Here is a 111,902-nt window from a genome sequence, read left to right on the forward strand (position 1 = left end):
CGCCGCGCGCGGCGGCACCCTCCAGCGCGGCGAGCGCGCCGGGGAACACCGCGCCGGAGGCGGCGCCCACGGCGGCGTACTGGGAGCGCAGCAGCCCGGAGGCCTTCAGGGACCAGGGCATCAGCTCGGCGTCGAGGAGCAGCCAGTCGGTGGACAGTTCGTCCCAGAGTCCGGCCTCGCCGATCGCCGCGCGCAGCCGGTCCAGGATCGCCTCGGCCATGGTGGCGTCGTCGAAGAACGGGCGGCCGGTACGGGTGTAGAGGGAGCCCGTGGGTCCGTTGGGTCCGTCCACCCCGAAGCGGGCGCGGGCGGCGTCGGCGTCCCGGCACACCAGCGCCACCGCCCGCGAACCCATGTGCTTCTCCTCGCACACGACCCGTGCCACCCCGTCCGCCGCGTACTGCGCGAACACCTCCTCCGGGTGCTCCAGGTAGCCCTCCACCGACGAGGTGGCGGTCGGTGCCATGGTCGGCGGGAGGTACGGCAGCAGCCGGGGGTCGGTGGCGAAGCGGCTCATGACCTCAAGGGCCGCCGCGCCGTTCTCCTCGCGCACGGTGACCCGGCCCGCGTGCCGGGTCTCCACCACCCGGCGGCCCCGGACGTCGGCCAGGTCCAGCGGGCGTCCGTCCTGTCCGCCGGGGGCCTCGGTGCGCAGGGGCTTCGCCGGCTCGTACCAGACCCGCTGGGCCGGTACGTCGACCAGCTCGCGCTCCGGCCAGCGCAGCGCGGTCAGCTTGCCGCCGAAGACGGCACCCGTGTCGAGGCAGATGGTGTTGTTGAGCCAGGTGGCCTCCGGGACCGGAGTGTGGCCGTAGACCACGGCCGCGCGGCCCCGGTAGTCCTCGGCCCACGGGTAGCGCACCGGCAGCCCGAACTCGTCGGTCTCGCCGGTGGTCTCGCCGTACAGGGCGTGCGAGCGGACCCGGCCGGAGGTGCGGCCGTGGTACTTCTCCGGCAGACCGGCGTGGCAGACCACGAGCCGGCCGCCGTCGAGGACGTAGTGGCTGACCAGGCCGTCGATGAACTCCCTTACCTCGGCGCGGAACTCCTCGCTCTCGCCGTCCATCTGGGCGACGGTCTCGGCGAGTCCGTGGGTGTGCTGGACCTTGCGGCCCTTGAGGTGGCGGCCGTACTTGTTCTCGTGGTTGCCGGGGACGCACAGCGCGTTGCCCGACTTCACCATGGACATCACGCGGCGCAGGACGCCGGGGCTGTCCGGGCCGCGGTCGACCAGGTCGCCGACGAAGACGGCGGTGCGGCCCTCGGGGTGGACGCCGTCGGCGTAGCCCAGCCTGCCGAGCAGGGCGTCCAGTTCGGCGGCGCAGCCGTGGATGTCGCCGACGATGTCGAAGGGTCCGGTGAGGTGGGTGAGGTCGTTGAACCGCTTCTCGGTGACGACGGTGGCGTGCTCGGCCTCCGCCGCGCCGCGCAGGACGTGCACCTTGCGGAAGCCCTCGCGCTCCAGGTGGCGCAGGGAGCGGCGGAGTTCGCGGGTGTGGCGCTGGATGACCCGGCGGGGCATGTCGGCGCGGTCGGTGCGGGTGGCGTTGCGCTCGGCGCACACCTGCTCGGGGACGTCGAGGACGATCGCGATGGGCAGCACGTCGTGCCGCTTGGCCAGGTCGATCAGCTGACGGCGGGCGTCCTGCTGCACGTTGGTGGCGTCGACGACGGTGCGGCGGCCGGCCGCGAGCCGCTTGCCGGCGATGTAGTGCAGGACGTCGAAGGCGTCCCGGCTGGCGCTCTGGTCGTTCTCGTCGTCGGCGACCAGGCCGCGGCAGAAGTCGGAGGAGATGACCTCGGTGGGCTTGAAGTGGCGCCGGGCGAAGGTGGACTTGCCGGAGCCGGAGGCGCCGATCAGCACGACGAGGGAGAGGTCGGTGACGGGGAGGCTCCGGGTCCTCGCGGTGGTGTCGGTGGTCCCGGGGGTGTCCTTGGTGGTCATGCGGCCTTCACCTCCTTCTCGGTCGGGGTCCTGGTGCTGAAGACGGCCATCTGGGTGGGCGGTCCCACCTCGGGGTCGTCGGGACCGACGGGGCGGAACCCGACGTCGTATCCGTGCCGTTCGGCGACCGTCTCCGCCCAGGTCCGGAACTCCTCCCGGGTCCACTCGAAGCGGTGGTCGCGGTGGCGGACGTGGCCGGCCGGGAGGGTCTCCCAGCGCACGTTGTACTCGACGTTCGGCGTGGTGACGACGACGGTGCGGGGGCGGGCCGCGCCGAAGACCGCGTACTCCAGGGCGGGCAGCCTCGGCGGGTCGAGGTGCTCGATCACCTCGCTGAGCACGGCGGCGTCGTAGCCCACCAGCCTCTTGTCGGTGTAGGCGAGGGAGCCCTGGAGGAGTTTCACGCGCGCGGCCTGCCGCTCACCCATACGGTCCAGCCCCAGCCGCCGGGAGGCGATGGTGAGCGCGCGCACCGACACGTCCACGCCGGTGATCTCGGTGAACCGCGGCTCCTTGAGCAGTTCGCGCACCAGGTGGCCCTCGCCGCAGCCGAGGTCGAGGACGCGGGCGGCGGCGTGGTCGCGGAGCGCGGTGAGGACGGCCTCGCGGCGGTGCACGGCGAGCGGGGTCGGCCGGTCCTCCCGCTCGGTCTCGGCCGCGACGGCGTTGTCGATCTCCTCGACCTCGCTGTCGTCGGTCTCCGCCAGCCGGAGCAGTTCCAGTCGCTCCATCGCCTCGCGCGTCAGCGACCAGCGGCGGGACAGGTAGCGGCTGGTGATCAGCTTCTGCTCGGGATGGCCCGGCAGCCAGCCCTCGCCGGCCCGCAGCAGCTTGTCGACCTCGTCCGGCGAGACCCAGTAGTGCTTGGCGTCGTCGAGCACCGGCAGCAGGACGTACAGGTGGCGCAGGGCGTCGGAGAGGGTGCGGGTGCCGGACTCCAGGACCAGGCGGACGTAGCGCGAGTCGCCCCACTCGGGGAACTCGGTGTCCAGCGGCACGGCCTCGACGGTGACGTCCCAGCCGAGCGGCTCGAAGATGCGGCGGACGAGGCCGGGGCCGCCGCGGGCGGGCAGCGCCGGGATCTCGACGCGCAGCGGCAGCGGCTCGGCGGCACGCTCGGGGCGGGCCTTGCACACGCCGCGCATCGCGCTGGAGAAGACGTTGCTCAGGGCGACGGCGAGCAGGGAGGAGGCCGCGTAGGGGCGGTCGTTGACGTACTGCGCGAGGGCCGCGTCGGGGGCGCCGCCCCGGCCCTTGCCCTTGCCGCGCCTGACCAGCTTCACCGTGTCGACCTCCAGCAGCAGCGCCGCCGTGCAGCGGTGCTCCTCCGCCTCCGGGTAGAACACGTGGGCCGTGCCGAAGGAGGTGGCGAACGCCTGCGCGTTGTCGGGATGCTTGTGCAGCAGGAACCCGAGGTCGGTCGCGGGGTGTTCGGGGGTGCCGGTGGTGGTGATGGTCAGGAACATGGTGGGGGCCTCTCCGGCCGGTGGATGCTTACGAGACGCCGTACGCGCCGGAGCCCCCAGGGTGAGTGATCCCGGGGGCTCCGGCAGGACGACGGTCACACCATCGCACAGGGCCGGTGACCGGCGCCTTCGGTTATCGGGCGGGTGTCAGGGCGTCAGGACAGCTGCGCCTGGACCTGGGAGGAGATCAGCTCAAGGTGGTCCAGGTCGTCGAGGTCGAGGATCTGGAGGTAGATCCGCCGGGCGCCGACGGCGGCGTACCGGCCGATCTTGTCGACGACCTCGGCCGGGGAGCCGGCGAGGCCGTTGGCCTTCAGCTCGTCGACCTCGCGGCCGATCGCGGCGGCGCGGCGGGCGACCTCGGCGTCGTCCTTGCCGACGCAGGCGACCAGCGCGTTGGAGTAGGTGAGGGCGTCGGCCCCGCGGCCGGCCTCCTCGGCGGCGGCCCGCACCCGGCCGAACTGCCGCTCGGTGTCCTCGACGGAGGCGAACGGCATGTTGAACTCGTCGGCGTACTGGCCGGCCAGGCGCGGGGTGCGGGTGGCCCCGTGTCCGCCGATGAGCACGGGCACCTTCGGCTGCGCGGGCTTGGGCAGCGCGGGCGAGTCGGTGAGGTCGTAGAACTTGCCGTGGAAGTCGAAGGTCTTGCCGGTCTCGGTGGCCCACAGACCGGTGATGACGGCCAGTTGCTCCTCCAGGCGGCCGAGCTTCTCCTTCGGGAAGGGGATGCCGTACGCCTTGTGCTCCTCCTCGAACCAGCCGGCGCCCAGGCCCAGCTCGACCCGGCCGCCCGACATCTGGTCCACCTGCGCGACCTGGATGGCGAGGACGCCGGGCAGCCGGAAGGTGCCGGCGGTCATGAGGGTGCCGAGGCGGATGCGCTTGGTCTCCCGGGCGAGGCCCGCCAGGGTGATCCAGGCGTCGGTGGGGCCGGGCAGGCCGTCCGAGGAGCCCATGCGGAGATAGTGGTCCGAGCGGAAGAAGGCGTCGAAGCCGAGGTCCTCGGTGGCCTTGGCGACGGCGAGCAAGGTGTCGTAGGTGGCCCCCTGCTGGGGCTCGGTGAAGATACGGAGATCCATGCGTTCCATCCTGCCTGTTCGGCGCGGGTGCGCCGGACAGGCTCTCCCGGCGTCAGCCGGCCTCCCGCTCCGGCAACCCGGCGTCGCGGTCGGTGAGTTTGCGCAGCATCTCCAGGACCCGGTCGCGTGATTCGTCCGCCGCGTCGATCGCCTCCACGCACTGCCAGTAGGTGGCCTCGTCGTCGGCGGCGCAGGCTATGCCCACCAGGGCTATGCCGGTCTCGCCGAGCAGGGTGCCCAGGCGCATCAGGGCCTGGCGGGCGTCGCCCAGCTCGGTGAGCTGTGCGGCGCGCAGTTCGCCCGGGGCCAGGTCCGGGGTGTGCAGGACTCCGCAGCCGCGGCCCGCCAGTTCGGTCAGGCCGATGGCCTCGCCGCGCAGTTCCGGTGGGCCGTGGACGGCCAGCCGGCTGCCGATCGCCTGGGCGAGGGCCTGCACCTGCCACACCTCGGTCAGGACGTCCGGCACCTCTCCGCCGGCGGCCAGGGCACGCCCACTGGTCACGATGAGCCGCACAGCGTCCATGCGCTGCCCCCGTCTGTTTGCGACGCGCGCGCGGCGCGTCCGCCCGAACTCCGTCACTCACTACCCAGAGTGAAGGCGTGTGGGGCGAAAAGCCAGAGGAAGGCGGAAATCTTCGGACAACATCTCGATAACTGGCCGGATTTTGACTTCGGAGAGTGATAACGGAGTGGTCGACTCCTCCGTACTCGGCCGTCCTGCCGCTCAGTCGTCCCGCGGGTCCGGCACGGGGAACCGCGACTCGTTCCGCTCGATCTTCGCCTCCAGCGCGGCCAGCGGATCGACGCCCAGCACCTCGCAGAACTGGAGCAGATAGGCCAGGACGTCGGCGACCTCGTCCCGGACGCGGTGCGCGGTGTCCGGGTCGGCCATGACGGCGGCCGACTGCTCGGGCGTCAGCCACTGGAAGATCTCGACGAGTTCGCCGGCCTCCACGCTGAGCGCCGCGACGAGGTTCTTGGGCGTGTGGTACGGCTGCCAGTGCCGGGCGGCGGCGAACTCGGCGAGCCTGCGCTGGAGTACGGCGAGGTCCTGGGGGTGATCGGTCACGGGTCCAGGTGTACCACCGTGACGCCGTCCGCCCCCGCCGCCCACGAGGCGTCGGCGACCGCCCCGACGAGGCGGATGTGGCCGCGGTCGCACATCCGCGCCGCCAGCCGCAGGAGTTCGGCGCGCTGGCGCACGTCCAGGCCGCGGTCGAAGCCGTCGGCGAGGACGGTGAGCGTCTGAAGGGCGGCGGGGACCTCGCCGGCCGGGTCGACCTCCAGCACCCCGGGTCCGGTGAACAGCACCAGCGCGAGGGCGAGGTAGCGCAGTTCGCCGTAGCCGAGCCGGGCCAGGCCGGTGCGCACCCCGTCGCCCCGGTCCAGCAGGGCGCGGACCACGCCCCCGACGGCGAGTTCGGCCAGTACGTCCGTGACGGGGCCCGCGCAGCCGGTGCGGACCGCGGCGACGAACTGCGCGTGCCGCCGGCCGCATTCGGTGCGGGTGCGCCACAGCACGTCGGCGAGGTTGTCGCAGCCGCCCAGCAGGCGTCCGGAGCCGGTCGGCACGGGCTCCCGCATCCGGCCGGGCCTGGGGTCGCAGGCGAAGACGGAGCGCAGCGCGACCACCATCTGCTCGGCGGCCGCCAGCACCCTGCGCTGTCCGTCCGTCTTGCCGGCCACCCGCAGCGGCAGCAGCGGGGTGCCGAGCCGGTCGTCGGGCAGTGGCGCGCGGGTCACCGGCGCCGAACCGGCCGTGTGCCAGGCGGCCTGCACGGCACGCCGGCCGGGGTCGCGCAGGGCCGTCTCCAGCAGCACGACGCCGTCCGCCGACAGCCGCTCCCCCACGACGCGCAGTTCGGGCTCCGCCTGCACGGCGACGTCCAGGTGGACCGGGCCCTCGGCGCCGTCGGCCGTGCAGCCGATGCGGAAGCCCCGGCGCCGCTGGGCGTCGGGCCGGGCCCGTTCGGGCACGCAGGCGACGGGGTCGGGGAACACGGCGCCGAGTTCCGCCCCGCCGCCGAGCCGGGCCAGGGCGTCGTAGGCCCTGAGCGCGGTGGTCTTGCCGCAGCCGCTGGGCCCGGCGAGCAGGGTGAGCGGCCCGAGCCGCAGCACCGCGCGCCGGTGCCCGGCGAAGGCGGAAAGCCGCAGCTCCGTGACGCGGGGGCGGCCGGGGAGCGGTGCGACGGACGCCGCCGACGCGAATGACGCTGCCATATGCGGACCGTAGGACTCCGGCGCAGGGCGAACCGTTTTGCCCCCGGTGCGTTCCTACGATCGGGGGACGGCGCCGTCAGAACGGGACGGCGCCGTCACACCCCGGGGACCCCGACGGCGTCCTCCATCAGTCCGTTGACCTCGGTCCCCGCCGGGCTCAGCAGGAAGACGTTGCGGTCGACCCGGTGCATCCCGCTGGCCAGTCCGAAGACGACGCCGGTGCTGAAGTCGAGGACCCGCTTGGCGACATCGCCCTCGGCGCCGGTCAGGTCCAGCAGGACGGGGATGCCCGCCATCAGCGTCTCGGCGACCTCGCGCGCGTCCGCGAACACGTTGACCCACAGCACCACGAAGCGGCGGCGCCGCTCGGTCGCGGCCTCGGGCATCGCCCGGTGACCGACCGCCGAGGGCCAGGCGTCGCGTCCGCGCAAAGGAACGACCTGGGCGAGCCCCTCCCACTGCTCATCGGTGACGTCGTGGCTGTTCACCGGCTCCCCCGCATTCCACTCGCCGTTATTGCGTGCACCAGCCAATTCTTACGTCAAGTCACCCGTTCGGCCCAACTGCGACACGGTCCGCGGGGCTCATACCCGCGACGTGGCGTCCTGACGGCCGGCCAGGGCCCAGATGACGAACACGTCGATCGCCATCACGATCACCGACCAGACGGGCGCGTACGGCAGGAACAGGAACTGGGCGACCAGGCTCAGCGAGGCGATGACGATGCCCGCGACCCGCGCCCAGGCCATGTCCTTCAACAGGCCGTACCCGGTGACGAGGACGAGGGCGCCGAGGACGACGTGGACGACGCCCCACCCGGTGAGGCTCATCTCGTAGACGTACGTGCCGATGCGGGCGTACACGTCGTCCTCGGCGATGGCCGCGATGCCCTGGAGGACGGCGAGGGCTCCGTTCAGCACCAGCAGAACGCCCGCGAAGACGACGCCGCCGGCCGCCCAGCCGCCGGACCGCCCGTCCGAGCGCCGGGACCAGGTGCCGTCGCCTTGAGACGGGCGTCCGGGAGTGGGTTCGGCGTGCTGGCTCATGAGCGCGGTCCTTTCTGCGTGTCCCCCGTACGGGCCTCGGCCCGCCGGCCCTGCACGGCGCCGCCGGGTCGTTCCGAGCCTGCGGGGCGCCGGGCCCACCGGCCACGCGGGTCCGCCGTACGGGTGAACGGCTCGCCTACGTGCGCATGCGGCCGTGCGCCCCCTCGCGTTAACTGAGCCGCACCCGCGGGAGCGGACGAAGGAGGGCACGTGACGAGTCGGCCGGCGCCGGCGAACGCCGTCCCGGGCCGGGCCGAGCAGTCGCTGCGGCAGATGCTGCTGAGCCCCGGCTACCGGCGGCTGTTGCTGCTGTGCGTGCTGCTGGGGGTGCCGATCGCGCTGGCCTGCTTCTTCTTCGTCGGCCTCCAGCACCAGTTGCAGCACTGGGTGTGGACCTCGCTGCCCGAGGCGGCCGGTTACGACACCCCGCCCTGGTGGTGGCCGCTGCCCGCGCTGGTGCTGGCCGGGCTGATCCTCGCGCCGATCGTGACCCGGATGCCGGGCGCGGGCGGGCATCTGCCGGTGAACGGCCTGGGCGGGCCGCCCGTCGGACCCAAGGCGCTGCCGGGCGCGGTCCTGGCCGCGCTGGCGACGCTGCCCCTCGGTGTGGTGCTGGGTCCCGAGGCCCCGCTCATGGCGGTCGGCAGCGGACTCGCGCTGCTGGCGGTGCGGCGGCGGGCGGGAGCGGGCGGCGACCAGCGGGCCGGGGCGATCCTCGCGACGGCCGGCTCCACCGCCGCCATCTCCACCATCCTCGGCGGTCCGGTGGCCGCGGCCGTCCTGCTCATCGAGGGCGCGGGGCTGGCCGGGGCGCAGATGGTGGTCCTGCTGCTGCCCTGTCTGCTGGCCAGCGCCACCGGCTCGCTGGTCTTCACCGGCTTCGGTCAGTGGACCGGACTGAAGATCGGCGCGCTCGCCCTGCCCGACCTGCCGCCGGCCGCCAACCCGGACGCGGGCGACTTCCTGTGGGGCATCCCGACGGCGGCGCTGATCGCCGTACTGATCACGCTGGCCCGTGAGCTGGGGCACCGCACCGTCTCGTGGACGCGCCGGCACACGGCCGTGCGCACGGTCGCCTGCGCCACCGCGGTCGGGGTGTGCGTCGCCGCGTACGCGCTGATCACCGGCCGCTCCCCGGCCGAGGCGGCACTCTCCGGGCAGGCCGCGCTCGCCCAGCTCGCGGCCGACCCGCACGCCTGGCCGGTGGGCGCGCTGATCGCCCTGGTCGCGTGCAAGGGGCTGGCCTGGGGCATCGCGCTGGGCAGCCTGCGCGGCGGTCCGATCTTCCCGTCCGTGCTGCTGGGCACGGCGACGGCGATGGCCTGTTCCGGGCTGCCCGGCTTCGGCGTGACCCCCGCGCTCGCCCTCGGCATCGCCGCCGCGGCGGCCGCCGTGACGGGGCTGCCGCTGTCCAGCGCGGTCCTCGCGGTACTGCTGACGGGCGGGGACGCGTACGACCAGATGCCGCTGATCGTCACCGCGTCGGTGGTCTCCTTCGTCGTCTCCCAGCTCGTGCGCCGGACGGAACCGGAGGCGGCCCACGCCCCGACGACGGGAACGACCGGGTGACGGAGCGCCGCACCGTACGGACCCGTTCCGCCTGGCGCGCCGCCCGGCCCTGGGCCGTACGCGTCTGCGTCGCGGTGGCCGTGGTGGTGGCCTACTTCCTGCTCCCCCTCGACCATCTGGGGCCGCACCGGCCGGTGCTGAGCTGGGTGCTGTGCGCTCTGCTGCTGGCCGTCGTGGCCGCGCTGCTGCTCCGGCAGATCCACCACGTCCTCGTGGACCGGCCCGAGACCAAGCCCGGCATGGTCATCACCCTGCTCATCATCCTGTCCGTGCACATCTTCTCGGCCACGTACTACGCCCTGGCCAAGGAGCCGGGCGAGTTCACCGGCCTGCACACCCGTGTCGACGCGCTCTACTTCACGGTGGTCACCCTCGCCACGGTCGGGTACGGGGACATCACGCCCAGCGGGCAGTCCGCCCGGATCGTGACGATGCTCCAGATCGCCTACAGCTTCGTCTTCCTCACCGCCGCCGCGACCGCGCTCAGCACGCGGGCGCGCGCGATGGTGGTGCGGCGCACGGAACGGGACCGGACCGGCTGAGGGCGACGTCTCCGCAGCCCAGGGCCGGTCGTCCGGATACCCGCCGGCCGGGGCCCGCTTGTCACCGCACCGGTGGGAGCACTACTGTCGCCACGCCTTGGTGAACGGGAAATCCGGTGTGATGCCGGTGCGGCCCTCGCCACTGTGAATCGGGAAGTCCGGCTCCGGCCCCTCGTGGGCAGCCACTGGATCCTTGTGATCCGGGAAGGCGTTGCCCGGACTGCGTTACCCGTCAGCCAGGAGACCGGCCAAGGCGCGTCGTCCATCCACGAGGTGCTGGAGAGGGTCTGCTGAGCCATGCACATAGCCGAGGGCTTTCTGCCACCGGCGCACGCGATCGCCTGGGGTGTCGCGTCCGCGCCGTTCGTCGTCCACGGAGTCCGGTCACTCACCCGTGAGGTCAGGGAGCACCCGGAGAGCACGCTGCTCCTCGGCGCCTCCGGTGCCTTCACGTTCGTCCTGTCGGCCCTGAAACTGCCCTCCGTCACCGGGAGCTGCTCCCATCCGACCGGCACCGGTCTGGGCGCCATCCTCTTCCGGCCGCCGATCATGGCGGTACTGGGCACCATCACCCTGCTCTTCCAGGCGCTGCTGCTCGCCCACGGCGGGCTGACCACGCTGGGCGCCAACGTCTTCTCGATGGCGATCGTCGGTCCCTGGGCCGGGTACGGCGTCTACCGGCTGCTGCGCCGTTACGACGTGCCGCTGATGGTCGCCGTGTTCTTCGCCGCCTTCGTCGCCGACCTGTCCACCTACTGCGTGACCAGCGTGCAGCTGGCGCTGGCCTTCCCGGACCCGAGCAGCGGATTCACCGGCGCCCTCGGCAAGTTCGGTTCCATCTTCGCCGTCACGCAGATCCCGCTCGCGGTCAGCGAGGGCCTGCTCACGGTGATCGTGATGCGGCTGCTGGTGCAGTCCAGCAAGGGCGAACTGACCCGGCTGGGCGTACTGCTGACCCGGTCCGGCAAGACCCCGTCCGACGAGCAGGAGGCGGTGGCCCGATGACCCGCAACGCGAAGATCAACGCCCTGCTGCTGCTCGCCGTGGCCGCGCTCGCGGTGCTGCCGCTGGTGCTGGGGCTCGGCGACCACAAGGAGGAGCCGTTCGCCGGCGCGGACGCGGAGGCGGAGACGGCGATCACGGAGATCGAGCCGGACTACGAGCCGTGGTTCTCGCCGCTGTACGAACCGCCGTCCGGGGAGATCGAGTCGGCGCTGTTCGCGGTGCAGGCCGCGCTCGGCGCGGGCGTGCTGGCGTACTACTTCGGTGTGCGCCGAGGCCGGCGGCAGGGCGAGGAGCGCGCGGCGGCGGCACTGCGGGACACCCCCGAAGGGGACTGAGTGCTGCCGATCGACGCGGCGGCCCACAGCAGCCGGTGGCGCCGCCGCCACCCCGTGGACAAGGCCGTGCTCGGTCTCGGCCTGACCGTGCTCGCGATCTCGCTGCCGCCCTGGCCGGGCGCGGCGCTGGTGCTGGTGACGGCGCTTGCGGTGCTGCTCGGCCCGGCGGGGGTGCCCGGACGGCGGCTGTGGCGGGCGTACCGGGTGCCGTTGGGCTTCTGTGTGACGGGCGCGCTGCCGCTGCTCGTCCAGGTCGGGGGCGCGGACGGGTTTCTGACGGTGGCGCAGGGCGGGCCGGTGCGCGCCGGTGAGCTGCTGCTGCGGACCTCGGCGGCCTCGCTCGGGGTGCTGCTGTTCGCGTTCACCACGCCGATGTCGGACCTGCTGCCCCGGCTGGTGCGGGCGGGGGTGCCCGCGCCGGTCGTGGACGTGGCGCTGGTGACGTACCGGATGAGTTTCCTGCTGCTGGACTCGGTGCGCCGCATCCGGGAGGCGCAGGCGGCGCGGCTCGGGCACACCACCCGGGCCGCGACCTGGCGTTCGCTGGGCGGGCTCGGCGCCACGGCCTTCGTGCGGGCCTTCGACCGGGCGGCGCGGCTCCAGTCCGGGCTCGCGGGCCGCGGCTACGACGGCACCCTGCGGGTCCTGGTGCCCGAGGCCCGCGTCTCCGTGGCCTTCACGGCGGCGAGCGGCGCGCTGCTGGCGGCACTGGCCGCCCTCACCCTCGTACTGGAAGGGCCGTTGTCGTGAAGGGAACGAGCGAGGCCACGGCTCAGGCGCTGGTCGCCCTGCGGGGTGCGGCCTTCGCCTACGAGGAGGGCCCGGACGTGCTGGCCGGGCTGGACTTCTCGGTGCGCGAGGGTCGGGCGCTGGCGATCCTCGGCCGCAACGGCAGCGGCAAGACCACGCTGATGCGGCTGCTGAGCGGCGGACTGAGGCCGCGTGCGGGGACGTTGACGCTCGGCGGGAAGCCGGTGGCGTACGACCGCAAGGGGCTGACCCGGCTGCGGACCACGGTGCAGTTGGTGGTGCAGGACCCGGACGACCAGCTCTTCGCGGCGTCGGTGGGGCAGGACGTGTCCTTCGGTCCGTTGAACCTGGGCCTGCCGGACGCGGAGGTCCGGTCCCGGGTCGACGAGGCGCTCGCCGCGCTGGACATCGGGGCGCTGGCCGACCGGCCGACCCATCTGCTGTCCTACGGGCAGCGCAAGCGGACGGCGATCGCGGGGGCGGTCGCGATGCGGCCCCGGGTGCTGATCCTGGACGAGCCGACCGCCGGGCTCGATCCGGACGGCCAGGAGCGGCTGCTCGCCACGCTGGACCGGCTCCGCGCGGGCGGCACCACGGTGGTGATGGCCACTCATGACGTCGACCTCGCCCTGCGCTGGTCGGACGATGCCGCGCTGCTCACCCCGGACGGTGTGCGCACCGGTCCGACGGCCGCGACGCTGGCCCGCACGGATCTGCTGCGGCAGGCGGGGCTGCGGTTGCCGTGGGGCGTCGCGGCGGCCGGACTGCTGCGGGCGCGGGGCCTGTTGCCGGAGTCGGGGGCCGGACCGCGCACTCCGGAGGAGCTGGCCGCCCTGGCCGACTGACGCGTGCGCCGGCCGGGGCGGCCCTGGTTCACCGCGCGGAGTCGGTGTGCTCCGGTTCGGGGTTGGCAGCCGTCGGCTCGCCCTCGGGGCGGTCCTCGGCGCCGCCGCGGCGGCGGCCCGGCAGGACGGCGAGGACGATCAGCGTGCCGGCGGCCATGATGATGCCGCCGACGAGGCTGGTCGACGAGACGCCGTGAGCGAAGGCCCGGTCGACGGCGTCGGTGAGGGCCCGCGCCTGCTCGGGGCCGGCGGCCGGGTCGGTGGCGAGACGCTGGGCGACGGCGAGTCCGCCGCCCACGGAGTCCTGGGCGGTGTTCAGCGCGGCGGCCGGCAGGCGGTCGCCCACCAGGCTCGCCAGTTCGTCGCGGTAGGCGGTGCCGAGGAGGGAGCCGAGGACGGCGATGCCCAGCGAGCCGCCGAGTTCGAGCGCGGTGTCGTTGGCGCCGCCGCCGACGCCCAGTTCGTCCTCCGGGAAGGTGCCCATGATGGTGTCGGTGGCCGGGGAGACGCTGAGGCCGATCGCGAGGCCGAGGAGCAGCATCGGGGCGAGGAAGTCGGCGTAGGTGGAGTCCTGGTCGATCAGGACCAGCAGGAAGACACCGGCCGTGCCGATCGCCATGCCGGAGCCGACCATGGCCTTCACGCCCAGCTTCGGGGTGAGCCGCCCGGTCACCGCGGCGCCGACGAACACGGCGCCGGCCAGCGGCAGCAGCCGTACGCCCGTCTCCAGCGCGCCGTAGCCGAGGACGAACTGGAGGAACTGCGTGGCGTAGTAGATGGCGCCGTAGGTGCCGAAGAAGAAGAACAGCACGGCCAGCATCGAGCCGCTGAAGGGCCGCAGCAGGAACCGGCGCACGTCCAGCATGGGGTGCGGATGGCGCAGCTCCCAGGCGACGAAGGCCGGCAGGCCGACGCCCGCCACGACGGCGGCGGTGACCGGGCCGGCACCCCAGCCGAAGTGCGGGCCCTCGATGGTCGCGTAGACCAGGGAACCGACGGAGACGATGGAGAGCAGACCGCCCACGTAGTCGATCCGGCCCATGCCGGCCGCCTTGGACGGCGGCACGAGGAGCAGCGCGCCGACGACGGCGAGGACCGCGATGGGGACGTTGACCAGGAAGGTCGAACCCCAGGCGTGGTCCTCCAGGAGCCAGCCGGCGACCAGCGGGCCGACCGCGATGGCGAGTCCGGAGGTGGCGGTCCAGGCGGTGATGGCGCGGGTCCGCTCGCCCTTGGGGAAGACCGCGACCAGCAGCGACAGGGTGGCCGGCATGACGACGGCGGCACCCACGCCCATGACCGCGCGGGCCGCGATGACGAGCCCCGTCTCCTCGACCAGGCTGCCCATCACCGAGCCGCCCGCGAAGATCACCAGTCCGGTGATCAGGGCGCCGCGGCGGCTGTACTTGTCGCCGATCGCGCCGAGCACCAGCATCAGCGCGGCGTACGGGACGGTGTAGCCGTCGATGACCCACTGCAGGTCGCTGCTGCTCAGGCCCAGGTCGGCGGTCATGTCCGGCGCGGCCACGATCAGGGACGTGTTGGCCATGACGACGATCAGCAGGCTCAGACACAGCACGAGGAGGGCCCACCAGCGCCGTGGGTAGGGCCCGTTCATCTTCTCGACGGGGGTGGTGGCCAGTAGGGGCATGGAGGGCTCCGGGAAAACGCGGGCAAGTTAATTGCCCATCGATGTGCAGACAAACGTCAGCGTAGTTTGTTGCACAGTGGTGTGCAAATATGACTGCTCCATGAGGCCGAGGAGGCGGGAGGCGGCATGCGAAGGGGACGCGGCGCGAGCAGCGGAAGCGGTGGGACGAGCACCCGGGCCCGGATCCTGGGTGCGGCCGAGCGGCTGCTGGTCCGCGATCCCGACAGCAGCCTCGCGGAGGTCGCCGCGGCGGCCGGCGTGGCGCGCCGCACCGTCTACGGCCACTTCACCGGCCGGGACGCGCTGGTCGAAGGGCTGGTCGAGGAGGCCGCGCGGGCGGTACGGCATGCCCTCGCCGGACCGGACGCGCCCACCCCGGAGGACGACCCCACGACCGCGCTGGCCCGTTTCGTCCGCGCGCTCTGGCCGGTCGGCGACCGCTACGGCACGCTCATCGCACTCGCCCGCCGCCGGGGACTCGACCCCGATCCGGTGCGCGCCGTCCTCGGCCCCGCCCGTGACACGGTCACCGCGATCATCGTCCGCGGACAGCGGGCGGGCGCCTTCCACACCGGCGTTCCGGCGGGGGTGCTGGGGGCTGCCCTGGAGGCACACCTGCTGGCACTGCTGGGCTGCGCGCGGTCGGGAACCTGGGAGGACGACGGCACGGGGGCGGCGGTGGCCGCGCTGGTGGCGGCGGGGGTGGAGAGCGGGACCGCGACGGAGACGGCGCAAGCCGGACGCCTCTCCGTGGGACCGGGGCGCGACCGATGACCCGATCGACACGGGAGCGGCCGGCGATCCGCGCGCCGGGGAGGATCTCGGCGGGCGCAGACGGTGGCCTACGCGCCGGAGGCGGACTCTGCGGACTCGGGCCGATGACCTCCCACGGCGGAGGCGGACCCGGCGGGCGCAGGCGGTGGCCTACGCGTCGGAGGCGGGCTCCTCCGGTACCGGTGCCGGGTCGGCCTCCGCGACCACCGTGTGCGCGCGGCGCTGGGGCACGCCCGCCGCGATGAGCGTGGCGACGGCGGCCCGGGTGCCGTCGTCCTCCAGGGCCCCGGTGTTGACCTGCTCCAGGAGGGCGACGGTCATCGCCTCCAGCCCGGCGCTCAGCACGGCCGGCGGCAGATGCGCGGGGAAGACGCCGTCCCGCTGGCCGCGCTCCAGGATGGCGGTGACCTCGGCACGGGCCGGGGCGAGGATCTCGGCGACGCGCTCCACGCCCAGGTCGTGCCGGGCCAGCGCGAGGAGCATCCGGTAGCGGTCGCCCACGGGCCACATCAGCAGCACGAAGTGCGCGAGCGCCCGGTCGGCCGGTTCACCGGGCCCGACCCGCTCCGCCCCGGCGGCCATCGCGCCGCGCAGCACCTCGGACGCCTCCTCGGCGAGGGCCTCCAGGAGCGCCGCGCGTCCCGGGAAGTGGCCGAAGAGGGTGCGCCGTACGACTCCGGCGGCGCGGGCCAGTTCCTCCAGCGTGGTGTCCGGATTCCGCCCCAGCTCCCGGCGGGCCGTGGCCAGGATGCGTGCCCGGTTGGACCGCGCGTTGCGTCGCTGCGGCTCACGGGCGACGGGCTTGGACACGGCGACCTCGGGGCGGCGTTGCGGGGGCGGCGGGACGGTGGGGGTGACGGAGATTCCATTCTGGCACGTGGCGTGAACAGGGGCGTGGCCGCCGATCGTCAGCGCTCCTCGGCCGGCGCGGCGCGGTCACCGGAGGGCGTCTCGGCCTTCACGTACAGGATGTCGCGGGCCTGCTCGGCGGCGCGGGCGATGCCTTCGGAGACGAAGTCGAGGAACCGGGCGACGTTCTCCAGGCGGGCCCCGGCGGGAGTGCCGGAGCCGAGGACGCCGGCGCCCTGCCGCGCGGTCTCGACGATCTGGAGGGTGCTGCGGGCGCTGGCCATCATCGACTGGTACCAGATGTCGTCGTCGACGACGTAGCGCTCGCGGCGACGTTCGTCGCGCTCCCGCCGGACGAAGCCCTGGGCCTCGAGGAACGCCACGGCCTTGGACACGGACGCCGGACTGACCTGGAGACGCTCGACGAGTTCGGCGGCGGTGAGACTGCCCGAGTCGGTGATGGTGAGGCAGGCCATCACCCGGGACATCATCTTGGGCATACCGGACTGCATGAGGACGGTGGTGAAGACGTCCTCGAACTCCCGCACGGCCTCGGTGTCCCGCCCGTCGGCCACCGACGGTGCCTCGACCGCCCGGGGCGCGGGCCGCCTGCGGCGGTGGGCGCGGCGTTCGGTGGCCCGGTGGGCGAGGTCGGCGCGGTAGGCGGTGGGGCCGCCGTTGCGCATGATCTCGCGGGTGACGGTCGAGGTCGGGCGGTCGAGACGCCTGGCGATCTCCGCGTAGGCGAGGCCGTCGGCCACTCCCAGCGCGATCTGCTGACGTTCCTGCTCGGTGAGTCTGCCTCCGGGCATCGCGGCCTCCCTCGTGTTCCGTGGCGCGGTTGGAGCATAGCGTTCACGGTCATTTCATTGCAACGCCTCATCGAGCGGCTGTTGCAGCATCCCGCACCCCATTGCAACAGTTTAGCGCCCTGCACTGCGCACTACTCAGGCGAACGCAACGAGCAAAAGGCACGCTCCACAAACGCAACGTTACCTTTCCATCAGCAGAAACAACGAAGCCAAGGAGCGGAACTCCGCGGCCGCACCCGCGAAGAACCGGACCCTCGGCAACTCCGGCGCCCCGCACATCCGGGCGTCCACGTCCTACGGAGACATCGGCGCCCGGAGCCTGTGACGATGAGGTTGCGCGCTATCGCCCTGGACTGCCCTGATCCACCGGCCCCGGCGGCCTTCCACCAGGAGGCCGCCGGCCTCGAACCCCACCCGCCGGGGGCGGCCAGGCCGGAGCACCAGCCCAACGGGGGCTCTCCGCGAACAACCCGTTCGGCGGCGCCGCCGCGCCCCTCCAGTCCATGCGCGACCACGGCATCGCCAGCTCGTCCGGGGTGGTCACCTGACGGGGCGCCAACTGCTCGACGGCGGCGGCCTCGTGGTGGCCGGTGAACACCGTGTCGACGTACCGGTGACCGGTGTCGGCGGCGATGAACACGGTCGTCCGGGCAGGCTCGACGCGGCTCTCCCAACGGGCGGCGAGGTAGGCGGCGCCGGTGGACAGACCGGCGAAGACGGCGTGCCGGTGCAGCAGGTCGACGCTCCCCGCGCGGGCCGCGTCGAAGGCGAGCCAGTGGACGGTGTCGTACAGGTCGTGGCGCACGTTGCCGAACGGGATGGAGCTGCCGATCCCGGCGATGATGATCTCCGGATCCAGGACGTGCTCGCTGCCGAAGGTGACGCTTCCGTAGGGCTGGACGCCGACGAGCCGCACACCGGACGAACGCTTGCGCAGGTACTGGGCGAGCGCGCCGGTGGAGGCCCCGGAACCCACGCCGCCCACGAGGGTCAGCGCCCGTGTGCCGGTCTCGGCGTGGATCCGCTCGGCGACGGCCTCGTAGCCGAGGTAGTGGATGTCGTCGTGGTACTGGCGCATCCAGTGGTAGTCCGGGTGGTCGCGCAGGATCTCCCGTACCCGCGCGACCCGGCGGCTCTGGTCGAGCTTCAGGTTCGCGCTGGGTTCCATCTGCTCCAGGCGGGCGCCCAGTACGGCGAGTTGGGTGCGCAGGGTGTGGTCGACGGTGGTGGAGCCGACGATGTGGCAGCGCATGCCGTAGCGGTGGCAGGCCAGCGCGAGGGCGTAGGCGTAGATCCCGCTGGAGCTGTCCACGAGGGTGTCGCCGCGCCGTACCGCTCCGGTGTCGAGCAGGTGGCGTACGGCGGCCAGGGCGGAGACCACCTTCATCGTCTCAAACCGCAGGCAGACGAGTCCGTCGTCGAGACGTATCAGGTCCGGCCGGCCGATGGCTTCCGAGATGTGCGCGTCCACGGGAGGAGTCCTCACTCGGGGTCGGTTGGTGGCTGGTGGGGCTGTCGGGGCTCGGGTGGGTGGTGAAGACGCGGGTCGGCGTGATGCCCTCGCGTTCCAGATCCCGCGCGCAGCGGTGCAGCCGGGCGTTCAGGCCGGGGGCCCGGGGGTCGAAGAGGACGCCGGCCACGTTGCCGCTGTGGGCGACCTGCACGCCGACGGCGCCCGCCCGGTCCGCGATGCGGGTGAGGACAGGGAACTCCGCGTGCGCGAGGCGGCGTTGACCGAGGCGGGCGCTGGCGGTGGCGACCCGTCCCAGGAGGGCGGAGTCGCCGTCGGACACCGCCCGCCGCAGCATCCGGCGCAGGTGCTCGTAGGTGTCGAGGTCGCGGGCTTCGTAGGCGGGGGCGGGCAGGGCGAGGGTGTCCACGGGGGCGCCGCCGCCGAGGGCGCAGCCCAGCACGGCGGCGGGCGGAAGGGCGGGGCCCAGCGCTTCGAGGGTGCGGCCCTCGCGCTGGGCGAAGAGCAGCGGCGGGCCGGGCGCGAGCATCAGCGGATCGCTGGCGCCCTCGGCCCGGACGGCCAGCCCGGCGATGGTCCGCGGCGGCAGCCGTACGCCCCACGCGTCGGCGACCGCGCGCACGGTGGCGATGACGTCGCTCGTGGAGGAGCCCATGCCCAGCCCGACGGGGATGTCGCCGGTCAACGTCAGCACTCCGCCGCAGGTCGCCGCGGACAGCTGTGCGGCGCACTCCCGGAGCGCGAGGACGGCCGCCGCCCGCGCCTTGGTGCGTCCGGCGGGCGTCACGCGCACGTCGTCGGGCGGGGTGCCGGTCCGGGGCGTGAAGTGGGCGGTGCTGCCGGGCCCGTTCATCGGCAGGGTGACCAGCGCCTGGCAGGGACGCCCGCGCTCGTCCAGGAAGACGCCCTGGAGGATCTCGCCGTGGTGGCAGGCGGCGTGTCCGGTGCCGGCGCCGTCGCCCGGGCCCGCGTCGGTGGTGGCGCGTCGGGTGGTGGCCCGCGGGGCGGTCGCCGTCATGCGCCGTCCGCCGCCCGGTAGCGGTACAGCGTCGTGGGCTCCGCGCTGAACTGGGAGAAGGGGAAGGGCTCCGCGGACAGGGCCGTCACGCCCGCGCCGAGGAACGCGCGGGCCACGGCGCTGCCGGTCTGCGCGTAGACCACCAGCGGCACGTCCCGTTCGCGGCAGCGCGCCAGGACCGTGTCGAAGGTGCCGTTGCTGAGGGTCATGCCGGTGGCGATCACGGCCTCGGCGGTGTCGAGGACCTCGTGCATGTCGTCGGTGACCCGGTCGCCCCACTGGGTGGTGCGGAGGTTGAAGTCGCAGAGCAGGGGGGTGCCGCCGCGCTCGCGGATGGCGGCGACGAGCGGGTTGACGACGCCTATCAGCCCGACCCGCGCGCCGGGTCCGGTGTCCAGCAGTCCCGCGATGGCCGCGTCCCGGGCCCGCGCCCGGACCTCGGGCGTCCCGGCGGGCAGCACGACCGGTTCGGCCCCGGCCTCGCGGTGCGGGCGGGCTTCGGAGAGGTAGGCGTCGAGTGCGGCGATCTTCAGCGGGCGGGGCGCCTCGCGCAGCAGGGAGTCGAGGGGTGCGCCGGAGGCGTCGCGGCACAGGGACGGATCGACCTCGCCCGCCTCGAACGCACAGCCCCCGAAGGAGCCGCCCAGCCGGACGAGGACGTACTGGTTGAGGTACGTGGTGTCGCCGCCGGCCAGCCGCGTGCCGTGGTGGATCCAGAACACGCTGGTGGCCACGAGCCCGGCGGGACGCGGACCGAGTTCGCCCGCCAGGACGGCGGTCAGCAGGTCCTCGGTGTTCTTCATGCCCGCCCTCCGGCGCCGGGGACGTCACGGGTGAAGCGGAACAGGAAGGTCAGCACGCCGTCCCCCCAGTCGTGGAGGTACTCCGTCTCCGGGTGGAACCCGTGGTCCAGGGCGTGCCGGACGATGCCGCGCAGATCCGCGGTGTTGGAGGCGATGACGAAGATCTCGCCGCCGGGGGCGAGCAGGTCCCTCTCCGCGGCCTGGGCGAAGAACCTCGCCAGCAGCGACGCGCCCACGCAGACGTTGCGTACGACGTCGGGGTCGTCGCTGACGGTCCGGCTGACGGCGGGCGGGTTGAAGGTGACGACGTCCAGTCTCCGGCCGTCCGGTACGGCGTCGAAGAGGTCGCCGACCATCGGCAGGAAGGCGGTGTCCGGGCGCTCACCGACGATGCGCGCGTAGTGGCGGGCGGCGGCAACGACGCTCTCGGGATGGACGTCGACGGCGTGGATCTCCCGGGCACCGCGGTGGGCGGCGGCGACCGCCTCGACACCGAGGCCCACGCCCATGGCGGCGTAGCGGCGGTGCCGTGTCTCGATGCGGCCGTCGAGCAGCCGCTCGTGGATCAGGCGGCTGGTCCAGCCGGGTATGAAGACGCCGGGCGGGACGTCGAACGTCCAGCCGTTCCACTCGTAGGCACGGGTGGTGTGCAGGTCGCCCTTCGGCTGGTTGAGGGCGATGATCCGGTCGTCGGCCAAGGGCGGGGGCAGATGGTCCAGGAGGGCGGGTCCGGTTGCGGTCGGGTCCACGTGAGGCTCCTCGGGCTCGCGGGAAGGGGGTGGCGGGGTGCCGGCAGGAACACTAACGGAAATGATTGTCATTACGATAGTCTGCCTGGACGACGCCCGGCCGTCCGCTGTCATGCCTCGGCCCCACCGCCCAACTCCGCACCACCACCCGTACGTTCACCCCACCAGGACTGGAGCGCTCCATCGTGCCGACCTCACCCGCACCGACCACGTACGCCGGGGCCGGGTCCGGAGGGCAACGGCCCATCCTGCTCGACGCCGCGTTCCTCCGCCTGTGGACGGGCGCCACCGCATCGGGCCTGGCCACCTGGGCCCTGCCGTTCGTGCTCGGGCTCGCGGTACTCGACCGCACCCTCGGCGCCACCGACCTCGGCCTGCTGCTCGCGGCCCGCACCGTGGGGTTCCTCGCCGCCGTGCCCGTGGCCGGGGTACTGGCCGACCGGCACTCCCGCCGGAGCGTCGTCCTGTGGGCGGGGCTCGCCTCCGCGGCGGCGGCCCCGGTGCTGGCCGCCGGCCTTGACCGCTCGGTGCCGCTGATGGCGACCGCGGCCGTGGTCGCCGGAGCCGGGCAGGGTGCCTGCCGCCCCGCCTACCAGGCCCTGACCGCCGAGGTGGTGGACGCCGGCCGCAGGCAGCAGGCGAACGCCGCCATGACCCTCGCGGTACGCGTCACCACCCTTGTGGGCCCCTCACTGGCCGCCCTGCTCGCCGTGTTCCTCGACACCCGGGCGCTCCTGATGGGCATCGGACTGCTGTGGCTGGTCGCCGCGTGCGTACCCGGCCGCGGCGCGCGGCCCGTTGACCTCACGCGGGAGGAACCGGCCACCTCGGGCGGCGCCCGGGGCGGCTCGTTCCTCGCGGAGTTCGCGGACGGCGTCCGGGAGGCCCGCCGGCACCCCTGGTTCGTCGCGGGACTGGGCGCGCTGACGGCCGTCATAGCCACCGGCTACTCGGCGACCGGTGTGGCGCTGCCCCTGGTCAGCAGGGACGACTACGGCACCGAGGTCGTCCTCGCGGGCGCGATGACCGCCTACACCGCCGGAGCACTGGCCGGTGCGCTGCTCATCGCCCGCTGGCGCCCCCGCTCCCCCGGCCGGGCCGCGCTGGCCGGCCTCGCCGCCTACGGATTCGCGCCCCTCAGCCTCGTGTTCCCCGTGCACCCCGCCGTCGTGATGACCGCCTACGCCGTCGCGGGCGTCGGCATCGAGCTGTTCAACGTGCCCTGGTTCACCGCCGCACAACGCGAGGTGGCACCGGAAAAGCTGGCCCGGGTCTCCTCCCTGGACTTCCTGCTCTCGTACGGCCTGGCCCCGCTCGGACTCGCCCTGATCGCCCCCGCCATCGACGCCTTCGGCGCCAGGCCCGTCCTGGTCGTCTGCGCGGTCACCTGCTTCGCGGCACCCGCCGCGGCCGCCCTGGTCCCGTCCTCCCGCGGCTTCTCCCACCGCCCGGAACCGGACCACGCCGAACCACGCCCGGCCGGAGCCGCCCGCTGACGGTGCCTCTTTCGACCGGTAGCGGGCGGCCCCGGCGTGCACCGCCTCAAAAACCCGGCCTAGGCGGCGTAATGCACCCGACGCCCGGCGACGAAGGTCTGCTCCACTCGGGTCAGGGCGATCTCCTCGGCCGGGTGGGCGAACGGGTCGCGGTCCAGGACGACGAGGTCGGCGAGCATTCCCGGCGCGACGGTGCCGGTGCCGTCGAGGTGGTTCACGTAGGCGCTGCCCGCCGTGTAGGCGGTCAGGGCCGCGGCGAGTGTGACGCGCTGCTCGGGAAGGAAGACGGGCCGTCCGGATCCGGGCTGGTGGCGGTTGACGGCGGTGTGGAGGGCGGCGATCGGGTCGGGGCTGGAGACCGGCCAGTCGCTGCCGAAGGCCAACGGCGCCCCGGCGCGCACGAGGTCCGCGAAGGGGTACTGCCGGGCGGCCCGCAGGTCGCCGAGGAACGGGATGGTCAACTCGTCCATCTGCGGCTCGTGCGCGGCCCACAGGGGCTGCACGTTCGCGGTGGCGCCGAGCGCGCGGAAGCGCGGGACGTCGGCGGTGTCGACCACCTGGAGGTGGGCGAGATGGTGCCGGTTGTCCCGGTACCCGTTGGCACGGCGGGCGGCTTCGACGGCGTCCAGCGCCTCGCGCACGGCCCGGTCGCCGAGGGCGTGGAAGTGGACCTGGAAGCCCTCGGCGTCCAGGCGTGTGACGATCCCGGCGAGTTCCCCCGGGGCGACGAAGGAGATCCCCGCGTTGCCGGACGCGCATCCGCACGCGGTGAGGTAGGGGGCGAGCATCGCCGCGGTGTGGTTCTCCGCGATGCCGTCCTGCATGATCTTGACGGTGTGGCAGTTCAGCGTGCCGAGGGTGAACTCGGACCGTCGCGCGAGCAGTTCGGGGAGCTGTTCCAGTCCGCGCGCGCGGTCCCACCACAGGGCGCCGCGGACCCGGGCGGTCAGCAGGCCCCGCTCGACGGCCCGGCGGTAGGCGGGTGCCGGGTCGGCGGTGGAGGCGTGGTCCCCGAGGAGGGCGTCCTGCCAGGCGGTGACGCCGAGGGAGTGGAGCAGGGACTGGGCGCGCAGCAGTCCGTCCAGTTGCTCGTCGGGGGTGACGGGCGGGACGTGCCGGGCGACCAGGCTCATGGCACCCTCCTGGAGCATCCCGGTGGGCACGCCGCGGGCGTCCCGCTCGACCCGTCCGTCGGCCGGGTCGGGGGTGTCCCGGGTGACACCGGCGACGTCCAGCGCCCGGCTGTTGGCCCAGGCTCCGTGATGGTCGCGGTTGACCAGGTAGACGGGCCGGTCCGGGACGATCGCGTCCAGCAGCCGCCGGTCCGGCAGCCCGCCGGGAAACGCCTCCATGGACCATCCGCCGCCGGTGATCCACGGGCGTTCGGGGTGGGCGTCGGCGTAGGCGCGGACGGCGGCCGCGCAGGCGTCCGCGCCGCCCGCACCGGACAGGTCGCACTGCCCCATCTCCACCCCCGCCCCGACGGGATGGGCGTGGGCGTCCTGGAAGCCGGGGACGAGCAGCCTGCCGTGGAGGTCCACGACCTCGGTGGCCGGCCCGATCAGGTCGGTGACCTCGTCGTGTCCGACGGCGACGATCCGGTCGCCGCGGACGGCGACCGAGGTGGCGAGGGGGCGGACGGGGTCGACGGTGTGGACGGGGCCGCCGGTGAAGACCAGGTCGGCGGTGGTGGGGGCGGACAAGGCGACTCTCCAGGGCGGGTGATGGGTGGTGTTCGGCGTCGTACGGGGGGTCAAGGCGCGTCCATCGGCAGGGCGAGGGCGTCGGCGTCGGTGCCCCGGCCGGTGCCGAAGTAGGGCGAGCGGCGGTGCCACTTGGCGACGGCGGCGGCGATCAGCCCGGTGAGGACGAAGGCGGCCGGGATCAGCAGCATGAACCAGCCGTTGTCCGGGGACACCGCGAAGTGGTCGCTCATCGTCGCGTACCGGTAGGCGAGGAAGGCCCCGAGGCCGAACAGGGCCAGGGCGGCGGCGCCGGGGACGATCACGCCGCGCGCGGCCTCCAGTGGGCCGTCGCGCAGCGCGCCCCGGAACCGTACGGCACAGGCCAGCGCGGTGAGGCCGTAGTAGAGGGAGACGATCAGGCCGATGGAGTTGACCGCGGTCAGGATCATCAGGTTGATCCTCGGGATGCCGACCGCGAGGACCGCGACGGCCGCGGCCAGCCCCATGATCATGACGGTGCCGGCCGCGGGAGAGCCGTAGCGGGGGTGGACCCGGGTCCAGAGCCGTCCCAGCGTCTGGTCCCGGCCCATGGCCAGGGCGCCGCGTGCGGTGGGGATCACCGAGGACTGGAGCGAGGCGAAGGCGGAGCACATCAGTGCCGCCAGCGGCAGTGACGCCCAGGGCTCGGGGGCGAGCATGGCGCCGAGGCGGGTCAGCGCCTGCGGACCCTGGGCGACCAGCTCGCCGGTGTCCATCATCCGCTGGAAGGCGACGGCGGCGAACACCAGCAGGCCGAGCATGGCCAGCAGGGCGATGAACCCGCCGCGGGAGGCGTCGGAGGCGTTCCTCGTCTCCTCGTTCACGGTGAAGGCGGCGTCCCAGCCCCAGAAGACGAACACCGCCAGCACCAGCCCCTGCGCCAGGGAGTGGGCCGAACCGATCGCGAACGGGTTCAGCCAGGACCACGAGAACGGCTGGTCCCCCGCCACGACCGCCCAGGCGCAGAACACCAGCAGCACCGCGTACTCGAAGACCAGCAGGGCCCATTGCAGCCGGGTCGCGGAGCGCACCCCCGTCACGGCCGTCACGGTGACGACCACCAGGGCCAGCAAGCCGATCACCGTACTCACCCCGGTGGAGCCCGGGTCGAGCGCGATCCCGAACAGCGTGTGCGCGCCGAGCTTGTTGGCGAACTGGAGGATCACCGACCCCGTGACGGCACCGGTGTACGCCATGAAGACGACGCTGGCGACGAGCACGACCCAGCCCGTGAGGAAGCCGGGCCAGGCTCCGACCGAACGTCCGACCCAGGTGTACCCGTTGCCGCAGTTCGGTTCGGTGCGGTTGAGCCGCGCGTAGGACAGGGCGATGCCGAGGATGGGCAGGACCGCGACGATCAGCAGCGCCGGCGTCTGCCGGCCCGCGTACAGGGCGAGGGCGCCCATGCCGATGCCGATGCTCGTCGTGGCGGCCGTGCTGGACGCCGCGATCGCGATGCCGTCGCGCACGCCCAGCGTGCGGCGCAGCTGCGGGCCGGGCGGTTTCGTCCCCGGCTGGACAACGGCCATGGTGCGCTCCTTCTCGTGGCGAGGGGGTGCGCCGATGAAACAACTGCGCCATACTTACGTCAATAAGTTGTCGTAAGGACGAGCGGAGGGCGAGAAGGTGGAGTCACAGCGCATCCCCGTCGGACGCAAGCGCAGGCGGCCGACCCGGGGCGGCACCGTCCTGAGCGAGGAGCGGATCGTCACGGCGGCGTTGGAGCTGGTCGAGGCGCCGGGCAGCAGCGCCTTCACCGTGCGTCGGCTCGGCGAGGCGCTGGGGTGCGACCCGTCGGCGGTCTACCGCTACTTCGCCAACACCGACGCCGTGCTCCTGGCGGTGGCCGACCGGCTGATCGGGGACTCGCTCGACGGCTTCACGCCCCGGGAGGACTGGGTCGCCTCGCTCCGGGACTTCGGGACGCGGGTGCACCGATCGGTCCTCCGCCATCCGCGCCTGGCCATGCTCAGGGCCGCCCGGGTCACCGCGGGCCCGGCGGAATGCCGTGCCGTGGACACGGGCATCGGGATCCTCCTGGGGGCGGGCTTCGCTCCCCCGGACGCGGTGCGCCTCTACCTCGCCTTCATCGACACCGTCCTCGCCCACGCCGCCCTCGACGCGCGGCTCTGCGACCTCACCGAGGCCCAGCGCACCCAGGAGAGCACGGTCTGGAAGGACGTCTACGGCAACCTGCCCGCGGACACCCATCCGCACGTCCACGCCGTCCGCGAGCACCTGCCCGGGGGCGCGCACTCGGCGTTCCCCGACACCCTCGACCTCCTACTGGCCCAGTTCGAGGCGCGGTTGGGCCGGGCCGGGGCGGCCCGTGCGTGGAAGTCGTGAAGAAATGGCGCACGCTTCCCGGGATTCGGTCACGTCGACGGAACACTCGGAGGCTCACCAGGCGCCTTTGAACCCGTCGGGCGCCGCCACGCGATGGGAGACCGACAACGATGTCCAATCCGGTACGGAGCAGAGTGCGCACCGCCGCCCTCGCACTCTCGGCCGTCGCGGCCCTCGCCCTCGGCACGACCACCACGACCGGCGCGACGGCGGCACCCGCACCCTCGCCCGCCGCCGCGAAGCAGGGACCGACCTCGGTGGCCTACATCGAGGTGAACAACAACAGCATGCTCAACGCCGGCAAGTACACGCTCGCCGACGGCGGCGGAAACGCCTTCGACGTCGCCGTGATCTTCGCGGCGAACATCAACTACGACACCGGCTCCAAGAAGGCGTACCTGCACTTCAACGAGAACGTGCAGCGCGTCCTCGACAACGCCGCCACGGAGATACGGCCGTTGCAGCAGAAGGGCATCAAGGTCGTCCTCTCGGTGCTGGGCAACCACCAGGGCGCGGGGTTCGCCAACTTCACGTCCCAGCAGACGGCTTCCGCGTTCGCGAAGGAGATGTCGGACGCCGTGGCCGAGTACGGACTCGACGGCATCGACTTCGACGACGAATACGCCGAGTACGGCAATAACGGCACCGCCCAGCCCAACGACAGCTCGTTCGTGCACCTGGTGACGGCACTGCGCGCGAACATGCCCGACAAGATCATCAGCCTCTACAACATCGGCCCGTCCGCCTCGCGCCTGTCCTACGGCGGCGTCGACGTCTCCTCCAAGTTCGACTACGCCTGGAACCCGTACTACGGCACCTGGCAGGTCCCCGGCATCGGCCTCCCCAAGTCGCGGCTGTCCCCGGCCGCCGTGGAGATCGGCCGAACCTCGCAGAGCACGGTCACGAGCCTCGCCCGCCGCACGGTCAGCGAGGGCTACGGCGTCTACCTGACGTACAACCTCGACGGTTCCGACCGCAGCGCGGACGTCTCGGCGTTCACGAGGGAGCTGTACGGGAGCGAGGCCGTGTACACCCCCTAGGGGCCAACAGGTGGGCCGCCCCGTCGACAACGATGTCAGGCGTCGGCGGGGCGGCAGCGGACGCGCCTGGGTGCCACGGACGTCCCGGACCGGGCTCGGGCCGCTGTGCCCGCCCGAGACGTTTGCCCGCGACGCGTCGGGCGTGTTCCAAGTGACAGGAGTTACGGGAGACCGAAAGGGAGACCGGTGATGGACTGGAGGCTCGGCGAGGAGTTCGAGACGCCCGAAGGGGTGATCCGGTGGGACGTCATGGGCAGCGGCGACCCGATCGTGCTGGTGCACGGCACGCCGTACTCGTCCTTCCTCTGGCGGGACATCGCCCCGGCCCTCGCCCGCACCCGCACGGTCTTCGTCTTCGACCACCTCGGCTTCGGCCAGTCGGACCGGCACGAGGGCCAGGACCTGAGCCTGGCGGCCCACGCACGGAATTTCGCCCGGCTCCTCGACCACTGGGGGCGGGACCGCCCCAGCGTCGTCGCGCACGACATCGGCGGGGCGGTGGCGCTGCGGACGCTCTTGCTGGAGAAGAGGGAGTACCGGGATCTGACCCTGTTCGACGCGGTGAGCGGCGGGCAGTGGGAGCGGGGGCTCTTCCGGCTCATGCTGGAGCACAGGGAGGTCTTCGAGCAGCTTCCGGACTACGCGCACGAAGCACTGGTCACCAGCCACCTGCGGCACGCCACGCGGGTCGGCCTGCGGCCGGAAGTCCTCGAAGGCTTCCTCGCACCCTGGCTGGGGGCCGAGGGGCAGGCCGCCTTCTACCGCCAGTACAGCCAGATCAGGCAGGCGGACACCGTCGCCTACGAGCACTTGCTGGGCGAGATCCCGCTTCCCGTGCGGATCGTCTGGGGCCGCGAGGACCGCATCCTGCCCCCTCAGTACGCCGAGTGGCTGCGCGACCGCATCCCACATGCCGAACTGCACTGGATCGAGGACGCGGGCCACCTGCTCCAGGAGGACGCGCCGGGCCGCTTGCTGTCGCTGCTCACCGCGGCCCTTCCCTCGGCGTGACGTTCACCGGGCCCGCGGGGTCGCCGAGGGCGAGGGCTCCCTCGTCCAGCAGGCGTCGGGACCGCGGAAAGTCGTGCAGCTGTTCTCCGAGCGCGCTCAGAGCCGGCGACAGCGAGCACCGGGAGGAGATGCCGCGGGCGGTGAGGATGTCCGCCGTCCACCCGAGAAAGCCGGTGAAGAGGTCGGTGTCGTCGACGTAGAGGGCCGCGGCGAGGAAGTCCACCGTGTGGGCCAACTCCTCGGCGATGCGCTCGCGTTGCTCGTCGTCGTAGCGGCGTACGGCCGGAAGGCGCTCGGACAGGTCGGCGAAGGTCTGCTTGACCAGCCGGGGGCGGGCCCGGGTGACGAGGGTGTACTCCTGGTCGGCCAGGTGCGGCAGGTCGTCGACAGGGTGCCGGACCGCGGCGTTGGCCGGGCGCTCCAGTCCGGCCGCCAGGATGTCGGCGGCCTCCTGGGCGCCGGGCGCCCAGCCGTCCGCGCCGAGCAGCCGGGCGTAGCGGCCGTCGGGCCCGAAGGCGGCGCCGCCGGTCAGGACGGGGGTGCCGACGGCCTGGCAGGCGGTGACGGCGGCGTGGGCCGCCGGCAACCGTGTCGGCAGCGACGAGGACAGCAGCACGGCGTCGGCGGTGCACCGGTGCAGGTGGTTGACCAGGTGCCGGGTGGGTGTCCGGGCGCCGAGGAAGTCGACCCGCCAGCCCCGCAGACGCAGTACTTCGGTGACCAGGCGAGCAGGCAGGGCGTGCCACTCCCCCTCCACGCAGGCCACGACCACGCGGCCGCGCCGCGGTGCGGGTCGCGCGCCTTCGTCCGGTGTCGTGAGCAGGGTGACGACACGGTCGTTGATCGCGGTCGCGGCGTGCTCCCGCGCCACGGTGAGCCTGCCCTCGGCCCAGGCCGCGCCGATCCGCCGTTGAGTAGCGGCCACGACGTCCACCAGCAGCGTCTCGGGGTCGGCGCCGGACGTACGGGCCTGCCGGACCAGTGCGAGTGCGGTGCCCTCGTCACCGCTGACCACCGCCTGCCAGAGGCCGTCGCGCAGAGCGTCCAGCTCCGCCCCGGTCACGTCCCGTCCTCGGGCGGCGGATCCGGGGAGCCGTCGATCCGGGGAGCGCCGACGGCGACGGTGGCGATGTCGTCGTGCCGCCCCCCGCGGATCCACTCGCCGGCGACCATCTGCACCCGCTCCACCACCGCGTGGGGCAGCATGCCGCCGCATTCGGCGAGGACCTTGGCCAGGCGTGCCTCACCGAAGAACTCGTCTCCGAAGGGGCCCCCGCGGGCTTCGGTGACCCCGTCGGTGTACAGCAGGCAGGTGTCACCCGGTGCGAGCACGATCTCGGCCGTCCGCGAGGTCACCTGTGCGACCACGCCGGCCGCCATGCCGTGGGTGGGCACCTCCTCCACGGTGCCGTCGAGCCGTACGACCAGCGGCGGGGGGTGCCCGGCGCTCGTCACACGCAGCGTCACACCGCCCGGGGTAGGGCGCACGGAGGCGAGTACAAGGGTGGCGAAGCGGTTGTGCCGTGAGATCAGCACGGACTGGTTGAGCAGGCTCAGAACCCGTCCGTGGTCCCCGGTGAAGGGCAGCAGTGCCTGGAGCGTGCTGCGCATGCGTCCGGTGAGGACGGCGGCCTCGAGCCCCTTGCCCGCCACATCGCCCAGGACGACAAGTGTCTCGTCCCCGGCACCGGCGCCCGGATGGACGTCGTAGAAGTCGCCGCCGACCTGATCGGCGTCCCGCGCCGCCCGGTAGGCACCCGCGTACTCGACTCCGCCGAGCGGTCCGAGGATCGGCGGCAGCAGGTCACGCGTGAGGACAGCGGAGATGTCCGCCTGCTCGGCGAAGGCGCGGGCGGAGGACAGCGCCGCCCCCGCCCGCACCGCGAAGGACCGCGCGAACTCCTCCTCGGCGGGGGTGAAGGACGCCCTGGAGCCGGTACGGAGCAGGACGAGCGCCCCCGCGGACTCGCCGTGCCCGGGAAGCGGCGTGACGCTGACGGATCGCACGGGTGCGGGCAGCTCCGCGACGCCGGCCCAGGACGGCAGGTCGCCCGGAGGTATCCAGCGCGCGGTGACCGGCGGGAAGCCCGCGAGGGCGTCCGCCAGACCGGGCAGCGCCGCGGGACCGATGGCCTGCCGGGTCATGGTGACGGGGCCGTCGCGCCGGGCCAGGGCGAGGGTGTGCCGGCCGCCTCCGGCGGGAGTGACGACGACGGCAGCCTCGGCCAGGTGGTCCGCCGCGGTGCGTGCCGTCAGCTCCAGGCAGCGGTCGGCGTTGAGAGCGGACGCCAGGGCGGTGGAGACCTCCGCGAGGACCGCGGCGCGCTCGCGCTCCTCCCGCAGGTCGCGTTCGGCGCGCACCCGGTCGGTGACGTCCAGCAGCCACCAGACGACGCTGCCGTCGCCTTCCGGTACCGGACGGGCCTCGACGTGCCGGTCACCCACCGGTCCGGCGCAGCACCGGTCGGCCGCTTCGCCGGAACCGCTCAGGCGGCGGTGTGCCTCGGTGAGCCAGGCCGGCACCGCGGCCTGGCCCCCACCGTCGAGCAGGCGTCCGGCCTCTGCGTTGAGGCCCACGAGCGAGCCGTCGGGCGCGAGCGTCACGGCAGCGTGCGGCACCCGGTCCAGGTCGATGGCCTGGGCCCGGACCACGTCGTGCGTGCACGGGGCGGGAACGTCCATCACCTTCGGGAGTCCCAGAGGGGTCTCCCGAATCCTCCTGCCTGTCGCGGTCACTGCCGGGCGGCACCTGTCATCAACGGTACAGGCGTGAGCAGGGCCCCTCCACAGAGCCGCCCCAAAGAATCACCGTCCGTGACGACCCGCGGCCCGTCGTATGCCCTGAGGTGCGGAACCCCCGCCCGGCGTCGCGCGCCACGGCGGCACGACCTGGGTGAGGAGGAGCGGGGGCAGAGGCCCGGCGGCGTCACCCTTCGTAGCGGGTGGCCAGGGTCCGTGCCGTCTCGGCGATGCGCTCGCGCAGTTCGGCGGGTGCCAGGACCTCGACGTCGGCGCCCAGCCGCAGGAAGTCCCGGTGGGCGTGGTCGATCGACTCGATGGGCACGCGGGCCTCCGTCCAACCGTCACCCGCGGGTGTCACACCGAGACGGCGGGCGCCCTCAGGGGTGAGCCGCACCAGGGCGTCCGCGGTGTGCAGTCGCGCCCGGAAGTCGGTCTGAAAGGCCTTCCAGCACCCGGCCAGGTCGAACCCTTCCGGGATGACGAACTCCTCCGCCAGCGGCCGGACTCCCCTGATCTGGTCGACCCGGTACGTGCGGATCCCGGAGGGCCCGTCGGCGACCAGGTACCAGCGGCCCGCCTTGAGGACGAGCCCGTACGGCTCCACCCTTCGCTCGATCTCCTCCGGCGCCCGCCAGCGCCGGTACCGCAGCACCACCGCCCGCCGCGCCCACACCGCGGCGGCGACCACGGCCAGATGAGGCACGGGGTCGACGTCGCCGTACCAGCCGGGGGCGTCGAGAAGGAACCCCGACTGGATCCGCTCGGCATGCGCGCGCAGCTCCGCCGGAAGGGCGGTCCGCAGCTTCAGCAGGGCGCCGGCGAGGGCCTCGCCGAGGCCGAGTTCCGCGGCTGCGCCGGGGAGTGCGACGAGGAAGGCGGCCTGCGCCTCGTCCACGGTCAGTCCGGTGAGGCGGGTCCGGTAGCCGTCGACCAGCCGGTAGCCGCCGGCGTGGCCGGCGGCGCCGTACAGCGGGATACCCGCGGCGCCGAGGGCGTCGACGTCCCGGTAGACCGTCCGGACGGAGACCTCCAGTTCGTCGGCCAGCTGCCGGGCCGTCATCCGGCCCCGGTTCTGGAGCAGCAGAAGCAGGGTGACCAGCCGGCTCGCGCGCATGGCGCTCAGTATCCACTGACAGTGGATGTCAGCGGACCGCTCCTACTCTGCGACGCATGAGCGACAAGTGGACGACAGACCTCACCCGCAGGGAGCAGGCCACCGCATGAGCATCGTCGAACTCCGGCAGTACACCCTGCGTCCCGGCGCCCGCGAGACGCTGATCGAGCTGTTCGAGCGCGAGTTCGTGACCGGTCAGCGGGCGGCCGGCATCACCGTCGGCGGGCGGTTCCGCGACCTGGACGACCAGGACCGCTTCGTATGGCTGCGCGCGTTCCCCGACATGGCGCACCGCCGGCGCGCGCTGGAGGCGTTCTACACCGGCCCGGTCTGGCGGGAGCACCGTGACACCGCCAACGCCACCATGGCCGACAGCGACGACGTCCTGCTGCTGCGCGGCCCGGGCTTCACACCGGAGCCGGGGACGGGTGAGGTGCTCGCGACCGTGTGTCGTCCCACGGACGCCGGCGACTTCGACGCCTACTCGGCACGGCACCTGAGCCAGGCCCACGCGCTGCACCGCACCGAGCACGCCGAGAACGACTTCCCCCGCCTGCCCGTCCGCACCGGGGAGGACGTCCGGGTGTGGTTCGGCCCGGCCGAACCACCGCCCTGGCCGGCCCAACGGCTGCGACTGGAGCCGGTGAAGCCCTACTGGCCCTGACGAAGCCGTTGCTTATATGCCTGCCGACTCGTCCGCGTGGACTCATTCGTAACGCAGGCGCAGTGATTCCCGTTCGGCCTCCTCGATCTGGTCCAGAGTCAGGCCGGGCAGGTTCAGTTGCGCCAGTGTCACCTCGGCGCTGCTCGGCTGGGCGTCGGCGGGCAGCCACTGCTCCGGTCGCCAGGCGTTGGCGCGCATCAGTGACTTCGGGCAGTGCGGGTAGATCTGCTCGGCATGCACCACAAGCGCGGTGACCGGAGGCTTTCCAACAGGAGTCAGCTGGTCCAGCAGCTCCGGGCGCGCGGAAACACAGGCGCGGCCGTTGACCCGAAGGGTGGTCGGGCGGCCCGGGATGAGGAAGAGCAGCCCGACGCGTCCGGTTTCCAGCACGTTGTGCAGGGTGTCGAGCCGCTTGTTGCCGGTCGCGTCGGGGATGACCAGGGTCTGCTCGTCCAGCACCGAGACGAACCCGGCCGGGCCGCCGCGCGGAGTCACGTCCGCCCGGCCTTCGTGGTCCGCGCTGGCGATGAACACCAGTGAGGAGCAGCCGATCAGCGCCCGGGTCTCCTCGGTCAGGCGGTCGGTCTCCTTGCGCAACGCGCTCTGGCTCGGCTGCGGGTAGCGCTCGCGCAACTGGTCCGGGCTGGTGAGGGCGTCCGCCTGAAGGGAATCGAACGGCGTGCCGGCGACGCCGGTGTCGATCATCATATGGGTGACCCTAGAAGATGCTCCCCCGCACGTCACGAGGGCGTGCCCCGGCGATCTGCGAGGGCACGGGTCGGGAGGTCGTGGACCATGAACTGCCCGGGTCCGCGGTTTCCTTGGGCACCTCCACGCCGTCGTTGACGGCGGACACTCGAGACCACCAAGACGACCTCTCGGCCCCACGCCGCGGCTCGACGTGCCTCAACTCCCGGGCAGGGACTGCGTGTCCGCGGTGAACAGGCGCCGCGCGTTGCGGTTGGTGAGGGCCCGCCAGGTGTCGGTTGCGGACGGCTGTACGGCCGAGTCGACCGACTCGACCTGGGCGAGGGCCAGGTCGGCGGGTGTCCAGCAGTAGTCGCTGCCGTACAGGAGACGTTCGGTGCCGAAGGCGGCGTCGAGGGCGGGGATCTGGCGGGGGAAGGGCGTTCCGGCCATGTCGTACCAGAGGCGGCCCAGCTGTTCCACGGAGCCCGGGGCGTCCCCGAGGTCGCCGCCGAGCAGGGTGCGGAACAGTTCCACACGGTCGGCGAGCAGCGGCAGTGCGCCCCCGCCGTGGGTCAGGACCCAGCGGATACGCGGATGGCGGGCGAGCACGCCTCGGAGGAGCAGATCGCTCGCGGTACGGGCGGTGTCGAAGAGGAACTCCAGCATCGGCCTCGGCCGGCCCAGGGCGAGTTCGTCGGCGTGAGGCGGTGACGTGGGGTGGACGAAGACGACGGCGCCGCGTCGGCCGAGGTCCTCCCACAGCGGTTCGAGCCGGGGGTCACCGAGGTAGACGCCGTGGTGGTTGGTCTCCACCGCCACACCGTCCGCGCCGAGTGTGTCGAGAGCGTACGCGGTCTCGGCGAGCGATCCCTCGACGTCGGGCAGCGGCAGGGAGGCGAAGTGACCGAATCGCTGCGGATTCTCGGCGCGGACCCTGGCGCCGAACGTGTTGACCTCCCGCGCGAGGGAACGGGCGGCGCCGTCGTCGCCGAAGTGCACGCCCGGCGAGGAGATCGACAGGTACGACTTCTCGATGCCCGAGCGCCGCATCAGGTCGAGATGCTCGTCGACGGCCCACGTGGGCCAGCCGGGCATGCCGTCGGGGTGCTCGATGCCGGCGGACCGGGCCGCGGCGACGTAGGCGTCGGTGACGAAGTGGGCGTGGACGTCGATGAGTCCGGTCGAGGTCATGCGGTGGCTCCTGGTTCGCGGGGCTGGACGGGGCCACCGTAGGAAGGGCGGCCATAGACTGGCATCGGTGATTCCGATGAATGAAACGCACGCCGACAGTGGTGCTCGGCGGGGGCGCGGCGGCCGGCCCGCCGAGGGGCAGCCGGTCGTGGACCGGGCGTTCGCCCTGCTCGGCGCGTTCGACAGCGACCACCGCGCGCTGTCCCTCGCCGACCTCGCGCACCGCAGCGGCATCCCGCGCAGCAGCGCGCTGCGGCTAGCCCGGTCGCTCGTTCGCGCGGGTGCGCTGGAACGTCTCGGCGACGGTCGCTTCGTCGTTGGACTGCGGTTGCTGGAGACCGCCTCCCTGGCACCTCGCGGCCATGGGCTGCGGGCCGTGGCCATGCCTTTCATGGACGATCTCTTCCACGTCACCCGTCAGCATGTGCTGCTCGCCGTGCGGGACCAGACGGAGGCTCTGCTCGTCGAGCGCCTGTCGGCACGCGACGCCAGTCCCGTGCGCTACCGCGTGGGGGGCCGCCTTCCACTGACGTCCACCGGTGTGGGCCTGGTGCTGCTGGCGTTCGCCCCGACCGCCGTCCAGGATCACGCGATCGCCGCCTTCCAGCCCGGGAACGGGCATGAAGACGTGCGCAGCCCCGCCGACCTGCGCCGCGCCCTCGCGGAGGTACGGCGTGGCGACCACGCCTTCGGCCGCCGGCGTCACCCCTGGCGGCTGAGCACCGTGGCCGCGCCGGTGCGGGACGGCGACGAGGTGGTGGCCGCGCTGTCGGTCGTGGCACCCACCAGCGGCTTTCCGGATGCCGGCTACGGCCCGGCCGTGCGGGCCACGGCCAGGGCGATCTCCCGGCGGCTCTCGCAGGACGGCGAGCGTCGGTTCCCCTGACGCCTACCGGCGCACGTCGGTGGGACCGACGGCGGGCGGGGGCCGCGCCACAGACCGAGCCTGCCGCCGCCTTGGCCGCCGTGGCCGTCCTGATCGGGCCGGGTGAGCCGCGAGCCCGGCGAGCAGTGCCGTGTCCCCCTCCGCGAGGGGCTCGGGCAGGTCGGTGCGCCGGGCAGCCACCAAGCCGAGTGCCAGGCGGCGCCCGAAGAGGGGCTAGTGATCATGGAGTGCCCGCCGGCAGGTCCGATCCGGGCAGGGGGACCCAGGTGTGCGACCACGCGATGATCGCGTCGAGGACCGGTTCCAGGTCCTGCCCCTTGGGCGTGAGCCGGTACTCCACCTGCACCGGTGTCGCGGGCACGACGTGACGCTCGACGAGGCCGTCGCGCTGGAGTTCCCGGAGGCGCTGGGCCAGCATGGTGTCGCTGACTCCCGGGACGGCTGCCTTGATCTGTGCGTACCGGCACTGGTCGGTGAACAGCGCCCGCAGGATCGCGCCGGTCCAGCGCGCGCCGATCATCTCGATCGCCCTGTGGAACCGCACGCAGACCGGGTGGATGTCGCCCCCGCCGGGCGTCGGGCCGGCGGTCACGCCGCGGCGGGGGTGCGCAGCGGGCGCAGGGCCTCGGTGAAGCGCACCAGTTCGTCGAGCATCGCCTTGGCGGAACTGGTCATGACCTCGTTGGGCAGCAGACGCCGGTCCTCGTCGAGGAACTGCTGGACGAAGGGGATGGACACGGCCTCGAAGACGGGCGTCATCTTCAGAGTGGTCACCACTTGCTTGATCATCTGCGCCGCGCGCGTCCCCGCGGACACGCCTCCGTAGCTGACCATGCCCACCGCCTTGTACTGCCACTCGGTGTGGAGGTAGTCGATCGCGTTCTTGAGCTCGGCGTTGTAGCCGTAGTTGTACTCCGGCATCACGAACACGAAGGCGTCGGCCTCCGCGACCTTGGCGCTCCAGTCGCGCGTGTGCTGATGGGTGTAGCGGCCGAGCCTCGGGTGGTGCGGTTCGTTCATGAACGGCAGGTTCACCTCGGCGAGGTCGACCACCTCGATCTCGTCGAAGCCACCGTGCGCCACGGCCTCCGACTCGATCCAACGGGCAACACTCGGACCGAGACGCCCGGGGCGCGTGCTCGCCACGATGATTTCCAGCTTGCTCATGGTCAACGTCTGCCTTCCGTAGGCGGTGTACTGCCTCATGCTACGCATTTCTGAGTAGCTAAGGAAAGCGTAGTCACGTGTTTCGATGACGGGGTCCGGGGTCATGCGTTCTGGTTTCCGACTGCTCGTCGAGCGCTCGCCTGCCACGGAGGCACCCCCGCGTCGCCGTGCCGCGCGACGCGACGGAGCAGGACGCCGCCCGCCGGGCGCGCCTGCTCGGTGAAGTGTCCGGGGGGGGACGTCCTACGGTCGGCGCTGGTCCACGGCGTGGCCCAGGACCTCGGACATGGCCCGGGTCGAGGTGAGCAGCTGCTCCGAGAGGTGGGCCACGTCCTGCTCGGTGATGCCTCGCGCCGGCATCACCAGGGTGACGACGAGCGGAAAGGACTCCCCCGCGGTGAACACGGGAGCCGCCAGTGAGGTGACGCCGGGAATGACGCCGCCGACGGTGGTGGCCACGCCCTCGCGCAGCACCTCTGACTTGATCCGGTCGACCCGGTCGCGGGTGGCCGCGTCCAGCGTCTGGGCCTCCAGCTGCCCGCGCAGCACCGGCTCGGTGAGCTGCTCGGGCAGGTGCGCGAGGAACGCCCCTCCCATCGCCGAGGTCAGCAGCGGCATGGTGGCGCCGACCCGGACCGTGATCGGCAGCGCGTGGGCACCGTACTCCCAGCGCACCACGACCGGTCCGTGGTCGCCCCACACCGCCAGGTTGACCGCGTGCGAGGTACGGTCCCGCAGCCCCGGCAGGTGCTCGCTCACCAGCGCCACCTCGTCCATCCTGCGCAGCGACTCGACGCCGAGCCGCCGCATGGCCGGCCCCATGTCGTAGCGCCCGGAGCTGGGCGACTGGGCTACGAGACCGACGCGGGCGAGACTGACGAGGTAGCGGTGGACCTTGCTCGGCTGCATGCCGGCGGCGGCGGCGAGCTGCGTCAGGCTCATCGGGCCCCGCCCCTCCTCGAGGGCCCGCAGGACCGTCATCGCCAGTTCGACGGACTGGATGCCCTGCCGTGCCGGCGATTCCCCACTGGCCTCGGAGTCGGAAGGACGCTGATCGCTCACAGCAGGGATCATAGTGACCGGCCTCGCACAGTCGTTTCCGGGGCGAGGGGAACGGGGCATCAGGTGTCCGCCGGCACCTCGCGTGCGGCCGGGCCACCGTGCACCGCGCTCAGCAGCTCACCGGCGAGACCGGCCGCCGCGTCGGGGCCGATCGCCGTGCCGAAGACGTAGAAGTCGGGGCGGACCACGACCGCCGAGCAGCCCAGTTCGGTGAACCACCCGCGGTACGTGCCGTGTACGTCGTGGACGACGGCCGCCTTCGGGTGTGCGGCGGCCCGCTCACCGGGCACGACGACTCGCACGCCCGCCCGGGCGAGGTCGTCGAGCAGGCCGGCGCGTTCCAGGGCGTCCAGCGACCCGTCCTCGACGAGTAGATGGAAGCCGCCGCCCACCACCTGGTCCAGGCGGTCGCGGCGGGTACCGTCGTCCACCACGCCCTGGACCGACAGCTGCCCCCGGCCGGGTTCCGGGGTCCGGGCGAAGAGACCGTCGACGAGACTCGGCAGGCGTACGGCCTCGGGCGTCCCCGACTCCGCGCGGCGGGCCAGCAGCGTCCGGTCACGCTCCGCGGCACGCTCCGGATCCCGCAGGGTCTGGAGATGGCCTAGCTCGATGCCCTTCTCGGTCACCGCGCGCACATGCGGCTCGCGCTCCGACTGGTAGGTGTCGAGGACGTCGTCCGGCGCGGCTCCGCGCAGGACGAGGTCCAGTTTGAAGGCGAGGTTCTGCGCGTCGCGGAAGCCCGAGCACATGCCCTGCCCGAGGAACGGGGGCATCTGGTGCGCCGCGTCGCCCGCCAGCAGGACCCGGCCACGACGCCAGTCCTCCGCGATGAGTGACCGGAAGGTGTACGTGGCGACCCGGATGAGATCGGCGTCGTCGGGAGTGAGGTGGGAGGCGACCCGCTTCCAGACGCGCTGCGGATCGCGCTCGGTCTCGAAGTCGTCCACCGAGTCGAGCATGAAGCTGAACCGGTGGTGCGCGGGACCGAGCGAGATGATCGAGGTCGGGCTCAGCGGGTCGCCGAGTTGCAACGCCGCCGGGACCTCGGCCGGCCGGCGGAAGCGGAAGTCGCAAACCATCCACGGCTCGGAGAAGCCGTAGTCGAACAGCCCCACGCCGAGTGCCGACCGTACGAAGCTGTTGCCCCCGTCGCAGCCCAGGACGTAGCGCGCCGTGACCGTCCGACGTCCCTCGGGGCCCTCGACGGTGAGCGTGACGTTCTCCGCGCTCTGGTCCAGCGCGACGACGGCGCCGGAGTGCCGGACCTCCACCTGCGGCATCGACCGGCACACCGCGTCGAGCGCCTCTTCGAGGTCCGGCTGGTACATCATGTTCCACTCCGGCCAGCCGCTGCGTCCGGCTTCGGCGAAGTGCTGCTCTATCAGCAGGTCTCCGCGGCCGTTGCGCCACTCGTAGGTGGGCTGCACGCGCACCTTGGGCAGCAGGGCCTCCGCCACGCCGAGACGCGCGAGGGTGCGCATGGTCTCGTCGTCGAAGCTGGCCGCCCGCGGCAGGTTGTACAGGCCGGCGTATCGCTCCAGGACGAGGACCCGGTGCCCCGCCCGTCCCAGCAGGGCGGCCGCCACCATACCGACCGGGCCGTACCCCACCACGGCCACATCCACCACGGTCCCGTTCGGGACCGGATCCACCGCGGCGACCTCCGTACCCGTCATCGGGCACCTCCATTTGCTCGGACGTTCCAAAGGGTTGACATCCACGGAACGTACGTTTCACCATCAGTGAAGTCAATGCATATAAGTGAAATGAAGAGGTCGCGATGCGAACCATCGGTCTTGAGGAACACTTCGTCACGCCCGAGCTGGAGAAGTACGGCGCCTCGGCGGCCGCCATCCTCCAGCCGGACAAGTGGCGCGAGGCGTCCCGGCGGCTCCTCGACATCACCGGCGAGCGGCTGGCCGAGATGGACGCGGCGGGTTTGGACATGCAGGTGCTGTCCCTCAACTCCCCCGGTATCCAGGCCGAGAAGGACGCCGCCACCGCGGTCGCCCGGGCCACCGCCGTGAACGACCTGCTCGCCGGTGTGATCACCGACCACCCCGATCGCTTCGCCGGTTTCGCCGCCCTGCCGTTGCAGGACCCGAAGGCGGCCGCCGACGAACTGGAGCGCGCCGTCTCCCAGCTGGGCATGCGGGGCGCCCTGGTGAACGCGCACACGCAGGGCCGCTACCTCGACCACCCGGAGCTGCGGGTCGTGTGGGAGCGTGCCGCGGGCCTGGACGTGCCGCTGTACCTGCACCCGGCCAACGGCGTCGACGTCCCGCACGTCATCCAGGGGCACCCGGAACTCGTCGGCCCGATGTGGAGTTGGGGAACGGACACCGCCACCCACTTCATGCGGTGCGTGTTCGGCGGCGTCTTCGACGACTTCCCCGACGCCAAGCTGCTGCTGGGCCACATGGGCGAGGGCCTGCCCTACGCGCTGTGGCGGATGGACTCCCGCTGGGACTACCACAACCACCAAGGCGTCGAGCTGAACCGGGCCAACCCCTCCGAATACGTCCGTCACAACCTCTACATCACGACCAGCGGCGTGTGCTCGGCCCCGCCGCTGCTGTGCGCGCTGCTGGCCCTGGGTTCGGACCACATCCTCTTCGGCACCGACTACCCGTTCGAGGAGATGGGCGAGGCCACCGAGTTCCTGCGGACGGCCCCGATCAGCGAGGCCGACCGGGCGAAGATCGCCCACGGCAACGCCGAGCGGCTGCTCGGTCTCTGAAGGCCGACCCGCACCCCCCAGCCCCCTCTCAAGCAAGGAGTCGCCGAGATGACCCGAGAGAACACCGCACGGCACTGGATCGACGGCGAGTGGGTCGGTTCCGAACGGACCCGCGACAGCATCAACCCGGCCACGGGCGAAGTGATCGGTACCTACGCCGACGCCGACGCGGAGGCGGGGCAGCGGGCCATCGACGCGGCCGGCCGGGCGTTCGAGGAGGACGAGTGGCGGCTCGACCCGATGGTGCGGGCCACCGCTCTGAGCCACCTCGCCGACGCGTACGCCGCGCGCATGGACGAGGTGATCGACACGCTGTGTCTGGAGAACGGCAAGCTCCGGCGCGAGGCGGGCTTCGAGACGCACTTCATCCTGCGTGCCCTGCGCTTCGCGGCGGGTCTGGCGGTCCAGCCGCACGGCCGGGTCACCGACACCCAGCCGGGCCGCCAGGCCATGTCGATCCGTCAGCCCGTCGGCGTCGCCGGCATCGTCGTGCCGTGGAACTCCCCCGCCTACCTGTGCATCCGCGCGCTGGCCCCGGCCCTCGCGGCGGGCTGCACCGCCGTGGTGAAGATGCCGGGACAGGCGGCCCGTACCGCCGCGCTGATGAGCGAGATCCTCGCCTCGGTGCCCGAGCTGCCGAAGGGCGCGGTGAACGTCGTCGTCGAGTCCGGCTCCGATGTCGCCCGCCTGCTGGTCGACTCCCCGCAGGTGCCCGTCATCAGCTTCACCGGCTCCACCGCCACCGGGCGGCTCATCGCCCAGGGCGCGGCGGCCCACTTCAAACGGGTGGGCCTGGAACTGGGTGGCAAGACCCCTCACCTGGTCTTCGCCGACGCCGACATCGAGGCCGCGCTGGCCACGGCCGTCGCGTCGTGCACCGTCTTCGCCGGGCAGTTCTGCATGACGGGCAGCAGGGTCCTGGTGCAGCGGGAGATCGCCGACGAGTTCACCGCCGCGCTGGCCCAGCGCCTGGAAAGCGTGCGTCCCGGTCCGGCCGCCGACCCCGAGAGCCAGATCGGCCCGCTGATCGACAAGGCGTCGGTCGCTCGGGTCGACGCGGCGGTGGAGGCGGCCATCGCGGCCGGTGCCAAGCCGGTCGTCCGCGGCGGACCGAGCACCCTTCCCGAGCTGGCCGGTGGCGCCTTCTACCACCCGACCCTGCTCGCGGTCACCGACTCCTCCCTCCCGATCGTGCAGGAGGAAACCTTCGGCCCGGTGCAGACCGTCCAGATCTTCGACACCGAGGAGGAGGCGATCGCCCTCGCCAACGACACCGAGTACGGCCTCAGCGCCTGCGTGTGGAGCCGTGACGCGGACCGTCCGGTGCGGGTCGCGCGCCGGCTCGACGCCGGTCTCGTCTCCATCAACAGCTGGGCGAACCTGACCATCGAGTTCGAGGAGGGCGGCTTCAAGTCCAGCGGTGTGGGCCGGCTCGGCGGCCCGGCCTCGGTGGAGGACTTCCTGGAGTACAAGCAGATCACCCAGGACTACGTCCCGCAGCACCACTGACGGTCGCCGCGGTGAGGGCGGGCCCGCGTGCGCGCGGACCCTCGTCACCTCTTCCGTCCCGTACCTCTTCCGTCCCGTCCCACGGGCATCCGAAAGCTTGCTGTTATCACATATAGCGCCTAGGCTCGCAGAACCCCGGCAGCGCCCGAACCGGTGATCGATGCCACGGACCGGGGGCGGCCGACTCCCTCGCAAGCTGTGCGTCGTCGTTCGCCGCGCTGCGGTCCCCTCCGCGCGGCACGCTGGAATCCACCCCTGGCAGGAGGCCACAGATGGCCAAACAGCGCGACCTTCTGACCTTCGAGGTCCACGGACACAAGATCACGGCGCTTGCCGCCGGCCCCGCCGAACTCACCGGCAAGCCCCTGATCGCCGCCCTCCACGGCGGCACCTATACAGCGCACTACTTCGACGTCGAGGGCGCCGGTGAAGGCTCCTTCCTCGACGTCGCCGCCGCGCACGGCTACCCGGTCGTGGCCTTCGACCGCCCCGGGTACGGCGGCAGCACCCCCCTGGAACCGGACGCCAACACCTTCGCCCGGCACGCGGAACTGCTCGGCACCGCACTGGCGCAGGCTGTCGCCCGCCTCGCGGCCGACCGTGTGTTCCTCGTCGGCCACTCCATCGGCGGCATGATCGCCCTGATGATCGCCGCTTCCGCTCCCGGCCTCCCGCTCATCGGTGTCTCGGCGACCGGCATGGGGGCCGTCATCCCGAGCGGTGGAGCGGCCGAGGCTCTCGGTTCCCTTCCTCCGGACCAGACCGTGGACCTTCCGTACGAGGAGCGGGACAAGGTGATGTTCGGACCGCCGCACACCTACGGAGCCGAGGGCGTACGACAGGCGCACGGCTCCTACGCGCCCGTGCCGGTGCGGGAGTTGGTACAGGCTCCGGCATGGCCGAGGGAACATCTGCCCACCGTCGCCCCCCGCGTGCGCGTCCCGGTGCACAACGCGCTCGCCGAGTTCGACGCGCTGTGGAGCAGCGGCCCGGAGAACGTGGCCCGGTTCGCCGCGATGTTCACGGCGGCCCCGTTCGTCGACGCGAGCGTCGCCCGCGGCACGGGTCACTGCATCGACCACCACACATTGGGCCACGCGCTGCATCTGCGGCAGCTCGCGTTCGCCGAGGAATGTGCGCACTGGGCCGCCACGCGGCAGCGAGCCGAGAACGCGAACTGATGCTCCCCGTCGCCCATAAGCACCCCCCGCAGCACGTGCAGGTCCTCATCGCCGGCGGTGGCCCGGTCGGTCTGGCGGCCGCCGTGGAGCTCGGCCGGCGCGGCGTCGACTGTCTGGTCGTCGAGCCGCGCGCAACCGTCTCCAGGGCGCGCCCCCGCTGCAAGACGCTCAACGTACGCACCATGGAACACCTGCGCCGCTGGGGTCTGGCCGAACGGCTGCGCTCGCGCGCCCCGTTGCCCACGTCCTGGTCCCAGGACGTCGTGTTCTGCACGTCGCTGACCGGCAGGGAGCTGTCCCGGTTCACCGGCGTCCTGGGGCTCGCCCCGGAAGGCGACCGCTTCCCGGAGATCGGCCAGCAGGCGCCGCAGTACGTGTTGGAGGAGGTACTGCGCGAGGCGGTCGAGGAACTCGCCCCCGGCCGCCTCGTCCTCGGCTCGAAGGTCGTCGACGTGGCTGAGGACGACGACCTGGTGACCGTGACCGTCGAGGACGTTCACGGCGGCCGGAGCCTCGTCACCGCCGACTACGTGATCGGCTGCGACGGCCCGCGCAGCGTCGTACGGGACCGGATCGGCTCCCGCTACCTGGGCGGCGGGGAGGCCCTGCGCCCGAACTTCGGCATGGTCTTCAAGAGCCCCGACCTGTGGAAGCACGTGGCGCACGGTCCGGCCGTGCAGTACTGGGTCGTCAGCCCGGCCGCCCCGGCACTGGTCGGGCCCCTGAACCGGACGGACACCTGGTGGGCGATCGCCTTCGGCGTGGACCGGACGTCCGGAGAACGCGAGGCGCGGCACATCATCGACGCCGTGGCGGGCAGGCCGGTGCGGGCCGAGGTGCTGTCCACCGACCCGTGGACCGCGCGAATGCAGATCGTCGACCGCATGCGCCACGGCAGGATCTTCCTCGCCGGCGACGCCGCGCACCTCAACCCGCCGTTCGGCGGCCACGGGCTCAACACCGGCATCGGGGACGCGGTCGACCTGGGCTGGAAACTGGCGGCCGTGCTCGCCGGCTGGGGCGGGGCGGACATCCTCGACAGCTACGAGAGCGAGCGCCGCCCCGTCCAGGAACGCGTCATCCGCGAGGCGACCGCCAACATGCGGGTGCTCTCCACCGAACTGCTCGCCGCCGACCTCGACGCGGACGACGACGCGGGCGCCCGGGCCCGGCGAGCCGCGGGCGCGCGGATCCAGGAGACCAAGACGGCGGAGTTCCACTCGCTCGACCTGGTCCTCGGACTCCGTATCGCCACCTCACCGATCGCTCCCGCGGAGCCGCGGGGACGGCCGAGCGCCACATGGGCGGGCGCCCGGCTGCCCCATGTGTTCCTCGAGGACGGGCGTTCCCTGTACGACCTGCTCGGTGACCATCTGACACTGCTCACCCTCGGGCACGGCACGCCGGAGGCGGACATCGTGGACGCCGCACGCCTGAGGGGGGTGCCACTCACCGTCGTACGTCTGCCGGAGCCGCCCGCCGACTACGCCGAACTGCTCGGCGCCCGCCTCGCCCTGGTCCGCCCCGACCAGGTGGTCGGCTGGCTGGGGGACGAGGCTCCCGAGGACGCCCTCGGGCTCGTCGACACCCTGAGCGGGCACGCCCGTCGAGGCGGGGCGGCACACCAAAGCCCTTGAACGTCCCTCACGTTGACCGGCGCCCCGCGCCGACACCAGACCCCGCCCCGGCCGCACCCTGTCCGAGGCGCCTGCCTCGCGGCCGGGGCGGACCACGCCTCCGGATTCACGCCGAGCGGCGCTTCCCCCGCTTCGCCCGAACCGGGCGTACCGCCGCCGCACAGGACAGGGAGGACGGCAGTAGGCGCTCCGCCCGGTGCGGGACCCGCACGCACTCCAGTCGTCCCACACCACCCCGTTCCCGAAAGGAATCGCACAATGAGCGCTCACCCATGGACGAGACGTCAGATCCTGAACACCGCGGCGGGCACGGCGGCCCTCGCCGGCGCCGCCGCCGTGATGTCCCCCGGCACCGCCCAGGCACACGGCGACCGGCCCGACCCGCACGGCCGGCTGAAGATCATCGCCATCGAAGAAGCCGTCATGCTGCCGGGTCTCATCACGCAGGGCACGGCCCTGAACGGCGCGATCCCCTTCAAGCCCGAGGTCACCGCCGAGTGGTTCAAGCGGCTGCCGGACATCACCGAGTACCGGCTCGCCGACATGGACGCGAACGGCGTCACCATGCAGGTGCTCTCCCTCACCCCGCCCGGGGTGCAGATGCAGCCCGACGCGGCCATCGCCGTGCGGGACGCGCAGGTCGCCAACGACGCGCTGGCCGGCATCATCGACGCGCACCCCACCCGCTTCGGCGGCCTCGCCGCGCTGCCCCTGCAAGATCCCCAGGCAGCCGTACGGGAGGCCGGGCGCGCCGTACGGGACCTCGGGATGGCCGGGTTCCTGGTCAACGGTCACACCAACGGCCACTACCTGGACGAGCCGCAGTTCCGGCCGGTGTGGGCCGCGCTGGAGGAGTTGGGCGCCGCCCTCTACCTCCACCCCACTCCGGCGCCGACCGGCGACTGGGGTCTGCTGAAGGACCGTCCGGAGCTGGTCGGCCCCCTGTACAGCTGGGCGGCGGAGACCGGCGGCCACGCCCTGCGGGTCATCCTCGGCGGAGTCTTCGACGACTTCCCGGGAGCCAGGCTCATCGTGGGCCACATGGGCGAGTTCCTGCCTTTCCAGATACCCCGCCTCGACGTGCAGATCCAGAACATCAACACCCGCGTGCCGTTGAAGAGGAAGCCCTCCGAGTACCTCGTCGACAACATCGCCATCACCACCTCGGGCGTGATGGACGACACCATGCTCCAGGCCGCGATCAAGGCGGTGGGCATCGACAACGTGCTCTTCGCCATCGACTACCCCTTCGAGAAGAGCGAACAGGCCGTCGGGTTCCTGCGCCACGCGAGCCTGTCGGCCGGCCATCGCAAGAAGATCGCCCACCGCAACGCGGAACGCATCCTCAAGCTGTGACCGGCAGTCGCCCGGATGATCCGATGCCCCGCACCGTCTCGCCCACGGTGCGGGGCGTCGCCGTCGGACGACCGGCGGAAACGGGCTGCTCCGGGGCCCTTGTCATGCCCGCAGCTCCTCCGCAGAGCCGTCGCTATAGTTGGCCGTACCACCAGACGGCCGAAGTGAGGGATACACCGTGGCGACTCCCCGAGGAGCTGTCCAGCCCATCACGTCACGGTCCGTGGTGGAGCAGGCCACCGAGGAACTGCGGCGCGCGATCCTGACCGGCGCCCTGGATCCCGGAGGGGAGTACTCGCTGCGCGAACTGGCCGGCATGCTCGACATCAGTTTCATCCCCATCCGGGAGGCGCTGCGCAGCCTGGAGAGCGAGGGCCTGGTCATCATGCGGCCCGGCCGGAGCGCCGTCATCGCTCCGCTCGACCTCGATGATCTGCAAGGCATCTACCGTCTGCGGCGCTCTCTCGAACCGGAGATCGCCCGGCGTTCGTGCGGTCTTCTCGCGGACGAGGAACTGGACCGACTGGAGTCCCTGGCCGTCGACTTCGGCGCCCGGGACCACGGCATGGCCGACATCTACGACGACCACCACGCCTTCCACCTCGCGCTCCTTGCGCCGGCCGCGACCGCCTGGGACATCCGCGTCCTCACCACGCTGTGGCGGGCGGGAGAACGCTACATCCGTATCGGCTTCGGCCACCTCGACCCGGATCCCGCCGAACACCAGCGGCGGGGCAAGGCCCACCTGGACCTCGTGGCGGCCTTCCGCACCCGCGAGCCCGCCACGGTCGCCGCCGCCGTCGAGCGGCACCTCGCCCGCAACGAGAAGATCGCCTTCTCGGCCCTGTCCTGAACGCGGCCGCTCCCGGCGGTGTCCGACCGGTGGAGCCGGCCGGACACCGCCGGGAGCCGTTCGGGTGCCGGGCCTCCGGTCACCGGGTGAGCGGCGCCTCGGTGGCGGAACCGGCCGACGCGGGGGCGGAGGCACGCCGTCCCGGCCTCATCAGCCCGATCAGGACCGCCCCCAGGAGCGCGGGGACGACGAAGGCGTAGAAGCCGGCCTTGGACGAGCTGATCAGCACGGTGACGGCGGCCAGGTAGCTGGGCCCGACGATGGCACCGACGCGTCCCACGCCGAGGCTGAACCCCAGCGCTGTGCCACGCAGGCGCGCCGGGTGGGCGTGCGCCACGTAGATGTTGACCAGGGCCTGGGTGCCGAGCGCCCCGAAACCGGCGACGGCCGAGGCCACCAGGAGCAGCGGGCGCGGCTGCGGCGTGCTCAGGGTGATCATCGCGACGGCGGCGAGGAGGAAGCTGACGATCGTGGAGACCTTCAGCAACCCGCGGTCGGCGACCAGGGCGGCGCCGATGGTGCCGATGACGGCGCCGACGTTGAAGGCGATGGAGAATTCGAGCGAGGAGCCGAGATCGTACCCGGAGTCGACCATCAGCGTGGGCAGCCAGGTGCTGGCGCCATAGACGATGACGAGTCCGGCGAACGTGGCCGCCCAGAAGAGCAGGGTGGAGCGGCGGTACATCGGGGCGAGGAGCTGACGGAGCCGGTTGGCCGAGTCATGCGGCTCGGCGGTGGGCGGCATGGCCGCGGCCTTCGTCCCGTCGAGCGCGCCCTGCGCCGGGTGTTCGCGCACCACGGCGGGAACCAGACGCCACACCACGGGGATCAGCGCCAGGGGGACCGCCCCGAAGAGGAAGAGTGTGCGGAAGTCCCATTCCGGCAGCAGGGTCCGGCCGACCACCCCGGTGAGGATTCCTCCGATGGCCAGTCCCGTCGTGGCGGTGCCCACCTGGAGTGCGTGGCGCGCGGGTGTGGCCGCTTCACTGACGTACGCGGTGACGAGGGGGATCAGGGCTCCGATGCCCATGCCGGTGAGGAACCGGGTCGCGGCGAACAGGGTCAGGTCGCCGGCCACGGCGCTCAGCAGCATGCTCAGCGAGAGCCAGGACAGGCTGACGACCATGGGCATGCGGCGCCCGTAGTGGTCACCGGCCCATCCGGCGGCGATGGAGCCCAGGGGCATGCCGAGCGCGGTGAGACTTCCCAGCAGCCCCAACGTCGACTTGGTGACGTCCCAGTCGGGATGGGACAGCAGGGAGGGGCCGACCGCCCCGAGGATGAAGAGGTCGTATCCCTCGATGCACAGGATGACGAGGCCGAGCGCCACCGCGGGGCCGGGGCGGGCCCCGGCCGTGGGTGTGCCGGGGGTGGGGTTCATGTCCGTACTCCTCATGGGGAACTGCACGAGTGGGAAGGCCACGGCGATGCAGCAGAAGGCGTGACGGGGAGAGGACCGGGGCGATCACGGGGTCGCCCGCCGGAGCCCATGCCTCCCCGCCGTGGGCACGCGGTGCCGCGGTGGGGATCGCTGCTCGATGGGGCATGCCCGGTGGCCGACAGCATGCGGCACACGGGGCGTTAGGCGCCGGGACGCGTCGCCGGGCGTCACGGACGTGCTGCGGCGTGGGTACGGGTGGGGAGGGCCCCGTCCGTCGCGGTCACGCCGCAGGGAACTGGCAGTGATGCTGAAGCCCGTCGGGTGCCCGTGTCAATGCCTGTGCAGCCGGCGGATGCCGCGGACGGAGTCGCCCGGGGGCTGCACGAAGGGTTGCTGTTATCACATATAGCGATTACGGTCAGGCCGTCCTCATGGCGCCGGCGCCGCCGCCGGACCGTCCGCCCGCCCGTGCCCGAACAGCCGGGCTCACACGGCCGGAAGCCGCGCCTCCTCGGACACCGCGCCGACGACCACCCCGCCGCCACTCCCCCGGCCAGAGGCGCGAACGTCGCACTTTCCGCACCCGCCCGGCAGAAAGGCACCACGATGTGCATCGACCACCAGAACCGGCGTGACTTCTTCAGGACGGCCGCAGCGGCCGGGATCGGCGTCGCGGGGGTGCAGGCGCTGGCGGCGCCCACCACCGCACACGCGCAGGACCGGTCCAGCCGCTTCGCAGACAAGGTCGCGTTGACGAACGTCCGGGTCTTCGACGGCGACCGGGTCACCACGCCCAGCACCGTCGTCATCGAGAACGGACGGATCGGCATCAGCGCCTTCGGCGCGCGCCGAATCGACTGCGGTGGCGCGGTACTGCTGCCGGGCCTGATCGACGCGCACCTCCACCTCAAGGACGTCGGCACGCTCCATCAGCTGGCCGGTTCCGGCGTGACCACCGGTCTGGACATGGCCTGCTTCCCGCCCTCCGTCGTCGATGCGCTGCGCGGGATGCCGGGCCTGCCCGACATCCGGAGTGCCGGCACTCCGGCGGTGGCGCCCGGTAGCCCGCAGAGCGGGCTGCCCACCTTCCCGGCCGACGCGGTCCTGACCGGGCCGGAACAGGCGTCCCGGTTCGTGCGCTCCCGGATCACCGAGGGCTCCGACTACATCAAGATCATCATCGATGAGCCGGGGCTGGCACCGGAGACCGTCAAGGCGGTGACGACGGAGGCACACTCCCGCGGCAAGCTCGTCATGGCGCACTCGACCACGGTGGCCATGGTGGAGCGGGCGCTGGACGCGGGCGTCGACATGATCCATCACGTACCTCTCGACAGCCCGCTGTCCGCGGCGGTGGCGGCTCGGTACACCGCCACCGGTACCGTCGCCGTGCCCACTCTGACGATGATGGAGGGCTTCGCCGGGCTGGGGATCCCCGGAACGGACTACGCGGCCGCAGAGGGCAGCGTCGCGGCGCTGCGCCGGGCCGGCGCCCGGATCCTGGCGGGTACGGACGCCAACAGCACTCCGGGCATCCCGGTGCAGCCGCCGTTCGGCGCCGGCCTCCACCACGAACTGGAGCTGCTGGTCCGGGCGGGGCTCACGGCCCTCGAGGCGCTGCGAGCGGCAACCCGTCTGCCCGCCCAGTCCTTCGGACTGCGGGACCGCGGCGTCATTCGTCCCGGATGCCGCGCCGACCTCCTCCTGGTCGACGGCGACCCGCTCACCGACATCACCGCGACCCGCGCCGTCCGACGGGTATGGGTCGGCGGCGTGGAGTACTCCACGGGCGCCTGAACGACGCCCCCGCCACGCGGTCGACACGTCGTCCGGCCGGGCAGCCACGGCCCGGTCACCACGCGCCTGTTGGCGCCCCCCGGTTGATCCATCGAAGAAACGGCGCCATGACTCTTCCAGTTCAGATCGTCTCCGTGCCCCGGCCCAGAGGCGTCCCCGCCCTGCTCGCGGCCCTCGGACTCACGATGACCGCGACCGTCGGCTGCTCGGCATCCGCCGAGACCGAGGAGGCCGAGGACAGCACCGTGCGCGTGGCACTCGTCGACGCGGCACCACCGAGCCTGCCCCTGCTGGCCGAGAAGAACGGCGACTTCGCCGACCAGGGCATCAGTGTGCGGATCTCCTCGCATCCGAGCACGCGCATCACGTCCTTCGCCGCCTCGCTCGGCTGGGAGTACGACATCGCGTGGGGCACGCCCGCCGACGTCATCGCGGCCGCCTCGCAGGGCCACGACATCACCGTGGTCGCCGGGGCCTACGTCGACAGCGAGGAGCGCCAGCAGGGCCAGATGTACGCCGCCGAGTCGGGCACGGCCGACTCGGCCACCGACCTGCGCGGCAAGCGGTTGGCGGTGCCGTCACTGTCGGGCACGCTGTTCCTGGCGGTGCTGACGTCCCTGAACCGGGCGGGGGTGGACGTCGACGACGTCCGCCTCGTCGAGATGCCCTTCTCCGCCATGCGCGGCGAACTCGATGCCGACCGGGTCGACGCCGTCGCGACGGTCCAGCCGTACATGGGCGAGGTCGAGGCCGCCGGGCACCGTCCGCTGGGAGACCCGTTCCTCTCGGTCGACTCCCCCGCCGTCGCCGGCATGTGGATCGCGGAACGCGAGTGGGTGGAGAAGAACCCGGCGACCGTCGCCTCGTTCGTCGCGGCTCTGAACTCCGCCGACTGGTGGGCCTCGTCGCACGAGAAGGAGGCACGGGCCTACCTGTCGTCCGCGCTGGAGACACCGCGCCGGATGGCGGCGACGGCTCCGCTGCCCGACTGGGACACGTCGATCTCCCCGGAGGCACTGACCCCCTGGGTCGAAGCCGTCGCCGCTTCGGGGCAGGTCCACGGCACCTTGCCGAAGGCCGAGGACCTCGTGGCGACGCCTGCACAGGATTGACCGCGTGCCGTGTGGGGCCGACGCCACAGCGCCGGCCCCACACGGCACGGGCGCATCACTGGGTGAGGTCGAGTGCGGCGCCGACGATGCTGTCGGTGTCGATGCCGTGGTACCGGTACACCTCGTCGAGGGAGCCCGACTGGCCGAAGCGCGTGACGCCCAGCCTGCGGATCGGCACGCGGTGGATGGTGGACAGGAAGGCGAGGGTGTGCGGGTGCCCGTCCAGAACGGTGACCAGCGGTGTGGCCCGCTCCGCGGGAAAGACCTGGTCCAGGATCCAGTCGGCCGCCTCACCGTGCCCGGCGCGGGCGTCGAGTGCCCGGTAGAGCAGTCCGGGGCTGGTCACGCACACGACGTCGGCCGGGATGCCGAGGTTCTGGAGGCGGTCCGCCGCGGCCAGGGCCTCGGTCACCATGGCACCCATGGCGGCGATGGTGACCTGGGCACCATCCTGCCGGCGCAGCGGGTAGGCGCCGGCGACGACCTGGCGGCGGCGGCGTTCCCGGGCCGCCGGATCGGTGGGGACCCGGGCGAGGCTCTGGTCGACGGGGCGGGTGGACAGCCGCAGGTAGGCGGAGCCGCCGTCGGGCCTGCCGAGGCGGGAGAGGGCGGCCAGCAGCGCCCACTCGGTGTCCAGGGCGAACGCCGGTTCCCAGGTCGTGCAGCCGGGCTGTTCGATGCCCAGGGACGGCGTGGTGATGGACTGGTGGGCGCCGCCCTCCGGGGCGAGGGTGACGCCGGACGGGGTCCCGACCAGGATCGACTGGCCGCCGGCGTAGATGCCGAAGGACCAGGGTTCCAGCGCACGTTGGACGAAGGGGTCGTACAGCACGCCGATGGGCAGCAGTGGCTCGCCCCAGCGGCTCCAGGTCGCGCCGAGTTCGCCGAGGAGGCCGACCAGGTTGGTCTCGGCGATGCCCAGCTCGATGTGCTGGCCGGTCGGTCGCTCCCGCCAGTGCAGGATGGTCTCCGCGTCGTCGGCGAACCAGTCCACGCGCTCGGTGGGCGACCAGACTCCCACCTTGTTGACCCAGCCGCCCAGGTTGGTGGACGAGCTGACGTCCGGGCTGACCGTCACCACCCGTCGCGCCGCCTCGGGCGCGCTGCGGGTCAGGTCGAGCAGCACCCTCCCCAGGGCGGCCTGGGTCGTCGCCACGCCCGTCGGCGTACGGCCGATGTCCGTAGGAACAGCGGGGGGCCGCGCCTCGCGAACGGCGTCCCGGCGCAGCCGCGCCGCGGTCTCCGCACAGAACTCGGCCGCCGCCGATTCCGCCGCGAAGCCCTCCCACGGGTGGTCGAGGTCGGTGCCCAACTCGTCCGCCAGTTGCCGCATCTGCTCTTCCGTCAGCAGGGAGGAGTGGTTCTGCGGGTGCCCCTGGGTGGGCAGTCCGTGGCCCTTGACGGTGTACGCGAAGATCACCGTGGGCCGGTGGTCGTCCACCTCGGACAGCGCGGTGTCGAGGGCGGACAGGTCGTGTCCGCCCAGATTGCGGACCGCCTCCATCAGGGTCGCGTCGTCGACTTCCGCGAGCAGCTCGGTGATCGCGGGCGCTTCCGGGCCGGTGCCGGGCAGCCGGTCGCGCAGTTCGCCGGCCGAGCAGCGCAGGAGGCGCTGGTACTCGGGGTTGGACATGTCGTCGATGCGGGCCCGCAGCGCCTGACCGCCCGGGCGCGCGCACAGCTTCTCCAGAAGACCGCCGTACTTGAGGGTCAGCACCTGCCATCCGGCCGCGGCGAACATGCCGTGCAGGCGGCCGGCGGCGACGTTCGGCACGACGCGGTCGAGGGACTGCCGGTTGAGGTCGACGATCCACACCAGTTCGCCGAGTTCGGCGACCTGCGGGTCCAGCACCGCCTCCCACACCGCGCCCTCGTCCAGCTCGGCGTCCCCCACCAGCGCGTACTGCCGGCCGGTGAAACCGCCGCCCGTGCTCTTGTCCGCGTAGCGGCGGGCCAGCGCACCCCAGATCGTCGCCGTGGCCCCGATGCCCACCGAACCGGTGGAGTAGTCGACCGGGTCGGGATCCTTGGAACGGCTCGGGTAGCTCTGGAGGCCGCCGAAGGCGCGGAGCGTGGACAGGTGGGAGGCGTCGAGTTCGCCGAGCAGGTGGTTGACGGCGTGCAGGACCGGCGAGGCATGCGGCTTGACCGAGACCCTGTCCTCGGGTCGCAGGTGACGGAACCACAGAGTCGTCATGATCGAGACCATCGAGGCGCACGATGCCTGATGTCCGCCGACCTTGAGCCCCGACGGGTTGGGGCGGACCCGGTTGGCGTGGTGCACGATCGCGCTGGAAAGCCACAGCACACGGTCCTCGATCTCGTGCAGCACGTCGAGGGCGGCGGCCGTGGTCCGCCCGGGGGCGGATGGTGCGGTGGTCATGGCGAAACGGTCTCCTCGCTCGGCACATCCGGCGCGCGGATGCGCGACCGGCTGTGGCTTGGGACGTACCACGGCGGCGTCAGAAGCACACCGGGTGTGCCCCGGCGCGCGTCGGGCCGGCTCACGACCGGATCACGGTCGGCGGCGTGCTGCCAGGGGCGGGATCGTTGCAGACGAGGAGACCACCAGGTCAGGATGGCGCACAAGAACCCGCGAGGAATTTACGCAGAATGCCCAACCACCCGCCCTCTCAACCCCGGAAGGTGCGCATCGTGCCCAGCTCCGAGCGGATCGACCCCACCGACGCGCGTCTGCTCCTGGCACTCGCCGTCCAGCCCCGGGCCACCACGGTGGCGCTCGCCGAAGCGAGCGGGTTGAGCCGCAACACCGTTCAGGCGCGTCTGGCCGCGCTGGACCGCACGGGTGCCGTGGGCTCCTTCGAGCGGCGCGTCGACCCCGCGGCCCTCGGCTGTCCACTCGCCGCGTTCGTCACCACCCAGGTCGCACAGCGCAGGCTGGACGATGTCGCGAAAGCGCTCGCGGCGATCCCCGAGGTCCTCCAGGTAGACGGACTGACCGGTGACACCGACCTGCTGGTGCATGTGGTCGCGGCCGACGCGGAAGACCTGTACCGGGTGGCCGGCCAGATTCTGGACATTCCCGATGTGGAACGCACCAGTACGGCACTCGTCATGCGCCGGCTGGTCGACTACCGGATCGCACCGCTGCTGCGCCGAACGGCCGCACGCTGACCACCGGCCGCGCGCAGCGGGGGCCTTGACGGGGGTTCGCCGTCCTGCGGTTCCACCCGTACGCGGTGGCCCGTCTTCCGGCCCCACTACGCCGAGTCCGCTGCTCGTCGAGGGAGATTCGGCAGCCCACCCCTTGCTGTTATCACATATAGCGTCCTACTGTGAGATCAGCGTCGCGGTCGGCGTGAGGCCGGTGGGCGTCGACCGGGTCCGGTGGGCCGGCAGGGTCCATGCGAACGTCGCCGTCGCCGCCCGGAACGCGGTCACCCGGCCATCCGGCAGCGGGCCATCACAAGGAACACAGGAGCAGCTCCGTGCGCATCGCCAACCTCTTCGGCCGCCTGGTCCTCGTCGTCGACGGTCTCGCCGTCGACGTCGAGGAGGCCAGCGGTGGCCGCTTCACCGCGGACCCGCAGGCCGTCTACGAGCGGTGGGAGGAGTTCCGCCAGTGGGTGGCACAGGCCCGCCTGCCGAAAGGCAGCGCCCTGGACCCCGCCCGACTGGGCGCCCCCGTGCCCGCCCCTCGGCAGATCGTCGCCGCCGGCCTGAACTACCGGGACCACGCGGCCGAGTCCGGGTTCGCCCTGCCCGACACCATGCCGCCGGTGTTCACCAAGTTCGCCACCAGCATCACCGGCCCCGTCACCGAGGTGACCCTCCCGCCCGGCGGCCACACCGACTGGGAGATCGAACTCGTCGTCGTCATCGGCACCCGTGCCCACCATGTCTGCGCGAAGGACGCCTGGGGGCACGTCGCCGGGCTGACCGTCGGCCAGGACATCTCCGAGCGCATCACACAACTCGAAGGGCCGTCGCCGCAGTTCAGCCTCGGCAAGTCCTTCCCCGGCTTCGCCCCCATCGGACCGTGGGTGGTCACGCCCGACGCGTTCGACGACCCCGACGACCTGGGACTTCGCTGCACCGTGAACGGCGAGGAGGTCCAGAAGAGCCGCACCGGCGATCTCATCTTCTCCGTACCCGAGCTGATCGCCCGGCTGTCCTCCGTCATCCCCCTGCTGCCCGGCGACCTCGTGTTCACCGGCACCCCGGCCGGTGTCGGGCTGGGCCGTGATCCGCAGCGCTGGCTCGCTCCCGGAGACGAGCTGGTCAGCACCATCGAGGGCATCGGCGAACTGCGCCAGCGCTTCGTCGCGCAGACCTGACGCCTCGGTGACCGCGTACACGCGCGGTCGCACGCACCTACCCGCCTGAACCGTCGGATACTGAGAGTGCGGGCGCACCACCGGGCCACTCGCCCCGGGCCACCGGCCCGACGGCGGACCGGCTGGTGAAAGGCCACCACGGTGGGCGCCCGCAGTTCGATCGAGGAGGATCGGATGACCGCCACACCGAAGTTCGCCCACGTCGTGTTCCAGACCAGCAACCCCACCGCCATGCGGGACTGGTACTGCGCCGTTCTCGACGGACACGTGGTGTTCCAGAACGACAGCCTGTGCTTCATCACCTACGACGAGGAGCACCACCGCGTCGCCCTGCTCACCCCGCCGGTCCCGCTGGAGCGCAAGTCGCCCCTTACGGCCGCGGCCCACCACGTCGCCTACACCTTCGACCACCTCGACGACCTCCTCGCCCGCTACGAACTGCTGCGCGGCAAGGGCCTCACTCCGGCGGTGTGCATCGCCCACGGCGTCACCACGTCCCTGTACTACCAGGACCCGGACGGCAGCTTCGTGGAGATGCAGATCGACAACTTCGCCGACCCGGACGAGGCCACCGGCTACATGAGGGGACCGGAGTACAGCGCCGACGCCGTCGGCCCCGCCTTCGACCCCGAGGCCATGCTCGCCGCCCGCCGCGGCGGAGCGGCCGTCGAGGACCTGATCCACCGGTCGTGGGCCCTGAAGAGCGACATGCCCGATCCGATGCTGGTCCTCACCGGGGCGGTCTGAGCGAGGAGCGGGGCCAGGACGTCGGACAAGGGGGGCCGGGACGACACCGGCACCCCGCCGGCGCGCAGCCGTCCGGCGGCCCGAGGCCGGTCGCCCCGCCCGGCCGTCAACCCGTACCCACCCTCTAGGGGAATCCTTGAGCACCTCCAGCCACCACGCCGACTGCTTCATGTGCGGCCTGGAACAGAGCGCGGACAGCGCCGTAGTCTTCCGTGACCCGCTCTGGTCGGGGGAAATGGTCCCCGGCTACGACGTACCCGGCTGGTTCGTCCTGCGGGTCCGTCGACACGCGGAGCGCATCACCGGGCTCGACGAGGCCGAGCTGGCCACGTTCGCCCGCCGCGCACGCGACCTGGTCGCGGCGGTCACCGAGGCGACCGGCGCGCCCGCGACGTATCTGCTGGTCTTCGGCGAGAACCATCCGCACTTCCACGTGCTCGTCACGGCTCGTGGCGAAGATGTCCCCGCGGACCGGCGCAACGGGAACATCCTGCGGCTCCGGGCCGAACGCGCCGACCCGGACGCCGCCGCCCGCCTGGTGCCGGCGGTGCGTCGTGCCTATGAGCGCCTCGCGGGCGAAAGCACGTACCCCCTCTCGGCCTGACCACCGGGGAGCGGGGCAGGTCCCGGCCGTCAGACTGCCGGGACCTGCGCGACGCCGGCGCACCAGATGTGGCGCAGGGCGCGGGTGGCCCCGATGTCGGCCAAGGGGTTCCCGTCGACCAGGATCAGGTCGGCGCGGAGTCCGGGGGCGACCGAGCCCCGGTCCTCGAGACCGAAGTGCCGAGCGGGCAGGACGGTGGCGGAGCGCAGCGCCTCGGCCGGGGTGAGGCCGGCCGCGACGAGGAGTTCGAGCTCGTGGTGGATGCTCGCACCGTGCTCGACCTGGAAGGGCGCCCCGGGCTGGGCGTTGGCGTCGGTGCCGGCGAGGATCGGTACGCCGGCGTCGCGCAGCGCGGCCACGCTCCGCACGGCGTTGCCGTAGGCGGGTGCGACGCCCATCGCCGCCGCCGTCCCCTCCATCATGGTGAGAGTGGGAACGCAGACCTGCCCCAGTGCGGCCATGCGCGCCGCTTCACCGGCGTCCAGCGGCCGGTCCAGGGGAATGTGCGTGACGCAGTCGACGCCCGCCTCGACCGCCATGAGGTGGGCGCCCGCGCTCGCGGCGTGCGCGACCGTCTTCCTGCCGTGCGTGCGGGCCGCGGCCACCAGGGCGTTCAGCGTCTCCTGGTCGGGGCCGCCCTCGCCGGGAGCCTCGGCCACGATCTTGATGTAGTCGGCGCCCGCCGACACCTGGGCCGCCACGAACTCGCCGGCCTGCCGCGGACCGCGCACCACCGCGTCCTCGGACATGCCGGGGATACGGGCGTGCTGACCACCGTCTCCGATGGCCGGCGTGCCGGCGCTGCGGATGTCGGTCAGGTGCGGTACCCGGCGCAGGGCGGCCAGCAGCCGTGGGGGCCAGGTGGCCATGTCCAGGGCGGTGGTGACACCGTGGGCGGCCAGGGCCGCCAGCGTGTCCGCTCCGTGCAGGTGCACGTGGGCGTCGATGAGGCCGGGCAGCAGGGTCATGCCGGTGGCGTCCACCAGCCGGGCGCCCGACGTGTCGGTGTGGGGTGAGACGATGCCGCCGTCGATGACGACGGTGCGCGGCCCGGTCAGCTCACGGCCGTCGAAGACACGGGCGTGCAGCAGGGCCGTCCTGGTCGGTCCGGGCACGGCGGACGCGGTTCGGGTCACCGATGTGTCTCCTGTACGGGTACGGGCGGGCGGATCGGGTGGCGTGCGGGTACCGCTGAACGTGCCACTGCGCCCGGACGTCCGCCGGACGCGGTGGCGTGCGGGGCCGTCCGGGCGACCGCCGGTGGTGGGCGCTTCAGAACCGCCCCGGCCGCGAGGCAGGGCAGCCTCGGACAGGTCGCGGCCGGGGCGGGGCGGGGGCGGGGGCGGGTGCACAGGGCCCGCCGGTCGGTTCCGCCGACCCGGTGGCTGTCCGGGATCACGGGGCCGGCGGAAGTCGGTGTCACCGTGTCAGGGCGCCCTCGGGGAGGTGTACGGGTGCCGCGGTGGCTGCTACGACCTGCTCCCGGGTGACCTCGGGGGCCGTCTCGACCAGGACGAGCCCGTCGTCGGTGACGTCGAGGACGGCGAGGTCGGTGATGATCCGGTGGACGCAGGAGCGCCCGGTCAGCGGAAGAGTGCACTCCGGGACGATCTTCGGGCTGCCGTCCCTCGCGGTGTGCTCCATGAGCACGATGACGCGGCGGGCCCCGTGTACGAGGTCCATCGCACCGCCCATGCCCTTGACCATCTTGCCGGGGATCATCCAGTTGGCGAGGTCGCCGTGTTCGGAGACCTGCATGGCGCCGAGGATCGCGGTGTCGATGTGGCCGCCGCGGATCATGCCGAAGGACAGCGCGGAGTCGAAGAAGCTCGCGCCGGGCAGGACGGTGACGGTCTCCTTGCCGGCGTTGATCAGATCCGGGTCCACGGCGTTCTCGGCCGGGTAGGGGCCGGTTCCCAGGATGCCGTTCTCCGACTGGAGGACCACGTGCACGCTCTCGGGCACGAAGCCGGGGACGAGAGTGGGCAGGCCGATGCCCAGGTTGACGTAGTCGCCGTCGCTGAGCTCGGCCGCGGCCCTCGCGGCCATCTCGTTGCGGGTCCAGGCCATCAGACCGTCACCGTCCTCTTCTCGATGTGCTTGTCGGCGGCTTGTCCGGGAGTGAGGGCGACGACACGTTGGACGAACACGCCGGGCAGGTGGATCTCGTCCGGATCCAGGGCGCCCGGTTCGACGAGTTCCTCGACCTCGGCGATCGTGATGCGGCCGGCCATGGCGGCAAGGGGGTTGAAGTTGCGGGCCGACTTGTCGAAGACGAGGTTGCCGTACCGGTCCCCGCGCGCCGCGCGCACCAGGGCGAAGTCGCAGGTGATGGCCTCCTCCAACACGAAGTCGCGGTCGCCGAAGGTACGGGTCTCCTTGGTCGGCGAGGCAACGGCGACACCGCCGTCGGCCCGATGCCGCCAGGGGATGCCGCCGTCGGCGAGTGGGGTGCCCACCCCGGCCGGGGTGTAGAAGGCGGGGATGCCGCAGCCGCCGGCCCGCAGGCGTTCCGCGAGGGTGCCCTGCGGAACCAGCTCCACCTCCAGTTCACCCGTCAGGTACTGGCGGGCGAACTCCTTGTTCTCACCGACGTAGGAGCCGATGACGCGGGCAACCCGTCCGGCACCCAGGAGGACACCCAGCCCGTGGTCGTCGGTACCGCAGTTGTTGGAGACCACCCGCAACCCGTCGGCGCCCTGCGCGAAGAGAGCCGCGACGAGGGTGCTGGGGATGCCGCACAGGCCGAAACCGCCGACGGCCAGCGAGGCACCGTCGCCGATGTCTGCCACGGCCTCGGCAGCGGAGGAGGTTGTCTTGTCCATGAACGTCCTTCGGGGTCTTCGCACGGTGCGTTTCGAACGGGGCGGCTTTCGCGAGGGGCGCACCGAACGGCGTCCGGGCCCGGTGGCAGCGGCGACGGGACCCGGACGCCGGGCGGGTGCTTCCGGCTCGTGGCGCCGGGGCACGACGGCGGACGGACTGTGCGGGAGTCCGGGCGCCGTGGTCCGTGTTGCTCTTCAGTTCCTTGGCGGGCCGCTGTGTTCGGCAGGGCCGGTGGACGCGGGTGGCTACCCCTCACCGGCCGTGGCGAGCGGCCGGTGTGCCGGGGTCCGCTCGGCGGTGACGACGGGGTGCCGCAACTGCTCGCGCAGCTGGGCCACCATCTCCCGCACTCCCGACGCGTCGGCGGCGGCGCCGAACAGGTAGAAGTCGGGCCGGATCACGGCGGCCACGTGTCCGTGCTCCCGCAGGTGGGTCAGATATCCGTCGGGAGCGTCCAGATAACCCTCGGGCGGAGCGCTGTCCGAGTACAGCGGCACGAGGTGCGCTCCGATGCCGGCGAGGAAGTCGCGGTCGGTGGAGTCCAGGACGTCGAGCGGCCCCGCCCCGTCCGTCAGGATCGTGAACCCGCCGCCGGTGATGTCGTCCAGGAGTGCGGTGCGGCCCTGGTGGGTGACTTCGTACTGCGGGGTGAGGTGACCGACGTCCGGGGCGCGGCTGCCGTCGGCGGCACGCATGAGCACGCCGTCACCCAGAACGGGGGGCGGGGTGGGCGGCAGCACGTGCCGCGGGTCGGCGCCGGCGGCGATCATGCGGGCGTCGCGGGCGGCGGCGGCGTCGGGGTCGAGGACGCAGATGACCTGGCCGAGGGCCATGGACATGCCGATGGCGTGCTGGACGTGCTCGCTGCGTTCCGAGGTGTAGGTGTCCAGCAGCGCCGGGGCCGCCCGGCCGTCGAGGACGAGATCGAGCTTCCAGGCCAGGTTGACGGCGTCGCGCAGTCCGGAGCACATGCCCTGCCCGGCGAACGGCGGCATCTGGTGGGCGGCGTCTCCGGCGAGGAGGAGCCTGCCTTCGCGCCAGCGGTCCACCCAGCGGGCCTGGAAGGTGTAGAGCGCGTGCCGCTCGATGGTGGTGTTCTCCGGGGTACGCCCCCAGGGCTCCAGCAGGCGCCAGGCGGCCTCCGGCGTCTTCAGCTCCTCGGCGTTCTCGTGCGGCAGTCGCATGAACTCCCAGCGGCGCCGGCCCGGACCGCCGGAGACGATCGTGGTCGGCCGCTCGGGGTCGCACAGCTGCCAGTTCTTCGGCGACCATTCGATCCGGTCGTGCGGAAGTGTGTCGACGACCAGCCAGTCGTAGAAGAAGCCGAGGTCGCTGACGGAGGTGGCCATGGTGGAGCGGACGAAGCTGTTGGCCCCGTCGGCACCGATGACGTAACGGGCGAGGACCTCACCTCCGTCGGCGCCGCCGATGGCCAACCGGACCGATTCCGTGCCGGGTTGCAGGCCGACGACTTCGCAGCCCCGGCGTACGGTGACCGTGGCCTGGTCCTCGGCGGCCTCGGCGAGGACGGCCTCCAGCTGGGGCTGGCTGAAGAAGTTGGCGGTGGGCCAGCCGGAAGGGCCGTTGCCGGACCAGTCGATGCGTACGAGGGGCTCGCCTGCCGCGTTGCGCCACTCGTAGTGGTCGGGTACGGGGTCGGTGACCGCGCGCACCGCCTCTCCGACGCCTCCGGCCTGGAAGATGCGGGCGATCTCGTGGTCGAAGTGCGCGGCGCGCGGCAGGGGGTAGGGGTCGGGCCAGCGCTCCAGGGCGATGACGTCGTGACCGGCCCGGCCGAGCAGCAGGGCCAGCATCTGGCCGACGGGCCCGAAGCCGACGATCGCGACGTCGTGCACCTTCTGCGAACCGTCGTGCGCATTCGAAGGACTCGTGGTCATGGCTCTACCTCGACTCGCTGTGGGTGCCGGTCATCAGGGCGGCGAGATCCTCGGGGGCCAGGAAGGAGGGCGGGGGCGGCGGCCCCCAGTTGAAGAGGCCCTTGGCACCTTCCAGGACCTCCGGCTTCCACAGCTGGTCGTCGACGACGCAGTCCATGTCGGAGTAGTACTCGCTGAAGTTGCCGGCCGGATCCTTGAGGTACCAGAAGAAGTTGGAGCCCGCGTGGTGGCGTCCCAGGCCCCAGATGTGCCGCTCCGGGTTGTCCTCCAGCATCGCGGCGGCGCCACGGCCGACCTCGTCGATGTCGTCGACCTGCCAGGAGGAGTGGTGCAGGAAGGCGACGGGGGCGGCCAGCACCAGGATGTTGTGGTGGTCGGTCGAGCAGCGCAGGAACGCCCCGTGATCCTTGATGTAGTCGGACGCCTTGAAGCCGAGGCCGTCACGGAAGAAGGCGGTCGTGGCGTCGAAGTCGGTCGTGCCCACGACGGCGTGCCCCAGCTTGCGTGGCCGTACCCGGTCCGTGCGCAGGACGCCGGGCGCGCGGGCGCCGGTGCGCTCGGTGCGGCCGGGGCCGTTGTAGACGGTGGCCGCGACCGGCTCCTGGACCAGGCGCGGGGCGACCTCGAGAACGGCGCGTACGGAGGTGGCCCTGTCGTACGCGGTGAGCGTCCCGGCGTCGACGGTGCTCTCGGTCCCGAGCCGCTCCAGGCGGTGGGCGGCCGCCGCGAGATCGTCGGGTGTGTCGACGCCGACGCGGACTTCCACCAGGCGGCGGGCGGGGGCGTGGACGATGCGCAGCTGGCGTCCGGCGTCCCGGGTGGTGAACCAGCCTTCGCCGTCCGGGGTGAGGCCGAAGTCGGTGTAATAGGCGGCGGTCTCGGCGACGTTGGGTACCCCCATGGTGATGGAGGTCAGACGGTGCAGTGCCATGAGGACTCCTCGACTCCTTTGTCCGTCGGTCCGGCCGGCTCAGGCGACGAAGGTCTGGCGCAGTTCGCCGATGCCTTCGACGCTGCTGACCAGTTCGTCACCGGCGGCGAGGAAGCGCTGCGGATCGCGGCCGAGTCCGACGCCGGCCGGAGTGCCGGTGAAGATCACGTCGCCGGGCAGCAGCGGCAGCACCGCGGAGAGCTGGGCGATCAGAGCGGGCACGGAGAAGATCAGGTCGCGGGTGCGGCCCTTCTGGACCTCCTCGCCGTTGACCGCGCAGCGCAGTTCCAGGTCGTCGGGGTTGTCGAGCTCGTCCGGCGTGACCAGCCACGGGCCGATGGGAGCGAACCCCGGATAGGACTTCCCTACGCTGAACTGAGGCGCGGGTCCCGCCAGTTGTGCCACGCGCTCGGAGATGTCCTGCCCGACCGCCAGACCGGCGACGTGGCTCCAGGCGTCGGCCTCGCGGACACCCTCGGCGCGGCGCCCGACGACGGCGACCAGCTCGACCTCCCAGTCGGTGTTGCCGCCCGCCGGCAGCTTCACCTCGGTGACCGGGCCGCTGATGCTGGTGACGAACTTGGTGAAGACCGGCGGGAGCCCTTCGGGCGCCGCGAACCCGGACTCGGAGGCGTGGTCCCGGTAGTTCAGACCGATCGCCAGCGTCTGCCGGGGCGCCGGTGCCGGGGAGCCGAGTTCGGCGGGCTCGAACGACGCTCCCGCGGGCAGATCGGCGGCGGCGGCCCAGGAGCGGAACTCCTCCCAGTGCTCGTAGACGGCCTGTGGGTCGGCGGAGAAGCGGCCGTCACTGGACTTTTCGACGTCCACGGCGCGGCCGTCGACAATGAGGGTCAGGCGACCGGAGAGATTGGCGATGCGCATGAGGTGTCTCCCGAACGGGGGAAGGGAGCGGGCCACCGGAAGCCTCTTCGGCGGGAGTGGCCGCTCACACTGCCGAAGGAAGCGCAAGGACGGCCCGCCGGCGACAACGGGGCCTTGCTCCCCCATCAGCAATTCAGCATGATGATTACCCCGATGTTGCGCTCGGGTGACCTCAGCGTCAAGAGGTCAGAGCAAAATGAGCATGATGAATATGATGACTGAGGAGACGACGTGAGTGCCACATCCGACCGGGCCCCGCGGCACGGCGCACTGGAAGCAGCACCCCGGCAGACGTCCTCGGGCCGGGCCGAGCGCGCCGCTGAGAAGGTCGCGGAGCTGGTCGAGAGTGTGCCGCCCGGCTCACGGCTGGGCACCAAGGAGCAGCTGCGGACCCTGTGCGGAGTGTCCGTCGGCACGTTCAACGAGGCTCTGCGACTCCTTCAGGCCCGCGGCCTGGTCACCGTGAAGCCCGGGCCGGGCGGCGGCCTGTTCAGCGCCGAGCAGTCTCCGATGGTGCGCCTGGGCAACTCCGTTCTCGCGCTGGACGCCCAGGCCAACGACGTCGCCGACGCCGTGCGCATCCGCGACGCCCTCGACCCCCTGCTGATCGAGGACGCCCTCTGGCATGCCTCACCCGCCGACATCGAGGGACTGCGCCGTCACATCACCGCCATGGAGCACGCCGTGGACGCCGCGGATCCCGTGGCCTTCGTCCACGCCAACTGGCGCCTGCACGCCGCCATCGCCGCGATCAGCCCGAACGCGCTGCTCAGCTCGCTGTACACCCATCTGCTCGACCTGATCGAGAGCCACACGCTGACGGTGCTGCCCACGAGCGAGCAGCCCCTGGGCGAGTACATCGCGCACCGGCACGAACTCCACCGCGACCTGGTCGGCGCCCTGGACCGGCGGGACCGTGAGGAGGCACTGCGGCTGATCCACGAGCACAACACCAGTCTTCAGCCCTCCGAGGACCACGTCGCGGAGCACTGACCGTCCCGTCCGGACGGCCCCGGCGGCGCGAACGGCCGGATCACACCGCGGCGTGCGCCTGCCGGACCCCGTTCGCCCAGACCCCGAGGATCCGGGAGACGGCGGTGATGTCGGCCAGCGGGTCGCCGTCGACGAGCACCAGGTCGGCCCGGAGCCCGGGGCGTACGGCGCCCCGGTCGGGCAGGGAGAAGTGGTGCGCCGGCAAGGACGTGGCGGCCCGGAGGGCGTCGGCCCCGGTGAGCCCCGCATCCGCCAGGAGCCGCAGTTCACGGTGCAGGCCGCTGCCGTGCCGGACCGGGTCACGCAGCGGCCCGGGACCGGAGAAGCAGTCCGTGCCCGCGAGGATAGGCACCCCCGCCGCGTACATGGCCGCGACACTCTCCTGGGCGCTGCGGTAACCGTCAGGGATGCCGAACGCGTCACTGACCGCCTCCATCATGGCCAGCGTGGGGACGGCGACCTGCCGCTGCGAGACCATCTGCGCGACCGTGGTGTCGTCGAGGACGCCGTCGCGCGGAGCGTGGGTGATGACGTCGGCTCCGGCCCGCACCGCACGGTGGAAGGCGTCGATGCTGGAGGCATGGGCGACGGTGAGCTTGCCGTGCGCCTTGCCGGCGGCCACCACCGCGTCGACGGTCGCCTGGTCGAGCAGATCGCCGTCGATGACGACCTTGACGTAGTCGACCCCGTCGGCCACGCGCCGGGCGACGAAGTCTTCAGCCTGGCCAGGACCGGTCAGCAGCGCCTCATCGGGCATACCGGGCATCTTCGAGTGCGGGCCACCCGGGCCGATCGCGGGGGTGCCGGCACTTCGGATGTCGGGCACCCTGCCGCGGAAGGAATGCATCCGCTCCACCGGGAAGCAGGCCATGTCGAGCCCCGTGGTGACGCCATGGGCGACCAGTTCGGTGAGGTCCTCCTGCGAGTTCATGTGCACATGGGCGTCGAACAGCCCAGGCAGTAGCACGGCGCCGGCACCGTCGACCGTCTCGGCGCCGTCAGGGGCGGATCCGCCGACGGCACCGAGGACGGCATCCTCGATCGTGACGGTCGTCGGTGTGCTCAGGCCCGAGCCGTCGAAGACACGGACGTTGTTCAGAACGGTGGTCGGCATCGCTGCTCCTGATTGCTGAGAAGTGGACTGGGTGGTCGGACGCTCGGGGAAGACGCTCAGGGAAGGGGATAGTCGTAGAAGCCACGCCCCGCTCTGCGTCCGACATGCCCGGCCTGGACCATTCGGGACAACAAGGCGGGTGGAGCGTAGAGCGGTTCCCTGAACTCCGCGTGGAGGGTCTCGGCGATGGCCAGCGTGGTGTCCAGGCCGATGTGATCGGCCAGCCTCAGCGGTCCCATGGGATGGGCGCAGCCGTGGACCATTCCGTCGTCGATGTCCCGGGCGATGGCGAACCCGGACTCGAACATCCGGATCGCCGCCAGCAGGTAGGGGACGAGGAGCGCGTTGACCACGAAGCCGGCCCGGTCCTGGGAGACGATCACCCGTCGTCCCAGCACGTCGGCGGCGAAGCCCCGGACGCGCTCCCACGCGGCGTCGTCCGTGGCGAGGGTCGGTACGAGTTCGACCAGGTCCAGTACCGGCACCGGATTGAAGAAGTGCATGCCCACGACCTGACCGGGACGGCTGGTGGCCGCGGCGAGCTTCATGATCGGGATGGAGGAGGTGTTGGAGGCCAGCAGCGCGTCGGGCCGGCGCATGATCCGGTCCAGGGCGGAGAAGGTCCCGAGCTTCACCTGCTCGTCCTCCGGTACGGCCTCGATGACGAGGTCCCGGTCGGCGAAGTCGGCGAGGTCGGTGGTGAACCTCAACACCCGCAGGGCACCGTCGCGGTCCTCGGCCGTGAGTCTGCCGCGGGCGACGGCCTTGCCCAGCGAGCGTTCCACCCGGTCACGGCCCGCTTTCAGCGCGGGCGCGTTCACCTCGTACACCAGCGTGTCGAGTCCGGCGCGTGCGCACACCTCGGCGATGCCCGAGCCCATGAGACCGCAGCCGACCACGCCGACCTCACGGATGTCCGGGGTCGGGCGGGTCATCGGGCGACGCCCTCGTCGCCGAGCAGGTTGCGCGCCATGACGATGCGCTGGACCTGGTTGGTGCCCTCGTAGATCTGCGTGATCTTGGCGTCGCGCATCATGCGCTCGACCGGGTAGTCACGGGTGTAGCCGTAGCCGCCGAGGAGCTGGACGGCGTCCGTGGTGACCTCCATCGCGACGTCGGAGGCGAAGCACTTGGCGGCGGCCCCCTGGAAGGTCAGGTCGCTGTCACCGCGCTCCGACTTCGCGGCGGCGGCGTACGTCAGCTGCCGGGCGGCCTCGATCTTCATGGCCATGTCGGCGAGCATGAACTGGATGCCCTGGAAGTCGGCGATCGGCTTGCCGAACTGCTTGCGCTCCTTGACGTAGCCCTTGGCGTAGTCGAGGGCTCCCTGGGCGATGCCGAGAGCCTGGGCGGCGATGGTGATGCGGGTGTGGTCCAGCGTCTTCATCGCGGTGGCGAAGCCGGTGCCCTCCTCGCCGATCATGCGGTCGGCGGGGATGCGGACGTTGTCCAGGTACACCTCGCGCGTGGGCGAGCCCTTGATGCCGAGCTTCTTCTCCGGGGCACCGAAGGAGACGCCCGCGTCGGACTTCTCGACGACGAAGGCCGAGATGCCCTTGGAGCGCCTGGCGGGGTCGGTGACCGCCATCACCGTGTAGTACTCGGACTCGCCGGCGTTGGTGATCCAGCGCTTGACGCCGTTGAGGATCCAGTGGTCGCCGTCGCGGACGGCCTTCGTCTTCATGCCGGCCGCGTCGGAGCCCGCGTCGGGCTCGGAGAGGCAGTAGGAGAACATGCCCTCGCCCTGGGCGAGCGGGTGTACTTCTTCTTCAGCTCCTCGGAGCCGGACAGGATGACCGGCAGGGAGCCGAGCTTGTTCACCGCCGGGATGAGGGAGGAGCTGGCGCAGACGCGGGCGACCTCCTCGATCACGATGACCGTGGCGAGCGCGTCGGCGCCCGCGCCGCCGTACTCCTCGGGGACGTGCACCGCGTGCAGGTCGTTCGCGGTCAGGGCGGTGAGGGCCTCGCGCGGGAAGCGGGCCTCCTCGTCCACCGCCGCGGCGTGCGGCGCGATCTTCGCCTCGGCCAGCGCACGGACGGCGTCGCGGAGCATGCCGTGCTCCTCGGACGGGCGGTACAGATCGAAGTGGGACATCGTGCCTCTTGGTGTCGGTGTGCGGTGGGGCCTGGGCGGAGTGGATGCCACGGGGAAGGTGGTGTGCGGCGCTCCCACGGAGCGAAGGAACGCCGCACACCGGGCCGGGCCCCGAGCCGGGGGGATTCGGCTGCACGAGAGCACTACGGGCACACCCTCAGTGCCCGCCACCGAGTGTGCGGTTCGGTGGGGCTCGCGTGTCCGGGCCCGGCGCTCAGGGAGCCTGTCGCGGCCGGTGGGAGGTGAGGGGTGCGCCTGCCGACGCGTCGGGCAGGAAGCGCGTGAAGTACCGCAGCGCCTCGATGTCGTCGACGGCCTCGCGGCCGGCGACCTGGTCGAGCGGGGAGCCCTGCAGGAGGCGTTTGACGGGGACTTCCAGCTTCTTGCCGGTGCGGGTGTGCGGCAGGGCGGGTACGGCGATGACGGTGTCGGGGACGTGGCGTGGGGATGCCTTGGTGCGGATCGCGGTGGTGATGGCCGTGCGGATGTCCTCGGTGAGCTGCTGTCCGGGCTCCATGACGACGAACAGCGGCATCCAGTACCCGCCGTCGGGCAGTTCGGTGCCGATGACGAGGCTCTCGCGGATGCCCGGCAGACCGTCGACCACGGCGTAGATGTCGGCGCTGCCGAGACGGACGCCCTGGCGGTTGAGGGTGGAATCGGACCGGCCCGAGATGACGACGCTGCCCCGGTGGGTGCGCGTCATCCAGTCGCCGTGCCGCCACACCCCGGGGAAGGCGCCGAAGTAGGCCTCCTGGTAGCGCGACCCTTCGGGGTCGTTCCAGAAGTACAGCGGCATCGACGGCATGGGACGGGTCACGACGAGTTCGCCCACCTCGCCGGTGACCGCTCGTCCCCGGCCGTCGTACGCCTTCAGGGCGACCCCGAGGAGGGGAGCGGAGATCTCCCCGGGCCAGACGGGGACGGTGGGGACGCCGCCGGCGAAGCCGCTGACGATGTCGGTGCCTCCGGAGGTCGAGGCGACCTGCACGTGCGGGCCGACGTGATCGCGGACCCAGTGGTAGGGCTGAGCGGGCAAGGGGGCTCCGGTGGAGCCGAGGACGCGCAGCTCGGAGAGGTCCAGGTCGCGGCCGGGTTCCAGGCGGGCTTTGGCACAGCTTTGGAGGTATCCGGGGCTGACGCCCAGGACGGCGGTGCGGTGCTCGGCGGCCAGTGCCCACAACCGGTCGGGGCCGGGGTGGTTGGGACTGCCGTCGTACAGGACGGGGGTCGCGCCGAGCAGGAGGGCGGAGACGACCAGATTCCACATCATCCAGTTGGTGTTCGTGTACCAGAGGAAGCGGTCGCCCACGTCCAGGTCGAGGTGCAGGCCCAGCAGCTTGTAGTGGTCGAGGAGGACTCCTCCGTGGCCGTGGACGATGCCCTTGGGAGTGCCCGTGGTGCCGGAGGAGAACAGCACCCACAGCGGTGCGTCGAAGGGCAGTTGCTCGAAGACCGGCTGGGCGGGCTCCGCGGTGGCTCGCTGCCAGGAGGTCGTGTCGGGTTCCTCGGGGAACGGCAGGCCGAGGTGGTCGACGTGGACGGTGGCGCGCAGGGTCGGCAGGGCCTTGCGCAGCTCCTCGACCTCCGTGCGCCGGTCGTGGGCCCGGCCGTTCCATCTGTAGCCGTCGGAGGCGACGAGGACTACGGGTTCGAGCTGCGCGAAGCGTGCCGCCGCGCCCGGAGCGGCGTAGTCCTGGGCACAGGCGGACCAAACGGCACCGATCCCCGCACAGGCCAGGAACGCGACGACGGCGTGCTGGGAGTTGGGGAGGTAGCCCACGACCCGGTCCCCGGCCGTCACCCCCTGCTCGCGGAACCAGCCCGACAGCGCTCCGACTTGATCGCGCAGTTCCCGCCAGGTGACGCTGGTGGTGGTGCCGTCCTCCGTGACCGAGATCAGCGCGGTGTCCTCGTCGGCGCCGGAACGCAAGGCGTGCTCGGCGTAGTTGAGGTGGGCGCCGGGGAACCAGCGCGTGGTGGGCATCGGGGCGTCGTCCAGCACCTGTTCCCAGGCTCCGGTGGTCCGTACGTCGAAGAACTCGCCGACCGCGGCCCAGAACCCTGCGAGATCCTGGGTGGACCACCTCCACAGCGACTGGTAGTCGGGGTGGGTGATGCCCGTGCGCCGCGTGACGAAGTCGGTGAACCGGGTAATACGGGGCACGCGGGCCGGGGCGGGGTCCGGCACCCAGACCGGCTCCACCGGCACCTCGGCCGCCTGCTGCTGCGATGTGCTCACGCCGCTCTCCCTCCGGTGCTCGGGCCCGAAGCCGGCGCCGCGCCGTTCCGGGTGCAGCGGACCGGAGAGAGGTGTCCCAGGGGGCTCGGCGAGGACCTCGTGGGCCGGAGACCGCCAGTGTGTTCGTGCATGGCAGGCGTCCTCACTGGGCCGGGGTGTGGGCGCCGGCCATCAGGGCGGCGAGGTCCTCCGGAGCGAGGAACGACGGCGGCGGGGGCGGCCCCCAGGAGTAGAGGGCCTGAGGGCCTTCCTCGAAGACGCCGGGCTTCCACAGGGCATCGTCGACGATGCAGTCGAGGTCGGAGTAGTACTCGGAGAAGGTGCCCGCCGGGTCCTTGAGGTACCAGAAGAAGTTGGAGCCTATGTGGTGCCGGCCCAGCCCCCAGGTGTGGCGGTCGGGGTCGCCCTGGAGCATGGCGGTCGCGCCGCGGCCGATCTCGTCGACATCCTCGACCTGCCAGGAGGTGTGGTGCAGGAAGGCGACGGGAGCCTGCTGCACCAGCACGTTGTGGTGGTCGGTGGAGCAGCGCATGAAGGCAGCCATCCCCTTGACGGTGTCGCTGATCTTGAAGCCGACGCCCTCGTGGAAGAAGCGCTGCGAGGTCTCCTGGTCGGTGGAGCCGAGGACCACGTGGCCCAGCTTGCGGGGCCGGACCGGTTCCGTGCGCAGGATGCCGGGAGCGCGCTCGTGCAGGCGCGTCGGCAGGCCCGGTGCGTTGTGGCTGGGCGCCGGGGCGGGTGACTGCTGGAGCCGGGGGGCGATCTCGACGCGTACGAGTACTTCGGTGCCCGCGTCCAAGGCGCACACGGCGGTGGGCGTGCGGTCGACGGGCACGCCCAATCGGGTGAGGGCCGCGGTGACGCGGTCGAGGTCGTCCGGGTCGTCGGCGCCGACGCCGAGTTCGACCAGGCGGCGGCGCGCGGAGTGCACGATGCGCAGTTGCTCGCCGCCGTCCACGGTCGACAGGACCCGGGAGGGACCGGCCGGGCCGGTGGTGGAGAGCGTGACCCCGGGGGCCAGACCGAAGTCCTCGTAGTAGGCGGCGGTCTGCTCGACGTCGGGCACGCCCATGACGATCTGGGTCAGACGGTGCAGTGACATTGGTGCGGCTCTTTTCGCGTCGGACTGGTGCGTTCTCTGCGGTCGGTCAGGCAGCTCGCATCGGGGTGCGGAGGGTGCCGATGCCGTCGATCCAGGTGACGAGGACGTCGCCGGGAGCCAGGAACTTCTGCGGGGTGCGGGCGCCGCCCACGCCGGCCGGGGTTCCGGTGAAGATCAGGTCGCCGGGCAGCAGGGGGCACACGTCCGACAGCCTGGCGACGAGCTCGGGCACATCGAAGATCATCTGAGAGGTGCGGCTCTTCTGGAGCACCTCGCCGCCCTCCAGCATGCAGCCGAGCTCCAGGTCACCGGGGTCGGCGAACTCGTCGGTGCTGACGAGTTCCGGGCCGAGCGGAGCGAAACCGGGGTAGGACTTGCCCAGGGAGAACTGCGGCGCCGGCCCGGTCAGTTGCAGCCGGCGTTCGGACAGGTCCTGCCCCACGGTGAGCCCGGCCACGTGGGACCAGGCGGTCTCCCGGGTCACTCGGTGGCAGCGGCGGCCGATCACCGCGACGAGTTCCGCCTCCCAGTCCACGAGTCCGTCGGGCAGCTCGACGGGGCGCTCGTGCCCGGTCAGCGAGGTGGCGAACTTGGTGAAGACGGCCGGTTCCCGCGGGATTTCCAGGCCGGACTCGACGACGTGGTCCCGGTAGTTGAGGCCGACCGCGAAGATCTGGGCGGGCCTGGGCACCGGCGGACCCCACACGGTGTCGCCGCCGGGCTCGACGAGCGACCCGTCGTCCGCCGGGCCTCCCGGGCCGGCCGGCGCCTCGCGGGCCCAGGCGGCGAACTCCTCCCAGACCTCGAAGACCGACTGGGGATCGGGGCCGAACCGCCCCGCGCTCGCTGTCGCGACGTCGCGGTAGCCGTCCGGCTCCTTGAGTGCCAGTCGTCCGTCGATGTTCGCCACGCGCATGGGTTTCTCCTGCTGTGTCGTGCCAGGTGCCTTCAGTGCAGTCTTCACTCGCCCTGGCGTTAGAGCAATAGATTAACGATATTTTCTGCCACTGTCGTTTTCCTGGTAAGGTGCCTGCTCATGGCGAGTGAGAAGCCCACACGGGCCGGCACGGTCTACACCCGGATTCGCGAGGAGATCTTCCAGGGCGATCTGCATCCCGGGCAGCGACTGCGACTGGTCGAGCTGGCCCAGCGGTTCTCGGTGAGCCAGTCCGTCGTCCGCGAGGCCCTGACCCGCCTGTCGGAGCAGGGGCTGGTCCTCGCCGCGCCCCAGCAGGGCTTCAGCGTCGTCACCGTGTCCCTCGACGACCTCAACGAACTCACCGAGGCCCGGATCGCGATCGAGACGATGGTGCTGCGCCACGCGACAACCCGTGGCGACATCAAGTGGGAAGCGGCCGTGGTCGCGGCCCACCATCACCTGGCCAGCACTCCGGCCCTGCTGCCGGACGGCGCGATGAACAGCGAGTGGTTCACCGTCCACGAACAATTCCACCAGGCTCTGCTGGAAGGATGCGGCAACGCCCGCCTGCTGACCGCGGCGCTCGGGTTGCGGGACGCGGCCACGCTCTACCGCCGGTGGTCCCGGCCCGTCGGGCACGACTTCGACCGCGACGTCGCCGGCGAGCACCGGGAGCTGGTCGACGCCGTTCTGGCCAGGGACGCCGACGGCGCGGCCGCACTGCTGGCCCACCACATCGACCGCACCTCCCAAGCCCTGCGCGCCGTGATCGCGAACGACGAGCCGGCGTCGGCGTAGCGCGCCGTGCGCAGGCGCCCGGCGGTCGTCATGCTGGGCGGGAGGCGCACCGGGGAGAACGGGAAGACCAGGGGGCGGGAAAGCGGCACACGCCGATGGCACGACGGCAAGGACGGCGTCATGACGGCTCTTCGGGACAGCGATCCCACCGACTGGATCCTCGCGCTCGGCCCCCACACCTCCGCATCCGCGCACGCCCCGGCCAGTTCGGCGGACAGCCTGGCGGAGGCGACCGGCCGGCTCGGAACGGGCCCCGTGGCCTGGGCCGTGGGGGTCGGATACGACCTGGCGCACATCGCCGTGCAGGAGGTGCCCGAGCTGGGTGACGGGCCCGGACAGTTCGAAACCCTGCGCATGGGCACGGAGTCGGTCGTGCTTCGCACCCTGATGCTGCTGGCAGACCCGGGCGCGGGCGACTTCGTCACCGAGGAAGCACTGCTCGGCGACCGGGAGTTCGCCCGGCGCCGCATCGGCCTCGGCAACGTACTGCGCGGCATCCGGCTCGCCCACGCGGAACTGGTGCGCGCCCTGATGAGCGCCTGCCATGAGCTGGTACCGCCCGCCGAGCACGCCCGGCAGTTCCGGCGCATCTCGGAAAGGCTCTTCGGCCTCGTCGACGACTTCTCCTCCCGGATGACCGCCGAGTACCTGGCCGAGCACGACCGGTGGGTCACCAGCGGAGCGGCCGCCCGCGAGGAGACCGCCCGGATGATCCTCGACGGCGGGCCGGTGCAGGAGGAAGCCGCCGGCCAGAGCCTGGGTTACCCGCTGGCCGGCCACCATCTGGCGTTCGTCGCCTGGAGCGACGCGGAGATCACGGCCCCCACCACCGAACTGCAGCAGGCCGCGGCCCGTTTCCTGCGCCACCGCGGCTGCACGGTGAGCGTCATCATCCCCACGGGCCGCACCAGCCTCTGGGCCTGGGGCAGCCCGTCCGCCGCGGAAGAAGAGGCCGAGCGGGCCGAGCCGCAGCTCCCACCGGACGTGCGCGTCGCCTGCGGAAGCGTGCGGGCCGGGATGTCCGGCTTTCGACAGACGCACCAGGAAGCCCAGTACGCGGCACGGGTGATGCGCCTCAACCCGCGCACGGCGCGGGTGCTCGACTACCCGGACGTGGCGGTGGCGTCCCTGCTCTCCACCGACCTGCCCGCGATCCGCAGCTTCGTGCGCGACGAGCTGGGGCCACTGGCGGTGGACAGCCCGCACATGGAGCAGCTCAGGGAGACACTGCGCCACTACCTGCGCGACGAGCGCAGCCTGACCGCTTCCGCGGCCCGGCTGCACGTGGCCCGCAACACGGTCACCTACCGGGTCAAGCGCGCCCAAGAGCTCGTCGGCCACGACTTCGGCACCCGGATCCTGGACGTGCTGGCGGCGCTCGAAGCCGCGCACGTGCTGGGCGGCGCCGTGCTGAGACCCGTGTCCGGTGACACACATGATGCGACCTCCCGTCGTGGAACCGCGTTCAGATCAGCGGAGTGACCTGCTCCTCGATGCCCAGCAGGGCACGGCCGTACAGCTCGGTGGCGATCGCCGGGTTGATGACGGCGTGGCGGCCGGCCGTCTCCTGGTCCCGCCAGATCCTCTGCAGCGGGCTGACCTCGGCGAAGCTGCCGGCTCCCTGGATGCTCAGCAGCAGGTCCAGCGCCTCGCGTGAACGCCTCGCCACGTAGCCGGTGTCCATGCGCACGCGGGCCCTGGTGGTGAAGGGCATGTACTCGCCCTTGGCGGCCCAGTCGTCGATGTCGCCGGCGGCCCGCATCAGGTGCAGTTCGGCGGTGTCGATCAGGTGCGCCGCCTCGGCGAGCTGGATCTGCGTGGAGGGCGAGTCCGCGGCCCGCTCGTAGAAGGTGTAGGAGATCCCCTTCCCCTTGGCCAGCGACCCCGTGACGACCTCCATCCCGGCGCGGGCCATGCCGACCTGCGGTGCGGCCAGCACCAGGGCGAGGACCGGCACCAGCGCGGAGCGGTACAGCGTCTCGTCCTTGTGCTCGGTCGCGTAGTTCCCCTGCACGGCCTGCGTCACCGACAGGATGCGGTGGTCGGGCACGAACACCTCGTCGGCGACGAGGGTGTTGCTGCCCGTGCCGCGCATGCCGGCCACGTACCAGGTGTCCTCGAGGGTCAGTTCCTCCATCGGGATGAGCGCGGCGCCCTGGTCTGTCTGCGTGCCCGACGCGTCGACGACGGGAATGCCGAGCGACGCCCACTGGCTGTGCAGGCTGCCCGAGGCGAAACCCCACCGGCCGCTGACGAGTTGACCGCCGTCCACCGCCTTGCTGGTGGCGTTCGGAGCCAGCACACCGCACACCTTCGCGTGCGGGTCGGCCCCCCACACCTCCTGCTGCGCACGCTCGGGGTACAGGCCGACCATCCAGTTGCACACGTTGACCAGCGTGGCCACCCAGGCGGTCGAGGCACACCCGCGGGCCAGCTCCGAGCCGACCTGGAGGAACGTCCGGACATCCGCCTCGTGGCCGCCGAAGCGCTTCGGCACGGTCAGCCGGAACAGTCCCGCCCCGGTCAGGGCCTCGATGTTCTCGTCCACCACCCGGCGGCCTTCCTCGGTGCGAGCGGCGTTGGCACGCAGCAGCGGCACCAGCGCGGCGGCCCTCGCCGGCAGGGTCTCGTCCTCCGTGCCCGTGCGGTGCGAAAGGGCTGGGGTCGTCGTCATGGGTTCCTCCGGCGCTGTGCGGCTCGATGCGAGTGACGCGCCTCTTCGGCGAGGGCGCCCTTGCCGGGATTCCACGCCACCTCCGTGGCGCTGTCTTGGGTCCGGGACCGCAGAAACGCCGCGCGGATTTGGGCCGGCGGGACAAGACCGCCGCTGTTTGCGCCGCCGGCGCAAACAGCGGCGGACGGCTTGACCGCCCAACCCAAGCCGTCCGGACGCCACCCCCGGTTCACTGACCGGAAACCCGCGCCGGCATCGCTCCGGGGGCCGTGGCCCACGGGCGATCCGGTATCGCCACATCAGGAGGTCGCCGTGCCCGCACCCACCGCCACTCCCCCACAGATGTCGGCCGACCCGGCCGACGCGGCGACCTTCCGAAGTGTGCTGGGCCAGGTGCCCACCGCAGTCAGCGTCGTCACGGCCACGACACCGGAAGGACCGGTAGGTGTCACGGTCGGCAGCTTCACCTCCGTCTCGCTCGACCCGCCCCTGGTGGTCTTCTACGCCGGCCTGCACTCGGCAAGCGCCGCCGCGCTCGTCGCGGCCGGAACCTTCTGCGTGAACGTGCTCTCCCAGGACCAGGAACAGGTGTGCGGCGCGTTCGCCGGCCGTACCGGAGACCGCTTCAGCTCCTGCACCTGGCAGCCGGCCCCGAACGGCGCGCCTCGCCTCGACGGAGCGGTGGCCTGGATCCAGTGCGACGTCGAGGAGAGCTTCCCGGCAGGCGACCACCTCGCGGTCGTCGGCCGGGTGCGCCACCTGACCGCGGCGCGGGAGCAGGGCATGCCGCTGGTCTTCCACCGCGGCCGGCTGACCCGGCTGGACCGGGCGTGCGGACGGCACGCCCCCACCCAGCGTTTCGACTGGTGGGACGCATGAGGAGCCAAGTGACCAAGCGCGACGACCCCACGCCCCGGCCCAGCGGCGCGACGACCGCGACGGACGTCACGGCCGTCGCCCAACTCGTCCTGCACGAACGCCACGCACGGGACCGGGGGTGGTGGAACGACATGCGCCGCGGCTTCGCCGACGACAGCGGCGTCCGCCTCAGCTGGTTCCAGGGCACGGGCCCGGACTTCGTATCGGCCTCCGAGCGGATGGCCGAACGAGGGGACGTCTCCGTCCACCGCCTCGCCCCACCCGTCGTCGACGTCAACGGTGATCGCGCCCTGGCCGTGGTGCCGGCGGGCATCGAGGTGCGCACCGACCTTGAGGGCGTGGAGGCGGACCTCGTCTCCTATGCCCGCCTCCTGTACCGGGCGGAACGCCGGCCCGACGGCTGGCGGATCGTCGCCTTGGACCCCGTCTACGAACGCGACACGCTCAGCGCCTGCCTGCCCGGCACGCCCCTCACGGTGACCGCCTCGGAACTCGCCGGCTTCAGGCGGCCGTACCGCATGCTGTCCTACGTCCTTAGCCGCCGCGGCTACACCGTCGCGCAGGACCTGTACGGCGACGACCGCCCGGGCGCCGTCCGGGCACTCGAGCAGGCGGCGGCCGACTGGCTGTCTCATCGAGCCCCGCAAGGCCGCCGAGACGTAAACAACGAAACGTAGGTCAGGACCCCTTGCCCGCAGGCTCCAGAATCGCCACGCACTCCACATGATGCGTCATCGGAATCACGTCCGGATTCCCTGCCTGGAGAAAACCGCAGGTGGGGTGCCCTTTCCCCGCCCTCCGAAGCGGACCGACCGGGTCGGAGCGTCATATGAGCGTCACGACTGCGCCTCTGACACCGCTCCCCAAGTCCCCGCCGTCGAGTGGTCCGAAGGTCAGGGATGCGGCCCCACGCACGACTCGGCGTATGCGCTGAGGAGGTCGGGCTGGCCGCGGTGGCCCGCAGGGCGGCCGGCTCCTACTCGCTGGGGATGAAGCGGCGGATGGCGGGTGAGGGCCGGGCCGTGCTGATGTCCATGCACCGACTCACCGGGCGGGCTCTCCTGATCGACGCCGTCGTACTGGGGGTCTCGCTGTCTCATGGCTCGTTCACAGGCGGGTCTCACCTGGGGCCAAGGATCATGGAGAAGTGTCAGGTGCATGAACGCACACCACCCTCGTACCCCCGCCGCCGAGCGCACCCGCCGCTGGTTCATGAACCGTTCGCTGCTGCTCGGCGGCGCCGCCGCCGTCGCGACCATGACCGGCTGCTCCACCGGGTCGTCGAACGCGACGGACTCCGCGTCCGGTGCCGCCCAGAGCGGGATGCCGTCCGGTGGGCCCGGTGGCGCCGGAGGCATGGGTCCTGGTGCCAGCGAGGTGAAGTACGTCGACTTCAAGGGTGTCACCACCGACGGAAACGTCGTCGACGACCTCTTCTCGATCCATTCCACCGGCGTCTCGACGGATGCCGTGGTGAAGGCCGCACAGTCGTTCCTGGACGGGCTCAGCACCAAGGTGCGCCGGGCCTGCGTGTTCGACGTGGACGACGACGAGTGGCTGGCCTGGAGCAACGTCGACGGCTACGAACGCGAGGGCGCCCGCATGGGCGACCTCACCGACAAGCAGCGCAACCTCGGCTACGCCCTGCTCGGCAAGGCCCTGTCGGCCGACGGACTGACCCAGACCCGCAACATCATGAAGCTCAACGCCTTCCTCGGCGACTACAACGGCGGCGGCAAGGAGACCCTGACCGAGGGGCACTACTACTTCACCTTCATGGGCACCCCCTCCACGACCAAGCCCTGGGGCTTCCAGTACGAGGGCCACCACGTCGCCATCAACTACTTCGTCCTCGGCGACCAGGTCGTCATGTCCCCGACCTTCATGGGCTCCGAGCCGACCTCGGCCACCTACAACGGTGAGAAGATCACCCTCTTCAAGCCGGAGACCAAGGCCGGACTGGCGCTGCTGCGGTCCCTGACCGCGGCACAGCGCAAGAAGGTGATCTCCGCCGACGACAAGGGCGGCACCGACATGGTGGCCGGTGCCGGCCAGGACAACCTGAAGCTGGCCTACCAGGGCCTCGCCGCCAAGGACTTCACCTCCGCCCAGCGCCAGAAACTGCTCGACCTGGTCGGCGTCTACGTCGGCTACATGGACGACGGCCACGCCGCGGTGAAGATGAAGGAGGTGGAGGAGCACCTCGACGACACGTACTTCTACTGGATCGGCGAGACCAAGGACTCCTCCGCCTTCTACTACCGGGTGCACAGCCCGGTCGTCCTCATCGAGTACGACGCCCAGTCCCCACTGGCCTACGGCGAGAACGCCCAGATGGGCGGCGGCGGTGGCGCACCCAGCGGCGGGCCGTCCGGTATGCCGAGCGGGCAGCCCACCGGTAGGCCCAGCGGCGGACCCGGTGGCGGTGGCGGCATGGGCGGCGGAACGCCCACCCAGCAGCACATCCACACCATCATCCGCACGCCCAACGGCGGCGACTACGGCGTTGACCTGCTCAAACTGCACCTGGAGACCGACCACTGAGGCCCGACGGTACCGGTCGTCCACTCCGTCCGCGACGGATGTGACACTGGGGAAGTGCTCATACAGTTCCTGGCCGCGGTCGGTGTCCTGGCCGTGCTCACCGTAGTGCCCGGGCCGGACATGGCCGTGGTGACCAAGCGTGCCGTCTCCTCCGGCTGGCAGGACGGGCTGCGGACCGTGGGCGGCATCACGGCAGGGCTGCTGGTCTGGGGGGTGCTCGCGGTGGCCGGCCTCGCCGCTGTCCTGGCCGCGTCCGCCACCGCGTACACCGTGGTCAAACTGGCCGGCGCCGCCTACCTGGTCTTCCTCGGCTTCCAGGCGCTGCTCCAGAGTCGCCGCGGGCGCTCCCAAGCACCGGCGGCGACCCTCACCCCGCCTCGCGGCAACCCTTGGCAGACCGGCCTGGTCAGCAACGTCTTCAATCCCAAGATCGCCGTGTTCTACACAGGTCTGCTCCCGGCACTGGCCCCGACCGGGCTGTCCGCCCACAGCGGCATGGCTCTACTGGTCCTCGTACACGCGATGCTCACCGCGGTCTGGCTCGGCGGATACGTCATGCTCCTGTCCAAGGCCCGTTCCTTCTTCGAGAAGCCGGCCGTGCGCCGGGGCATGGACCGTGTCACCGGGACCGTACTGATCGGATTCGGGCTGAAGGTGGCCACCACCCAGCCCTGAGTTCCCGAGCACACCGGGCGGTGCGGTCCCCGTCGAGCCAGTGAGCCCGCAGTGCCGACGGGCACGGTCCTGGCCGCCGCCCGACCGCGCCGTCACCAGGAAAGGAACTGCAGGATGACAAGCGACGACGCCCCGGTTCTCGACGACCCGGTGGGCCGGTCGCTCGGCGGTCGGCACGCGCGTCTGGCCCGCCGCCTCGGCCGGGCCGCCACCTACCTCACGGACGTGGCAACCTTCGCCTCCGTGTCCACACAGCCGGACGCTGCCGACTGGGCCGATCTCGCCGAGCTGCTGGGCCCGGGTGCCTTCGCCGACATGTTCAGCTGTCCGGCTGCTCCACCGCCCAGTTGGGAGCCGGTCTTCAGCCTGGAGGGCCGTCAGATGATCTGGTCCGGCGTCGGCCACCCGGACGGACCCGGTGTCCGGTCCGGCGCCGACCTGGTCGAACTGGGCCCGGACAGCGTCCCCGACATGCTCGACCTCGTCGCACGGACCGAACCCGGACCCTTCTGGCGGCGCACCCACGAACTCGGCACCTACCTCGGGATTCGCGTCGACGGCACCCTGGTGGCGATGGCCGGGGAGCGCCTGCGCCCGCCCGGATGGACCGAGATCAGCGCCGTCTGCACCGCCCCCGAAGCACGGGGGCGGGGCTACGCCGGCCATCTGGTCAGCACGCTCGCCGCCCGCATCGTGGCGCGAGGCGACCGGCCCTTCCTCCATGTGGCGGAGACGAACACCGGCGCCATCGCGCTCTACGAGCGACTCGGTTTCAAGACCCGCCGTCGGGTGACCTTCCGGGGCTTCCGCACCCCCTGTCCGCCTCCACTCGCGCTCCGCCCGCAGGCATATCGGGCTCCCGCCTGTGGAACGGGCCGTGGAATGGAAGGCGGAACCGCCGCCGAAGGTCTTACCGCTCCTGCTCCAGCGCGTGCCACGGGGCGTCCGGGCGGGTGGTGCGGGCACCGTCGGTGAGTTCCAGGGCGTACACAGGTCGCTCGCCCGGAACGGGGCCGAGGTAGGTGTGGCCGGTCATGTGGCACCAGGCGGGCAGGTCGAGCGGCGCCGCTGGGTCGGTGGCGATGACGTGGACGACGGTGCCCGCCGGCGCTCCGTCGATCTCCTTGCGCAGACGGAGCAGGAGTGTGACGCACAGCAGGCCGGTGCCGTCGACGGTCAGGGCGGACTCGGCGGCAGGGGACGGGCGGGTCATCGGCTCTCCGGCACAGGTGCGGTCGCAGATGCTGCGCCCGGGTCCGGCAGCAGATTCATGCCCCGGGACGTCACCGTGCGGACGGTGCCCTCGGCCAGGCGATAGGTCAGGCCGACGACCGCAGCGTGTCCGGACGCGACCTGGTCGGCCAGTTCTCGTGAGCGGTCCATGATGAGGTCGACCGTGTGGTGGACATGCGTGGCGATGAAGCCTTCGTCCTCGCTCACGCCCGCCGCCTGCGCGGCCAGCACACTCGGGGTCACCCGCTCGATGACGTCCCGCAGGTGACCGCTCGCGGTCGTACCTTCCCTCACGGCGGCGCGGGTCGCCGCGACGGCCCCGCACGCGTCATGCCCGAGGACCACGACGAGCGGACAGCCCAGCACGCTCACCCCGTATTCGATGCTGCCGAGGACCTCGGATCCCACGATGTGCCCGGCGGTGCGCACGACGAACAGGTCTCCCAGCCCCTGGTCGAAAATGATCTCCGCGGCCAGCCGGGAGTCGGAGCATCCGAGCAGCACGGCGTGCGGGTGCTGAGCGGCGGCGGTGTCGGCGCGGCGGGCGGCATCCTGGTTGGGGTGCCGGGGGGTGCCCGCGGCGAAGCGCCGGTTTCCGCTGGTGAGCAGGGCGAAAGCTTCGCGCGGGGTGGCCGGGGCTACCGGGGTGGCGTCACTCATGCGCCGCAGGTTACGTCCGGAGCCCCCGGTCGTGAGCAGCGGGGTGCGCGGAGCGGATTCGTCGATCACGCTCAGGCGCCGGCAGCGGGCGGCGTTCCCTGGCGTGAGGGCCGCTCGGGCAGGGGGCGTGGGTGGACGGCCTGCTTCATCACGATGGTCGAGTTGAGGCTGCGCACCCCCGGGAGGTGAATGAGCACCGACTCGTAGAGGTGCTGATAGGACGGCAGGTCGGCCGTGACCACGCGGACCAGGTAGTCCGGCTCTCCGAACAGCCGCTGCGCTTCGACGATCTCGGGGATGTCGGCCAGCGCCGCGTCGAACTCCGTCACGGCGTCGGGGCGGCTGAGGGTGGCGAAGACCAGCACCTCGAACCCGAACCCCAGTGCCGCCGCGTCGACCACGGCACGGTAGCCGCGGATGATCCCGGCCGCCTCCAGATCGCGGACCCGCCGCTGGCACCGGGAGACGCTGAGCCGGACCTTGTCGGCCAGATCGGTGAGCGTGATGCGACCCTCCGCCTGCAGGGTGGCAAGAATCTTGCGATCAGTGGCATCCATTCTCGAAATCTTAGCCACGCTTGCCTATCTGGAGGCAAAGTTCACGAACATTTTGCCCACAGTCATAGCTAGCATCCAGCCATGGAAACCGACCCCGTCTGCCCCGACCAGACACAACAGGCCGCCCCCACGGGAACCACCGGATCGGTCTTCGACACCGTCATCGACCGCAAGAACAGCAACTCCATGAAGTGGGCCTACGCCCATCAGCTGCTGACCCCCGACGAGGCCGCGGCGGACCCGCTGCCGATGTGGGTCGCCGACACCGACTTCAAGGCCCCGCAGGCCGTACTCGACGCGCTGCACCAGGCAGTGGACCACGGCGTCTTCGGTTATCCCGGCGGCGCCACCGGCAGCTATCTCGACGCCGTGACCGGCTGGCAGGCCAAGCGGTTCGGCTGGGAGGTGGAGCGGGACTGGGTGATGCAGACCGCCGGCATCATCACCACGCTCAAGACGGCGGTGCAGGCGTTCTCCGCCCCGGGCGACTCGGTGCTGATCCAGCCGCCGGTCTACGCCCACTTCCACGACGACATCCTGCTCAACGGCCGCCACCTCGCGTTCGCACCGCTGGTGCGCACCGACGACGGCTACCGCTTCGACGCCCGGATATTCGAGGCCGCCATCCGGCCGGACACCACGCTGTTCATCCTCAGCCACCCCCACAACCCCACCGGAAACGTGTGGACCGAGGACGAGCTGCGGACCATGGGCGAGATCTGCGCCCGCCACGGCGTCCTGGTCGTCTCCGACGAGATCCACCAGGACCTCGTCGTCAACCCGGACCGCAAGCACATCCCGTTCGCCTCGCTCGGCGAGGAGTTCGCCCGCAACAGCATCACCTGCACCGCCCCCAGCAAGACGTTCAACCTCCCGGGACTGCAGAGCGCCAACGTCTTCGTTCCCGACCCCAGGCTGCGCGCGGAGCTGTCCCGTCAGTACGACCGCAACATGTTCCCGCTGGTCAACGTTCTGGGCATGGTCGCCGCCGAGGCCGCCTATGCGCACGGTGAGCCCTGGCTGGAGGAGATGCTCACGTATCTGCGCGGCAACCACGCCCACTTCGCCGAGTCGGTCAACTCCGCCACCTCCAAGGTGCGCGTCCTGCCCGCCGACTCCCTGTACCTGGCGTGGATGGACTGCCGGGACCTCGGCATGGACGCCGCGTCCCTCGACAAGTTCATGCTCACCAAGGCACGGCTCTGGCTGGACAAGGGCCAGAAGTTCGGCATCGAGGGCCACGGATACATGCGGGTCAACCTGGGCTGTCCCCGCTCCACGGTCGACGAGGCCGTCGACCGGCTGCTCACCGCGATCAAGGGCCTCTGAGCCGCCCGGCCTCGCCCTGGCGGCAAGCACACACTCTCCGGAAGACAGGACACCCATGACATCTGCCATCGAGAAGCACCTGACCGAACTCGGCGTGCCCCTGCCCGAGCCGGCCCGGTCCGTCGCCAACTACCTGCCGTACACGCGGTCCGGGCACCTGCTGCGGACCTCCGGGCAGCTTCCGCTGCGCGACGGCGCCCTGGTCGCCACCGGACTGCTCGGCCAGAACCTGGACGTCCCCACCGGTCAGCTCGCGGCCCGCTGGTGCGCGGCGAACGTCCTGGCCCAGGCCAAGTCGGCACTCGGTGACCTCTCGCGGATCCAGCAGCTGCTGAAGATCACCGTGTTCGTCGCGGGCGTACCGGAGTTCAACGAACACCACCTGGTCGCCAACGGTGCCTCCGACCTGTTCGTCGAGGTGCTGGGCGAGGCGGGGGAGCACGCCCGCTCGGCGGTCGGCGTGGCCGCGCTGCCCATGCGTGCCCCGGTCGAGATCGAGGCGGTCATCGCCTGCGCGTGACACCGCGCCTGTGACCGGGAGCCGTCTTCCGGCCTGAAGCACAACCAGGCGCCCGTGGCCGGCCACGGGCGTGCGCCGCAGCACCCTCTTGCTGCGGCGTTCGTGTATCTGCACGTCCCTTCGCCAGAGCACCACCCTCTCCGTCAGGGAGCAGTGACATGCCCGCCAGCACCGCGAAAACCCATGAGAAAGAAGATCTCAAAAGGGATCTGAAGAGCCGGCACATCCAGATGATCGCCATCGGCGGTGCGATCGGGACCGGCCTGTTCTACGGCTCGGGATCGGCCGTCGCCACCGCAGGACCGGCCATCATCGTGACCTACGTCGTCGCCTCCGTCGCGATCTACTTCGTGATGCGGGCGCTGGGCGAGATGTCGGTGGAGGAGCCGGTCTCCGGCGCCTACATCTCCTACGCCAACCGCTACATCCACCGCTTCGCCGGTTTCCTCAACGGCTGGAACGCCTTCATCTTCCTCCTCGCCACCACCGCGGCCGAGCTGAACGCCCTGGGACACTACGTCCAGTACTGGTTCCCCTCGGTGCCGATCTGGGCGACGGCGGCGGTGGCGGTCACCGTCCTGTTCGTCGTCAACGTCGTCGGGGTGAAGTTCTACGGCGAGGCGGAGTTCTGGTTCGCCCTCATCAAAGTGGTGGCGATCATCGCGATGATCCTCTTCGGCTTCGCCATGGTCCTCTTCGGCGCCGGCAACGGAGGCAACGCCATCGGTCTCGGCCATCTCCACGACCACGGCGGCTTCTTCCCCAATGGCATCGGTGCCGCGTTCCTCGCCATCGTCATGGTCGCCTTCTCCTTCGGCGGCGTGGAGAACCTCGGCATCGCGGCAGGCGAGACGAAGGATGTCGCCACCACGATGCCGAAGGCCGTCAACGCGACCTTCTGGCGGCTGATGATCTTCTACGTGGGTGCCATCACCGTCCTCGTCACCGTCTTCCCCTGGACCTCGCTGAACGGCTCGGGCAGCCCGTTCGTGACGGTCTTCGCCAGGATCGGCGTACCCGCCGCGGCGACGGTCATGAACGTCGTCGTCATCACCGCCGTGCTGTCGGCGGTGAACTCCGCCGTCTTCACCAACAGCCGCACCTTCTACAACCTGTCGTTGCAGGGCAACGCCCCGAGGTTCCTCGGCACCGTCAATCACAGGAACGTACCGTCCCGGGCGGTCACGGCCGTGTTCGTCACGATGGCCGCCGGTGTGCTGCTCAACCTGCTGATGCCCGACCAGGTCTTCACGATCTTCTCGTCCGTGACCGTCTTCGGCCTGATATGCGCCTGGGGATCGATCGTGATCAGCCACCTGAGGTTCCGCAAGGCCAAGGTCGCGAGCGGCGAGGAGGACGGCATCCGCTACAAGATGCCCCTGCACCCGTACAGCAACTACCTTGCCCTGGCCTTCATCGCGGCCGTCCTCGTCTGCATCGCCGTCCTCCCCGACACCCGCGTGTCGCTCCTCGTGTCGGGTGGCTGGGTCGCGGTCGTGTTCGCTGCCTACACCTTCTACACAGGGAAGAGCAGGCAGCGGCAGCCGTCCGGCGATCGGCCCCTGATCGCCGTGGGCCATACAGAGCAGTGATGAGCCCATTCGGCTTGCGCTCCTACCGGACCGCCGAACGGCTCCCTACATTGGCGACGGTATGCCGCCGACGGCCGTACCGCCGTGACGCTCGGGATGGGCCGCTGCCACGAGTACGTCCCAACTCCCGTCGCCCATCCCGCACCGGACACCCGGAAGAGGAGTCATGCACGAACTGCAAGCGCTGTTGCGTGAGTACGACCGTGCTCGCAGTTACACCGACGAGTTGTGGCGGGACCTGACTCCGGACGAGGTGATCTGGCGCCCGCACGAGGACTTCAGCGCCATCGGCTGGCACCTCGGCCACCAGGCCCACGTCGCCCACTTCATGATCCGCAACCTCACCGCGGCCGAACCCAGCCCCGACCCCGCCCTCGACGCCGTGATGGACTCCGCCAACCCGGAGCAGTTCCGCGGCGCCCTGCCCACCGTGCGGCGGCTGGGCGACTACCGAGAGACCGTCGCCGAACGGGTGCACGCCCGCATCGGCGACATCGCAGCCGGCAAGGTCGGCGCCCCCACGCAGATGACGATCGTCGCGACCCATCTGCTGACCGCGCTCATCAACCACGAGTACCAGCACGACCAGTGGATCGGCGAGGTCCGTGCCGAGCACCTCGGACACGCCCTGCCCGCGGACCCGGACTCCGACCAGGTCCGCCGTATCGACGGCTATCTCGTTCTGGATACCTGCCTGTGACGTGCGGATCGCGGCCGGCCCGGTGGTGACCGGGAACGAGGTGACACCGGTGCCCCGCCGACCGGGCGCGGCCGTCGCGGGTCCGCCTCACACCCGGGCCCGGCACGGGCTCACGGCCCTGCTGTCGCTTCTCCTCGTGATGAGCGCGTGGGCATGCGGGACGCGTGCGCACGCGAGCGGCGAAGTCACCCTGGCATGGGACCGGGCGCCCGTCATCGCCCCCGTGGAAGGGAGCGCTCAGGAGCCGTCGGCGGGGGAGGAAGCTCCCGGCACCGTCGACGCGGCACGGCCCGACTCCCCCCAGTGCGAGACACCCGGCGGCCCGGCGCCGTGCCGGAAGGTGCTCCCCGCCCAGCCGGACGTGAACCTCCCGGCGGCCACGGACAAGGTCGTCCCATCGGTCGCCCTGTCCGGTGCCGTGTCGCGCACCTCCTCGGCCGACGTGCGTCGCGATGCGGTGACGTCGGGGCTCTCCCCACCGACGGTGCGGACCGTCCCCGACCGGATGCGGATCTAGACCGAGCGCCCGCGCCCGCCCGCGCGCCGCGTGCCGTCCGGATCGTCACCCGGTCATGGCGCGCGCTCGGTACGAGCGCCGTTCGCCGTCCACCGTTCGCACCTCCAGCACAAGGTTGATCCCGATGCCGTCCTCTGCCTCCTCCGCGTCGCGCACCCGCCGACGGGGCCGTACGCTCGCCGCCGCCGCACTCGGGCTGGCCGCCGTCGTCACCGCGGTGCTCGCCCTCACCCTCGACGACAGCTCCTCCGACGAAACCTCACGCGACTCCGCCACGACCGAGGCGGGTACACCCGACGCCCAGTCCGAGGCCCTGCTCGCACTCGCCCGCCGCGACGGCGACGATCCCCTGGCCGTGGGCAGGGCCGACGCCCCCGTCGTCATGATCGAGTACTCGGACTTCCAGTGCCCGTACTGCGGGAAGTTCGCCCGCGACACCGAACCGGAGCTGATCCGCTCCTACGTCGACAAGGGCGTGCTGCGCATCGAGTGGCGCAACTTCCCCATCTTCGGCGACGAGTCGGAGCAGGCCGCCCGCGCCGCCTGGGCGGCGGGCCGACAGGACAGGTTCTGGGAGTTCCACGACCAGGCGTACGGCGAGACGCACAAGAAGAACACCGGCGCCTTCTCCGCCGACAAGCTGACCTCCATGGCCAAGGCCGCCGGGGTGCAGGACCTCGACAAGTGGCGCACGGACATGGACTCCGACGCGGCGGACACGGCCGTCCGGCGTGACCAGGAGGAGGGTTACGCCCTCGGTGTGACCAGCACTCCCGCCTTCCTCATCAACGACGTCCCCGTCCTGGGCGCCCAGTCGGTCGACACCTTCAAGAAGACCGTGGAGGCCGCGGCCGAGGACGCCCGGTGAACGGCGACGCGAGCCTGCTGGCCGCCTTCCTCGGCGGACTGCTGGCCCTGCTCAGCCCGTGCAGCGCTCTGCTCCTGCCGGCCTTCTTCGCCTACTCCTTCACCAGCACCACCACACTGCTGCTGCGCACGGGACTGTTCTACCTCGGCCTGTGCACCACCCTGGTACCGCTGGGTGTCGCCGGATCGTTCGCCAGCCGCCTCTTCTACGGCCACCGCGATCTCCTGGTCACCATCGGCGGCTGGACCGTGATCGCGCTGGGAGTCGCGCAGATCGCCGGGCTCGGGTTCGGCGTCCGCCGGCTCCAGCAGGCCGCAGGCGCGCGCCGTTCCGGATCGGCCCTCTCCGTCCTCGCACTCGGCACGGTCTACGGCCTGGCGGGGTTCTGCGCCGGGCCCATCCTCGGCTCCATCCTCACCCTGGCGGCGCTCGGCGGCCGGCCCGCGCACGGGGGTCTGCTGCTCGCCGTCTACGCCCTGGGCATGGCCGTTCCCCTGTTCGCCCTGTCCCTGCTCTGGGACCGCTTCGACCTCGGGCACAAGCGGTGGCTGCGGGGCCGCACCCTCAGCCTGGGACGTTTCTCCTGGCACACCACCTCCCTCCTGAGCGGCACCCTGTTCGTGCTTCTGGGCTCGGTCTTCCTGCTGTTCGACGGCACCGCGGCCCTGCCTTCCCCGGTCAGCGTCGAGACGGAGGCGGGACTGGAGGAGGACCTGGCACGTCTGGGCGGCGCGGTACCGGACCGGGTGCTCCTGCTCGCGCTGGCCGCCGTGGCCGCGATCGCCGCCGCCGTCCTGCTGGCACGCCGGGACCACCCTCGGCCGGAAGACCACTTCGGGACCCCGCCCCGCACGACCCCTGACCGCGGCGGGACCACTCCGCCTCCGACCTCCACTCACCCACTCGACCACTGAGGGAGAGCCGACACGTGAGCACGCCGGACGACATATCCACGAAGCCGGAGCAGGCATCCGCGGAACAGCCATCCGCGCAACCGTGGCAGGCGGACGCCCGGGTCGCCGCCGTGCAGAGGCGTACGGTCCGGGTCCTGTCCGCGGCCCAGATCGTCGGCGGGGTCGGCGTCGGTGTGGCGGTGTCCATCGGCGCCCTGCTGGCCGAATCGGTGGCCCACAGCGAGACGTACGCCGGACTGGCCCGTACGGCCATGACGGCCGGCGCCGCAGCGGTCGGCGTCCCCCTCGCCCTGGTCGCGCAACGGGCCGGGCGCAGGACCTCACTGAGCCTGGGATGGCTCGTGGCCGCCGTCGGCGGGGCACTGCTCGTGGGCGCGGCGGTGAGCCGGTCCATACCCCTGCTCATCGTGGGCATGCTGTTGTTCGGCGTCGGAAGCGCGACGAACCAGCAGAGCCGCTACGCGGCGGCCGACCTCGCCGCGCCCCACCGTCGCGCCCAGGCGCTGTCCATCGTGGTGTGGTCCACGACCATCGGCTCGGTGATCGGGCCCAACCTCGCCGACCCGGGCGCCGCCGTCGCGTCGGCCCTGAACCTCCCCCGGCTCGCCGGCGCGTTCGTCCTGGCGAGCGCCGGCATGGCACTGGCAGCCCTGCTCCTGTGGGGTCTCATGCGCCCCGACCCTCTGATGCTGTCCCTCCGGTACCAGGAGGCCGAGGAGCGGCAGGAGCGTGAAGCCGACACGAGAGCCGCAGCAGCGGAGACCGACGTTGCGCAGAAGAAGCCCCGAAGCACCGGGACGCTGCGCGCGGGTCTGCGCCACCTGCGCCACTCCCCGCGCGCGGCGTTCGCCTTCACGGCCGTCGTCCTGGCCCACACGGTGATGGCGGCGGTCATGACGATGACCCCGGTCAGCATGGCGCAGCACGGCTCCGGTCTCACCGTCGTCGGCATCACCGTGAGCGGCCATCTGCTGGGCATGTATGCGTTCTCCCCGGTCGTCGGCTGGCTGGCCGACCGGATCGGCCATCTCCCGACGGTGGTGGCGGGCCAGGCCGTCTTCCTGGTGTCCGCCGCGCTGTCGGGCATGGGCCACGACTCCGTCGGCCTGATGATGGCGGGCCTGTTCCTCCTGGGGCTGGGCTGGTCGTTCAACCTGGTGGCCGGGTCGGCGATGCTCAGTGAAGCCACTCCCGCCCCCCTGCGGCCCGGGGTGCAGGGCACCACGGACACCGCGATGAACGTCGTCGCGGCCGTGGGCGCCGGCCTGGCCGGACCCTTGATGAGCTGGATCGGTTTCGGCGGGCTGAACGCCGTCGCCGCTGTCCTGGTCCTGCCCGTACTCGCGTTCTGGGCCCTCCTCGTCCGGGCACGCTGAAGCACCCTCGAGCTCCTTGCGGCAGCCGCCGCGCGTTCCGTTACGGCAGTGAGACCTTGGGCACCCGCCAGCCATGGCATCCATTCAGCGAAAGCGCTGCTCAAGCGGATCCGGCCTGGGGACAGCCTCCTCCATCGCACTCGGTGCCGCCGCGGGCGTGACGGCTGCCGCCGGTCTCCTGTTCGGCCGCAAGGCGGCGACGATCAGCAAGATCGGCAAAGGCCATCCGCTCAAGCACCGCGCACTCGACGTGGCCGCCGGGGCCATGCAGACGAAGTACCCGCTCGACGCGATGAGCACCTACCTCAACGGCTTCCACATGTACGCCGACGACATGGGGCGGCAGGTCGAGGCCACGCACTTCTGCATCCACCTCCAGCACGACCTGCATCAGTGCGTCATCTTCGACCGCAACGCACCCGACGCCCGGCTGATCGGCATCGAGTACATCATCAGCGAGGAACGCTTCCGCGCCCTGCCCGCCGACGAGAAGCGGCTGTGGCACAGCCACCGCTACGAGGTCAAGTCGGGCCTCCTGGTCGCGCCCGGCATCCCCGACCTGGCCGAGCACGCATACTTCGAGGACCTCGTGACCACCTATGGCAAAACCTTCCACACCTGGCAGTACGACCGCGACGACTTCCCCTACGGCATCCCGCAGCTGATGATCGGCTTCACCGAGGACGGACAGGCGTCGGACGAGATGATCCGCGCCCGGGACGACCGGCTCGGCCTCTCCACACCGGGCAAGCGCGAGAACCGGGCCGACATCCCCGCACCGGACGTGGCCCCGGGCGCCAACATGTGGGAAAGCGGACGGACCGTGCAGACCCGCATCGAGGAGACCGACTTCAGGCGCTGACCTCGCCGGCCATTGCCGTATCAGTCGGCGGTGATGCCCGAGCCGTACAGCGCCGAGGACAGGACGGCGAGCGCGGCGCGCTCCCCGGAGTGCAGGGCGCCCTCGACGTGTCCGGCGTATTCCGTGGCCGTCTCGGTCGAAGCCCAGTGCAGGCGGCCGTCGTGCGTCGGCCGCTGGTAGAGCGGGTGGCCGAAGAGGGAGTAGTCGGCGAGGGCGTGCACGGACCGGGGAGCCGTCCAGGGCTCACGGCTCCAGTCGCAGACGTGCAGGGCTTCGGGTGACCCGGCGCCGGGTCCGAAGCACGCGGCGAGCTGGGCGGCCACCGCCTCCTCGAAGCCCGGCCGGACTGCGCGGGCGTGGGCGAACCCGAAGAGAGCCGCCGGCCGGCCGTCGACGCCGGACATGTCGTGGATCTCCTGAAGCGGTCCGGACCTGCTGAAGGCCGCGCCGGCGAGACCATCCTCACGCCAGAAGGCGGAGGGGTAGAGGGCGACGACCTTGGCGACGGCACCCATCCACACCGGAGTGGAGCGCGCCAGCCGGACGACGTCGTCGGGAAGCGCGTTCCCGAAGTCGATGCGCTCCAGCGCCAGCGCGGGCGGCACGGCCAGGACGACGTGAGAGGCACGCAGCGTACGGTCCGGGGTGTGCACCTCCAGGCCGTACCCGACGACGGGATGGATCGCCGTGACAGGTGTGTCCAGCAGTACGGCGTCCGCGGGCAGGCTCGCCGCCAGCGCCGAGGGCAGGTGCTGCGCCCCGGCCGCGAAACGGTAGGACGGGACGTCGATCATGTTGCCCTGCAGGCGGCGGGCCCCCGCCCCGTCCTGGAGGACGGCGTCGCCGGACAGGTGCTGGTCGAAGACGCCTGCGCCGGTGCGCGCGGCCAACGTGGCGACGCGCTGCTCCCCCGGCCAGAACCAGGTGGCACCCAGATCCAGGGCGCCGCCGTCGACGGGGGTACTCAGCATGCGGCCGCCGACCCGCTCCCGTGCCTCCAGGCACAGGACATGGCGTCCGGCCTGGTGGAGGGCGGTCGCGGCGGCGAGTCCGGCGGCGCCGGCGCCGATCACGATGACGTCAGGCTTGGCACTGCGGGACATGTGCGGGTTGCCTCCAGGGTGACGGGCGCTGAAGCGACCCGGATTGCATGACGGGGCGTCGAAGACGTTCGGGGACGGTCACGACACCTGCGCGGGGTCCAGCACGATGCGGAACCGGGGAGCCCCGGACCGCAGGCGTGAGACGGCCTCACCTGCGTCCTTCAACGGCATCCGTTCGATCATGGGACGGACCCCGTTGATGACCGCGAAGGCCATCGCCTCCTCCGTGTCCCGGGCACTGCCCGTCAGGTGGCCGGCCACCCTCAGCCCCCGGCTCACCAGCAGGCCCACGGGAAGACGGAGAGTGCCCGCGTCCACCCCGACCAGGGTGAGCAGACCGTGCGCCCGCAGCCCGGTGACCAGTTCGTCCACTGCCTCGGTGGAAGAGGCGGTGCACACGATGTGGTCGGCGCCGCCCAGTTCCGCGAGGGCCGCTCCGGGGGACCGGCGCGTGCTGTCGACGTAGTGCCGGGCTCCCAGGGCACGGGCCAGTTCCTCGCGGTCCGCGCCCCGTGCGACGGCCACCGTCTCGTAGCCCAGCCGCGCCGCTAACTGCACGGCCAGGTGCCCGAGCCCACCGAGCCCGAAGACGGCCACCCGTCCACCGGCCCGGGTACCGGCGTTGCGTACGGCGTTGAAGGTGGTCACGCCCGCGCAGCCGAACACCGCGGCGTCGAACGGGTCGAGCCCGTCGGGAATCCGCGACAGGGTGTCCGCCGACACGGTGATGCTCTGCGCCCAACCGCCCGGATAGGACAGCCCCGGCACCTTCCGCTCCGGGCAGTGCACGACGTCACCGGCACGGCAGAAGGCACAGTGACCGCAGCTGCCGCCGAACCAGCCGACGGCCACCCGCTCCCCGACCTTCCAGCCGGTCACGCGGTCACCGACCTCGGCGATGACCCCGGCGACCTCGTGGCCGGGTGTCACCGGGTAGCCCGCGTGCGCCTTCGAGGCCCGGGCCGTCCCGATGTCGGCGTGACACACCCCACTGGCCAGGACGGACACCCGTACCTGATGTCCCTCGGGCGGGACGGCGGCGGCGGCGACGGACGGGACCAGCGGTCCGTCCGGCTCGGTCACGACCATGGTCACAGCGGAGTCCGGCACGGTGCACTTCCTGAAGGGACGAGAACGAGTGTTATAAGGGTGGGTGATAGAGAGGCCACCTGGCGCACACCCTAGAAACCGGCTGACCTCAGCGGTAGGCGACGAAAGCGAATGAGGCAATAGGCAATGGCTATGACAGAGCGGCTGAACGTGGAAGGGCTCCGGTACGCGCAGGCGGTCGCCGAAACCCGCTCCTTCAGCGCGGCGGCACGGGCCTACGGCGTCACTCAGCCGGCCTTGTCCAACGGCATCGCCAAGCTCGAGGAACGACTCGGGGAGCGGCTCTTCGACCGGTCACCGCGCGGTGTGACCCAGACCGCGTTCGGCACCCGCATCCTGCCCCTCATCGAGCGGGCCGTGGCCGCGCTCGACGCCGTCGCCGCCGAGGCCAGACGGCTCACCGAACCGGGCGACCAGAAGGTCCGCATGGGCGTCTCGCCGCTCATCGGCCCTCACCTGGTGGCCCGCGCGTTCAGCGCCGTCCGGGAACTGCCGACACCCCGCGATCTGGTGCTGCACGAGGCCAACATGCAGGACCTGCGGGCCGGCCTGCAGGCCGGCCGGCTCGACATCATCCTCATCCCGGCCGTCACCGCCATGCCACGCTACGAGCACCGGGTCATCCACGTCGAACCCGTCGTCGTGGTCGGCCCCACCGCCGCGGACGACGACTCGCTCGAACTCGCCGAAGCCGGAGGCGAGCAGTTCATCCTCGTCCCCGACGCGTGCGGCCTGACCACGTTCACCACCCAGCTCTTCCAGGCGAACGAAGTGCCGCTGCGCACCTACCCCGGGGAAGCGGCCAGCTACCGCGTGCTGGAGGAATGGGCCGGCCTCGGGCTCGGCTCGGCCATGCTCCCCCAGTCCAGGCTCACCTCCCCGACCGTCCCCCACCGCCCCCTGCTGAACGACGGCCGCGAGGTACAGATCTCCTTCGAAGCCGTGTGGAACCCGGAATCCGCACTCCGCTCGGACCTGTCGCTCCTCGCCCAGGCACTCGTCGCATCCCGCTAGCCATACACAACTCTTATCGCCAGATTCAACGACCGCCCCTACCGGATCTTCCGGCGCGCTCCTAAATTCGAGATGTGCTGCGGTAACCCCGTGGCGCACCCGACGAGCACGAAGGGAAGCCATATCCATGGCCTATCTTGAGATCACCCTGCACGTGGATCCGGCCAACCGTCCCGCGGCGGCGAGCGTCTACGAGAAGTACAAGCAGCCGTTCCTCGACTCCATCGCCGGCGCCACCAGCAAGGAACTCCTGATCCGGGAAGAAGACGTGCAGGTCCTCCACGGCTTCCAGTCCGTGGCGGACGCCAACGCCTACCTGGACAGCCCGCTGTTCACGAAGGACGTCGTCGGCGAACTCGCGCCGCTCCTGCAGGCGGACCCCGACGTCCGTGTCTACGACACCGTCTGACATCCCCCACGCGGCGAAGTCGACAGCGAAGGAGTACAAAAATGAGCGATGTACGCGTCACCCCGTGGCAGGAGGGCGACGTCCCCGCTCCCCCGACCGAACTGCTCGCGGGCATGCGGGGCCGCCGCCCGGGCGGCGAGCTGATCGGAATCGACCGGGTCCTGCTGAAGAGCTTCCCGCTCGCCGCAGGATGGAACGGGCTGCTGGGCCGGGTCCGTGCCGAGTTCGACCTCTCACTGGAGTACCGCGAACTGGTCATGCTGCGGGTGGCCGTGCTGAACAAGGCCGACTTCGAATGGGGCGTGCACTACCCGGCATACCTGCAGGCAAGCGGCACCGACGACAAGTGCGAAGCCCTGAAAGAGCCGAACGCGGCCGACAGCGCTCTCTTCAAAAAGGAGGAGCGCGCCCTCCTCACGCTCACCGACCAGTCGACCAAGCAGGTCGAGGTGGACGCCGAGGTCATCGAAGAGCTGAAGCGCCTGTTCGGTGAACAGCAGACCGTGGAAGCGGTCGCCACGGTCGCGGCCTACAACATGGTCTCCCGTTTCCTCGTGGCGCTGGCGGTCTGAAGCACCACGTGGGTCGACGGCCCCGGCGGCCGCCGACGGGAGCGGACGCCGTCCGGGCGGCTCCTCGCCGAGCCCGGCGGCTTCGTCACCGTGGGGCGGCGAGAGCTGCCTCCCCACGGTGACGAACCGTCAGAGGCAGCGTCGAACGAGCGTCAAGACTCCCATTGCTCAGGGCGGGTCGCCAGCGCGGCCACCGCGTTACCGATCAGACAGACCGCGGTGTCCAAACCGGAGGCGATCAGAGTCCTACAGACTGCGGCGGTCTCTTCCAGACTCGGCATGTCAGGGACGATGCCCGACTGCTCCAGACTCGTCGATCGTCGGCATCGGCCTGTTCTGGGCCTTCACGTGCCCGTTTCGAGTATGCACTCAGCTTCGGCGACCTGCGCGTCCACGCCGAAAGCCCCGTCCAGCACACAGGCCGGGAGATCAACCTCCTCATTCGTCCCGACGACTGCCTGCTCTATCCGGAAACCGTCTGACTGTCGACCCAGTCGGTCTCCCCGAGCCATGCGTGGACGAACGCACGGATCTGTGTCGGGTCGGTCTCAGCCTGTCGCGGCGGCCCTGTCGTGCTCGGCGTCGACCCGTACGGTGACGCCTGTCTCCACGATGGTGCGCGTGGCGTTGACCGACCCGTAGATCCACAGGATGCGCATCGGCTCGGTGGCGGAGGCGTTGCGGAACCGGTGGGGCGTGCCCGCGGGGACGTAGGTCGTGTCGAAGCGGGTGAGGTGGTGCTCGCTGCCGTCGATCTCCACGAGGGCGTCGCCTTCGAGGATGGTGACACTCTCTGGGCAGTTGTGGGTGTGCAGCGCGATGCCGGCGCCGCCGTCGAAGAGGGTCTGGCCGGTGAGGAAGACCTCGGCGCCGACCGCCTGGGTGATCAGCGGGACGGTGCGGGCGCCGCCGCCTCGGCTGAAGGAGGACAGTTCGGCCGGGCGCAGGACCGCGGGCTCGAAGTGGCGGAAGCAGGGCGCGTCGGTGTCGTGGTGGTGCATGGTGTTCTCCCTGAGGTGCTCGGGGGCCCGGACCGGACTTCTCGATGCCCCCCAAGGACCACGAAGGGCAGGCGCGGGTCCAACGCGTCGCCGGTCTCGTGGTGATCGTCATGGTGGCGTCCGCCGTCGCCCCGCTCGTCAAGGGTGACGAACCATCGGGCCCCGGCACGAACCCGGTGGGCCGCACCGGCATGGGGTGCGGCCCACCGGGCACGAGGACGCAAGGCACAGGGTGCGGCTCAGGTGACGCTGATGGCGCCGGTGATGACGGCGAAGAGGATGTAGGCGACGGAGACGAGGACGCCCCAGCGCAGGGCGTGCCGCTGGAAGTCGCCCAGCTCGGCCTTGACCAGTCCGAGGAGGACCCACAGCGGGGCGCTGGTGGGGCCCATCATGTGGAGGATCTGGCCGATGGCGCCGGCCCGGGCGATCTCGTTGGCGGGGATGCCGTAGTGCGCGGCGGACTCCGCGAGCACGGGGACGACGCCGAACCAGTAGCCGTCGTTCGACATGAAGAAGCCGAGCGGCAGCGCGAGGACCGCGGTGAACAGCGGGATGATGTCGCCCCAGCCCTCCGGGACGATCGAGAGGGCCGCGTCGGCCATGGCCTTGATCATGCCGGAGTCGGTCATGATGCCGGTGAAGACGCCGGCGGCCAGGACGAGGATCATCACCGGCACGGCGTTGGCGGCCTGCCGCTTGATGAGGTCCTGCTGGTCCCCGATGGCGCGGATGTTGACGAGCAGGGCGATCACGAACGCCACCATGAACAGCACCAGGAGGTCGGCGACCTCGGCGATGAGGAGCACCATCAGCAGCAGGGTGAGCGCCGCGTTGAACCACATCCGCCAGTCCGCCTTGACCGGCTCGAACGCCTCGCCGGAGGCGATCTCCAGCTTGTAGGCGGCGAGCTTCTCACCGTCGATCTTGTGGCGCTCGCGCAGACCGAGCCAGTAGGCGACGGCGATGATGGCCAGGCTGGTGAGGGCCATGGGGCCGATCATGTGGACGAAGTACTCGGTGGCGCTCAGGTGCAGGACGCTGATGCCGCGGGTAGCCGCGCCGCCCCAGGGGGTGGTGCCGGAGATGGTGCCCAGCGCCATGGCCGCCAGCGTCGCCAGGATGAGGGGGTTCATGCCCAGGCGCCGGTAGATGGGCAGGAACGCGGAACAGACGATCATGTAGCTGGTGGTGCCGTCGCCGTCGAGGGCGACCAGGAGGGAGAGCACGGCGGTGCCGACCACGATCCGGACCGGGTCGCCCTTGGAAGCCCGGACGATGGCCTGGACGATCGGCTCGAAGAGCTTGCACTCCATCATCAGGCCGAAGTAGAGGACGGCGAACAGCAGGAGCGCCGCGGTGGGCGCGACGGTGTCCAGGCCGTTCATGATCATGTCGCCGAGCTTCGTGCCCTTGCCCGCGATGACGGCGGCGGCGATCGGGGTGAGCATGATGGCGGTGAACGCGGAGAGGTATTTCCGCATCACGAGCAGCATGAAGCTGCCCAGGGTGGCGAAGCCGAGGACGGCGAGCATCGTTGCTCCTTGGGGCAGGGCTGAGGGCCGCCGGTCGGACGGCGGCGCGGGACGGCGCGTGGGATCGGTGCGGGTCGGTTCAGGCGGCGACCGGAAGCGCACGCGGTGTCTTGCTCGGCTCGTGCGTCGGATCGGTCACGGGGGCTGCGGGCTCCTGTACGGCGATTCGGCCGGCGCACGGCCGCGGTGGGCGATGGCCCGATGCGGTTGTGAGCAGTGCGCCCGGCATGGCTGGGACGACCGGGACACCCGGTCGCTCAAGGATGGCGGATTGGCTCGCCTACTTCCGGACAACCGGTTTACCGGATTGCCGGTAGGTAACTAGAATCTGGCCATCGCGTCAATACCGAAGTGAGGAAATCGATGGCCGAACTCGCCAGGATCACGGTCGAGCCGCGCGAGCCGCTGGCCGCCGAGGTCTCCCGCCGCCTGATCGACTACCTGATGTCCGGCGAGGTCCAGCCCGGCGACCGCATCCCCTCCGAGCGGCAGCTCACCGAGATGCTGGGGGTGAACCGGCCCACGGTGCGTGAGGCGATCAAGTCGCTCGGCTTCCTCGGCCTGCTGGAGATCCGGCAGTCCAGCGGGACGTACTTCCGCGGCACCGACTCCGACGTGCTCTACCGCCTGTTCGAGCTGGGCCTGGTCCTGGGCGAGCGGGGCGCCCGCGACATGGTGCAGGCCCGGGCGGAGCTGGAGGTGATCGTGGCGGGGCTGGCCGCGCAGGCGCGCGACGAGGCGGGCGTCGAGCTGCTGCGGGCCCGGCTGACGGCGATGCGGGAGTGCCCGGACGACGAGTTCGCCGAGGCGGACACGGCCTTTCACGCCGCCCTCGGCGAGCTGGCCGGCAACACGGTGCTGCGCGACATGCTCAAGGGAATGCGGGCGATGATCCAGCGCGGCTGGGTCGAGCGTACGGGCGCCGTACGGTCCCGCGAGGTGGCCTATGCGGACCACGTGCCGATCTTCGAGGCGGTCGCGAAGGGTGACACCGAAGCCGCCCGCGCGGCGATGGCCCGGCACATGGAGGGCGCGTCCCGCCGCCTGATGAAGGCACTCGAACAGCGCGAGGCGTAGCGGGAAACCGCGAGCAGCCGGTCCCGGATGCCGGCGCTCGCGGGCTTCGCATCGATACAACCGGTTGACCGGTTGACCGGTTCGGCCTACAGTGACGGCACGGCACCGCGACACCACGCCGCCGTCCCCCATCTCGGGCCCGCGCCCCCGCCGTCGGGAAACATGTCCCAGGTCGGCCGGAGGCAGGCCCGCGGTCGGGACCCTTGCCGGTCCCCACCTACCGGAAGAGGTAAGAACCCCGGTGATCGAACCCCAGCCTCTGGTCGCCATGATCCACGCCGTGCCGCCCGCGCACCGCATCGCCGAAGAGGCGTTCGCGCAAGAGTTCCCGCAGGCCACGGTCTGGAACGTGCTGGACGACCGCCTCCTCGACGACGCCCGCGTGGCCGGCGAACTCACCGGCGCCCTGCGCCGGCGCATGCTCCGCCTGATCGGCCACGTGATGGACGGCGGCGCCCAGGCCCTGCTGCTGACCTGCTCCTCCTACGGAGAAGTCGTGGACACCGCCCGTACCCTGTGGAAGGCGCCCGTCCTGAAGTCCGACGAGGCGATGTTCAAGGCCGCCCTGGCCGGCCCGTACAGCCGTATCGCCGTCGTCGCCTCGACGCCGCCTGCCGTACCGGCGGCCGTCGCCCAGCTCGAAGCGCTCGTCCCGGCCGTACGCCCGGACCGGCCGGTCGACATCGTGACCGCCCTGAGCGAGGAAGCCGCCGGGGCCCACCCCGGGGAGGCCGCCCGGCACCTGGCGGACGCCCTGCGCGCAGCCGGGGGCGCCGACGCCGACGTTGTGCTGCTGGCGCAGTACTCGCTCACCCCGGCCCGCGACGTCCTGGCCGACCTGTTGGGCGTGCCGGTGCTGGACGGCGCGGGCGCCGCCGCACGCGAACTGCGCGGCCTGCTCGTTCCGGCAGGAGCACCGGCGGTCGCGTCATGAGTACGGGGCTGCCGTGGCCGCTGGCCTACACCGTCTCCGGTCACGACTGCTCCGCGCCGATGCCGCTCGGCTTCACCGCGCCGCCGGCCGAAGCAGTCCGCCGACTCGCCGAGCTGGGCTACGACGGGGTGGAGGTGCAGGTCCGCGAGACCGGCGCGCACGCCGCCGAGGAACTGACCCGCACGGTGGAGGCGGCCGGCCTGAAGGTGCTGGGTATCGGCACCGGCCCGGTCTGCGCACAGGACCGGCTGACGCTGACCGACCCGTCGCCCGACGTACGCCGTCACGCCCTGTTCCGCCTGCTGGGCGCGGCCCGTCTCGCCGGCGAGCTGGGTGTGCCAGTCACCCTCGGGCAGACCCGCGGCACCTTCCTGCCGGGGCTGGAGGACATGCAGTGTCTATGGGCCGAGCGCGCCGTACAGCAGCTGGCCGAGGAGGCGGCCGACCGCGGCAGCCGGCTCCTGCTGGAGCCCCAGTCGCGAGCCAACACCTCGCTGTGGCACACCCCCGGGGAAGCCCTCGCCTTCATCGACTCCCTTGACGCCCCGGCCGGACTGGTACTGGACACCCACCACCTCGATGCCGAAGGTGTCGAGGTGGTCCGGGCGATCACCGAACACGCCGCCGTCACCGGCTGCCTGCAACTCGCCTCGCCCTCCACCCGAGGCCCGCTGACCATCGGTGATCCCCGCCTCCCCGCCCTGTTCAACGCACTGCGCGAGGGCGGCTTCACCGGCTGGCTGACCCTGGAACACACCCAGGACGGCGACAGCCCCAAGGCCGCCGCCCGCTCCTGGACCGCGCTCACCGACGCCGCGACAGCACTTTCCTGACCCGCCCCACCCCCCTGTTCTGAGAGGAACCCGCACCATGAGCAGCAAGACCTACCGCCTCGGCGTCCTCGAGGGCGACGGCATCGGCCCCGAGATCGTCCCGTCCTCCGTCGAGATCGCCACCGCCGCCGCCGACGCCGCCGGTGTCTCGGTCGACTGGGTGACCCTGCCGCTCGGTGCCTCGGCCATCGAGACCCACGGCACCCCCGTTCCCGAGGAGACCAAGGACGCCCTGGCCGGTCTGGACGGCTGGTACCTCGGCCCGCACGACTCGGTCTCCTACCCGGAGCCGCACAAGTCCGCGCTCAATCCCTCGGGCACCCTGCGCAAGCACTTCCAGCTCTTCGCCAACATCCGCCCCGCCAAGAGCTTCCCCGGCGCGAAGGCCGTCTGCGACAACGCCGACCTGGTCATCGTCCGCGAGAACACCGAGGGCTTCTACGCCGACCGCAACACCTTCGCGGGCACCGGCGAGTTCATGCCCACCCCGGACACCGCGATCATGCTGGGTATCATCACCCGCGAGGCCACCGAGCGCGTCGCCCGCGTCGCCTTCGACCTGGCCCGCTCGCGCCGCAAGAAGCTCACCATCGTCCACAAGGCCAACGTCCTCAAGCTCACCACCGGGCTGTTCCGCACCGTGTGCCAGGAAGTCGCCAAGGACTACCCGGACGTCGCCGTGGACGACTTCCACATCGACGCCATGACCGTCCACCTCGTCCGTCGCGCCCAGGACTTCGACGTCATCGTCACCGAGAACATGTTCGGCGACATCCTCTCCGACCTGGCCGGCGAGATCTCCGGCTCGCTGGGCACCGCGCCCTCGATCAACTCCTCCGCCACCACCGCCATGGCCCAGGCGTCCCACGGCTCCGCCCCCGACATCGCCGGGCAGAACATCGCCAACCCGGTCGCCATGATCCTCTCCGGCGCCATGCTCTTCGAATGGCTCGGCGCCAAGCACGGCGACGAGAAGCTCGCCGCCGTCGCGAAGATCATCGAGCAGGGCGTGGCCGACGCGATCGCCGCCGGCACCTCCACCCGCGACCTCGGCGGCTCCGCCTCCACCACCGAGTTCACCGCCGCCGTCATCAAGGCCATCGGCGCTGCCCGGTAGCAGCCCCCCGGTCGTCCGGGGCGGGTTTCACGCCGCCCGCCCCGGGCGCCACAAGCCGCACGCGACGCACAGCCCGAGGAGAGAGCCCGACCATGACCCTGCGCATCGGCTGCATAGCCGACGACTTCACCGGCGGCACCGATGTCGCCGCCGCCTTCCGGCGGGCCGGCCTGCGCACCGCCCTGGTCTTCGGCACCCCGGACGACACCACCACCCTGCCGACCGATTGCGACGCGGCCGTGGTCGCCCTGAAATCCCGCTCCACGCCCGCCGACGAGGCCGTCGCCGACTCCCTCACCGCCCAGCGCTGGCTGTGGGACAAGGGCGCGGCCCAGGTGTACTTCAAGTACTGCTCCACCTTCGACTCCACCCCGCAGGGCAACATCGGTCCGGTCTCCGACGCGCTCCTTGACGCCGCCGGCGGCGTCGTCACCGTGCACTGCCCGGCCTCCCCGCCCAACGGCCGCACGGTCTACCAAGGTCACCTGTTCGTCCACGACCAGTTGCTGTCCGACTCCCCGCTGCGCCACCACCCGCTCAACCCGATGACGGACTCCGCGCTGGTGCGCCTGCTGTCCGCGCAGACCCGCCACCCGGTGGGCCTGGTCGACTGGGCCACGGTGCGGCGCGGGGTCGAGGCCGTCCGCGAGGCGATCACGGCGCACCAACAGGCCGGTGTCCGGCACGTCGTGGCCGACGCCCTCACCGACGACGACCTCGCGGTGCTCGGTGCCGCCGCACTCGAACTGCCGGTGGTCGCCGGTGCCGCCGGTCTCGCCGAAGGACTCGGGCACGCCTACCCCGCCACCGGACCGTCATCCGTCGAACCGAAGCCGTCCGAGGGACGGGCCGCCGTCCTGGCCGGCAGCTGCTCGGCCCGCACCCTGGAGCAGATCGCCCAGTTCTACGCCGCCGGCCTGCCCTCCCTCCACCTCGACGTGCTCGCCGCCGCCACCGGCCGCGACGTCACCGGCGAGGCCCTGGCCTGGTACGCCGAGCAGGATCCGGCACTGCCGGTGCTCGTCTACGCCTCCGCCTCCCCCGAGGAACTGGCCGCCGTCCAGGCCCAGCTCGGTGTCGCCGAGGCCGCCGCACAGGTCGAGGAACTCCTCGGCACCCTCGCCTCCCACCTCGTCGAACGCGGCGTCCGCCGCATGCTCGTCGCGGGCGGGGAAACCTCCGGCGCCGTCACCACCGCCCTCGGTGTCCGCGCCGTCCTCGTCGGCGAGGAAGCCGACCCCGGCGTGCCCTGGACCTACGCCACCACCAACAGCGGCGACCTGGCCCTGATGCTGAAGTCCGGCAACTTCGGCGCTCCCGACCTGTTCACCCGGGCCCTGACGGAGACCAAGTGACCACCTACGCCGACGAGTCGGCCGCCCGCGCCCTCATCGTCCGTACCGCACGCTCCCTGTTCACCCGCGGACTGACCCACGGCTCCACCGGCAACCTGTCCGTCCGCCTGGCCGACGGCACCCTGCTGCTCACCCCCACCGGTTCCAGCCTCGGCACGGTCGAGGAAGGCGAACTGTCTCGCACGGACCTGCGCGGCGAGCACCTCGACGGACCACGGCCGACCAAGGAGGCATTCCTGCACGCCGCCTTCTACCGGGCACGGCCCGCCGCCAACGCCGTCGTCCATCTGCACTCCACCCACGCCGCCGCTGTCTCCTGCCTCGACGGTGTCGACCCCGCCAACGCGCTGCCCCCGCTCACCGCCTACTACGCCATGCGCGTCGGCACCCTCCCCCTCCTCCCCTACCACGCCCCCGGCGACGGGAGCCTGGAACCGCTCGCCGAACGGACGGCCCGCACCCACCACGCCCTCCTCCTCGCCAACCACGGACCTGTCATCGCCGGCCCGTCCATGGAACAGGCCACCGACGCCATCGAGGAACTGGAGGAGACCGCCAAGCTGCACCTCCTCCTGCGCGGACACACCACCCGCCCCCTCACCCCCGAGCAGGCTGCCGTGCTCGCGCCCCCATCCCCCTGACGGCCGGATGAGCCGCGAGCACGTCAGCCACCCAGCGAAGAAGGAACCCATCATGGTCACCCCCGTCCCCACCGCCGACCTCGTCGACCAGTACGGCACCGACCTGCGCGTCTGCGACCTGCAGTGCCGCCAGTTCGGCGCCCACCGGACCTTCGCCGGGCCGGTCCGCACCGTCTCCTGCCACGAGGACAACGGCCTCCTGCGCGACCTGCTGCGCACCCCGGGCGACGGCGCCGTCCTCGTCGTCGACGGCGGCGGCTCCCTGCGCACCGCCCTGGTCGGCGACCTCATCGCCGGCGCCGCCCAGGACAACGGCTGGGCCGGCCTGGTCCTCCACGGCGCCGTCCGCGACAGCGCCACCCTCGCCGGACTCCGCCTCGGCATCAAGGCACTGGGCACCATCCCCCGCAAGAGCGCCAAGGAAGGCGCCGGAGCCGTCGACGTGCCCGTCACCTTCGGCGGCGTCACCTTCCGTCCCGGCGACGTCCTGCACGCCGACGACGACGGCATCGCCCTCCTCCCCGAAGGCACGGTGAACTGACCGGTGCTTCTGAAAACCTTCGGGTGGTCGTTCGCGGTCACCGCGCTCGGCCTGGTGGCCGCGGTCTTCTACGGGGGGTGGGCCGCCTTCGGCGTGGTGGCGATCCTGTCCGTGCTGGAGATCTCGTTGTCCTTCGACAACGCGGTGGTCAACGCCGGGATTCTGAAGAAGATGAATGCCTTCTGGCAGAAGATCTTCCTCACCATCGGCATCCTGATCGCCGTCTTCGGCATGCGCCTGGTCTTCCCGGTCGTGATCGTCGCCATCAGCGCGTCGCTCGGGCCGATCGAGGCCGTCGACCTCGCGCTGACCGACAAGGACCGCTACCAGGAGCTGGTGACGGACGCCCACCCGTCGATCGCCGCCTTCGGTGGCATGTTCCTCCTGATGATCTTCCTCGACTTCATCTTCGAGGACCGGGAGATCAAGTGGCTCGCTCCGCTGGAGCGCGCGCTGGCCAAGCTCGGCAAGGTCGACATGCTGTCGGTCTGCATCGCCCTGATCGTGCTGCTGGTCTCCGCCATCACCTTCGGCGCCCACGCCCACCAGCACGGCGGCACCCACGCCGACAAGGCCGAGACGGTCCTGCTCTCCGGCATCGCCGGTCTGATCACCTACCTGGTCGTGGGCGGTCTCTCCGGCTTCTTCGAGGACAAGCTCGAGGACGAGGAGGAGCGCGAGCACGAGGCCGAGGAGAGGGCCGAGCGCGAGGGCAAGCCCAAGTCGGCGGTCAAGCTGGCCGGCAAGGCCGCCTTCTTCATGTTCCTCTACCTGGAGGTCCTGGACGCGTCGTTCTCCTTCGACGGCGTCATCGGCGCCTTCGCCATCACCAACGACATCGTCCTGATGGCCCTCGGCCTCGGCATCGGCGCCATGTACGTCCGGTCCCTGACCGTCTACCTGGTCCGCGAGGGCACCCTCGACGACTACGTCTACCTGGAGCACGGCGCCCACTACGCCATCGGCGCCCTCGCCGCCGTCCTCCTGGTCACCATCCAGTACGAGATCAACGAGTTCATCACCGGCATGATCGGCGTCGTCCTGATCGGCGCCTCCTTCTGGTCCTCCGTCCGCCGCAACAAGCGGCTCGCCGCGGCCGGGGGCGAGAGCGAAGGAGAAGAGACCGAAGCGGTTTCCACGACATGAGCCCCATTGGGGTGGCGAGCCCCGGTGGCCGACCTGCGCATGGACGGTGCGGTGGCACGCGCGTCATGACGTCGGCCGTCCCTGCCCCGGGAAGCGCGGACGGCCGCCGGTAGTGCCCGACAAGCGGAATCAACCTGCCCGGCGAATAGCCTCGATCCAGCACCCTTACGGCTCAGTCCGACCCCGAACCCACGACGTCGAACGTCACGGAACGGGGAACCAGGTCGAGAGGCGTTTGGCGATGACCGGTACCTCGATGTTGTCCTGCGCGACGTCCTCGACGAACGGGCCGGCCACGGAAACGGGCGGCGGCACGGTACTGGCGCTCACGCCGTTGAACCGCAAGAAGACGCGCATGGCGAGCCAGGCGGTGCGCTTGTTGCCGTCGATCAGCGCGTGGTTGCGGGCGACGGAGTGCAGCAGGGCCGCGGCCTTCTCGTGCAGCGTGGGATACAACTCGGTCCCGAACACGTTGGTCCGGGGTCGCTCGATCGCCGACACGAGGAGGCCCATGTCGCGCACGCTGTGTTCGGTACCGTTGACCGTGCGGGCGATGGCCAGGATCTCGTCGATCTGGAGGTAGCGCACGTTCGTCACTTCAGGTAGTCCAGGATCTCCGCATCGCTGTCCATCAGCTCGGCCAGGACGTCATCGACCTTCAGCTCGGCCCGGTTCTGGGCGTCACGGATGGCCTCGATGGCAAGTTCCTGCTTACTGCGGCCCTCCCGACGGGCCCGCTCCGTGAGCTTCGCGTCCAGGTCGTCAGGGAGTCGGAGTGTCATCGCCATACGGTCATGATACCTGACCGGTATCACGCGGCGCGGTCGAGTGTCCCGTTCCCCAACAGTGTGGGCCGAAGATGGCGGCTCGCAGCGCCTGCGGAGGTGCAGCAAAGACTTCCGCTTCGGGCGTCATCCGAGCGTCAAGAATCTCCGAAAGCCCCTCCGAGGGCGTCGTCCATGCAGGCACCTCACTCACGAACCCGCAAGTCAGCGATCCACAAAGATCGATTCGTCGCTCGAACCGTTTTACGGAGGGAAACAGGTCGAGCAGCCCACCCGGACAACAAAAGCGTAGGTCAGGACCCCTTGCCCGCAGGCTCCAAAATCGCCACGCACTCCACATGATGCGTCATCGGAAACAAGTCGAACACCCGCAGCATCCGCACCCGGTACCCCCCGTCCCGGAAGTACCCCAGGTCCCGGGCCAGCGCGGCCGGATCGCACGCCACGTAGGCGATCCTCCGCGCACCCAGTGACGCGAGGTGCTGCACCGTCTTCTTGCCCGCCCCCGCGCGCGGCGGGTCCAGGACGATGAGGTCGACCTCGTCGATGCCCGTCCGGGGCAGGACCGCCTCGACCTTGCCCTGCTCGATGCGGACGCGGTCGAAGCCGGCCAGGTTGTGCCGGGCGTCCTCGACCGCGCGCTTGCCGGACTCGATGCCGAGGACCGCGCCCTGGTCGCCGACCCGGTCGGCGAGGGCGCCGGCGAAGAGGCCCACGCCGCAGTACAGGTCGAGGGCCATGTCGCCCTTGCGCGGGAGGAGGCCCTGCATGACCGCGGTCATCAGGGTGTCGGCCGCCTTCGGGTGGACCTGCCAGAAGCCGCCGCTGCCCACGCGGTAGGTGCGGCCGTCGGCGCGTTCGCGGACGAAGGGGCGGCCGTGGACGCGGTGCACGCCGCCGTCCTTCTCGCCGACCCGCATGACCGAGACCGGGCGGTCCAGCTCCACGATGGGGAGCCTCGCGCCGGGGCGCGGGGTCAGGATGACCTGGCGGTCCTGGGAGCCGGTCGCCGCGATGGCCTCGATCGACGCCATGCCGGGCCACTCCCGGGCCTCGATGCCCAGCTCGCTGACCCCCTCCGCGGCGATCATGCAGTGGTCGACGGGCTCGACCTCGTGCGAGCGGTGCTTGCGCAGGCCGGCACGGCCCTCGGCGTCCACCGCGTACTGCACGCGGGTGCGCCACGCCGGGACCTGCCCCGCCGGCAGCTTGTCGCCCTCGGCGGGCATCACCGTGCCGTCCCAGCCGGCCTCCTCCGGAGTGAGGCCCGCCAGCCGCTTCAGCTGCTCGGCGACGACCTCGCCCTTGAGGCGGCGCTGGGCGCCCGGCTTGGCGTGCTGCCAGTCGCAGCCCCCGCACCGGCCGGGACCGGCGAAGGGGCAGGGGGCCTCGACGCGGTCCTTGGAGGCGTCCAGGATCTCGACGGCGTCGGCGCGCAGGAAGCGGGCGCCCTCCTCGCCCTCCGTCACCCGGGCCACGACGCGCTCGCCGGGCAGCGCGTGCCGGACGAACAGCACCTGTCCCTCGGACGTACGGGCGATGCAGTGGCCGCCGTGCGCGACGGGGCCGATCTCGACCTCGTACTCCTCGCCGACGAGCGAGACCGCTCCGGACTCCGCCTGCGATTTCTTCGGTTCTGCCTGCATGGCGGGGTGGCTCCAGAGAACGGGGGTTGAGGGACGGCGGGTGGGGACCGCAGCCGTCCACTCTACTTCGACGGCGAGGAGTCCTTCGCCCGGTCGTGGTGGAGCGGGCCGCGCCGGACCGCGCCGGGCGCGTTCCAGTCCTGCCGCTTGCGGGCCCGCTTCTTCGCGGCCTCCGAGGACTGGAGCTGGTACGGGACGGACGTGACCATGACGCCGGGCGTGAACAGGAGGCGGCCCTTGAGGCGCAGCGCGCTCTGGTTGTGCAGCAGGTGCTCGTACCAGTGGCCGACCACGTACTCGGGGATGATGACCGAGACCGCGTCGCGCGGGGACTCCTTGCGCAGGCTCTTGACGTACTCGATGACCGGGCGCGTGATCTCGCGGTAGGGCGAGTCCAGCACCTTCAGCGGTACGGCGATGCCGCGCCGCTCCCACTCGTCGCGCAGCGCCTTGGTCTCCACCGGGTCGACGTTGACGCTGAGCGCCTCCAGGGAGTCGGAGCGCATCAGCTTGGCGTAGGCGAGCGCGCGCAGGGTCGGGCGGTGGATCTTGGAGATGAGCACCACCGAGTGGACCCGGGACGGGCGCACCATGTCGTCGGTCTGCGCCTCCTCCGGGTCCTCGGGGGCGGCGATCTCCTCGGCGACGCGGTCGTAGTGCTTGCGGATCGCCGTCATCGTGGCGAAGAAGATGCACATCCCGAGCAGGGCGACCCAGGCGCCGTGGGTGAACTTCGTGGCCAGTACGACGACCAGGACGAGTCCGGTGAAGAAGGCGCCGAAGGCGTTGATGGCCCGGGAGCGGATCATGCGGCGGCGCGCGGCCTGGTCCTTCTCCGTGGCCAGGTGGCGGTTCCAGTGCCGGACCATGCCGATCTGGCTGAGCGTGAAGGAGACGAAGACGCCGACGATGTAGAGCTGGATCAGGCGCGTGGAGTCGGCGCCGTAGACGAAGACGAGGAGTATGGCGGCGCCGGCCAGCAGGACGATGCCGTTGGAGAACGCCAGGCGGTCACCGCGCGTGTGCAGCTGGCGCGGCAGGTAGCGGTCCTGGGCGAGGATCGAGCCGAGCAGCGGGAAGCCATTGTAGGCGGTGTTCGCGGCGAGGAAGAGGACCAGCGCGGTGGCCGCGGCCAGCACGATGAACAGGAAGCTGCCCTCGCCGAAGACGGCCTCCGCGACCTGCGAGATCACCGGGTGCTGGACGTAGTCCGCGCCGACCGCGACACCGTTGTGGAAGAGGTCGGTGGCCGGGTTCTCCGACATGCGCACGTCCGTCGCGGAGGCGAGGGCGATGATGCCGCAGAACATGGTGACGGCGAGCAGGCCCATCATCGCGAGGGTGTTCCCCGCGTTCTTCGACTTGGGCTTGCGGAAGGCCGGGACGCCGTTGGAGATCGCCTCGACACCGGTGAGCGCGGCACAGCCGGAGGAGAAGGCGCGCAGGAGGAGGAAGATCAGGGCGAACCCGGCGAGCCCGCCGTGTTCCGGCTTGATCTCGTAGTCCGCCGTCGGCGCGCGCATGGTGTCGCCGAGCACCAGGGTCCGGAACGCGCCCCACGCGATCATGATGAAGACGCCGCCGACGAAGACGTACGTCGGGATCGCGAACAGCTTGCCCGACTCCTTGACGCCGCGCAGGTTCATCAGGGTCAGCAGCAGGATCACGGCGACCGCGCAGAGGACCTTGTGCTCGACCACGAAGGGGACCGCGGAGCCCAGGTTCTCGATGCCGGAGGAGATCGAGACGGCCACGGTCAGGACGTAGTCGACCAGCAGGGCGCTGGCGACGGTCAGGCCCGCCTTGGGTCCCAGGTTGGTGTTGGCCACCTCGTAATCGCCGCCGCCGCTGGGGTAGGCGTGCACGTTCTGCCGGTAGGAGGCGACGACCGTGAACATCAGTACGACGACCGCGACCGCGATCCAAGGGCTGAAGTGGTACGCCGACACGCCCGCGATGGACAGCACGAGCAGCACCTCGCCGGGCGCGTACGCCACCGAGGAGAGCGGGTCGGATGCGAAGACGGGGAGGGCGATCCGCTTCGGCAGGAGCGTTTCGCCCAACCGGTCGCTGCGCAGTGCGCGCCCGATCAGGATCCGCTTGGGCACGTCGGTCAGTTTGGACACAACAGAGGATCGTAAGCGTTCGAACGGGCGCGCGCCCACCCGCCACCCCCGATCCACCCGCCGTCTGCTCTACGGGTGAATTCGACGGGTGGTCGGGCTGCGGATTCCGCAGGTCCGGGGCCTGGCATGCCTATATGACGAACACCGCGCAAACACCGCCCGGTGCCCGGCCGTTGCCACTCTGGAGGTCTCATGCACCTGTCCGCGGAGCTGATCGGCGGCCTTCTCTCACTCGCCGGCCTCGGAATCCTCACTTTTGCCAGCATCCGCAGCATCGGGCGCCGGGGGTCGTCGGCGGAGAGCTGAGGCGGGGCGCTCGGCCCTCCGCGTCAGTACGCTCGGACCGTCGACGGGGCCTCGGGGGCCACCCGGACGGGGACCGGACCCGCCGGACCGGCATGATGGTGGCCGGCGCCCCCGGACAGGGGCCGCACGTGTTGCCCGTCGAGCCGAAAGAGGAAAATGAGCGGGACGTACGCCTACGTCAGAGGGCTCGGAAGAAGAGTGGTGTAGAGCCGTGCACATTGTCATCATGGGCTGCGGGCGCGTGGGCTCCGCCCTCGCCCAGGCCCTGGAACAGCAGGGGCACACGGTCGCCGTGATCGACCGGGACCCCACCGCCTTCCGGCGTCTCGGTTCCTCGTTCGGTGGCCGCCGGGTCACCGGCATCGGCTTCGACCAGGACACCCTGCGCGAGGCGGGCATCGAGGACGCGGGCGCCTTCGCGGCCGTCTCCAGCGGCGACAACTCGAACATCATCGCCGCCCGCGTGGCGCGCGAGATGTTCGGCGTGGAGAACGTCGCCGCCCGCATCTACGACCCCCGCCGCGCCGAGGTCTACCAGCGCCTGGGCATCCCCACGGTGGCCACGGTCCGCTGGACGGCCGACCAGATGCTGCGCCGGCTGCTCCCCTCGGGCGCAGAGCCGCTGTGGCGCGACCCCACCGGCGGGGTCCAGCTCGCCGAGGTGCACACGTCCCCGTCCTGGGTCGGCCACAAGATCAGCCGGCTCCAGGAGGAGACGGGTGTGCGGGTGGCCTTCCTCACCCGGCTCGGGGAGGCGATCCTGCCCTCCTCGCAGACCGTGTTGCAGGAGGGTGACCTGGTGCACGTGATGATGCGCACCGACGAGGTCGACAAGGTCGAGGCGGCGTTCGCCAAGGGTCCCGAAGAAGGGGGCGGTCACTGATGAGGGTCGCCATTGCCGGAGCCGGCGCGGTCGGCCGCTCGATCGCGGGCGAGCTGCTGGAGAACGGCCACGAGGTCCTGCTCATCGACAAGGCGCCGACCGCCATCTCGGTCGAGCGCGTCCCGATGGCGGAGTGGCTGCTCGCGGACGCGTGCGAGATCACGTCCCTGGACGAGGCGGCGCTCCAGCGCTGCAACGTCGTCATCGCCGCGACCGGCGACGACAAGGTCAACCTGGTCGTCTCGCTGCTGGCCAAGACGGAGTACGGCGTCCCGCGCGTCGTCGCCCGGGTCAACAACCCGAAGAACGAGTGGCTGTTCAACGAGTCCTGGGGCGTGGACGTCGCCGTCTCCACCCCGCGGCTGATGTCGGCCCTGGTGGAGGAGGCGGTGAGCGTCGGCGACCTGGTCCGGCTGCTGCGCTTCAGCCACGGCGACGCCAACCTGGTCGAGCTGACGCTGCCGGAGGAGTCGGCCCTGGCCGGGATCCAGGTCGGTGACGTCGAGTGGCCCGAGGACACCTCGCTGGTGACCATCATCCGCGGCACCCGGGTGCTGACCCCGTCGCGGGAGGACTCGCTGGAGGCGGGCGACGAGCTGCTGTTCGTCGCGGCGCAGGCCCGCGAGGAGCAGCTGGAGGACCTGCTGTCGGCGCGGCGCGGCGACCGGGCGCGCTGACGGGTACGGCGGTACGACGGTGGGGGCGCCCGGAGATCTCCGGGCGCCCCCACCGTCGTACCGCCTCAGGGGTGGGGGAGGCCGGCAAGTCGACCCTTTTGGTGTGTGT

105 protein-coding genes, 2 pseudogenes and 1 riboswitch (1 of these 108 only partly in view) are annotated in these 111,902 nt (G+C 71.7%); of the genes and pseudogenes, 55 read left to right on the forward strand and 52 right to left on the reverse strand.

Annotation, left to right across the window (positions count from 1 at the left end; all coding sequences use genetic code 11):
• The 8 genes from ACZ67M_RS10340 to ACZ67M_RS10375 form a co-directional block, all read right to left on the reverse strand.
• Positions 1-1,945: the 5' portion of a polynucleotide kinase-phosphatase gene (locus ACZ67M_RS10340; RefSeq protein WP_469850444.1), read on the reverse strand. The gene continues 632 nt to the left of window position 1, outside the view; only the first 1,945 of its 2,577 coding nucleotides appear in the window; it begins with the start codon at positions 1,943-1,945; its stop codon lies off the left edge, out of view.
• On the reverse strand, positions 1,942-3,411 hold the full coding sequence (locus ACZ67M_RS10345; protein WP_469850445.1) for a 3' terminal RNA ribose 2'-O-methyltransferase Hen1: 1,470 nt from the start codon (positions 3,409-3,411) through the stop codon (positions 1,942-1,944). Before ACZ67M_RS10345 ends, ACZ67M_RS10340 begins: the two co-directional genes overlap by 4 nt.
• 155 nt (positions 3,412-3,566) lie before the next feature.
• Positions 3,567-4,490, reverse strand: a complete 924-nt coding sequence (locus tag ACZ67M_RS10350; RefSeq protein ID WP_361364815.1) for an LLM class F420-dependent oxidoreductase — start codon at positions 4,488-4,490, stop codon at positions 3,567-3,569.
• Between the two features lie 52 nt (positions 4,491-4,542).
• Positions 4,543-5,013, reverse strand: a complete 471-nt coding sequence (locus ACZ67M_RS10355) for a DUF6099 family protein (protein WP_122618403.1) — start codon at positions 5,011-5,013, stop codon at positions 4,543-4,545.
• A 201-nt stretch (positions 5,014-5,214) separates the two neighbouring features.
• The gene (locus ACZ67M_RS10360; RefSeq protein WP_125493119.1) at positions 5,215-5,559 is read right to left on the reverse strand and encodes a nucleotide pyrophosphohydrolase; all 345 of its coding nucleotides are present in this window, start codon (positions 5,557-5,559) and stop codon (positions 5,215-5,217) included.
• Entirely contained in the window at positions 5,556-6,710 is a 1,155-nt protein-coding gene (locus ACZ67M_RS10365; protein WP_469850448.1) for an AAA family ATPase, read from the reverse strand. Before ACZ67M_RS10365 ends, ACZ67M_RS10360 begins: the two co-directional genes overlap by 4 nt.
• Positions 6,711-6,805: 95 nt before the next feature.
• Positions 6,806-7,198 (reverse strand): cell division protein SepF, encoded by a 393-nt coding sequence (locus ACZ67M_RS10370; protein ID WP_469850450.1) that lies wholly within the window; start codon positions 7,196-7,198, stop codon positions 6,806-6,808.
• 96 nt (positions 7,199-7,294) lie between these two features.
• On the reverse strand, positions 7,295-7,756 hold the full coding sequence (locus ACZ67M_RS10375; protein WP_469850452.1) for a DUF7144 family membrane protein: 462 nt from the start codon (positions 7,754-7,756) through the stop codon (positions 7,295-7,297).
• A gap of 273 nt (positions 7,757-8,029) precedes the next feature.
• Between ACZ67M_RS10375 and ACZ67M_RS10380 the strand changes: the two genes are divergently transcribed.
• From ACZ67M_RS10380 to ACZ67M_RS10405, 6 genes are all read left to right on the forward strand, one after another.
• On the forward strand, positions 8,030-9,325 hold the full coding sequence (locus ACZ67M_RS10380) for a chloride channel protein (RefSeq protein ID WP_385802578.1): 1,296 nt from the start codon (positions 8,030-8,032) through the stop codon (positions 9,323-9,325).
• Positions 9,322-9,867: a potassium channel family protein gene (locus ACZ67M_RS10385; protein WP_469850454.1), complete on the forward strand. Its 546-nt coding sequence runs from the start codon at positions 9,322-9,324 to the stop codon at positions 9,865-9,867. The genes ACZ67M_RS10380 and ACZ67M_RS10385 overlap by 4 nt, the downstream gene beginning before the upstream one ends.
• 81 nt (positions 9,868-9,948) lie before the next feature.
• Positions 9,949-10,134, forward strand: a riboswitch (cobalamin riboswitch).
• 30 nt (positions 10,135-10,164) lie between these two features.
• Complete coding sequence (locus ACZ67M_RS10390; RefSeq protein ID WP_392012507.1) at positions 10,165-10,872, forward strand: energy-coupling factor ABC transporter permease; 708 nt, start codon at positions 10,165-10,167, stop codon at positions 10,870-10,872.
• On the forward strand, positions 10,869-11,207 hold the full coding sequence (locus tag ACZ67M_RS10395) for an energy-coupling factor ABC transporter substrate-binding protein (protein WP_125493123.1): 339 nt from the start codon (positions 10,869-10,871) through the stop codon (positions 11,205-11,207). Before ACZ67M_RS10390 ends, ACZ67M_RS10395 begins: the two co-directional genes overlap by 4 nt.
• On the forward strand, positions 11,208-11,957 hold the full coding sequence (gene cbiQ / locus ACZ67M_RS10400) for a cobalt ECF transporter T component CbiQ (protein ID WP_361364830.1): 750 nt from the start codon (positions 11,208-11,210) through the stop codon (positions 11,955-11,957).
• Positions 11,954-12,802 (forward strand): ATP-binding cassette domain-containing protein, encoded by an 849-nt coding sequence (locus ACZ67M_RS10405; RefSeq protein ID WP_469850456.1) that lies wholly within the window; start codon positions 11,954-11,956, stop codon positions 12,800-12,802. The genes cbiQ and ACZ67M_RS10405 overlap by 4 nt, the downstream gene beginning before the upstream one ends.
• Before the next feature lie 28 nt (positions 12,803-12,830).
• Here ACZ67M_RS10405 and ACZ67M_RS10410 read toward each other — a convergent pair whose 3' ends face one another.
• Positions 12,831-14,453, reverse strand: a complete 1,623-nt coding sequence (locus tag ACZ67M_RS10410) for an MFS transporter (RefSeq protein ID WP_469850458.1) — start codon at positions 14,451-14,453, stop codon at positions 12,831-12,833.
• A gap of 126 nt (positions 14,454-14,579) precedes the next feature.
• Here ACZ67M_RS10410 and ACZ67M_RS10415 point away from each other — a divergent pair, with 126 nt between their 5' ends.
• Positions 14,580-15,227 carry a TetR/AcrR family transcriptional regulator gene (locus ACZ67M_RS10415; protein ID WP_467320362.1) on the forward strand — a complete coding sequence of 216 codons (648 nt, stop codon included), beginning with the start codon at positions 14,580-14,582 and terminating at the stop codon, positions 15,225-15,227.
• Positions 15,228-15,377: 150 nt separating this feature from the next.
• Here the strand turns inward: ACZ67M_RS10415 and ACZ67M_RS10420 are convergent, their stop codons facing one another.
• The 6 genes from ACZ67M_RS10420 to ACZ67M_RS10445 form a co-directional block, all read right to left on the reverse strand.
• Positions 15,378-16,037, reverse strand: coding sequence for a TetR/AcrR family transcriptional regulator (locus ACZ67M_RS10420; RefSeq protein ID WP_385802527.1), 660 nt, complete (start codon positions 16,035-16,037; stop codon positions 15,378-15,380).
• Between the two features lie 98 nt (positions 16,038-16,135).
• The gene (locus ACZ67M_RS10425; RefSeq protein WP_469850460.1) at positions 16,136-16,888 is read right to left on the reverse strand and encodes a GbsR/MarR family transcriptional regulator; all 753 of its coding nucleotides are present in this window, start codon (positions 16,886-16,888) and stop codon (positions 16,136-16,138) included.
• Between the two features lie 340 nt (positions 16,889-17,228).
• Complete coding sequence (locus ACZ67M_RS10430) at positions 17,229-18,359, reverse strand: pyridoxal-phosphate dependent enzyme (protein ID WP_469850462.1); 1,131 nt, start codon at positions 18,357-18,359, stop codon at positions 17,229-17,231.
• Positions 18,280-19,377, reverse strand: a complete 1,098-nt coding sequence (locus tag ACZ67M_RS10435; RefSeq protein ID WP_392012530.1) for a GHMP family kinase ATP-binding protein — start codon at positions 19,375-19,377, stop codon at positions 18,280-18,282. Before ACZ67M_RS10435 ends, ACZ67M_RS10430 begins: the two co-directional genes overlap by 80 nt.
• Positions 19,374-20,180, reverse strand: coding sequence for a Rossmann-like domain-containing protein (locus ACZ67M_RS10440; protein WP_392012532.1), 807 nt, complete (start codon positions 20,178-20,180; stop codon positions 19,374-19,376). Before ACZ67M_RS10440 ends, ACZ67M_RS10435 begins: the two co-directional genes overlap by 4 nt.
• Positions 20,177-20,929: a methyltransferase gene (locus ACZ67M_RS10445; protein ID WP_469850464.1), complete on the reverse strand. Its 753-nt coding sequence runs from the start codon at positions 20,927-20,929 to the stop codon at positions 20,177-20,179. Before ACZ67M_RS10445 ends, ACZ67M_RS10440 begins: the two co-directional genes overlap by 4 nt.
• A 185-nt stretch (positions 20,930-21,114) precedes the next feature.
• Between ACZ67M_RS10445 and ACZ67M_RS10450 the strand changes: the two genes are divergently transcribed.
• The gene (locus ACZ67M_RS10450; protein WP_469850466.1) at positions 21,115-22,425 is read left to right on the forward strand and encodes an MFS transporter; all 1,311 of its coding nucleotides are present in this window, start codon (positions 21,115-21,117) and stop codon (positions 22,423-22,425) included.
• 59 nt (positions 22,426-22,484) lie between these two features.
• On the opposite strand, the gene ACZ67M_RS10455 is transcribed toward ACZ67M_RS10450, so the two are convergent.
• Together ACZ67M_RS10455 and ACZ67M_RS10460 are read right to left on the reverse strand one after the other, a co-directional pair.
• Positions 22,485-24,128, reverse strand: a complete 1,644-nt coding sequence (locus ACZ67M_RS10455; RefSeq protein ID WP_469850467.1) for an amidohydrolase — start codon at positions 24,126-24,128, stop codon at positions 22,485-22,487.
• A 50-nt stretch (positions 24,129-24,178) separates the two neighbouring features.
• The gene (locus tag ACZ67M_RS10460) at positions 24,179-25,678 is read right to left on the reverse strand and encodes an APC family permease (RefSeq protein ID WP_469850468.1); all 1,500 of its coding nucleotides are present in this window, start codon (positions 25,676-25,678) and stop codon (positions 24,179-24,181) included.
• A gap of 97 nt (positions 25,679-25,775) precedes the next feature.
• Between ACZ67M_RS10460 and ACZ67M_RS10465 the strand changes: the two genes are divergently transcribed.
• The 3 genes from ACZ67M_RS10465 (at position 25,776) to ACZ67M_RS10475 (ending at position 28,546) form a co-directional block, all read left to right on the forward strand.
• Positions 25,776-26,495: a TetR family transcriptional regulator gene (locus ACZ67M_RS10465; protein WP_469850470.1), complete on the forward strand. Its 720-nt coding sequence runs from the start codon at positions 25,776-25,778 to the stop codon at positions 26,493-26,495.
• A gap of 110 nt (positions 26,496-26,605) precedes the next feature.
• Positions 26,606-27,535 carry an endo-beta-N-acetylglucosaminidase H gene (locus ACZ67M_RS10470; protein ID WP_392239985.1) on the forward strand — a complete coding sequence of 310 codons (930 nt, stop codon included), beginning with the start codon at positions 26,606-26,608 and terminating at the stop codon, positions 27,533-27,535.
• 189 nt (positions 27,536-27,724) lie between these two features.
• Positions 27,725-28,546, forward strand: coding sequence for an alpha/beta fold hydrolase (locus tag ACZ67M_RS10475; protein ID WP_361364873.1), 822 nt, complete (start codon positions 27,725-27,727; stop codon positions 28,544-28,546).
• On the opposite strand, the gene ACZ67M_RS10480 is transcribed toward ACZ67M_RS10475, so the two are convergent.
• The 3 genes from ACZ67M_RS10480 to ACZ67M_RS10490 form a co-directional block, all read right to left on the reverse strand.
• Positions 28,521-29,609, reverse strand: coding sequence for a cobalamin B12-binding domain-containing protein (locus ACZ67M_RS10480; RefSeq protein ID WP_469850473.1), 1,089 nt, complete (start codon positions 29,607-29,609; stop codon positions 28,521-28,523). The genes ACZ67M_RS10475 and ACZ67M_RS10480 overlap by 26 nt on opposite strands.
• Positions 29,606-31,228: a PP2C family protein-serine/threonine phosphatase gene (locus ACZ67M_RS10485; RefSeq protein ID WP_469850474.1), complete on the reverse strand. Its 1,623-nt coding sequence runs from the start codon at positions 31,226-31,228 to the stop codon at positions 29,606-29,608. The genes ACZ67M_RS10480 and ACZ67M_RS10485 overlap by 4 nt, the downstream gene beginning before the upstream one ends.
• A gap of 244 nt (positions 31,229-31,472) precedes the next feature.
• A complete protein-coding gene (locus tag ACZ67M_RS10490; protein WP_469850475.1) occupies positions 31,473-32,402 on the reverse strand; it encodes a helix-turn-helix transcriptional regulator in 930 nt (309 codons plus the stop codon).
• A gap of 106 nt (positions 32,403-32,508) precedes the next feature.
• Between ACZ67M_RS10490 and ACZ67M_RS10495 the strand changes: the two genes are divergently transcribed.
• A complete protein-coding gene (locus ACZ67M_RS10495; RefSeq protein ID WP_392239990.1) occupies positions 32,509-33,066 on the forward strand; it encodes an NIPSNAP family protein in 558 nt (185 codons plus the stop codon).
• A gap of 42 nt (positions 33,067-33,108) precedes the next feature.
• Here ACZ67M_RS10495 and ACZ67M_RS10500 read toward each other — a convergent pair whose 3' ends face one another.
• Entirely contained in the window at positions 33,109-33,774 is a 666-nt protein-coding gene (locus ACZ67M_RS10500) for a pyridoxamine 5'-phosphate oxidase family protein (RefSeq protein ID WP_469850478.1), read from the reverse strand.
• Between the two features lie 198 nt (positions 33,775-33,972).
• Positions 33,973-34,947 carry an amidohydrolase family protein gene (locus ACZ67M_RS10505; RefSeq protein ID WP_469850480.1) on the reverse strand — a complete coding sequence of 325 codons (975 nt, stop codon included), beginning with the start codon at positions 34,945-34,947 and terminating at the stop codon, positions 33,973-33,975.
• A 76-nt stretch (positions 34,948-35,023) separates the two neighbouring features.
• Here ACZ67M_RS10505 and ACZ67M_RS10510 point away from each other — a divergent pair, with 76 nt between their 5' ends.
• Positions 35,024-35,833, forward strand: a complete 810-nt coding sequence (locus ACZ67M_RS10510) for an IclR family transcriptional regulator (protein ID WP_469850481.1) — start codon at positions 35,024-35,026, stop codon at positions 35,831-35,833.
• A 220-nt stretch (positions 35,834-36,053) separates the two neighbouring features.
• On the opposite strand, the gene ACZ67M_RS10515 is transcribed toward ACZ67M_RS10510, so the two are convergent.
• The 4 genes from ACZ67M_RS10515 to mhpA (ACZ67M_RS10530) form a co-directional block, all read right to left on the reverse strand.
• Positions 36,054-36,425 carry a winged helix-turn-helix transcriptional regulator gene (locus tag ACZ67M_RS10515; RefSeq protein ID WP_469850483.1) on the reverse strand — a complete coding sequence of 124 codons (372 nt, stop codon included), beginning with the start codon at positions 36,423-36,425 and terminating at the stop codon, positions 36,054-36,056.
• The gene (locus tag ACZ67M_RS10520) at positions 36,422-37,000 is read right to left on the reverse strand and encodes an NADPH-dependent FMN reductase (protein ID WP_361364900.1); all 579 of its coding nucleotides are present in this window, start codon (positions 36,998-37,000) and stop codon (positions 36,422-36,424) included. Before ACZ67M_RS10520 ends, ACZ67M_RS10515 begins: the two co-directional genes overlap by 4 nt.
• 243 nt (positions 37,001-37,243) lie before the next feature.
• A complete protein-coding gene (locus ACZ67M_RS10525) occupies positions 37,244-38,062 on the reverse strand; it encodes an IclR family transcriptional regulator (RefSeq protein WP_385802493.1) in 819 nt (272 codons plus the stop codon).
• 59 nt (positions 38,063-38,121) lie between these two features.
• Positions 38,122-39,741 carry a bifunctional 3-(3-hydroxy-phenyl)propionate/3-hydroxycinnamic acid hydroxylase MhpA gene (mhpA, locus tag ACZ67M_RS10530; RefSeq protein ID WP_469850485.1) on the reverse strand — a complete coding sequence of 540 codons (1,620 nt, stop codon included), beginning with the start codon at positions 39,739-39,741 and terminating at the stop codon, positions 38,122-38,124.
• A gap of 104 nt (positions 39,742-39,845) precedes the next feature.
• Here mhpA (ACZ67M_RS10530) and ACZ67M_RS10535 point away from each other — a divergent pair, with 104 nt between their 5' ends.
• The 6 genes from ACZ67M_RS10535 to ACZ67M_RS10560 all read left to right on the forward strand — a co-directional run bounded on the left by ACZ67M_RS10535 (position 39,846) and on the right by ACZ67M_RS10560 (position 47,341).
• Positions 39,846-40,805 (forward strand): amidohydrolase family protein, encoded by a 960-nt coding sequence (locus ACZ67M_RS10535; RefSeq protein WP_469850486.1) that lies wholly within the window; start codon positions 39,846-39,848, stop codon positions 40,803-40,805.
• Between the two features lie 48 nt (positions 40,806-40,853).
• The gene (locus ACZ67M_RS10540) at positions 40,854-42,314 is read left to right on the forward strand and encodes an aldehyde dehydrogenase family protein (RefSeq protein WP_469850488.1); all 1,461 of its coding nucleotides are present in this window, start codon (positions 40,854-40,856) and stop codon (positions 42,312-42,314) included.
• Positions 42,315-42,586: 272 nt separating this feature from the next.
• Complete coding sequence (locus tag ACZ67M_RS10545; protein ID WP_469850489.1) at positions 42,587-43,495, forward strand: alpha/beta hydrolase; 909 nt, start codon at positions 42,587-42,589, stop codon at positions 43,493-43,495.
• Positions 43,496-43,530: 35 nt separating this feature from the next.
• A complete protein-coding gene (locus tag ACZ67M_RS10550) occupies positions 43,531-45,132 on the forward strand; it encodes an FAD-dependent monooxygenase (RefSeq protein ID WP_469850490.1) in 1,602 nt (533 codons plus the stop codon).
• Between the two features lie 258 nt (positions 45,133-45,390).
• Complete coding sequence (locus tag ACZ67M_RS10555; RefSeq protein WP_469850492.1) at positions 45,391-46,488, forward strand: amidohydrolase family protein; 1,098 nt, start codon at positions 45,391-45,393, stop codon at positions 46,486-46,488.
• 178 nt (positions 46,489-46,666) lie between these two features.
• Positions 46,667-47,341 carry a GntR family transcriptional regulator gene (locus tag ACZ67M_RS10560; protein ID WP_469850494.1) on the forward strand — a complete coding sequence of 225 codons (675 nt, stop codon included), beginning with the start codon at positions 46,667-46,669 and terminating at the stop codon, positions 47,339-47,341.
• A 79-nt stretch (positions 47,342-47,420) separates the two neighbouring features.
• On the opposite strand, the gene ACZ67M_RS10565 is transcribed toward ACZ67M_RS10560, so the two are convergent.
• Positions 47,421-48,722 (reverse strand): MFS transporter, encoded by a 1,302-nt coding sequence (locus tag ACZ67M_RS10565; RefSeq protein ID WP_469850495.1) that lies wholly within the window; start codon positions 48,720-48,722, stop codon positions 47,421-47,423.
• 606 nt (positions 48,723-49,328) lie between these two features.
• Here ACZ67M_RS10565 and ACZ67M_RS10570 point away from each other — a divergent pair.
• On the forward strand, positions 49,329-50,519 hold the full coding sequence (locus tag ACZ67M_RS10570; protein ID WP_469850497.1) for an amidohydrolase family protein: 1,191 nt from the start codon (positions 49,329-49,331) through the stop codon (positions 50,517-50,519).
• A 107-nt stretch (positions 50,520-50,626) separates the two neighbouring features.
• Entirely contained in the window at positions 50,627-51,631 is a 1,005-nt protein-coding gene (locus ACZ67M_RS10575; protein ID WP_469850498.1) for an ABC transporter substrate-binding protein, read from the forward strand.
• 55 nt (positions 51,632-51,686) lie between these two features.
• On the opposite strand, the gene ACZ67M_RS10580 is transcribed toward ACZ67M_RS10575, so the two are convergent.
• Positions 51,687-54,014, reverse strand: coding sequence for a transketolase-like TK C-terminal-containing protein (locus ACZ67M_RS10580; RefSeq protein ID WP_469850500.1), 2,328 nt, complete (start codon positions 54,012-54,014; stop codon positions 51,687-51,689).
• Between the two features lie 272 nt (positions 54,015-54,286).
• On the opposite strand from ACZ67M_RS10580, the gene ACZ67M_RS10585 reads away from it, so the two are divergent.
• From ACZ67M_RS10585 to ACZ67M_RS10600, 4 genes are all read left to right on the forward strand, one after another.
• Positions 54,287-54,766 carry an Lrp/AsnC family transcriptional regulator gene (locus tag ACZ67M_RS10585; protein ID WP_361364938.1) on the forward strand — a complete coding sequence of 160 codons (480 nt, stop codon included), beginning with the start codon at positions 54,287-54,289 and terminating at the stop codon, positions 54,764-54,766.
• A 314-nt stretch (positions 54,767-55,080) separates the two neighbouring features.
• Positions 55,081-55,929, forward strand: a complete 849-nt coding sequence (locus ACZ67M_RS10590; RefSeq protein WP_469850502.1) for a fumarylacetoacetate hydrolase family protein — start codon at positions 55,081-55,083, stop codon at positions 55,927-55,929.
• Positions 55,930-56,103: 174 nt separating this feature from the next.
• Positions 56,104-56,676 (forward strand): VOC family protein, encoded by a 573-nt coding sequence (locus ACZ67M_RS10595; RefSeq protein WP_361364943.1) that lies wholly within the window; start codon positions 56,104-56,106, stop codon positions 56,674-56,676.
• A 136-nt stretch (positions 56,677-56,812) separates the two neighbouring features.
• Complete coding sequence (locus ACZ67M_RS10600) at positions 56,813-57,280, forward strand: hypothetical protein (protein ID WP_469850503.1); 468 nt, start codon at positions 56,813-56,815, stop codon at positions 57,278-57,280.
• Positions 57,281-57,309: 29 nt separating this feature from the next.
• Here ACZ67M_RS10600 and ACZ67M_RS10605 read toward each other — a convergent pair whose 3' ends face one another.
• The 6 genes from ACZ67M_RS10605 to ACZ67M_RS10630 form a co-directional block, all read right to left on the reverse strand.
• Positions 57,310-58,416, reverse strand: coding sequence for an amidohydrolase family protein (locus tag ACZ67M_RS10605; protein ID WP_469850504.1), 1,107 nt, complete (start codon positions 58,414-58,416; stop codon positions 57,310-57,312).
• 283 nt (positions 58,417-58,699) lie between these two features.
• Positions 58,700-59,350 (reverse strand): CoA transferase subunit B, encoded by a 651-nt coding sequence (locus ACZ67M_RS10610; RefSeq protein WP_469850506.1) that lies wholly within the window; start codon positions 59,348-59,350, stop codon positions 58,700-58,702.
• Complete coding sequence (locus ACZ67M_RS10615) at positions 59,350-60,105, reverse strand: CoA transferase subunit A (protein ID WP_469850507.1); 756 nt, start codon at positions 60,103-60,105, stop codon at positions 59,350-59,352. The genes ACZ67M_RS10610 and ACZ67M_RS10615 overlap by 1 nt, the downstream gene beginning before the upstream one ends.
• A gap of 246 nt (positions 60,106-60,351) precedes the next feature.
• On the reverse strand, positions 60,352-62,004 hold the full coding sequence (gene mhpA / locus ACZ67M_RS10620) for a bifunctional 3-(3-hydroxy-phenyl)propionate/3-hydroxycinnamic acid hydroxylase MhpA (RefSeq protein ID WP_469850508.1): 1,653 nt from the start codon (positions 62,002-62,004) through the stop codon (positions 60,352-60,354).
• Positions 62,005-62,008: 4 nt separating this feature from the next.
• On the reverse strand, positions 62,009-62,935 hold the full coding sequence (locus ACZ67M_RS10625; protein WP_469850510.1) for a VOC family protein: 927 nt from the start codon (positions 62,933-62,935) through the stop codon (positions 62,009-62,011).
• Between the two features lie 39 nt (positions 62,936-62,974).
• Entirely contained in the window at positions 62,975-63,817 is an 843-nt protein-coding gene (locus ACZ67M_RS10630) for a fumarylacetoacetate hydrolase family protein (RefSeq protein ID WP_469850512.1), read from the reverse strand.
• A 231-nt stretch (positions 63,818-64,048) separates the two neighbouring features.
• Between ACZ67M_RS10630 and ACZ67M_RS10635 the strand changes: the two genes are divergently transcribed.
• Entirely contained in the window at positions 64,049-64,810 is a 762-nt protein-coding gene (locus ACZ67M_RS10635; RefSeq protein ID WP_469850514.1) for a FadR/GntR family transcriptional regulator, read from the forward strand.
• A 40-nt stretch (positions 64,811-64,850) separates the two neighbouring features.
• On the opposite strand, the gene ACZ67M_RS10640 is transcribed toward ACZ67M_RS10635, so the two are convergent.
• The 6 genes and pseudogenes from ACZ67M_RS10640 to ACZ67M_RS10665 form a co-directional block, all read right to left on the reverse strand.
• Positions 64,851-65,924, reverse strand: coding sequence for an amidohydrolase family protein (locus ACZ67M_RS10640; RefSeq protein ID WP_469850516.1), 1,074 nt, complete (start codon positions 65,922-65,924; stop codon positions 64,851-64,853).
• A 56-nt stretch (positions 65,925-65,980) separates the two neighbouring features.
• Positions 65,981-66,859: a 3-hydroxybutyryl-CoA dehydrogenase gene (locus ACZ67M_RS10645; RefSeq protein WP_469850517.1), complete on the reverse strand. Its 879-nt coding sequence runs from the start codon at positions 66,857-66,859 to the stop codon at positions 65,981-65,983.
• Positions 66,856-68,021 (reverse strand): annotated as a pseudogene (locus ACZ67M_RS10650) (acyl-CoA dehydrogenase). The gene ACZ67M_RS10645 and the pseudogene ACZ67M_RS10650 overlap by 4 nt, the downstream one beginning before the upstream one ends.
• A gap of 214 nt (positions 68,022-68,235) precedes the next feature.
• Positions 68,236-70,263, reverse strand: a complete 2,028-nt coding sequence (locus tag ACZ67M_RS10655) for an acetoacetate--CoA ligase (RefSeq protein ID WP_469850519.1) — start codon at positions 70,261-70,263, stop codon at positions 68,236-68,238.
• A gap of 142 nt (positions 70,264-70,405) precedes the next feature.
• Positions 70,406-71,365 carry a VOC family protein gene (locus ACZ67M_RS10660; RefSeq protein ID WP_469850521.1) on the reverse strand — a complete coding sequence of 320 codons (960 nt, stop codon included), beginning with the start codon at positions 71,363-71,365 and terminating at the stop codon, positions 70,406-70,408.
• A gap of 46 nt (positions 71,366-71,411) precedes the next feature.
• A complete protein-coding gene (locus tag ACZ67M_RS10665) occupies positions 71,412-72,281 on the reverse strand; it encodes a fumarylacetoacetate hydrolase family protein (RefSeq protein ID WP_469850523.1) in 870 nt (289 codons plus the stop codon).
• A 120-nt stretch (positions 72,282-72,401) separates the two neighbouring features.
• On the opposite strand from ACZ67M_RS10665, the gene ACZ67M_RS10670 reads away from it, so the two are divergent.
• Both ACZ67M_RS10670 and ACZ67M_RS10675 read left to right on the forward strand, forming a co-directional pair.
• Positions 72,402-73,082, forward strand: a complete 681-nt coding sequence (locus tag ACZ67M_RS10670; RefSeq protein ID WP_361365547.1) for a GntR family transcriptional regulator — start codon at positions 72,402-72,404, stop codon at positions 73,080-73,082.
• Between the two features lie 120 nt (positions 73,083-73,202).
• Positions 73,203-74,564, forward strand: a complete 1,362-nt coding sequence (locus ACZ67M_RS10675; RefSeq protein WP_469850525.1) for a PucR family transcriptional regulator — start codon at positions 73,203-73,205, stop codon at positions 74,562-74,564.
• On the opposite strand, the gene ACZ67M_RS10680 is transcribed toward ACZ67M_RS10675, so the two are convergent.
• Positions 74,548-75,756: an acyl-CoA dehydrogenase family protein gene (locus ACZ67M_RS10680; protein ID WP_469850526.1), complete on the reverse strand. Its 1,209-nt coding sequence runs from the start codon at positions 75,754-75,756 to the stop codon at positions 74,548-74,550. The two genes, ACZ67M_RS10675 and ACZ67M_RS10680, sit on opposite strands and share 17 nt — an antisense overlap.
• Before the next feature lie 312 nt (positions 75,757-76,068).
• Here ACZ67M_RS10680 and ACZ67M_RS10685 point away from each other — a divergent pair, with 312 nt between their 5' ends.
• The 5 genes and pseudogenes from ACZ67M_RS10685 to ACZ67M_RS10705 form a co-directional block, all read left to right on the forward strand.
• Complete coding sequence (locus ACZ67M_RS10685; protein WP_469850528.1) at positions 76,069-76,635, forward strand: flavin reductase family protein; 567 nt, start codon at positions 76,069-76,071, stop codon at positions 76,633-76,635.
• Between the two features lie 8 nt (positions 76,636-76,643).
• On the forward strand, positions 76,644-77,312 hold the full coding sequence (locus tag ACZ67M_RS10690; RefSeq protein ID WP_469850530.1) for a nuclear transport factor 2 family protein: 669 nt from the start codon (positions 76,644-76,646) through the stop codon (positions 77,310-77,312).
• A 481-nt stretch (positions 77,313-77,793) separates the two neighbouring features.
• Positions 77,794-79,179 (forward strand): DUF3500 domain-containing protein, encoded by a 1,386-nt coding sequence (locus ACZ67M_RS10695; RefSeq protein WP_271158338.1) that lies wholly within the window; start codon positions 77,794-77,796, stop codon positions 79,177-79,179.
• 54 nt (positions 79,180-79,233) lie between these two features.
• The gene (locus tag ACZ67M_RS10700) at positions 79,234-79,854 is read left to right on the forward strand and encodes a LysE family translocator (protein ID WP_271158339.1); all 621 of its coding nucleotides are present in this window, start codon (positions 79,234-79,236) and stop codon (positions 79,852-79,854) included.
• Positions 79,855-79,968: 114 nt separating this feature from the next.
• Positions 79,969-80,670, forward strand: a pseudogene (locus tag ACZ67M_RS10705) (GNAT family N-acetyltransferase); the annotation flags it as partial.
• 94 nt (positions 80,671-80,764) lie between these two features.
• Here the strand turns inward: ACZ67M_RS10705 and ACZ67M_RS10710 are convergent.
• The 3 genes from ACZ67M_RS10710 to ACZ67M_RS10720 all read right to left on the reverse strand — a co-directional run bounded on the left by ACZ67M_RS10710 (position 80,765) and on the right by ACZ67M_RS10720 (position 82,304).
• Positions 80,765-81,067 carry a sulfurtransferase TusA family protein gene (locus ACZ67M_RS10710; protein ID WP_469850532.1) on the reverse strand — a complete coding sequence of 101 codons (303 nt, stop codon included), beginning with the start codon at positions 81,065-81,067 and terminating at the stop codon, positions 80,765-80,767.
• A complete protein-coding gene (locus tag ACZ67M_RS10715) occupies positions 81,064-81,747 on the reverse strand; it encodes a carbonic anhydrase (protein ID WP_469850533.1) in 684 nt (227 codons plus the stop codon). The genes ACZ67M_RS10710 and ACZ67M_RS10715 overlap by 4 nt, the downstream gene beginning before the upstream one ends.
• Before the next feature lie 71 nt (positions 81,748-81,818).
• Positions 81,819-82,304: an Lrp/AsnC family transcriptional regulator gene (locus tag ACZ67M_RS10720; RefSeq protein ID WP_271158343.1), complete on the reverse strand. Its 486-nt coding sequence runs from the start codon at positions 82,302-82,304 to the stop codon at positions 81,819-81,821.
• 81 nt (positions 82,305-82,385) lie between these two features.
• On the opposite strand from ACZ67M_RS10720, the gene ACZ67M_RS10725 reads away from it, so the two are divergent.
• The 9 genes from ACZ67M_RS10725 to ACZ67M_RS10765 all read left to right on the forward strand — a co-directional run bounded on the left by ACZ67M_RS10725 (position 82,386) and on the right by ACZ67M_RS10765 (position 90,982).
• Positions 82,386-83,633 (forward strand): MalY/PatB family protein, encoded by a 1,248-nt coding sequence (locus ACZ67M_RS10725; protein WP_469850535.1) that lies wholly within the window; start codon positions 82,386-82,388, stop codon positions 83,631-83,633.
• Between the two features lie 55 nt (positions 83,634-83,688).
• Complete coding sequence (locus ACZ67M_RS10730) at positions 83,689-84,153, forward strand: RidA family protein (protein WP_393558049.1); 465 nt, start codon at positions 83,689-83,691, stop codon at positions 84,151-84,153.
• A gap of 158 nt (positions 84,154-84,311) precedes the next feature.
• A complete protein-coding gene (locus tag ACZ67M_RS10735; protein ID WP_469850536.1) occupies positions 84,312-85,745 on the forward strand; it encodes an amino acid permease in 1,434 nt (477 codons plus the stop codon).
• A 166-nt stretch (positions 85,746-85,911) separates the two neighbouring features.
• Positions 85,912-86,445 (forward strand): DinB family protein, encoded by a 534-nt coding sequence (locus tag ACZ67M_RS10740; protein ID WP_469850538.1) that lies wholly within the window; start codon positions 85,912-85,914, stop codon positions 86,443-86,445.
• Between the two features lie 49 nt (positions 86,446-86,494).
• The gene (locus tag ACZ67M_RS10745; protein ID WP_469850540.1) at positions 86,495-86,962 is read left to right on the forward strand and encodes a hypothetical protein; all 468 of its coding nucleotides are present in this window, start codon (positions 86,495-86,497) and stop codon (positions 86,960-86,962) included.
• Between the two features lie 124 nt (positions 86,963-87,086).
• Positions 87,087-87,830, forward strand: a complete 744-nt coding sequence (locus tag ACZ67M_RS10750) for a DsbA family protein (RefSeq protein ID WP_469850541.1) — start codon at positions 87,087-87,089, stop codon at positions 87,828-87,830.
• Positions 87,827-88,744 carry a cytochrome c biogenesis CcdA family protein gene (locus tag ACZ67M_RS10755; protein ID WP_469850543.1) on the forward strand — a complete coding sequence of 306 codons (918 nt, stop codon included), beginning with the start codon at positions 87,827-87,829 and terminating at the stop codon, positions 88,742-88,744. Before ACZ67M_RS10750 ends, ACZ67M_RS10755 begins: the two co-directional genes overlap by 4 nt.
• Positions 88,745-88,758: 14 nt before the next feature.
• Positions 88,759-90,120 carry an MFS transporter gene (locus ACZ67M_RS10760; RefSeq protein WP_469850545.1) on the forward strand — a complete coding sequence of 454 codons (1,362 nt, stop codon included), beginning with the start codon at positions 88,759-88,761 and terminating at the stop codon, positions 90,118-90,120.
• 157 nt (positions 90,121-90,277) lie between these two features.
• Positions 90,278-90,982 (forward strand): OBAP family protein, encoded by a 705-nt coding sequence (locus ACZ67M_RS10765; protein WP_469850547.1) that lies wholly within the window; start codon positions 90,278-90,280, stop codon positions 90,980-90,982.
• A gap of 20 nt (positions 90,983-91,002) precedes the next feature.
• On the opposite strand, the gene ACZ67M_RS10770 is transcribed toward ACZ67M_RS10765, so the two are convergent.
• Complete coding sequence (locus tag ACZ67M_RS10770; protein WP_469850549.1) at positions 91,003-92,085, reverse strand: flavin monoamine oxidase family protein; 1,083 nt, start codon at positions 92,083-92,085, stop codon at positions 91,003-91,005.
• A gap of 78 nt (positions 92,086-92,163) precedes the next feature.
• Complete coding sequence (locus tag ACZ67M_RS10775) at positions 92,164-93,195, reverse strand: alcohol dehydrogenase catalytic domain-containing protein (RefSeq protein ID WP_469850551.1); 1,032 nt, start codon at positions 93,193-93,195, stop codon at positions 92,164-92,166.
• 132 nt (positions 93,196-93,327) lie between these two features.
• Between ACZ67M_RS10775 and ACZ67M_RS10780 the strand changes: the two genes are divergently transcribed.
• The 3 genes from ACZ67M_RS10780 (at position 93,328) to ACZ67M_RS10790 (ending at position 95,190) form a co-directional block, all read left to right on the forward strand.
• On the forward strand, positions 93,328-94,209 hold the full coding sequence (locus ACZ67M_RS10780; protein ID WP_271158355.1) for a LysR family transcriptional regulator: 882 nt from the start codon (positions 93,328-93,330) through the stop codon (positions 94,207-94,209).
• Positions 94,210-94,336: 127 nt separating this feature from the next.
• Positions 94,337-94,618, forward strand: coding sequence for a hypothetical protein (locus ACZ67M_RS10785; RefSeq protein WP_271158356.1), 282 nt, complete (start codon positions 94,337-94,339; stop codon positions 94,616-94,618).
• 41 nt (positions 94,619-94,659) lie between these two features.
• Positions 94,660-95,190, forward strand: coding sequence for a carboxymuconolactone decarboxylase family protein (locus ACZ67M_RS10790; protein WP_469850553.1), 531 nt, complete (start codon positions 94,660-94,662; stop codon positions 95,188-95,190).
• Between the two features lie 548 nt (positions 95,191-95,738).
• Here ACZ67M_RS10790 and ACZ67M_RS10795 read toward each other — a convergent pair.
• Complete coding sequence (locus tag ACZ67M_RS10795) at positions 95,739-96,191, reverse strand: cupin domain-containing protein (RefSeq protein WP_469850555.1); 453 nt, start codon at positions 96,189-96,191, stop codon at positions 95,739-95,741.
• A 239-nt stretch (positions 96,192-96,430) separates the two neighbouring features.
• Positions 96,431-97,726 carry a CitMHS family transporter gene (locus ACZ67M_RS10800; RefSeq protein WP_271158359.1) on the reverse strand — a complete coding sequence of 432 codons (1,296 nt, stop codon included), beginning with the start codon at positions 97,724-97,726 and terminating at the stop codon, positions 96,431-96,433.
• Between the two features lie 363 nt (positions 97,727-98,089).
• Between ACZ67M_RS10800 and ACZ67M_RS10805 the strand changes: the two genes are divergently transcribed.
• From ACZ67M_RS10805 to ACZ67M_RS10840, 8 genes are all read left to right on the forward strand, one after another.
• Positions 98,090-98,803, forward strand: coding sequence for a FadR/GntR family transcriptional regulator (locus ACZ67M_RS10805; protein WP_161331508.1), 714 nt, complete (start codon positions 98,090-98,092; stop codon positions 98,801-98,803).
• A gap of 241 nt (positions 98,804-99,044) precedes the next feature.
• A complete protein-coding gene (locus ACZ67M_RS10810) occupies positions 99,045-99,737 on the forward strand; it encodes an aspartate/glutamate racemase family protein (RefSeq protein ID WP_365632961.1) in 693 nt (230 codons plus the stop codon).
• On the forward strand, positions 99,734-100,570 hold the full coding sequence (locus ACZ67M_RS10815) for a sugar phosphate isomerase/epimerase family protein (protein WP_469850558.1): 837 nt from the start codon (positions 99,734-99,736) through the stop codon (positions 100,568-100,570). Before ACZ67M_RS10810 ends, ACZ67M_RS10815 begins: the two co-directional genes overlap by 4 nt.
• Positions 100,571-100,607: 37 nt before the next feature.
• The gene (locus ACZ67M_RS10820) at positions 100,608-101,687 is read left to right on the forward strand and encodes an isocitrate/isopropylmalate dehydrogenase family protein (RefSeq protein ID WP_271158362.1); all 1,080 of its coding nucleotides are present in this window, start codon (positions 100,608-100,610) and stop codon (positions 101,685-101,687) included.
• A gap of 92 nt (positions 101,688-101,779) precedes the next feature.
• Positions 101,780-103,042, forward strand: a complete 1,263-nt coding sequence (gene otnK / locus ACZ67M_RS10825) for a 3-oxo-tetronate kinase (protein ID WP_469850560.1) — start codon at positions 101,780-101,782, stop codon at positions 103,040-103,042.
• Entirely contained in the window at positions 103,039-103,683 is a 645-nt protein-coding gene (gene otnC, locus ACZ67M_RS10830) for a 3-oxo-tetronate 4-phosphate decarboxylase (RefSeq protein WP_469850561.1), read from the forward strand. Before otnK ends, otnC begins: the two co-directional genes overlap by 4 nt.
• Before the next feature lie 52 nt (positions 103,684-103,735).
• Positions 103,736-104,224: a ribonuclease E activity regulator RraA gene (rraA, locus tag ACZ67M_RS10835; protein ID WP_469850563.1), complete on the forward strand. Its 489-nt coding sequence runs from the start codon at positions 103,736-103,738 to the stop codon at positions 104,222-104,224.
• A 3-nt stretch (positions 104,225-104,227) separates the two neighbouring features.
• A complete protein-coding gene (locus ACZ67M_RS10840; RefSeq protein ID WP_469850565.1) occupies positions 104,228-105,370 on the forward strand; it encodes a DUF475 domain-containing protein in 1,143 nt (380 codons plus the stop codon).
• Positions 105,371-105,574: 204 nt separating this feature from the next.
• On the opposite strand, the gene ACZ67M_RS10845 is transcribed toward ACZ67M_RS10840, so the two are convergent.
• The 4 genes from ACZ67M_RS10845 to ACZ67M_RS10860 form a co-directional block, all read right to left on the reverse strand.
• Positions 105,575-105,967 carry a type II toxin-antitoxin system death-on-curing family toxin gene (locus tag ACZ67M_RS10845; RefSeq protein WP_469850567.1) on the reverse strand — a complete coding sequence of 131 codons (393 nt, stop codon included), beginning with the start codon at positions 105,965-105,967 and terminating at the stop codon, positions 105,575-105,577.
• On the reverse strand, positions 105,964-106,158 hold the full coding sequence (locus tag ACZ67M_RS10850; protein ID WP_037672007.1) for a ribbon-helix-helix protein, CopG family: 195 nt from the start codon (positions 106,156-106,158) through the stop codon (positions 105,964-105,966). The genes ACZ67M_RS10845 and ACZ67M_RS10850 overlap by 4 nt, the downstream gene beginning before the upstream one ends.
• 290 nt (positions 106,159-106,448) lie before the next feature.
• Complete coding sequence (locus ACZ67M_RS10855; RefSeq protein ID WP_361365562.1) at positions 106,449-107,801, reverse strand: class I SAM-dependent RNA methyltransferase; 1,353 nt, start codon at positions 107,799-107,801, stop codon at positions 106,449-106,451.
• A gap of 62 nt (positions 107,802-107,863) precedes the next feature.
• A complete protein-coding gene (locus ACZ67M_RS10860; protein WP_392012578.1) occupies positions 107,864-109,927 on the reverse strand; it encodes an APC family permease in 2,064 nt (687 codons plus the stop codon).
• A gap of 517 nt (positions 109,928-110,444) precedes the next feature.
• Here ACZ67M_RS10860 and ACZ67M_RS10865 point away from each other — a divergent pair.
• Both ACZ67M_RS10865 and ACZ67M_RS10870 read left to right on the forward strand, forming a co-directional pair.
• Entirely contained in the window at positions 110,445-111,116 is a 672-nt protein-coding gene (locus tag ACZ67M_RS10865; protein WP_125490110.1) for a potassium channel family protein, read from the forward strand.
• On the forward strand, positions 111,116-111,793 hold the full coding sequence (locus tag ACZ67M_RS10870) for a potassium channel family protein (protein WP_361365568.1): 678 nt from the start codon (positions 111,116-111,118) through the stop codon (positions 111,791-111,793). Before ACZ67M_RS10865 ends, ACZ67M_RS10870 begins: the two co-directional genes overlap by 1 nt.
• The last annotated feature ends 109 nt before the right edge of the window (positions 111,794-111,902 follow it).

The organism is Streptomyces sp. NPDC107500 (assembly GCF_055582785.1).

Excerpts from the sequence above, each read along its gene's own strand:
- ACZ67M_RS10345 (WP_469850445.1), bottom strand. The coding sequence starts at position 3,411 with ATGTTCCTGACCATCACCACCACCGGCACCCCCGAACACCCCGCGACC.
- ACZ67M_RS10350 (WP_361364815.1), bottom strand. The coding sequence starts at position 4,490 with ATGGATCTCCGTATCTTCACCGAGCCCCAGCAGGGGGCCACCTACGAC.
- ACZ67M_RS10355 (WP_122618403.1), bottom strand. The coding sequence starts at position 5,013 with ATGGACGCTGTGCGGCTCATCGTGACCAGTGGGCGTGCCCTGGCCGCC.
- ACZ67M_RS10365 (WP_469850448.1), bottom strand. The coding sequence starts at position 6,710 with ATGGCAGCGTCATTCGCGTCGGCGGCGTCCGTCGCACCGCTCCCCGGC.
- ACZ67M_RS10375 (WP_469850452.1), bottom strand. The coding sequence starts at position 7,756 with ATGAGCCAGCACGCCGAACCCACTCCCGGACGCCCGTCTCAAGGCGAC.
- ACZ67M_RS10380 (WP_385802578.1), top strand. The coding sequence starts at position 8,030 with ATGCTGCTGAGCCCCGGCTACCGGCGGCTGTTGCTGCTGTGCGTGCTG.
- ACZ67M_RS10390 (WP_392012507.1), top strand. The coding sequence starts at position 10,165 with ATGCACATAGCCGAGGGCTTTCTGCCACCGGCGCACGCGATCGCCTGG.
- ACZ67M_RS10395 (WP_125493123.1), top strand. The coding sequence starts at position 10,869 with ATGACCCGCAACGCGAAGATCAACGCCCTGCTGCTGCTCGCCGTGGCC.
- ACZ67M_RS10410 (WP_469850458.1), bottom strand. The coding sequence starts at position 14,453 with ATGCCCCTACTGGCCACCACCCCCGTCGAGAAGATGAACGGGCCCTAC.
- ACZ67M_RS10415 (WP_467320362.1), top strand. The coding sequence starts at position 14,580 with ATGCGAAGGGGACGCGGCGCGAGCAGCGGAAGCGGTGGGACGAGCACC.
- ACZ67M_RS10425 (WP_469850460.1), bottom strand. The coding sequence starts at position 16,888 with ATGCCCGGAGGCAGACTCACCGAGCAGGAACGTCAGCAGATCGCGCTG.
- ACZ67M_RS10435 (WP_392012530.1), bottom strand. The coding sequence starts at position 19,377 with ATGACGGCGACCGCCCCGCGGGCCACCACCCGACGCGCCACCACCGAC.
- ACZ67M_RS10440 (WP_392012532.1), bottom strand. The coding sequence starts at position 20,180 with ATGAAGAACACCGAGGACCTGCTGACCGCCGTCCTGGCGGGCGAACTC.
- ACZ67M_RS10460 (WP_469850468.1), bottom strand. The coding sequence starts at position 25,678 with ATGGCCGTTGTCCAGCCGGGGACGAAACCGCCCGGCCCGCAGCTGCGC.
- ACZ67M_RS10470 (WP_392239985.1), top strand. The coding sequence starts at position 26,606 with ATGTCCAATCCGGTACGGAGCAGAGTGCGCACCGCCGCCCTCGCACTC.
- ACZ67M_RS10475 (WP_361364873.1), top strand. The coding sequence starts at position 27,725 with ATGGACTGGAGGCTCGGCGAGGAGTTCGAGACGCCCGAAGGGGTGATC.
- ACZ67M_RS10485 (WP_469850474.1), bottom strand. The coding sequence starts at position 31,228 with ATGGACGTTCCCGCCCCGTGCACGCACGACGTGGTCCGGGCCCAGGCC.
- ACZ67M_RS10490 (WP_469850475.1), bottom strand. The coding sequence starts at position 32,402 with ATGCGCGCGAGCCGGCTGGTCACCCTGCTTCTGCTGCTCCAGAACCGG.
- ACZ67M_RS10495 (WP_392239990.1), top strand. The coding sequence starts at position 32,509 with ATGAGCATCGTCGAACTCCGGCAGTACACCCTGCGTCCCGGCGCCCGC.
- ACZ67M_RS10500 (WP_469850478.1), bottom strand. The coding sequence starts at position 33,774 with ATGATGATCGACACCGGCGTCGCCGGCACGCCGTTCGATTCCCTTCAG.
- ACZ67M_RS10505 (WP_469850480.1), bottom strand. The coding sequence starts at position 34,947 with ATGACCTCGACCGGACTCATCGACGTCCACGCCCACTTCGTCACCGAC.
- ACZ67M_RS10510 (WP_469850481.1), top strand. The coding sequence starts at position 35,024 with ATGAATGAAACGCACGCCGACAGTGGTGCTCGGCGGGGGCGCGGCGGC.
- ACZ67M_RS10520 (WP_361364900.1), bottom strand. The coding sequence starts at position 37,000 with ATGAGCAAGCTGGAAATCATCGTGGCGAGCACGCGCCCCGGGCGTCTC.
- mhpA (WP_469850485.1), bottom strand. The coding sequence starts at position 39,741 with ATGACGGGTACGGAGGTCGCCGCGGTGGATCCGGTCCCGAACGGGACC.
- ACZ67M_RS10535 (WP_469850486.1), top strand. The coding sequence starts at position 39,846 with ATGCGAACCATCGGTCTTGAGGAACACTTCGTCACGCCCGAGCTGGAG.
- ACZ67M_RS10540 (WP_469850488.1), top strand. The coding sequence starts at position 40,854 with ATGACCCGAGAGAACACCGCACGGCACTGGATCGACGGCGAGTGGGTC.
- ACZ67M_RS10545 (WP_469850489.1), top strand. The coding sequence starts at position 42,587 with ATGGCCAAACAGCGCGACCTTCTGACCTTCGAGGTCCACGGACACAAG.
- ACZ67M_RS10555 (WP_469850492.1), top strand. The coding sequence starts at position 45,391 with ATGAGCGCTCACCCATGGACGAGACGTCAGATCCTGAACACCGCGGCG.
- ACZ67M_RS10565 (WP_469850495.1), bottom strand. The coding sequence starts at position 48,722 with ATGAACCCCACCCCCGGCACACCCACGGCCGGGGCCCGCCCCGGCCCC.
- ACZ67M_RS10570 (WP_469850497.1), top strand. The coding sequence starts at position 49,329 with ATGTGCATCGACCACCAGAACCGGCGTGACTTCTTCAGGACGGCCGCA.
- ACZ67M_RS10575 (WP_469850498.1), top strand. The coding sequence starts at position 50,627 with ATGACTCTTCCAGTTCAGATCGTCTCCGTGCCCCGGCCCAGAGGCGTC.
- ACZ67M_RS10580 (WP_469850500.1), bottom strand. The coding sequence starts at position 54,014 with ATGACCACCGCACCATCCGCCCCCGGGCGGACCACGGCCGCCGCCCTC.
- ACZ67M_RS10595 (WP_361364943.1), top strand. The coding sequence starts at position 56,104 with ATGACCGCCACACCGAAGTTCGCCCACGTCGTGTTCCAGACCAGCAAC.
- ACZ67M_RS10610 (WP_469850506.1), bottom strand. The coding sequence starts at position 59,350 with ATGGCCTGGACCCGCAACGAGATGGCCGCGAGGGCCGCGGCCGAGCTC.
- ACZ67M_RS10615 (WP_469850507.1), bottom strand. The coding sequence starts at position 60,105 with ATGGACAAGACAACCTCCTCCGCTGCCGAGGCCGTGGCAGACATCGGC.
- mhpA (WP_469850508.1), bottom strand. The coding sequence starts at position 62,004 with ATGACCACGAGTCCTTCGAATGCGCACGACGGTTCGCAGAAGGTGCAC.
- ACZ67M_RS10625 (WP_469850510.1), bottom strand. The coding sequence starts at position 62,935 with ATGGCACTGCACCGTCTGACCTCCATCACCATGGGGGTACCCAACGTC.
- ACZ67M_RS10630 (WP_469850512.1), bottom strand. The coding sequence starts at position 63,817 with ATGCGCATCGCCAATCTCTCCGGTCGCCTGACCCTCATTGTCGACGGC.
- ACZ67M_RS10640 (WP_469850516.1), bottom strand. The coding sequence starts at position 65,924 with ATGCCGACCACCGTTCTGAACAACGTCCGTGTCTTCGACGGCTCGGGC.
- ACZ67M_RS10645 (WP_469850517.1), bottom strand. The coding sequence starts at position 66,859 with ATGACCCGCCCGACCCCGGACATCCGTGAGGTCGGCGTGGTCGGCTGC.
- ACZ67M_RS10660 (WP_469850521.1), bottom strand. The coding sequence starts at position 71,365 with ATGTCACTGCACCGTCTGACCCAGATCGTCATGGGCGTGCCCGACGTC.
- ACZ67M_RS10665 (WP_469850523.1), bottom strand. The coding sequence starts at position 72,281 with ATGCGCGTGGCGAACATCGACGGACGACTGGCACTCAAGGAGCCGGAC.
- ACZ67M_RS10670 (WP_361365547.1), top strand. The coding sequence starts at position 72,402 with ATGGCGAGTGAGAAGCCCACACGGGCCGGCACGGTCTACACCCGGATT.
- ACZ67M_RS10675 (WP_469850525.1), top strand. The coding sequence starts at position 73,203 with ATGACGGCTCTTCGGGACAGCGATCCCACCGACTGGATCCTCGCGCTC.
- ACZ67M_RS10680 (WP_469850526.1), bottom strand. The coding sequence starts at position 75,756 with ATGACGACGACCCCAGCCCTTTCGCACCGCACGGGCACGGAGGACGAG.
- ACZ67M_RS10695 (WP_271158338.1), top strand. The coding sequence starts at position 77,794 with ATGAACGCACACCACCCTCGTACCCCCGCCGCCGAGCGCACCCGCCGC.
- ACZ67M_RS10710 (WP_469850532.1), bottom strand. The coding sequence starts at position 81,067 with ATGACCCGCCCGTCCCCTGCCGCCGAGTCCGCCCTGACCGTCGACGGC.
- ACZ67M_RS10715 (WP_469850533.1), bottom strand. The coding sequence starts at position 81,747 with ATGAGTGACGCCACCCCGGTAGCCCCGGCCACCCCGCGCGAAGCTTTC.
- ACZ67M_RS10720 (WP_271158343.1), bottom strand. The coding sequence starts at position 82,304 with ATGGATGCCACTGATCGCAAGATTCTTGCCACCCTGCAGGCGGAGGGT.
- ACZ67M_RS10725 (WP_469850535.1), top strand. The coding sequence starts at position 82,386 with ATGGAAACCGACCCCGTCTGCCCCGACCAGACACAACAGGCCGCCCCC.
- ACZ67M_RS10730 (WP_393558049.1), top strand. The coding sequence starts at position 83,689 with ATGACATCTGCCATCGAGAAGCACCTGACCGAACTCGGCGTGCCCCTG.
- ACZ67M_RS10735 (WP_469850536.1), top strand. The coding sequence starts at position 84,312 with ATGCCCGCCAGCACCGCGAAAACCCATGAGAAAGAAGATCTCAAAAGG.
- ACZ67M_RS10740 (WP_469850538.1), top strand. The coding sequence starts at position 85,912 with ATGCACGAACTGCAAGCGCTGTTGCGTGAGTACGACCGTGCTCGCAGT.
- ACZ67M_RS10750 (WP_469850541.1), top strand. The coding sequence starts at position 87,087 with ATGCCGTCCTCTGCCTCCTCCGCGTCGCGCACCCGCCGACGGGGCCGT.
- ACZ67M_RS10770 (WP_469850549.1), bottom strand. The coding sequence starts at position 92,085 with ATGTCCCGCAGTGCCAAGCCTGACGTCATCGTGATCGGCGCCGGCGCC.
- ACZ67M_RS10780 (WP_271158355.1), top strand. The coding sequence starts at position 93,328 with ATGACAGAGCGGCTGAACGTGGAAGGGCTCCGGTACGCGCAGGCGGTC.
- ACZ67M_RS10785 (WP_271158356.1), top strand. The coding sequence starts at position 94,337 with ATGGCCTATCTTGAGATCACCCTGCACGTGGATCCGGCCAACCGTCCC.
- ACZ67M_RS10790 (WP_469850553.1), top strand. The coding sequence starts at position 94,660 with ATGAGCGATGTACGCGTCACCCCGTGGCAGGAGGGCGACGTCCCCGCT.
- ACZ67M_RS10795 (WP_469850555.1), bottom strand. The coding sequence starts at position 96,191 with ATGCACCACCACGACACCGACGCGCCCTGCTTCCGCCACTTCGAGCCC.
- ACZ67M_RS10800 (WP_271158359.1), bottom strand. The coding sequence starts at position 97,726 with ATGCTCGCCGTCCTCGGCTTCGCCACCCTGGGCAGCTTCATGCTGCTC.
- ACZ67M_RS10805 (WP_161331508.1), top strand. The coding sequence starts at position 98,090 with ATGGCCGAACTCGCCAGGATCACGGTCGAGCCGCGCGAGCCGCTGGCC.
- ACZ67M_RS10815 (WP_469850558.1), top strand. The coding sequence starts at position 99,734 with ATGAGTACGGGGCTGCCGTGGCCGCTGGCCTACACCGTCTCCGGTCAC.
- ACZ67M_RS10820 (WP_271158362.1), top strand. The coding sequence starts at position 100,608 with ATGAGCAGCAAGACCTACCGCCTCGGCGTCCTCGAGGGCGACGGCATC.
- otnK (WP_469850560.1), top strand. The coding sequence starts at position 101,780 with ATGACCCTGCGCATCGGCTGCATAGCCGACGACTTCACCGGCGGCACC.
- rraA (WP_469850563.1), top strand. The coding sequence starts at position 103,736 with ATGGTCACCCCCGTCCCCACCGCCGACCTCGTCGACCAGTACGGCACC.
- ACZ67M_RS10850 (WP_037672007.1), bottom strand. The coding sequence starts at position 106,158 with ATGGCGATGACACTCCGACTCCCTGACGACCTGGACGCGAAGCTCACG.
- ACZ67M_RS10855 (WP_361365562.1), bottom strand. The coding sequence starts at position 107,801 with ATGCAGGCAGAACCGAAGAAATCGCAGGCGGAGTCCGGAGCGGTCTCG.
- ACZ67M_RS10870 (WP_361365568.1), top strand. The coding sequence starts at position 111,116 with ATGAGGGTCGCCATTGCCGGAGCCGGCGCGGTCGGCCGCTCGATCGCG.